This is a genomic window from Pseudorhodoplanes sp., from assembly GCF_059499825.1.
Genome location: NZ_JCABZI010000018.1, coordinates 57,403 through 167,632, shown reverse-complemented (window position 1 = coordinate 167,632; position 110,230 = coordinate 57,403). Strand labels below are relative to the sequence as shown.

Sequence of the window (110,230 nt, the reverse complement as noted above, 5' to 3'; positions counted from 1 at the left end):
GCTCGCCGCCGGCGATTACCGCCTGATCCGAACTGCCTCGATCCGCCTTTTTACGGGCGTGGCGCAGCACCGAAGCGATCGCACCACCTGCCTGTTCCATTCGTAGGTAAATTACCAATTTTGTTACAAACGGCACGAAACCTGCATCGGGGAGGCTGTGAATCCTCGTAGCCGGGAAGATCTGCCATGCGCTGTCGCGTACCGACGCTTTCTGCACTGATATTAGTCATGCTGGCTCTTGCGTTGCCTGCAAGCGGCGCAGCGGCACAGACCAAGCTGCGCATGGTGCTGGACTGGAAATATCAGGCCCAGATGGGGCCGTTTTTCCTGGCCGCGGATCGCGGGTATTTCAAGGACGAGAACCTCGAGGTTTCGTTCGACCAGGGCGAAGGTGCGGGCGCTGCGGTGCCGAAGATCGCAGGCGGTCTCTACGACCTTGGCTTTGGTGGCCTGGACTCGGTCGTCATGCTGAGCGCAACACGTCCGGCCGAAGCACCGGTGGTCGTGTTTCAGGTCTATGCGCGCGCGCCCTTCGTCATCGTCACGCGCTCGGACAGCCCGATCAAGACGCCGAAGGATCTGGAAGGCAAGACCATCGGCGGTCCTGCCAATGACGGCGCGTTGAAGCTGTTTCCCGCCTTCTCCAAGGCCACGGGAATCGACGCGAGCAAGGTCACGATCACCAACATGGCCCCGAATCTCAGGGCGCAGATGCTGATGCGCGGTCAGGTCGATGCGGCTTTCGCATTCCGCACTGCGATCTATATGGACAACAAGCTGATGGGCGGCGATCCCGACAAGGACCTGCGGTTCATCGCCTACGAAGATCACGGGCTGGATCTCTATTCCAACGCCATCATCGCGTCCCGCAAGCTGGTCACGGAAAATCCGGAAGCGCTCCGCGGCTTCCTGCGCGCGCTCAATCGCGGCATCAAGGACACGGTTGCAGACCCGGAGGCTGCGGTTCAGGCGGTCATGAAGCGTGAGCCGTTGCTGAAGCCGGACATCGAGCGCGAACGACTTCAGTCGATGTTCAAGAACGACATCAACGCGACCGAAGCCGCGAAGATCGGGCTCGGCGATGTCGACGACGACCGCCTCAAGCGCACGATCAAGATCGTCGTGGATGCAAACGGGCTGCCGCGCACGCCCGCGCCAAACGAGGTCTTCGATCGCCGCTTTCTTCCGCCGACGGCCGAGCTGATCCGCAAATTCTGACAAGACCGAAGCGCGACCGCCGGACAATATTCGGCCGTTGTGCTTCAGTGCGCTGCCTCGCGCCCATTTCTTCGACCAGGAGATGACACAAACGTGCCCGCCAATCACGACACAAACGATTCCGCTGCGGTTTACCGGGAGCAAGGTCTCGGCCAACGCATCGGCTTCGGCACAAACCCGGCCGTCCTCATCATCGATATGCAGCACGACTTCTGCGACCCGGATGCACCGACGACGCTCTGGCCGTCAATCGCGACGACCTATGAGCCTATCAACCAGCTGGCCGCAGCCGCCCGCGCGCGCCGCCAGCCGGTCCTCTACACCCAGGGCCTGGTCGCTGCCGACGGATCGTCCGCGGGACTGTGGCGCTTCAAGCAGCGCTATCACGCCGAGGGCCGCGTCCAGATCGAAGGCAGCCGCGGCGCAGCGATCATCCCGGAAGTGGCGCCGCAGCCCGGGGACAGGGTCATCAGCAAATGGCGGCCCAGCGCGTTCTTCCGGACCGACATCGAGGTTTTTCTGAATACCATGGGCGTGGACACGCTGCTGCTCTGCGGCAGCAGCGTCAGCGGTTGCGTCCGCGCCACCGTGACGGACGGTTTCATGCGCGACATCCGCTGCATGGTGGTCCGCGAATGCGTGGCCGACCGGACGCCCGCCGTCATGGAAGCAAACCTGTTCGACATGGACCAGAAATATGCCGACGTCGTGACGGTTGCCGAGTGTCTCAGTTACCTTGAGGGTTTTCCGCTCAGGAACTGAATATCGCCGGCGCCGCTGAGGACAGGCGACGCGCGGTCAGGACTGAGCCGACTGAACAATTCCGCAGCGCTTGCTCGTAAAACGGCGTTGTCTGACGCCGGTTTACGGTTCCTCCACCCTGTTTTCTCGACGCCACCAGCCGCTAACCATCTGGTGGGCAGGCTCTGCCACTCTGCGCCGCGACATGTCCGGTGCGAGTCGCGAATGCCTGAATCCAGAGAAATCCTGTCCCAGCATCGCCGCTGGCTGAAGACGCGCTTCGCTTTCGGGCGCAAGCGCCTCGACTACAGCATCACGAGCAAACAGGACGCGAGCCTGCAGGAGACGGTCGGTTACGACACGATCGCCCCGCGCTCGTCTTATGTGACCGTGACCGACCCGGACCGCGACCTGCGCTGGACGCTGTTTGTGTTCAGCGGCCTGGCGCTGTTCGCGGCCTTCCGTGCAAACGCCGATCCGCTGATCCTGTTCGCGCTCTATGGCGGCGTGACCTTCGCCGCAGCGGCTGTGCTGATCCTGACCCGGAAATGGCGCAACGTCGGCTACACCGCTATCCCGGCCGGCACCTTCAACATCCTCGTCCTCGACGACAGCCAGCACGACATGATCGTCGGCAAACTCGAGTCATGCCGCGCGGAGGCACTGTTGCGCGGTCTCGCATCGCCCGATGGCCTGACGTTGCGGACCTACCTGCGCCGGCTGCGCTGGCTGGTCGAGAACGGCGTGATGACGCGCGACGCCTTCATGCAGCGGCAGACAGCCCTGCTGCCGCAGGCCACGAAAAGCTTTCTGGCAGACGAGCCGGCCGCGTCCGCGCCGCTGACATTCACGCAGCGCCGGCTCGCGACCCGCATCGACCTGACGCTCCACGCCACGCATTTTGTCTATAGCCGGCGCACGCTCTTCAATGGCAGCGAGCGCTTCACCATGGAATACCGCAACCTGCGCGATCCGGCGATGCACGAGGAAACCGACCGCCAGATCGAACTGGCCGTGATCCTGTTCCTCTGGGTCGGCGCCGTCATCGTCACCTGGGGAAGCGCGATTCAGCACGGCCATCCGGCGAACTATTATGTCGGTGGCATCGGGCTGCGGCGCGCGATCGCGGATTTCGGGCCGATGCTGCTGTTCGCGCTCTGCGCCGCGGCGCTCATCCCGTGGCTCACCCAGTTGCGGATCGCGCGGCCATGGCCCGGTGTTCCGCTGATCCGCGACGGCCAGTACGAAGAGATCGTGTCCGCCATCGCCGACCGGCGCCTCATTGCGCTGCGTGCGCTCGCAAAACCCGACCCGCTGCTGCATCCGCAGGAACAGGTCCAGTTGCTCGACGAATTGCACGAGAGCGGCGCGCTCGATGACGAGGAACACAGGCGTGCGGTCGGCTTGGCCGAGATCGCATTCGGCGATCCGGCGCTGGACGAGCCGGTGAACGACGAGCCGGCGCCGGCGAGCGAGCGGGTTTTGCACTGAGCCTGCCCTTTTATCGCCGCGCGACTCCGCCCATATTGCGGGGGCATGCCGAAATCCCCCGACAAGCCGAAAAAGCCCAAGGATTACGCACGTCCGACCCGCGCCAAGGCGCACCGGCCGGACGCGCCGAAGCACGATCCGGCGCTCGACGATCTGCTCAATCCCGGTATCGGTCGCGGCACCGCTGGTTTGGGCTCGGGAACCGGGCTCCAGCCGCCGCCGGATAATTCCTTCGACCGCCGGGCAGACCGGCGCAACGAGCATACCGCGCGCAGTTCCACGCCGGACGCATTCCGCGAGAAGCCGCAATCCGGCTATGTCGCGCGCTCGCCGTTCGAGGGCCCGCCAGTCTCAGGCCTCGATCCGGCGCTGGCGAAGGAGCTCGGGCTCGACGTCGACGAGGATGCGCCGCTGCCCGGTTCCAGCGTAGGCAAGCGCCGCGAAAAGAATCCGGACGAGATCGATCTCGGCCGCGGCGTCACCGGCGCATCCGCGTCCAATGCCGCGCTGGAACATCTGCTGCGCACCGGACGCCCGGAATTCGCCGAACAGGCCTGGATACCGCATCGTCCACCCCGCCCGGACAAATCCGAAGGCGGGCTGCGGCTTGAGATCAAGAGCGAACTGCAACCGAAGGGCGACCAGCCCGCCGCCATCGCCGAACTGGTCGACGGCGCCAACCGCCACGACCGCACCCAGGTGCTGCTCGGCGTCACCGGCTCCGGCAAGACCTTCACCATGGCCAAGGTGATCGAGGCGACGCAGCGCCCGGCCCTCGTGCTGGCGCCGAACAAGACGCTGGCGGCGCAGCTCTATGGCGAGTTCAAGAGCTTCTTCCCCGACAATGCGGTGGAATATTTCGTCTCGTATTACGACTACTACCAGCCGGAAGCCTACGTCCCGCGCACCGACACCTATATCGAGAAGGATTCCGCGATCAACGAGCAGATCGACCGCATGCGCCACTCGGCGACGCGCGCTTTGCTCGAACGCGACGACGTGATCATCGTCGCCTCGGTGTCCTGCATCTACGGTATCGGCTCGGTCGAAACCTATTCGGCGATGACCTTTTCGCTGAAAAAGGGCGGACGCATCGAGCAGCGCCAGCTGATCGCCGACCTGGTCGCGCTGCAATACAAGCGCACGCCGGACTTCTCGCGCGGCACCTTCCGCGTGCGCGGCGACACCATCGAAATCTTCCCGGCTCACTATGAAGACCGCGCCTGGCGTGTCTCGCTGTTCGGCGACGAGATCGAGAAGATCGCCGAATTCGATCCGCTCACCGGACGCGAGACCGACGAGCTGAAATTCGTCAAGATCTACGCCAATTCGCATTACGTTACGCCGCGCCCGACGCTCATCCAGGCGATGAGTTCGATCAAGGCCGAGCTGAAATGGCGTCTCGACCAGCTCGTGAAGGCCGGCCGCCTGCTGGAAGCGCAGCGGCTGGAGCAGCGCACCACCTTCGATCTGGAAATGATGGAAGCCACCGGCTCCTGCGCCGGCATCGAGAATTATTCGCGCTATCTCACCGGGAGGAAGCCCGGCGAGCCGCCGCCGACCCTGTTCGAATATGTCCCCGACAACGCCATCGTGTTCGTCGACGAAAGCCATGTCACCATACCGCAGATCGGCGGCATGTTCCGCGGCGACTTCCGGCGCAAGGCGACGCTGGCGGAATACGGCTTCCGCCTGCCGTCCTGCATGGACAACAGGCCGCTGCGCTTCGAGGAATGGGACGCGATGCGGCCGCAGACCATCGCGGTGTCGGCGACGCCGAGTTCGTGGGAGCTCGATCAATCCGGCGGCGTGTTCGCCGAGCAGGTGATCCGCCCGACCGGCTTGATCGATCCGCCGGTCGACATTCGCCCCGCGCGCACGCAGGTCGACGATCTGGTCGGCGAGGTGCGGGCCACCGCGCAGAAAGGCTACCGCTCGCTGATCACCGTGCTGACCAAGCGCATGGCCGAGGACCTCACCGAATATCTGCACGAGCAGGGCATCCGCGTGCGCTACATGCATTCGGACATCGACACCATCGAGCGCATCGAGATCATCCGCGACCTGCGGCTCGGCGCCTTCGATGCGCTGGTCGGCATCAACCTGCTGCGGGAGGGCCTCGACATTCCGGAATGCGCGCTGGTCGCGATCCTCGATGCCGACAAGGAAGGCTTCCTGCGCTCAGAGACCTCGCTGATCCAGACCATCGGCCGCGCCGCGCGCAATGTCGATGGCCGCGTCATCCTCTATGCCGATCAGGTCACCGGATCGATGGAGCGCGCGATGGCCGAGACCGGCCGCCGCCGCGAGAAGCAGGAGGCCTATAACAAGGAGCACGGCATCACGCCGGAATCGATCAAGCGGCAGATTTCCGACATCATGGGCAGCGTCTACGAGCGCGACCATGTGCTGATCGACACCGGCGACGGCAAGGGCGAGTTCGGCGAAGCCGCGACCATCGGCCATAATTTCGAGGCGGTGCTGGCCGATCTCGAAACCCGCATGCGCGAGGCCGCGAGCGATCTCGATTTCGAGGAGGCGGCGCGGCTGCGCGACGAACTCAAGCGCCTGCGCGCCACCGAACTTGCGGTGATGGATAATCCGACCACGAAGCGTCTTCCGTCTCCCTCCACCTCCGGGGGAGGGTCGCGCGGCAAAGCCGCGCGGGGCGGGGGCGCTTCGCGCGTCGATCCTTACTCCCGCCCGCACAAGCCCACCCTCGATGAAATGGGCGTGGCCTCCTATCACGAGGTGCTGCCGGATCGTCCGGGCAAGGGGAAGCGCCGCGGTGGCGGCGATGCCCCCCATTTCCCCGATCTCGACTCCATGGGACCCGGCACCGAATCCGTGCCCTATCGCGAGGGCGCCACGCCACCGAAGCGCCAGGGCGACGGCCCGCGCTCCAATGCCGGCAAGGCCGGCCAGCGCGGCGGCTGGAGCAGCAAGAAGTTCAGGAAGTAGTCGTAGCGGCGTGCTTACCCGGAGCGCGCAATGCAGGCGCCGCAAAGCCGGTGCGCTCCCTCTCCCCGCCTGCAGGGAGAGGTGATCTGCGCATGCCGCACAAGCCTTTGACGCCGCATGACTTGGGCCGCCTGCTCGCGTAAATCGGCATGATGCATCTCGCTCTCGCCCTCCCCTGCCTCGCCCTCCTGCTCGCCGCATCTGCCACTGATGCCGCACCTAAAAAGCCCGATCCGGTCGTCGCCTGCACCGGCCCGTTCGCGAAAAGCATCACCCATGCGAGCCTGGTGAAAGCCTTCGGCAAACGCAACGTCGCGATCGAACGCGTCGGCATTGGCGAAGGCGAAATGCAGACGGCGAGCGTGATCTTTCCGCGCGACAAGGCCCGCCGCATCGAGGTGCTGTGGATCGACGAAAAGCGGCGGCGCAATCCGTCGGAGATCCGCACCGGAATCGAGTCGACGTGGCGCACCGGACACGGCATCCGCCGCGGCATGACGCTCTCCGAAGTCGAGGCGCTGAACGGACGGCCGTTCGAACTCTGGGGCTTCGGCTTCGATTACGGCGGCACCAGCCTCGACTGGAAGGGCGGCGCGCTGGCGACGCAAGACGGCGGCTGCACGCTGACGCTGCGCTTCACGATGCGCGAGGGGGCGGACAATGCCGGGGTTTACATCGGCGAGCAGAGCCTGATGTCGGACAGCGAGGCGATGCGGAAGGCCGACCCGGTGGTGGATGCGGTGGGACTGCGGTTTGGGGAGTGAGGGGGATTATCATGGCACCTTGGGCAACGCAGTTTTTTGATCCTACCCTAGCTAAATTAACGCCAGCATTTCGAACCCTCGAAGCTCGAGTGCCACCCCCGACGCGGGTGCCATGGAGGGATGGGTTTGTATTTAGATATACCGAGCAAACAGTCCACCAAGCCGTAATTCAAAAACTTGCTAGAACACTAAGTGGTCTCCGCGCCATTCAGATTCTATTGATGCAAGGACTTTTTCAAGAGCAGGGAATTGTTCAGCGGGCGCTAGATGAAATTGGAGAAGACATATTATTTCTGTGCTTTGGTATAATTTATTGCGAGCACACGCACCGGCATGAAGAATACTTGGACTACTTCTATGCAGAGGAGTTTAGTGACCCGACCGACGCTATGAACTCGCACAAGAGCAGAGGCATGGTGTCCCGTGACAAAATCCGAGCTTACATTAACGAAAAACTTGGAGCGGATTCATCGAGGGCCAATATCGCTGGCAAGATTATCGCAAAAGCGTATTCCGGTTTTGTCCACGCTGCCTCGCCGCATATAATGGACATGCGGGGGGCGCGTTCCCAGGTTCGACATCTTGGGCGAGTTTGCCGAGCTTAGGAAGGACGAGCACGCTGACGATGCTCTTAATTATTTCCTTCGCGCACTCCATAGCATGGCAATTGCGGCAAAAGCGTTTGGTGACGATCCTATGTTTCTCGAATTGAAGAATTGTGTGTCGGAGCTTGAGGAAAAGCTGCTGCTCAGAAATGCGTAAGCCAGTCCGACAATTTCGCGCCTCTCCTTGACAAAATTCCTATAGTATAATATTCCCATTTTCACCTCGCTCATCGAGGGGCGCTCTCGCGAGGCGTCGTCTGAGCGGAGTGAGGTGCGGCGCCCTGCGGGCTGGCTTCGCAAGCCGGCACCCGGGCGGCGTCCGGGGCTCCGCCCGGGGTCACTACGGACCCCTGCCAGGAGCTGGCTGACGCCATGCGTAGGTTCAGACGCATGGAGGCAAAGCGCGGCCCGGCGCCGATAAATCGCTGCCAAGGACAAGTCCCGGACGGCGCAAGCTTGTCTGGGGCGGCGCGCCGAGAGGCGGCTGCGCACCCGCAATGGTGCGCGGCATTCAGGAACGGCCCTGCGCCTGTCGGCGCGCCGTCCGCCCCTCTTCTCCCCTTCGCGATGCGCGCGGCATCGTGAGGACGATCCGCCGTGGCTGTTTGAGATCTGAATCCGTCGCTTCACCCGTCACCCTGAGGTGCGCGGCGAAAGCTGCGCCTCGAACGGCAACGGCCGTGCATCCTTCGAGGCTCCTCGCTGCGCTCGTCGCACCTCAGGATGACGGCACAGAGAGCGCTGCGCACGTCGACCTCAGGATAACGGCAAAGAGACCGCGTTCGCGCGTCGCATCTCAGGATGACGGCGACAGAGCGCGCGCTCGTCGCACATTGGGAAGCCACACAGCAAGACGGCCCCGCTCGCGCGAGGCCGTCCTGTATTCCCGGTTCAACCGTATCAGGCGAGCGTTAGCGGCAGACCCGGCGGGTCTTCACGATCACGCGGCCGCCGGGCGTCACGGTGCGGGTCTTCATCACGCGGCACGTACGAGCATTGGCGCGGCGCCAGTTGCCGTGACGATGCACGCCGGGAGCGGGACCGACGCGGACGCCGACACCATGTTCGCCGGCGCGGATGTTCACCTGCGCATTGGCGGGCGCGGCAACGGTGAGGGCAGCAAACGCCGCGGCGATCAGGAACAGTTTCTTCATGGTTCGTCCTCTGGGGTTTCTGTACCCGCGGGAAACGGAACGCGCCCGCCATCGTTCCGAAGCGTCGCGGCATTTATTCTTTCCTTTGTGAGGAACGATGAACGCCTGAGTGACCGTTCATCGGGGCGATCCGCGGCTCGATGGCACGCGAGCGTGATCGCGTCGGGCGCAGGCCTGCGATGACTCGCCTGTGGCGCTGCGTTAGCCTTCGCGCAACCCGACCGGAGCCCCCGCCATGCGCCGCCTGCTCGCCGCCGCGTTCTGCCTCGCCAGCACCGGGGCTTTCGCCCAGCCCGTCATCTTCGCCGATCTGGAAGGCCTGACGCTGGAGGCGAACTGGATCGAGGCCATGACTTACAGGCCGGAGAAGGAGAAGACGCCGCGCAAGACCACGAGCCCGCGCCAGGTGACGCTGGCATTCGGTCCGAACGGCGCGATCCAGCACAAGCTGGTCCGCGTCGCCGGCAAGAATTCGCGCACCGAGAACCGGCAGATGATCCTCGGCAAGTCGCAGCCGACCGGCATCGGCTTCGTGCGCTGGGCGCTGGAGGACGGCAATCTGGTCTATATCGAGACGCTGTATTCCGGCGCGCGGCGGCTGGTCGTCAGCCTCGACCGGCAGGACGGCAAGCTGACCTGCGCGATTTCGGCTTTGGTGGCGCGCGAGGGCGACAAGCCGGTGCTGACGCTCAGTCTCGCCAATGACAGCAAGGTCGAATTGCTGGACGTGAAGGCGACCGGCGGCGACTGCACCATCGGCAAGCCGTAACGGCGCGGCTGCGCGGCGGTTACGCTTCGGCCGGCGCGACGGTGGCGCTCTGCCCGCTCCGCCTCAACGCATCGGCAACAAAACCGGTGGCCTTCATCTCCTCGACGAAGGCACGCAGATAGCGGGCACCGATCGCGCGGGTGGGCTTGGTCCCCATCGCCTGGCGGATCTCCATGAAGCTGTCGGGCAGCAGCCGAAGGTCCGGATTGGTATCGGCATATTTGCCGATCAGCTGGCGCACGCCGCCGATGGCGTCGAGCTTTTCGCGCGCGAACAGATCGGGCAGCGACGCGGCGTCCGGCGGCGGCAGGCGCACCAGTTCGGCATGCTGCAGCGTGCGGGTGAGATACAGGTCGTAGGCCGATTTCGGTGTCACCAGGATGCGCCGGCCCGGCGCGTCGAGTTCGGCAACGGACTTGTATGGCGCGTCCTTGTGGACGAGATACGTGCCCTCGATCAGCACATACGGCGCGGTGAAGGCGATCTCCGCGGCGCGGACCGGCTCGATCGCAAGGAACGCCACGTCCCAGGCCTGCGGATCGGGCGGCACCGCTTTCGCGGCGTCGAAAACGCCGCCGGCGCCGTCAAAGGACACGAACCGAACCGGCACACCCAGGCGGTGGCCCAGTTCGCGAGCGAGATCGGACGCGGTACCGCGCGGCGCCTGTTCGCTCTCGCCACGCTGCGCCAATACGCCGTTGCCGTAATTGATCGCGGCGCGCAGCACGCCGGCCGGCGCAAGGTCCTTGACGGCGTCGGCCGGGGTCATGCTCATGAGGTCGGTCCGTCCGGCGCAGGGCTTACTTGGTGTTGAATTTCAGTTGCCGCGCGTCGGCATCCATCTCGAGGCAGGTCAGAAGCTCGACATAGCTTGGCGAAGCCATGCCCGCGGTCCGCGCGCAATTGGCGCGGTCGCCGGCCGGATATTTCGACCAGTTGGCCTCCAGCTTGGAGCGGGCTGCATTCTCCTCGGAGATGCACTGACTGTAGCGCTCGTTCAGGCCGGGGCTGCCGAGACCGCCCTTGCAGGTCGGTTCGATGTTGAAGCGCGGCACCGCATCGCTCGCGGCGATGGCCAGCGGCAGGAGCAGCACGAGCGGCGTGGGGAAGGCCATGGATCTTTGTCTCCGGAAGGCGTCGCCGAATGATAATGCATCGCCGGGCGGAGGGGAATTGCATCCGCCGCGTTTCGGCCGCCCTTTGGAGAAAGACGAAGCAGTGTTAATCTGACGTTTCGATTTCGGCCCGCGGGCCCATCGCACAGGAGGACGTCATGGCAAAAGGCCAGATGCGCACCAACAAGGAAAAGAAAAAGCAAAAGGCCGATACCGGCAAGACCAAGCCGGTTTCGGCCTACAAGGCATCGCTGTCACAAAGCGGAAAGAAATGAGCGGCCGTCCTGCGCGGGTTTACCACCCGCGCAGGATTTCGCGCGGCTCAGGCCGCGCTTTTCTTCTTCTGCGTCCGCTTCAGCGGAAAAGCCGGGCTGTCATAAAGCGCGCGCATCTCGGCTTCGGTATAGCGCGACTCGTTGACCTCGAGCGTGGCGCCAAGCAGCGCCGCGCCCGGCATCTCTTCAACCGCGAAACGCACGGCTTCGGCGGCGGTGTTGAAGCGCTTGTAGCTGAACGGCCCGCGCACCCGGCGGCTGCGGCTCGGATACAGCTCGGCCGGCGCCTTAAAATCGAACCCGGAAAGGTCACGGACCTGCGCCTGCCACCGGGCACGATTGATGGACTGGGGCTCGTTCGCCATTGGCTTTACTCCTGTCGCTTTAAAAGAATCGCAGCGACGGATGCGGCGCTGGCGAGACATCATCGAAATAGGGCACACTCTTGGAGCGCGCCGGGAGCACGAGGGCTCGGACAGACGTTCCATAGATAGGGGTTTGGGCGTCGAATTGCCAGCCAATATGCCCCCGGACCTCCCATGTCTGCAGGTCAGACCTGCTCCAAACGACTGATAAAGCAACATTTTCCGACAAATATTGCGGCGCAGCAAAAATTGTTGACTTGAGAAGGAAATTGCTTTAGGTTTCAAATAATTTCAGGCGCCGCAGCACGCTCGAAATGTCGAGCCGAAATGGCATTTCGAGCCAGAAGGGCAAAGCCGGCGCCATTTTCAGCCCCGGAGCCAGTTAACCTCATGTCCGACCATCCGATGCGCGGTTTCGCCCGCGCATTTTGCGATGCGCTTGCCGCGCACGAGCCTGCTCGCATCGCCCCGCTGATCCATGACGACATCGACTGGACCATATTCGGCCCGGTGGATCTCCTGCCATTCTTCGGCCACCGCAAGGGCAAGGCGGCCGTCCTGTCGATGTTCGGCCGGATTGCCGAAAACCTGCAATTGCGCGGCTGCGACATGGAACGCGCCCTCACCGACGGCGATCATGCCGCGAGCATGATGCGGGTCACCGTCCGCGATCTGCGCTCGGGCCGCACGCTCAGCCTGCGGCTGGCGTTGTTCGCGCAGTTTTCCGGTGACAAGCTGATGGCGCTGCGCGCGGTATTCGATACCTTCGATGCGGCCGAACAGGCGCTCGGCCGGCATATCGATCTGTCGGCGGCCGCCTGAGCTCGCGGCCGCCCCGCGCTGCCCGAGGCGCCATTGCGGCGCCTTCGCAAGTTTCGCATAATTCCCCGCGTTGCCGCGCGAATGCGGAACGGTGATCGCGCACCACTACGCGGCGATGGGAAGCGGAACCATGAGGCTCATGACGGCGGCGGCCGCATTTGTTGCATTCCTTGCTCTCGTCTCGAACGCTGCGCAGCTCCGCGCTCAAACAACAGAGTCAAAGCCCGCGGACAAGCCTGCCGAGATCGAGACGCTCGCCGACAAGGACGTGCCGGCCACGGTGGTATCGCGAATGAAGTGCAAGACGCCGTCCGGCCCGACGACGCGACTGCCCTTTTCCGGCGGCTTCGTCTTCACCCAGTCCTGTACCGACGGCGCCGAGCCGCTCGTCCGCGTCGTGTTCGCCACCAGTCGTGACGGCGCGAATGCACGCATCCTGCAATTTCACCGGCCTGAGGGGCGGCGCATGTCCGCGCTGGCCACCGTCTCGTTCCTGCCTGCGGACAACGAGATTGCCGGCACCACCGGGCGCTTGACGCGCTTGATCTGCCGCTCCGAAGGGCGCTGGCGCATGGAAGGCAAGCAGCCGGCGCCGGGTCTGGTCTACTGGCGGCAGACCCGCGATTGCGAGGGCAAGACCGGCTGGCGGACGGTCACCGGCCGCGCGCGGTAACCCGCGGAGACCGCGCGGTATTCGTTGCCAAATTTGCCGCATTGGGACCGCGGGTCCGCCATCGTGAGGTGCGGCTCGTGCCTCCTTGCCGTGCGGCTATCTCTACTCCCTGGGGACTGCACGGCGGGGGTCCGCGTGCAACTTGGAACGGAGTATCAAGATGACGGCCATCAAGCGTCTCGGTGATGTCGATCGCCAGGCCTCCAACGAATTCGAAGGTGAAATTCGCGAATTCATCCGCCGCGATGTCTCAAGCCGCCGCCCCGGCAGCGCAGAGCCGTCTGCGACCGCGCAGGCGGAATCCGACAATCTCAATTCCCTGATCGAGCGGGTCTCCGGCGCCACCGTCGGCGAGATCGACCGTCTGATTGCCGAGTTGCAGACCATCCGCTCGCTGCTGCAAAGCGAGGGCGACCGGGTCCGCCGCGAGATCACCGGTTATGCCGGCCTCAGCCAGTCGGCGGTCGCGACCATGAAGGTGATCAACGACACCCTCTCGCAGCTGCGGCCCGGCGCGCTGGCCGGCACTGCCCGCAAGGACTGAACGTCCGCGTCAGAACCCGATACCGATTCCGAATCCACCGCGGCCGCCGATCCCGATCGAGACCGGCGGACCTGCGGGGACGCCACCGCCTCCGAAAATCTCCCGGTCGGTCGGCGGCCGGATACGCTCGGGACGCACCGCCTCGCGCTGCGGAGGGGGCCGCCGAACCGGCGGCTCGGCCTGGCGCTGACGCTCCGGCGGACGCTTGGCCTGCTGCTTTGCCGGCTGCTTGGGGGCCGCCGGAATCGCGATGCATCGATCGCCGGAAACCTGCTGCCCGCTGCCGCAGGTGAGCGGGCAGATCCGGCCGCGCTGCACCCTCACCGCTTCCAATGCGCTGACGGTGGCGCCATTCGTGTCCAGATCCATGCCGGCTTGTCGATTGAACTGATCCATTGCGGCACGCGATTTCGCCGACCAGTTGCCGTCGGTGGTACCCGGATCGCAGCCCACGCGTTTCAGCTGCACCTGAAGGTCGCGCGCGATTGCTCGCATGTCGACCCGCGGCTCCTCCACCTTCGCTTCGGGCGCAGACAGAGCAGCGACTTGCGATGGAGTCTGCGTGACCGGCCGCTGTGCGACCGACGCCGGCGGCCCGGCCGGAGGCAGAAGCTTGTCGCGCTGCTGGCGCGCCAGCGACGCGTAGAAGCCGGACGGATGGACGGCGAGAAAAGACTCCCACGCATCAATCGTGCCGACGCGCTCGGCCAGTTCATAATCGCGTTGCGGATCGGCGGCGGGCTCGGCAACCTGAGGGTTGGGCAGGACGGAGATCTGACGCGTCGGCTCCGGCGGCTTGCCCGGGCCTGACACCAGCGCGAGTTGGGCTCCGCCGAGAGAACCGGCCACGAATGGTTCCTGCCGGCTCCCGGTCGCCCGCATCACGTCGTCGCGCACATGGCCGAGCGCAATCCGGATATCCCGGCCGGGCACGGCAAGGTTTTTCACGAGCGCGGCCGCGAACGGGCTGTTGTCGCCCTGCCCGTCCTCCGCCGTCGACCCCGGTTTCGTCGCGAATGCGACCAGCGTATCGGTGGTGACCGGTTCGACCTTGGCGAGCCCGCCGCTCACATTGCGAGTCGCGACGCTCCGCTGCATCGTGCGGACGAACGGGTTGTCGCGGCAGGCGTCGAGGATGACAAGGCGCAGCCGCCGCGCCGGCTCGATGGCCCGCATCATGCGGTCGAGCGAGAGCGCTTCGTCCTCGACATCGAAATCGCTGGCCAGCTTCGCATCGACCGGCACAAGATAATTCGTGCCGTTCACCTCGATCCCGTGGCCGGCGAAATAGATCACGGCAATGTCGGAGTCGCGCGCGATCGCGGTGAAGTCGCGCGCGGCGCGCTTGAATTCGAGATTGCCAAGATCGAGCTTGCTCTCGACCACATCGAACCCGGCATTGCGGAAGAGCCCGGCGACCGCGTTCGCATCGCGTGCCGGATTGGCGAGCTGACTGGCGTTCTGATAGGCGCTGTTGCCGATCACCAGCGCCACCCGCTTCTCGGCGCGGGCATCCGGAATGTCAAACGACAGGGCAACCCAAAGGCTGCAAACAACCATTGCCAATCGCATCATCGCGCACCCTTGGACCGCAACCCCTGGACCCGCAAACGCCGGCTCGTGGCCGAAAATTGCGGAACAATCCTACCAGTGCGGGGGCAGACGTCCAAGCTATGTCGCGGCAGAAGCCAGCGCCGTTCACGCGGGTTTGTAGGTCCGCGCACGGCATGAGCGAATGCGGCGCAAGCAAAATTTAGAGGGCGCCGTCGCTCTTGCTGACGATATCAACGATCTGGCGCTTGGCCGGATCGACAATCACGATCGTTTCATCCGGCAGCTTTGCAAACTTGAAATCGCGCAGGACGCCGATCTTGTCTTTCACCGACACCGGCATTTCGTTGAGCATAACCGAATCCGGTATCTGGGCCCCGATCGAGACCGCGCTACCCTCGGGTATCGGCCGGGCCGGCTCCTGCCCGACCTCGCTATAGATCGTGCGCTTGTGATCGGCGGTCAGCCCAATCCCGGGGGCCGGCGTCGCGGCTCCATTAGTTTGGGCCAGCGATGGCGTCGCGATCGGGGCCAGCGCAAGCGTTGCCGCGACCGCGATCGAGCGTAGCTTTTCATACGACATGATATCCGCCCCCTGGCGGTCAGTTTTTCCGATCTGCCTTGCTCGGCGCCGGCTGCGTCACGCTGACCGGATCGGATCCGGCCATGCTTTCTTCCAGGCCCTGCTCGAGCTTTTTTTCAGCCTCGCTTTGATCGCGTGCGGCGGGATGCTTATTCACGTCGGGATTGCCGCCGCGCTTCTCAGTCGAGGGGTGTGTCATTCGCAGGCTCCGTGGGGTGTCCGCGATACAACGCGGCTGAGGCGGAGCTGGTTCCCGCGGTTTGAATTCGGGTTATTGGCACAAGTGGAGCAACTGGCGGCCCAACTCTGGCCCCCGTCCGATCGTGCCTATCGGTTCGGCACGACTTAGCGTGACGACAGAATCACCGGATCAGGACTTGCTTCGACGGCGGTGTTGATATGACCCGTGACCACGACCAGTGCGATCATCGCGATGATGGCGACGGCGCAGCCATACGCCAGTCCGACCAGTCTGAGGCCCTTCTTGTCCGGCATTCTCGACGTCCTGTCTGAACTCAAGGCGCACAAGGCACTTCGCAGCGACGGCCGGAAGAAGCCGCGAGCCATGAAATAGGGCGCAGTGATTGATTATTCGATAACGCTGCCTACGCGATGCGGCGTGCCCGACGCAAGTCACTCGATGATCGAGACGACGTAACGCCCGAGCGGATTGACCAACGCAATCCGGTCTCCGAGCTTCGCGTAATAGTACGGTTTCACCCACGGCATCTGCTCACCGATGCTGTCGGGAACCGGCTTCAGCGAAATAGACGGCGGAACCACCTGCGTCTCTTCAAGCGTGGCGGTTCCGTCGCCTTTCTCCTGGGCGAGCGCACTGACAATGGCTTGCTTCTGTTCGTCGGTGAAATTGAAGGTGTGCGTCAGGGTCGGCTGCAGGTCGTGCTCGAAAATCGAGACGTTATGCGCTGCAGTTTCCTGCGACGACGGTACGATCTGGCCGGCCACCCGGGGCTTTGCGTTGTTGACCGGCTGATCGGTCGGCGCGAGGCCGACAGTTGATTCGGGATTGTGAACAGGCTCCGGGGCCTGCAGGGCCGGTTGGGTCGAACCCTCCGGTTGCGCCATCGACGGATCGTCGCCGGCTTGGGCCGGCGCCGGCGCTCCCGTTGATTGCGCCAAAGCCATGCCTGCACCGGCGGCGGAAAACAGCAGAGCTGCGCAGAATGTGGGAAGCGTGTGTTTCATGACAGGTACCGTGCTAAGGAGCGGCCTGCTCTACCGCCGCGGATAATCTCCGCCTTTCAATGCATCGACCCGACCGGCAGTTCCGGACGCGGCGCTAAACCATCGTATATGCGCCCGACATCATCGCTACCGGCTGCCGACCGGATGCGCCAAAAATCGACACCCGGCCGAAGCTCGTGGTGGTGCCAGCGCGCAGGATACGGGCATCGGCAAGCAGATCGAATTGCGCTGGCCCCAGAAAATGCGCGGTCTGATCGATCGCGGTCATCGGGCGATAGCCATTCCAGGCCGCGGCGCAGGCAAAGATCATCGCCGCATCGGCGAATGCCATCACCGCCTGCGTTGAGATGGTCTTGCCGTCGGCGCAGGCCTTGCGCGTGAACGGCAGCCGAAGGACCGCGCCGGGATTCCAGTCGGGCGCGGCACCGGCCGGGCGCCAGGCCTCCACCGCTTCGATCAGCAGGCCGAGTTCCTGCGTCCAGGGCGGTATTACCTCCAGCATCAGCCGGCTCGCGGCGCGCAAGCCGAACATGCTTGGCGTCGGTGCCGGGGCGTCTGCTGACATTCGCTTCCCCCGCTTCCCCGCGGATCGCCGGGCGTCGGCCCCGCAGGATGAGAGCCGCGCCTGAGCCCGCCAGGCTGTCGCAAATCAGGCCCTGACAGTATTGTCCGGAAAACGCCACGCGGTAAGGGAGTATGAGTCTCCGCAGCCGAAATCTGTGTACAAGCGCGGGCCAAACCCACCGGCAGGCGGGGCCACACTCCGCCAAAAAATGCACATCGGAGGCCACCGGACCGAGCAATCTCTTGACCACGCCCGTGCGCAGCGGCACCGTCTGCACGCTCGGTTGGGGGGTTCTATGTCTAGGCGCTTTTTTCTGGTGCTCGCCGCAATGGTCGTTGGGTTGGCCCTGATTCCTCAGGCCATCCCTCGGGCTGTGGCCGCCAACTGGCTGGAAAAGAATTTCTGGATGAGCGGGCCGCGCTATAGCGGCGACATGCCGGCCTGCGACAGCGGCTGGGCGCTCGGCGCGATCCAGAGCCGCTTCAACAACAAGGAATTCGCGTTCTGGAATTCCCGTCTGGGCATCGTGAAGTTCGACGAGATCCACGAGACCGCCAACCGCCCCTGGTCGTCCGACACCATCCCGCGGCGCTTCTGCACGGCGCGCGCGCTGATCTCGGACGGGGTCTGGCGGCCGGTGCATTATCTCATCGGCGAGGATCTCGGCATGATCGGCGCTACGTGGGGCGTCGAGTGGTGCGTGGTCGGCCTCGACCGCAACTGGGCCAGTAATCCGGCCTGCCGGATGATGCGACCATAATTCCAGCGGCTCTTTTTCATTTGTTCTTGTAATGTTCTTTTTGCCGGGATAGCCTGCCTGTGGTGTAGGTCATCCGTCGGGGGCGTAACATGCTGACGATTGCCGACCGTTTCGCGGTCATCCTTGCCTTCTCTCTGATCATGGTGGTCTCGGCATTCGCGCAGGACGTGCGACCGGATACCGGCGACCGCTTCGCGCAACAGCGAGCGCAAGAGCGCTTCCAGTCCGGAGAGCGCTTCGAGTCCGGCGGCCGCAACGATGCGCGCAACCAGCCGGGCCGCTTCGATTTCTATGTGCTCGCCTTGTCGTGGTCGCCGTCATTCTGCGAATCGTCGCGCGAGCGCAATGGCGGCCGGTCCAACCTGCAGCAATGCGCCGGCGAGCGTCCCTATTCCTTCGTCGTGCACGGGCTCTGGCCGCAATATGAGCGCGGCTTCCCGCGTGACTGTCAGGTCCCGGCGCCGCGGCTCTCGCGCAACATCGTCAACACCATGCTCGACATCATGCCGGCGCCGCGCCTTGTGTTTAACCAGTGGGACCGGCACGGCACCTGCACTGGCATGAACGGGCAGCAATATTTCGATACCGTGCGCAAGGCGCGCGAGACCGTGCAGATTCCGGCGCAGTTCAAGGACGTCGAAAAGTATCTGGCGGTCACGCCGGGTGAAGTGGAAAAGGCCTTCATCGAAGCCAATCCCGGCCTGTCGGCGGACGGCATCGCCGTGACCTGCGATAGCCGGCGGCTGAGCGAGGTGCGGATCTGCATGTCGAAGGATCTGCAATTCCGTAGCTGCTCGGAAGTCGACCGCCGTTCCTGTCGCGGCGAGAAAGTGATGATGCCGCCTGTCCGCGGCGGCTGAGCCGGCCGATATCGGGCTCGGCGCACTATGTCGGCGCGCATTGAAGACCGCGGCTCTTGACGAACACGTTCGCGCAGTCACCCTGCCGCGCCGATGAATTACCGACACGCCTTCCATGCCGGCAATTTTGCCGATGTCGTCAAGCACGCGCTGCTCGCGCGCGTGGTGACGCATCTGCGCAAGAAGGAAACCGCATTCCGCGTCATCGACACTCATGCCGGCACCGGTCTCACCGATCTGCGGAGTGACGAGGCGCGGCGCGGCGGCGAATGGCAGGGTGGCATCGGACGGGTGTGGCAACACGCATTCGACGCCGGTGTCGCGGCGTTGCTGGAGCCCTATCTGTCCGCGATCGCGGCGTACAATCCGGGCAGCAAGCCCGGTGTCGCGCCAGATCGCGAACGTCTGCCCTCACCGGACGACACGTCTGTCGCCGCACCCGCTTTTTATCCCGGCTCGCCGCTTCTGATCAGGCAATGGCTGCGGCCCCAGGACCGGCTGATCGCCTGCGAACTCGAAGCCAATGCGGCACGCATGCTGTCGCGCAATCTGCACGGCGACGCGCGCATCAAGGCGATAGCGATCGACGGCTGGACCGCGCTGAATGCATATATTCCGCCGAAGGAAAAGCGCGGCCTTGTGCTGATCGATCCGCCTTACGAACAGGACGACGAGTTGCAGCGCGCCGCGCAAGCCGTCGCTGCGGCGCATCGCAAATGGCCGGTCGGCACGATCCTGCTCTGGTACCCAATCAAGGATCGGCGCGAGATCGTCCGCTTCGGCAAGTCGCTCGCCGCGTTCGGACTTGCAAAGTTGTTGCAGATCGAACTGTCCCGCGCTGCGGTAGCCGGCAAAGGATTGCGCGGCACGGGGTTGCTGGTCGTCAACGCACCCTGGACTCTCCGGAGCGAAGCGCAAATTTTGCTGCCAGCGCTGGCGCAAGCGTTCTGGCCCGGAGAAAACAGCGAAATCAGCGTGCGGACCGTCGCAGCGGGCTGAAATCCACACCAATTCTCTTTCCACACGTAAAACATTGGTCTTTACTGACGATGTTGGCTTTGACGTTCCGCCCTCTTAGGGGGGCCGGCGGAGTGACCGAGGCCCCGTAAAAAAGGCTGACGCTTTCCCCGATCGTGAATGTCCGGCCGAGCCGCCGCGCCGTGGGGGACGGCGGCTTAGAAATTGCGGGAAAGGAGTTCCCCGATGGCTCAAACGGGGATTGTCAAATTCTTCAACGGTGAGCGTGGCTACGGCTTCATCAAGCCGGACGATGGTGGACGAGACGTGTTCGTCCACATCACGGCGGTAGAGCAGGCCGGCATGAAGTCCTTGGCGGAAGGGCAGCGGATCAGCTTCGACGTTGAGCCCGACAAAAAGGGCAAGGGGCCGAAAGCCGTAAACCTCGTGGTCACCGGATAGCCCGCAACTCAAAAACCTGCCGTCTTGCATGCCCGCGCGCGGCGCGATAGCGACCGCCGTTGTCAGCATCTTTTTTCATCGACGTCCCGCAATCGGAAATCTCCATGATCCTTCGTTCCGCGCCACCGTCCCCTTTCGGGCGCAAGGTTACGATCGCCACAGCCGTGCTCGGTCTTTCAAGCCGCATCGACATTCAACCGGCCGATACCAACAACGAAGCCGATCCCTTGCGTGCGCAGAACCCGCTCGGAAAAATTCCGGCGCTTGTTCTCGATGACGGACTGACGCTGTTCGATTCCCGCGTGATCCTTGATTATCTCGACCATCTCGCCGGCGGGGGCCGCATTGTTCCGCAAGCACCCGATGCCCGCTTCGCGGCTTTGCGGATGCAGGCGCTGTGCGACGGCATCCTCGATGCGTCGATCCTGCAGGTCTATGAGGCGCGCTACCGGCCGGAAGCGATCCGTCACCAGCCATGGCTCGAGTATCAGGCCGGGAAAGTCACTCGCGCGCTTGCCGCGCTCGAGAGCGAACCTCAGGCCCTCGATCCCGTCCCGCATGTCGGACAGATCACGCTGGCCTGCGCACTCGGGTATCAGGATCTGCGTTTCGGCGGCACCTGGCGCGCCAGTCATCCGAAACTGGTGGCCTGGCTCGATCGGTTCGCCGCACAGGTGCCCGCCTTCGAGGAAACCCGGGTCAAGCCCTAATCAAGCGACCTTCGGATTCACGACACGCGCACGCTGCGAGAGGCTTGCCTTCACCCGCGGGCGTGACCCGCGGGTCCTTCGCAATGCCGGTAACGCCAGGCTCCGATCAGAACCGGTAATTGACGCCGAAGCGGAGCAGATTGTTGTTGAGGCCGTTGTCGGTGCCGGTCACACTAAAGGAGCGCTCGGCGAAGCTGAGATACAGATACTCGGCCTTGACCGACCAGTTCTGATTGAGCGCGACTTCGGCGCCCGCGCCGACCGTCCAGCCGAGACTGTTGCGGGTCTCGGACAGGCCACCCCACGTTTCGGCCTCGAGGCTTCCGAAGGCAAGACCGCCGGTGCCATAGAACAGAACGCCGCTCCACGCCGCGATGCCGAGGCGACCGCGCAACGTGCCGAACCAGGGGTTGGAGAATTTCCATGGCGCGAAGGTGTCGTCGGCATTGGTGATGTTGAGGTCGCCCTCGACGCCGAAAACGAAATTGCCGTTCTGCCAGTTGTAGCCGGCCTGCAGACCGCCTGCCGCGCCGGAGGGCTTTGCCGGATTGTTGTCGACGGATCCCCACTGATAGCCGACATTGGCGCCGATATACGGCCCCATCCAGCGGAACGCGACGGGCGGCGGGGGCGGCGCATATTGCGGTTGCCCATAGCCGATATCGGCAGCCTGCGCGTGACCCGAAATCACCATCGTCGCCAGCGCAGCCCCGAACAGCGATTTTTTCATCTGACTCACTCCTGCACAGGTTCCGCAGTCATTGCGGTCGCGCGGGACATGCCCGCGCCAACGGCCGATCGATGGCCTTTTCTGCTAAGAGTTATCGGGTTGTTTAAGTTAAGCACTCGTGAATCGGACCGATGAGCTAAACGCATCGCTAACGGACCGTTAAAATCACGGAAACCTCTGTTAACGATCCATTGACCACGCGCCGCACGCGGGGCTACGCGAAGCCGGCCTTGCGCAAAAGCCCTGCCGGGAACATCTGAACCGTCTCTCATGAATGGCCGAAAGACCGATATCGAACCTGAACTCGACCTCAGCGACGAGGATGAGGATCAGAGCCTGCCGCTGGCGGAGCCTGACGCAGCGCCGGACGAGCCGGCTCTGTCGCTGCCGGCCGGCGGACGCGCCACGATCGCCGAATATCTGAAGCACGCGCCCGCAACTCCGGGCGTCTATCGTATGCTCGATGCGGCCGGCGATGTGCTCTATGTCGGCAAGGCCAAGAGCATCAAAAAGCGCCTCGCCTCCTATGCGCGGCCGACCGGACACGACACCCGGATCGCGCGCATGATCGCGGCAACCGCCTCGATCGAATTCGTCACCACGCGCACCGAGACCGAGGCGCTTCTTCTCGAAGCCAATCTGATCAAGCGATTGCGGCCGCGCTTCAACGTGTTGATGCGCGACGACAAGTCGTTTCCCTATATCGTCATCAGCGGCGATCATCCGGCGCCGCAAATTCTCAAGCACCGCGGCGCCCGCACCCGGCCGGGCGATTATTTCGGTCCGTTCGCCTCGGTCTGGGCGGTGAACCGGACCATCACCGCGCTGCAACGCGCCTTCCTGATCCGCTCCTGCTCGGACGCGGTGTATGAGAGCCGCACCCGCCCTTGCCTGCTGCATCAGATCAAGCGCTGCTCGGCGCCCTGCACCGGAGAAATCGCACCCGACGCCTATGCCGAGCTGGTGCGCGAGGCACGTGAATTCCTGTCCGGCAAGAGCCATGCCGTGAAGCAATTGCTGGCGCAGGAGATGGAAAAGGCATCGCAGGCGCTGGATTTCGAACGCGCAGCAATCTACCGCGACCGTCTGGCGGCGCTGTCTGCGATCCAGTCGCAGCAGGGAGTTAATCTGCGCGGTGTCGACGATGCCGACGTGTTCGCGATCCACCAGGCTGGCGGCTACAATTGCGTGCAGGTCTTCTTCTTCCGGACCGGACAGAACTGGGGCAACCGCGCCTATTTCCCCAAGGCCGATCGCGGGCTGCCGGCAGAAGACGTCCTCAACGCCTTCATTGCGCAATTCTACGACGACAAGCCGTGCCCGCGGACGATCCTGGTGTCGGAAGAACTGCCCGAGCGCGCGCTCCTCGCCGCGGCGCTGTCGACCAAGAGCGGACATTCGGTCGAAGTCAGCCGGCCGAAGCGCGGCGAGAAGCGCGACGTGGTCGACCATGCGCTCGCCAATGCGCGCGAGGCGCTCGGGCGCAAGCTCGCGGAAACATCATCGCAACAGGCCTTGCTGAAATCCTTCGCCGAGCTGTTCGGACTGCCCGCACTGCCGCGCCGGATCGAGGTCTACGACAACAGCCACATTCAGGGATCGAACGCGGTCGGCGCGATGGTGGTCGCGGGGCCGGAGGGCTTCGTCAAGAACCAGTATCGGAAGTTCAACATCCGCTCCGGCGACCTGACGCCGGGCGACGATTTTGGCATGATGCGCGAGGTGCTGGAGCGGCGATTCAAGCGGCTGATCAGCGAGCATCCGCGTGCGTCATCCTCACCCGCCCCTTCGCCTCTTCCTCAAACGGAAGATGAGCAGCCCGCGGAAATCGAAGAGCAAACGAACGACGTCGCGGGCGTGGAGACGCCCTGGCCCGATCTTGTCCTGATCGACGGCGGACAGGGCCAGCTTACGTCCGCCCGCGAAACGCTGAAAGCGCTCGGCGTCACCGATGTGCCGCTGGTTGCGATCGCCAAGGGCAAGGACCGCGATGCCGGACGCGAAACCTTCTTCATGGACGGCCGCGAACCGTTCCGGCTGCCGCCGCGCGACCCGCTGCTGTATTTCATCGAACGGCTGCGCGACGAGGCGCACCGGTTCGCCATCGGCTCGCACCGAACCCGCAGGAAGCGCGATATTCGGGAGGGCGGCCTGCAGGAAATCCCCGGGATCGGACCCACGCGAAAACGGGCGCTGCTGAACCATTTCGGCACGCTGAAAGCAATCGAGCGGGCCTCGCTCGGCGATCTGGCGAAAGTTCCGGGCATCAACGCCGATACCGCACGGCGAATCCACGACTTTTTCCACGAACGGCCGGCCCGATAATGCCGCGTTTTCAGGCCGCCGGTGAGGAGCGGGACAAGTTGCGCCATTCGCCACTGGGCGGGTTGACGCGGGCGTACCGGGTGTGTTCGCTGAGGAGATGAATTCCGTGTCGTCGCAACGCGTTGAGGGGGGCGCATTCTCGCTGCCCAATGTGCTGACCTATTGCCGGATCGCGGCGGTTCCGATGCTCGTCGCTTGCATGTACTGGCAGGCGATCCTGCAGGGCGGCCTCTGGCTCCGGCTGGTTGCGCTTGGAATCTTTATCGCGGCTGCCATCACCGATTTCTTCGACGGCTATTTCGCCCGCTCCTGGGGCCAGCAATCGCGGCTCGGCCGCATGCTGGACCCGATCGCCGACAAACTCCTGGTCGCGTCCTGCCTGCTGATGCTGGCCGCCGACGAGACCATCAAGGGCTGGTCGCTATTCGCCGCCATCATCATCCTGTGCCGCGAAATCCTGGTGTCGGGCCTGCGGGAATTTCTCGCGGAATTGCGGGTCAGCGTTCCGGTGACGCAACTGGCCAAGTGGAAGACGACACTGCAGCTGATCGCGATCGGATTCCTGCTTGGCGGCGAGGCGGTGGATTACTATTTGCCGACCAGCTTCATGGAATGGCGCTGGAAATACGCCGACGAGATGCTGCCGCTGACCACGACCATCGGTCTGGTGCTGCTGTGGGTTTCCGCCATCCTGACGCTCTATACCGGGTGGGACTATTTCCGCGCCGGGTTGCGGCATATTATCGACGATTGAGGCGCGCAGCCTGCCGGTGCGACGCCTCCTTGACGACGTGAGGCGTGAGGACATCGTGAAGCTTCTGTATTTCGCCTGGGTACGTGAGCGCATCGGCAAGACCGAGGAACAGGTCGCGCCGCCCGCGGACGTCTCGACTGTGGCCGAATTGATGACCTGGCTCGCCGAGCGTGGCGAGGAATATGCCTATGCCTTCGAGAATCCGAAGGTGATCCGCGCCGCCATCGATCGCAAACACGTCCAGCCCACGACGAAAATCGCCGACGCGCACGAGATCGCATTCTTTCCGCCGATGACGGGGGGATGATGGCCGCCACCATCCGCCTGCAAAGCGAGGATTTCGACGCCGGCGCGGAAGCCGCAAAACTGACGCATGGGCGGACCGATATCGGCGCGGTCGTCACCTTCAGCGGCATCTGCCGCGATCACGAAGGCGGACGCGGCGTCAGCGCCATGACGCTCGAGCATTATCCCGGCATGGCCGAAGAAGAGATTGCGCGGCATGTGGCGGAAGCGGAGCGACGCTGGCCGCTGCGGGGCGTGACCGTGATCCACCGCTTCGGCCGCATGATGCCCGGCGACAATATCGTGCTTGTTGTCACCGCCTCGGCGCATCGCCAGGCCGCGTTCGAGGCCGCGTCCTTCCTGATGGATTATCTCAAGACGCAGGCGCCGTTCTGGAAACTGGAAGAACGCCCGGACGGACAGGACTGGGTCGCTGCAAAGGACGCCGACGACGAGGCGGCAGCGCGGTGGGCGAAGGGATAAGGCCGCAGTGTGATTTCGCGTCACGGTGCATCCCTGATCCGTCACCCTGAGGTGCGAGCGAAGCGAGCCTCGAAGGGCGACGGCCCGGCCGAGCATCCTTCGAGGCCCGCGCTACGCGCGGGCGCCTCAGGATGACGGATCATACAGCTACGCCGCGCGCGACTTCGGCTGCACTTCCGCCGTGTAGTCGTCCATCAATTGCTTGGTGATGGCGCCCGGCGTGAAATTCCACTTGTCGATCTGCGCCACCGCGGTGACTTCCGCCGCAGTGCCAGTGATGAAGCACTCGGAGAAGCCCGACAATTCCTCGGGCATGATGCGCCGCTCGATCACCTCGATGCCGCGCCGCTTGGCGAGATCGATCGCGGTGCGCCGGGTGATGCCGTCGAGGAAACAATCGGCGGTCGGCGTGTGGATCTTGCCGTCCTTGATGAAGAAGATGTTGGCGCCGGTGCATTCCGCGACCCGGCCCTCCCAGTCGAGCATCATCGCATCGGCAAAACCGCGCCGCTCGGCGCGATGCTTCGAGATGGTGCAGATCATGTAGAGGCCGGCCGCCTTGGCCAGACACGGTGACGTCCGCGGATCCGGCCTCCGGTATTCGGCGAGATCGAGCTTGATCCCCTTCAGCCGCTGCTCGGGGTCGAAATAGCTCGGCCATTGCCACGCCGCGATGGCGAGATGGATCGCATTGTTCTGCGCCGACACGCCGAGTTGTTCGGACCCGCGCCAGGCGATCGGGCGAACGTAGGAATCCGGCATGCCGTTCTTGTCGATCACCAGCTGCTTGGCCGCGTCGATTTCGGCGACCGAATACGGGATTTCGAAATCGAGGATATTCGCCGACTTCTTCAGCCGCTCGGAATGCTCGGTGCTCTTGAAGATTTCGCCGCCATAGGCGCGCTCGCCTTCAAACACCGCGCTGGCGTAATGCAGGCCGTGGGTCAGCAGGTGAATCTTCGCCTCGGGACCGGGGACGAGCTTGCCGTCGAACCAGATCAGACCTGGCAATTGATCGAAGGGCACGGACATCGGCTTCCTCCTTGGCGAAGCTCTGGGCAGAGTGGTCGTACTTCTTGCATCGGGCATTTTTGCCTGACGCGTCCATTCCCATTATTGTCCGACCCTAGCCGGCACGCACAGCGCGCCGGAACCAGCCGGACCGAAAGAACAGGATATTTCGTTACAGTGCCACTTTCGGTAACAATCTTCCGTAATTATGTCAATAGTGCTGACCTAAATAACAGCCGGTCCTTAGCATGTCCGTGACGCCTCTTCGCGACCGCCCCAGCACCAACGACGCCGGCCCGGCCCGGCCCGCCGGCGAGCCGGTCTGGGACCTGATCGAGCTTTTGTTCTTCGCCTATCGCGATTTCGTCGGCGATGCCGATGAGGCGCTGGCGAAATTCGGCTTCGGCCGCGCGCACCACCGCGTCGTGCATTTCGTGACCCGTCACCCCGGCATCAAGGTCGCGGACCTGCTCGACATCCTCAACATCACCAAACAGTCGCTCGGACGGGTGCTGAAGCAGCTGGTGGATCAGGGTTATGTGCTGCAGAAAGAGGGCGAAAGCGACCGCCGCCAGCGCCTTCTTTATGCCACGCCCAAGGGCGAAGCGCTGGCCATGAAACTCGCCGGCCTCCAGACCGAACGGATCGCGCGCGCCCTGGCCGAGATCGGCCCCGGCGGACACGAAGATGCACGCGCCTTCCTGATCGCGATGATCGACAATCGCGAACGCGATCACGTGCTGCAGCTGATCACGCGCGCGGACCGGCTGCGACCCGGCAAGCCCTGAGGCGACCCTGATGGACATCACCCGCGCCGCTCCCGCAAGTCCGGCCGATGACGCGCCCCACCTCCTGGTCGTCGACGACGACCGGCGTATCCGCGACCTGTTGTCACGGTTCCTCGCCGCCGAGGGCTATCGCGTGACCACTGCCGACAATGCGGCCGAGGCGCGCGCCAAGCTCAACGGCCTGCATTTCGATCTTTTGATCCTCGACGTGATGATGCCCGGCGAGAGTGGCTTCGATCTCGCCAAATCGCTGCGCTCGTCGTCGAGCGTGCCGATCCTGATGCTGACCGCGCGCGATGAAACCGCGATGCGGATCGAGGGCTTGCAGATCGGTGCCGACGATTACGTTGCGAAGCCGTTCGAGCCGCGGGAGCTCTCGCTGCGCATCAACAATATCCTGAAGCGGGCGCAGCCTGCTGCGCCCGCGCCAGTCGAATCGGTGCGGTTCGGCGATTTCATGTTCCATATCGGTCGCGGCGAACTGAAACGTGGCGAAGACAGCGTTCGCCTCACCGACCGCGAACGCGACATGCTGCGGGTGTTGGCTGGGTCCCCGGGCGAGACGGTGCCGAGGCTTTCGCTCGCCGGCAACGACCCGGCGGCCAACGAACGCGCGGTCGACGTGCAGGTGAACCGGCTGCGCCGCAAGATCGAGCGCGATCCCGCCAATCCGCTTTTCGTGCAGACGGTGCGCGGCATCGGCTATCGACTCGTTGTGTCGCCTTGAGGCGTCGGCATCTTATGACGAAGCGAAGCGCTTCTTCACCTTTACCTCTCCCCGTTTACGGGGAGAGGTCGGCTTGCGAGCGGAAGCGAGCAAGTCGGGTGAGGGGGAGCTTCGACAAAGCAAGGTGCTGCCAGCCCCCCTCACCCGCCTCACGCCTGCTGCGCTCGGCACCCTCTCCCCAAACGCAACTCGGGTTTACCCGAGTTGTGTCACTATTCGGTGGCCGAAGTCGGAAACATCCGACTTCGGCGCGGGCAGAGGGACAAGAGAGACTGCCATGACCAGTCTCGATGTCGGCCTCCAGACCATCCGCTCCGTTGTCTATCGGGTGAACCTGGCCTGGGACCGGCTCGGCAAGACGGTCAAGCGCTTCATGCCGACAGGGCTTTATGCACGAGCCCTGCTGATCATCATCGCGCCGATGGTCGTCCTGCAATCGGTGGTCGCCTTCGTGTTCATGGAGCGGCACTGGAATTCGGTCACGCAGAAGCTGTCGTCGGCAGTGGTCTCCGATATCGCGGCGCTGATCGACGTCTATCGCGGCTATCCGCAGGACGCACAGAACACGCAGATCCGGCGGATCGCACAGGAACGGCTGGGACTCGTGGTCGATTTCCTGCCCGCGACCGAAATGCCGCCGCCGGGACCGAAGCCGTTTTTCTCGCTGCTCGATCAGGCGCTGTCGGTGGAGCTGCGCAAGATCAAGCGCCCGTTCTGGATCGACACCGTCGGCAAATCGGCGCTGGTTGAGATCCGCATCCAGCTCGACAATGCGGTGATGCGCGTGCTGGCGCCGCGAAGCGCGGCCTATGCATCCAATTCGGAGATCTTCCTGTTCTGGATGGTCGGCACTTCGCTGGTGCTGCTGACCGTCGCCATCATTTTCCTACGCAACCAGATCCGGCCGATCCTGCGCCTCGCCGACGCTGCCGAGGCCTTTGGCAAGGGCCGTGACATGCCGAATTTCCGGCCGCGCGGCGCGCGCGAGGTCCGTCGCGCGGCGGTCGCCTTCATCGAAATGAAGCTGCGTGTCGAGCGCGCGATCGAACAACGCACCACCATGCTCGCCGGCGTGTCGCACGACCTGCGCACCATCCTGACACGCTTCAAGCTCGAACTCGCGATGCTCGGCAACGCGCCTGAAATCGATGCCCTGAAGAAAGATGTCGACGAGATGCAGCGGATGCTGGAGGCCTATCTCGCCTTCGCCCGCGGCGACATGGGCGAGCAGGCCTTGCCGACCGACATGGCCGCCTTCCTCGAAGAGCTGAAGGACGACGCCGAACGCACTGGACACAAGGCGAGCGTGGAATTCTCGGGTCAGCCGGTGGTGACGGTGAAGACGGCGGCGTTCAAGCGCTGCCTCGCCAATCTCGTCACCAATGCGGCGCGCTATGCCCATTCGATCGCGATCACCGGACACCGCGACCATCGCTGGCTCACCATCACCATCGACGACGACGGACCCGGCATTCCGCCGGCGCAGCGCGAGGAAGTGTTCAAGCCGTTCCTGCGTCTCGACAATGCGCGCAATCAGGACAAGGGCGGCACCGGCTTGGGCCTCGCGATCGCGCGCGACATCGCCCGCTCGCATGGCGGCGACATCATGCTGGGCGATTCCCCGCTGGGCGGCCTGCGCGCCACGGTGCGCGTGCCGGTATAGAAAAAAGATGAGCTATGCGGCGACGATATCGTCGTCGGGATTGGGGTCGCGACGCCGTCGCGCGCGCCAGCGCCCCGCCTGCAGCCGCTCCGGAATGGCCAGCAGGGTATCCAGCATGCCCGACCAGCGCTCGGCGCGTGCAAGCTCGCGGTCCAGTGCGGCCATGGTACGGGCGAGACCGGGATCTTCGTCATTGGCCCAGACCGAGAGCACCCGCACATACATCAGCGCCAGCGCCTGCGCCCGCAGCGCACCTTTCGGTCCCGCAGCGGAGATGCCGGCGGCGGTCATCATCCAGCTCATCGAACGCGCGGCGAGGCCGTTCATGACCAGAGCGAGCGGCGGATTGCACAGGGTCGAGCGCATCAGCGACCGGATCGCGGCCTTGTGGCCGGCATGCGCGTCCAGACGCCGCATGAGCACATCGAACAGGCGCTCGCGTGCGGGCTCCTCGTCCATGTCCGAGGCATCGGCTGCGAGCACCTTGCGGTCGACATCCTTCATATGCGCGGACAGGATCGCGACAATGGACGGAAACTCGCCACGCAGGTCGGCCAGCGATACCCCCGCGGCTTTTGCGACGTCGTCCAGGCCGATGCGGTCGAGCGGTTCACTCGCCAGCAGGGTCAGCAGGGCATCGATGATGGTCTGGCGTTTCATGCCGTCGGTCATGGGGAACTCCGGTTCGACTGCCGCGACTTCCATGTAGGTGCGCGAACGCGGTACTTCCATGGCCGATTTTATCGGCCCATGTCCGGGGCTCCTGGCGTCGAGCCGGCCGGGCCGTCAGCCGGCCAGCTCCTTCGAGCGCCGGGTCGCTGCCGCCACCGCCTGCCGCATCAGCGGATCGAGGCCATCTGACGCCATCAGCACATCGAGCGCCGCCGCCGTGGTCCCGGCCGGCGAGGTCACATTGGTGCGCAACGTCGCCGGATCGAGCGGCGAGCGATGCAGCAATTCGCCCGAGCCCGCGACGGTCTCCCGCGCAAGCTTCGCCGCCAGGTCCTCCGGCAGGCCGGCCGCAACGCCGGCACGCGCCAACGTCTCGGCCAGCAGGAACACATAGGCCGGCCCCGAGCCGGACACGGCCGTAACCGCATCCATCAGCCGCTCGTCGTCGATCCATTCGACGGCGCCGGACGCCGCGAGCAAGGCATGCGCGCGTTGCTTCTGCTCCGCAGTCACCGCCTCGCTCGGCACGGCGACCGTAATCCCCCTGCCGATCGCCGCCGGCGTATTCGGCATCGCGCGCACGATCGCCGCTTTCGGCAGGGATGCCTGCAGGAATGCCAGCGTCTTGCCGGCCATGATCGAGAGCACCAGCGTATCCGCCTGCGTCAGCGCCGCGACCTGCGGCAGCACGTCGGCGGCGACCTGCGGCTTCACCGCCAGCACGATCGTCGCGATGTTGGATACCGCGCCGGCCGGCGGGTTGAGGACGATGCCCTTCATCGACAGCGCCACCAACTCCTCCGATGGCTGCGGCTCGATCACCACCACATTTTGCGGATCGAGGCCGAGCGCGAGCCAGCCCTCCAGCATCGCGGCGCCCATCTTGCCCGCGCCGACAAGCGCGAGCAGGCCAATGTCATCGAGACGGTGTTGGTCGGATTGTATCATCGCGCATCACTCTTGCTTCACCTCCCCCTGAAAGGGGGAGGTCGATTTGCGAGCCAACGGGTTCGCGCGAAGCGCGGCCCGATCGCAAGACTAAGCGAAGCAAATCGGGTGGGGGTCAAGCAACACAGAAAAGCCCCCCTCCCAAACCCTTCCCTTTCAGGCTGAGGGAGTCCGCGAAACGCTTGACGTGGAAAGAAAGATCAAGCCTCGCCCGAGGTCTCGAACATCGCCGCGTCCATCGCCTCGCGGGCGGACTTGCCGGCCCAGAGCACGAACTGGAAGGCCGGGAAATAGCGCTCGCAGGTGTCGATCGCGGTTCCCAGCACGGCCTTGCATTGATCGTCGGTCGCTTCGACACCGCCGGTCAGCACCAGTGCGTGGCGGAACATCACCAGCCCGTCCGCGGTCCACAGGTCGAAATGGCCGATCCACATCTGCTCGTTCATATGCGCGATCAACTGCTGCACCTCGGCGCGGCGTCGCTCGGCGACCTTGATGTCGAAGGCACAGGCGAGGTGCAGCGCTTCGAGCTCTTCCATCCAGGTGAACGACACCTGATAGTCGACCCAGCGGCCCTTGATCAGAATGTTGATCTCGTCGTCGCCCGATCGCTCGAACGACCAGTCATTGACCGATGCGATGCGTTCGACGACATCGAGCGGATTGCTCTGCGCCGTCTCGTTAATCTGGGTCAATGCCATCTTCATCTGCCGCCTGCGAGGCTCTGCGCTGCACCAACGCACGCGTACCGATCATGTCGCCGAGACGGGACATTCCGCCGCAACGCAATCCGGCAACGCCGGATTGACTCGCGATTACCGAATCACTTGGCACTCCGACTATAGCCGCACCGATTCCGCGCAACCAAGCCAAGAATGAATCGCAGTCACGTGGTCGTTGATTTTTTGAATCGGGGCAACGCGCGCAGGATCAATGTCCACAATCCACGCTGCGTCAGTTTGACTCAATGCACAGGTGATCGCGCGAAAGCTGTCATCGGGGAGTCATCTGGCGCGCGAAGCGAGCCGCCGATCAGTCGAACAGGCTCGACACCGATTCTTCGTGCGCGGTGCGGCCGATGGCTTCGCCGATCAGCTGGGCGATCGGCAGCACCCGAATATTCGCCGCGTCCTTGACCGCCTTGGTCGGCTGGATCGAATCCGTGATCACCAGCTCCTTCAGCCGCGACGTCGTCACCCGGGCGACGGCGCCGCCCGACAGCACGCCATGGGTGATATAGGCATAGACCTCGGTCGCGCCCTGCGCGAGCAGCGCGTCGGCGGCATTCACCAGCGTGCCGCCGGAATCGACGATGTCGTCGACCAGGATACAGACATGGCCGGCGACCTCGCCGATCACGTTCATGACCTCGGACTCGCCCGCACGCTCGCGCCGCTTGTCGATGATGGCGAGCGGCGCGTTGATGCGCTTGGCCAGGCCGCGGGCGCGCACCACGCCGCCGACATCCGGCGACACCACCATCAGTTTGGCGAGGTCGAACCGCTCCTTGATGTCGCGGACCATGACCGGAGACGCGAACAGGTTATCGGTCGGAATATCGAAGAAGCCCTGGATCTGGCCGGCATGCAGGTCGAGGGTCATCACCCGGTCGGCGCCGGCATGGGTGATCAGGTTTGCGACCAGCTTGGCGGAGATCGGCGTTCGGGGGCCGGGTTTGCGGTCCTGACGGGCATATCCGAAATAAGGCACCACCGCCGTGATCCGGCGCGCCGACGAGCGGCGCAGCGCGTCGATGATGATCAACAGCTCCATCAGGTGATCGTTGGCCGGGAAAGACGTGCTCTGGACCACGAAGACGTCCGCGCCGCGCACGTTTTCTTGGATTTCCACGAAGATTTCCATATCGGCAAAGCGGCGCACCACCGCCTTGGTGATCGGCAATTTCAGGTAATTGCAGATTTCGGACGCAAGCGCAGGATTGGAATTCCCGGCGACGAGCTTGATCGCTCCGTTTTTCGCCATCCTTCTCCTCGCTGGCTCTCTCTGACGCGTGACCTTTTGGCGCGCCGGACTGATACAGGCGGCGACCCGGTTCCGCAATATGGCGGAATTTGTTCTCCCTAACGGATTTCCGGCCGTCAGCGCGGCGATGCCACCGCGGCGATGCGCCCGGGGGTGACTGGCTGGCGGGACCGTGCCGGCTGATCCGCTGCAGGCGGCGGAGCCGCTTCCAGCGCGGCCGTCGCGACCGCTTGCGCCTGGGTGTCGGGACCGCGGAAATAGACCGCGAGCTGCTCCATGCCGCTGCGCGCGGCGCGGGCCAGGACCTCGTCGTTCACCGCCTGCCAGGCATCCCGGCCGGCGCTCCCGGCTTTTTCGTCGCCGGCGATGCGAATGACGCGTTCCCCGTTGGAGTCGAAAACCTCCCAGACCCACGACATCGTGGCCTGCCGGCCCTTCGTCCAGACCGAGGCGTATCCCTTGATCCGATACGGCGCGAAGCCCTCGCGGGTCACGACCGGGACCTTCTTGGCCTCCGCCTCCTCGTTGAGCTTGCGCACATAGCGGTCGAACACCGCCGGGGGCAGCCCATCGACGCGATCGAACGCAATTGTGGAATGCTGGCCGGCCGGCAGCCCGCCCGTGGTGTTGCAGGCAGCAGCCGACAGGGCAAGCGCAAGGACGCCGACAATGCGCGCCGACCGCAAGAACATGACACCCCCGTTGGCCGATGGGACTCTGGCGGTCCGTCTCGGCCGGTCGAGGAATCCGTACCGGGAATCAGCCCGGCGGTCCAGCGCAGCAACTGGCCCCTAATCGGCCAGTACGATCGCGTTGACGTGCCGCCCGTAATCCGGCTCGGCGCGATGCACCGAACGCCGGTAGCTGTAGAAACGCTCGGGATCCGCATAGGTGCAGATGCCGACATCCTCGAACGATCCGACCCCGCTTCGTTCGAGACGCGAGGCAATGAAGCCCGGCAGATCGAACATCGCATGCCCGTCGCGCGCGGCCGGAGCGAAAAACCGCGCATGCGTCTCGTCTGCGCGCAGAAATTCATCGACGAAGCTTTGACTGACCTCGTAATTGTCCTGCCGGATCAGCGGACCGAGTGCGACGCTGATCCTGCTGCGTTCCGCACCGAGATTTTCCATCGCGGCAATCGTCCCCTCGATGACGCCGGAAAAGGCGCCACGCCAGCCGGCATGCGCAGCGCCGATGACCCGCGCCTGCGGGTCGGCGAACAGCAGCGGACCGCAATCCGCGGTGCTGACGCCGATCGCCAGTCCCGGTGTCCGGGTCACGATCGCGTCCGCCTTCGGCCGCGTCTCGACGCTCCAGGGCTCATCGGCGACCGCCACATGGGGCGAATGAATCTGGAAGGCGGTGATCAGGCGCTCGGCCTCGACGCCGAGGGCGCGCGCCATGCGGGCGCGATTCTCGGTTACATGATCCGGGTCGTCGTTTGAGCCGACCCCGCTATTGAGGCTCGCATAAATGCCGCCCGACACGCCGCCTTCGCGGGTGAAGAATGCGTGGCGAATGCCGTCCAGCGCGGACAGGGACGCGGCGTGCTGCTTCATGCCGCTGCAAATCCCGGCAGCGGATCGAATTTCGGATCGCGCAGCGCCATGACCTTGAACAATTCACCCATGCCGGTGCGTCCTCCTTCGGTCAGCCGGGTCACTGCTGCGGTGATACTGGCAGCCTGTTCGGTGCTTGCGCCTCGGCGCAGCGCGTCGGCCCGCGCGTCAATCCCGAGCTCGCGCAGGAACTGAGCCTGCGTGACCGGACCTTGCACCGCGGTGCCCATGCTTTCGGCCGCCTGGCCGAAGATGAAAAAGTCGACATGCGCGGTGATGTCTGCATTGCCCGGTGCCGATAACGGATCTGCAAATGCATGTTCGTTGACCGACTGCAGGGTTTCGCCGACATCGCTTTCGGCATGTCCGTAATCGATGAACAGCGCCGCGCCGTTGTCACGCACGCGGCGCGCAATGTCGAAAGCGTGGATGTCGTTGCGCCATTCGAAGATCGCACCGACCGGCGCCTCCTTGATCTTCTTCGGCATGAAACGGTCGAATTGCGGCAGCGGATCGGGCGCCAGCCCGAGCGCGAAATTGCCAATGGCGTTCAGTCCGATCACCCGCTCGTGCCAGCCGTCGCTCTGCTTCACCACCTGATGGACCGGAAGCGCGTCGAGATATTCGTTGGCCAGAATGATCGACGGACCCTCCGGCACATCGAGCAGGTTGCGATGCCAGAACATGGGGAGATCGCTGTCGCTCAGACTGCTGCGCTGCAATTGCTCGAGCGTCGGGCTGATCTCGACCAGATGCACGGACAAGGCCTGGCGGAATTTCGGCAGCACCTTGGCCGCGCGCAGGGCGTCGCGCATCATGGTTCCGCGTCCCGGACCAAGCTCGACCAGATTGACGCTGGCCGGTTCGCCCATCATCCGCCAGACCGAGAGCGCCCACAGGCCGAGCAGTTCGCCGAAGATCTGGCTGACTTCCGGCGCGGTGGTGAAATCGCCGCCGGCACCGAACGGATCGCGAGTGACATAGTAGCCGTATTGCGGATGCGCGAGGCACAGCGACATGTAGCGCGCCACCGGCATCGGCCCGCTGACCGCGATCAGCCGGCGGATTTCCTTTTCCAGTGGCGAGGGCTCGCTCATGCGGCCTGACTCCCGAGCGCGGGACGCCGCATTGCGTACCGGACGAAAGCAAGTCCGGCCAGGAAGAGCGGGATCGATAACAGCATGCCCATGGTCAGGCCGCCCCAGAGGAAGCCCAGTTGCGGGTCGGGCTCCCGGAAGAATTCACAGAAAGAGCGGCCGAGCGCGTAGACAATCGCGAACAGGCCGATGGTCAGTCCGGGCCGTTTGAGCGAGCCCATGCGCACCGCGACGGCGAGCACGACAAACAGCACGAGCCCCTCGAGCGCCGCCTCATAAAGCTGACTTGGGTGACGCGGCAGCGGCCCGGCGCCGGGAAACACGAACGCCCAGGGGACATCGGTGGTCCGGCCCCACAATTCGCCATTGATGAAATTCGCGATGCGGCCAAGGAACAGGCCGATCGGCGCGACGGCGCAGGTGAGGTCGCCGAGCGACAGGACCGGAACCTTGGCGCTGCGTGCGAACAGCAGAACGGCAATCACGCAACCGGCAAAGCCGCCATGGAATGACATGCCGCCGCCCCAGACCTGAACGATCTCCAGCGGGTTCGCGGCGAAATATGCGGGATTGTAGAACAACACATAGCCGAGCCGGCCACCGAGGATAATGCCCAGCGTGATCCAGACGATGAAGTCGTCGAAATTGCCAACCGTCAGCGGCGCCCGGCCGCCCCACAGGGCCTCATTGCGGATGAGAATGCGGGCGTAGAGCCAGCCGAGCAGGATGCCGACAATATAAGCCAGCGCATACCAGCGGATCGCGAGCGGACCGATGCTGATCAGCACCGGGTCGAAATTCGGAAAAGGCAGGGCCGAAACCGGCATGCGATGGTCCAGAGTAACGTTGGCCTTGCGTGCTTGCGGGGCCGGGGCGGCTACGCCATATCACATCGCAGCGCGTTCGGAAGGAGCCCAGGCATGACCCAGACATCTGGCCGGTTTTTTGACGAAATCGCACGGCTGATGAATGACGCCAGCGGCGTCGCCCAGGGCGTGCGGCGGGAATTCGAAACGCTGTTCAAGACGCAGGCGGAGCGATGGCTGCGCGACCTGGATCTGGTCAAGCGCGAGGAATTCGAGGCGGTCAAGGACATGGCCCGGCTCGCACGGGAGGAAAACGAGGCCCTCAAGGCCCGGATTTCCGCCCTGGAGGCCAAGGCCGGGCTCTCCCCTCCCCCCGGCAAGGACGACCGGCCGGATATCAGCGACATGCGTCTGGACGGCTGATTTTTCCCGTTAACCCCTGATTTCTTGCCATTCCGGCATCCTGCCGGTATAAGCCCGCGCGACCGTGGCCCCCGCACCCCTGGAGGCTTGCCGCGGCTGTTTTCATACAATCTGACATCAACCGATAGGACTTATGCGCATGACCGCCGTGAAGGAAATCAAGGCGACGTTGCGTCCGAAGGCCGGCAAGGGGGCCGCCCGGGCAGTGCGTCGCGAGGGCCGGACCCCGGCCGTGATCTACGGGGCCAACGAGCCGCCGCTCGCCATCGCTGTCGACCACATCGACATCCGTAACAAAATCTATGCCGGCCACTTCCTGACCACGCTCTATGACGTCGAGCTCGACGGCAAGAAGCACCGCGTGATCCCGCGCGACTACCAGCTCGATCCGGTGAAGGATGTTCCGATCCATGTCGACTTCATGCGGCTCGCCGAAGGCGCGCTGATCCGGGTCAACGTGCCGGTTCACGTCATCAATTCGGATCAATCGCCGGGCGTGAAGCGCGGCGGCGCGGTCAATATCGTGACCCACTCCATTCCGCTGCGCTGCCCGCCCGATCGCATCCCGCAGGCGATCGAGGTGGATCTGGCCGGACTCGAGATCAACAGCTCGAAGCATCTGAGCGACGTGGCGCTGCCCCAGGGCGTGAAGCCGATCGGCCGCGAAGACATGACGCTGGTGACCATCGTGCCGCCGTCCGGCTATGCCGACGAGGTGAAAGCCGAAGCGACAGCCGCTGCGGCCGCGCCTGCAGCCGGCGCTGCTCCCGCCGCGGGTGCTGCGGCCGCAGGTGGCGACAAGAAGCCGGCCGAGAAAAAGCCGGCCGACAAGAAGTAAGCACGCCATCAACGAGGCGGCGGGGCGCTCGGCCCCGCCATCATCGCCATGTTCCTCCTGGTCGGGCTCGGCAATCCCGGCGCCCGCCACGCGGGCGACCGGCACAATATCGGCTTCATGGTGGTCGATGCGATCGCCAGGCGCCATGGCTTCCCGCCGTGGCGGCGCCGCTTTCAGGGCGTCGCCACCGAAGGCTCGCTCGGCGGCATCAAGTCGCTCCTGCTGCTGCCCGGCACCTTCATGAACGAGTCCGGCCGCGCCGTCGGCGAAGCGGCCGGCTTCTACAAGATCGGACTGCACGACATAGCGGTCGTGCATGACGAACTCGACCTTGCTCCCGGCAAGCTGCGGATCAAGCGCGGTGGCGGCGTCGCCGGCCATAACGGCCTGCGGTCGATCTCCGCTCATGTCGGCAACGACTACAAGCGCGTGCGCATCGGCATCGGGCATCCCGGCGACAAGAATATCGTGCATTCCTACGTGCTGTCGGCTTTCGCCAAGGCCGAGCGCACGGGATGGGTCGAGACGCTGATCGACACCGTGGCGGAGCATGCGCCACTGCTGGCGCGCGGCGACGATGCGAGCTTGCAGAACAAGGTGCATCTCGCGCTTGAGGCAAAGGGCTTTGACGACGCGTAGCCGTGCAACGCCCTGACTGGCGAACGGCGCAACCTGGACGGACTGGATTATTCTCATGGGCTTCAAATGCGGCATCGTCGGACTGCCGAATGTCGGCAAATCGACGCTCTTCAACGCGCTGACGGAAACCGCCGCAGCGCAGGCGGCGAATTATCCGTTCTGCACCATCGAGCCGAATGTCGGCGAGGTCGCGGTCCCCGATCCGCGGCTCGACAAGCTCGCCGCCATCGCAAAATCCGCCCAGACCATTCCGACCCGCCTCACCTTCGTCGACATTGCCGGTCTCGTCCGCGGCGCATCCAAGGGCGAAGGTCTCGGCAATCAGTTTCTCGCCAATATCCGTGAAGTGGACGCGATCGCCCATGTGGTGCGTTGTTTCGAGGATCCCGACGTCACCCATGTCGAAGGCAAGATCGATCCGATCGCCGACATCGAGACCATCGAGACCGAATTGATGCTCGCCGATCTCGACTCGCTCGAGCGCCGCGTTGACGCGCTGGAAAAGAAGGCGCGCGGCAACGACAAGGAAGCCAAGGAAACGCTGGAACTGGTCAAGCGCGCCCTTCCCCTGCTGCGAGAGGGCAAGCCCGCGCGACTGGTCGAACTCAAACCCGATGAAGAGCAGGCGTTTGCCATGCTGGGCCTGATGACGGCCAAGCCGGTTCTCTATGTTTGCAATGTGGAAGAATCCGCCGCCGCGACCGGCAACGATTATTCGGCCAAGGTCGAGGCCCGTGCCAAGGCGGAAGGCGCGGTGTCGGTCGTCATCTCAGCCAAGATCGAGTCAGAGATCGCGGTGCTGTCGCGTGAAGAGCGCGCCGACTATCTCGACGCCGTCGGCCTGAAGGAGGCCGGCCTCGACCGGCTGATCCGCGCCGGCTACAACCTGCTTCATCTGGTGACCTATTTCACGGTCGGCCCGAAAGAAGCGCGCGCCTGGACGATCACCAAGGGCACCAAGGCGCCGCAGGCAGCGGGCGTGATCCACACCGATTTCGAACGCGGCTTCATTCGCTCCGAAACGATTGCCTATGACGATTATATCGCGCTGTCGGGCGAGGCCGGCGCCCGCGATGCCGGCAAGCTGAGGCTGGAAGGCAAGGACTACGTCGTCGCCGACGGCGACGTGCTGCATTTCCGCTTCGCGACCTAGCGCACCTTCAGGCGAAGTGGCTCCCGGCTCGCGTCAAGACAACGCGTCAACCCAAGACCTTGGGCTCGTTTCGCGACTCCACGATCAGCGAAAAAACTAAAGACTCTAGGCCCGTCTCTGCCTGGCATGGCGCGGGGGCGAGGGGTGATCGATTTCCTCGCCGCGGTCGCGGATCACGCCGAGATGTTCGTTGATCCGGAAAATCACCATCACCAGTTCGCAGAGGATGCGCACGAAGATGATCCCGGTGAGAATGAAGATCATCGACGCGACCAGCAGAAGCAGACCGGCGATCAGATTGATCGCCATCATGCCGAGCGCGGTCAGGACCAGCGAGAGACCGGCAAGCACGGTCATGGTCAGGCAGAGCCAGTAAAACACGCGAATGATCGACGGCGTGATGAACCGGTCCCATTGCAGCAATTCGGCAAGATGCGTCATGGTACATTCTCGGTGCTGACCCGGCGCCGCGCGGCAGGCTGGCCCAGCGATACTCCGCCGTCAACCGACATGAATGCGCCGGAGTGACACGAGGAACCAGGCGTTGCGGCGTGCACGCTGAGCGCGCAACAATTGACGACATCGGCCCCGGCCGCTACCCAATCGGCTCCGTCAATCAGGTGCATACGCCGTCGCCCATGCTGTATTTCGAAGACTTCCAGCCCGGTCACACGACTGAATATGGTCCGCGCCTCGTGACCCGGGAGGAAATCATTGCCTTCGCCGCGCAGTACGATCCGCAACCGATGCATCTCGACGAAGCCGCGGGTCAGAAGTCTCTGCTGGGCGGCCTCGGGGCATCGGGCTGGCATAGCTGCGGGATCATGATGCGCATGATCTGCGACGGTTTCATGTTGGACTCCGCTTCCATGGGCGCGGGCGGCGTCGAGGAGGTCCAATGGCCACGGCCGATCCGGCCGGGCGACCGCCTGACACTTCGCGTCACCGTGCTCGATACGCGCATCTCGAAAAGCCGGCCGGAGATGGGTATCGTTCGCATTCACTATGAGATGCTGAATGCCCATGGCGAGTGCGTCATGACCATGGTGACGCCTGCAATGTTCGGCCGCCGCAATCCGGGGGCGCCGTCATGACGCAATTCTACGACGATATCCGCGTCGGCGACCGCTACGAGCTGGGGTCGCATCTGTTCACCGCCGAAGACATCAAGGCGTTCGCGCGGCAATTCGATCCGCAACCCTTTCACGTCGACGAAGAGCAAGCGGAACGCTCGCATTTCGGCGCACTGGTCGCCTCGGGATGGCAGACGGCATCGATATGGATGCGCAAGCTCGTCGATCATCGCAAGCGCGAGGCCGAAGCGATGCAGGCGCGTGGCGAACGGCTCGCCAGGATGGGACCGTCGCCGGGATTCCGTAACTTGCGGTGGTACAAGCCGGTCTTCGTCGGCGACACGGTGTCGTATGCTGCCGAGGTGATCGAGATGCGATTGTCGCAATCGCGGCCGGATCGCGGGATCATCAACGTGCTTGGCATCGGCGAAAATCAGCACGGTGTGCGCGTCATCTCGTTCGAGAGCGCCACCTTCGTCGAGAGGCGCGATCCGCCGCCACCATGACAGCGGCCGCCGATAGCGGCGAAGTGACACGCCGCGACGAGCGCCGCACGATGTCGGTCGCGTCCGGCGCGCATGCTTTGCATGACGGCTACACCGACCTGATCTACGTCATGCTGCCGGTCTGGCAGGCTGAATTCGGACTGAGCTACGCCGCCGCCGGCGCCCTGCGCGGCCTGTTCGCAGGCGCCATGGCGGGGCTGCAAATCCCTGCCGGGCACCTGTCGGAACGCTACGGCGCAGCCCTGCTGCTGGCCGGCGGCACCGCCCTGACCGGTTTCGGCTATTGCCTTGCCGGCCTGAGCGGCAGCTTTGCCATGTTGCTGGTGGCGCTGTTGATCGGCGGCATCGGTTCGAGCACCCAGCATCCGATCGCCTCCGCCCTGGTCGCGCGGGCTTTTTCCGGATCGCGCTCCCTGAAGGCGCTGGGCGGCTACAATTTCGCAGGCGACATCGGCAAGATGACGGTGCCGGCGCTGGCGGCGCTGCTGATGACGATCATGCCGTGGCGGCCGAGTGTGATCGCGCTCGGGGCCGCCGGCCTTGCGGCCGCGGTCCTGATCCTGCTGCTGACGCCACGGTTCGGGCCGGTGCATCTCGCCGCAAGCACGAACGAGGACCGACCGAAGACGCCGCTGCCGCCCGCAGCGCGCCACGCCTTCCCGACGCTGCTCTCGATCGGCGTGATCGATTCGGCGACCCGCATGGGCTTCCTCACCTTCCTGCCCTTCATCCTCACCGCCAAGGGCGCGAGTTTGCCGCTGGTCGGCATGGCGCTCACGCTGGTGTTCGCGGGCGGCGCGGTCGGGAAGCTGGTCTGTGCCTTCGTCGGCGCGCGGATCGGGATCATCAACACGGTGTTCCTCACCGAAGTCATGACGCTGGCGCTGATCGCGGCGATCCTGCCGCTGCCGCTGGAGGCAACGCTGATCGTGCTGCCCGTTCTCGGGATCGCGCTGAACGGAACCTCGTCGGTGCTGTACGGCTCGGTGCCGGCCCTGGTCGCACCGGAGAAGCGCACGCGCGCCTTTGGTCAGTTCTATACCGGGACCATCGGCGCCGGCGCGATTGCACCGATCCTGTACGGCTTTATCAGCGACCGCATCGGCCTTGGCGGCGGCGTCATGGTTGTCGCGGCGATGGTGATGCTGACCCTTCCGCTTGCCTTCGTGCTGCGGCCGGCTTTCGCTCAGCCCCAGTCGCCGACGACGGTCTGAACCAGAGTCAGCGCCGAAACCGCAGCGGTGTCGGCACGCAGGATGCGAGGACCGAGCGCGAGCCGGACCACCGAGGGATGTTTCAGCAGAAGCGCACGCTCCTCGTCGGCAAAGCCGCCTTCCGGCCCGACCAGAACCGCGAGCGGCGCGCCGCGCGCAATATGCGACAGCGCCGCGACCGGATCGCGGGTCTCCGCATCCTCGTCGCAGAAAATCAGCACACGGCCGCCGGTCAGTCCGTCGAGCGCCTTTGGCAGCGGGATCGCGTCGGCGGTGTCGGCGATGGTCAGAATGCCGCATTGCTCGGCCGCCTCGATCGCATTCGCGCGCATGCGCTCGACATTCACGCGTGCGGCCTGCGTGTGGCGCGTGGTCACGGGCTGAAGCCGCGAAACACCGAGCTCCACCGCCTTCTGGACCATGTAATCGAGCCGCGCATGCTTGAGCGGTGCGAACAGGTAATGCAGGTCGCAGGCGCCGTGCTGCGGGCGGGTCTGCTCGACCACCGCAAGTGCGACGGACTTCTTGCCGTCGCGCTGCAATTCCGCGCGCCATTCGCCGTCCTGCCCGTTGAAGACGAGAACCGAATCACCGGGCGCCAGGCGCAGGACATTGATCAGATAATTCGACTGTCCCTTGTCGAGCGGCAGGGTCGCGCCACGATCGAGAGAGGGCGCGACAAACAGGCGCGGGGTGCGGAAATCGTATCGGGACATGCGTCAGATCGGGGTCCTTGGCCGCCAGCGGCAACTTTCTCGTAACCCGCAGGCTCTCTATTATGGACTGAATAGCGTTTTGCCGCCGTGTCGCCTATTTTAAGGGCTTGATCACGGAGCCACCCGGAAGGCCGAGGGGCCGGGAGAATCTCCAATGAGGCTGTTTGCAAGCCTGCCCGCCGCGCTGACACTGGCTGCCTTCGCAATGCCGGTGCTGGCCGCATCGGAACACGCTCCTGTCCGACTGGCCCAGGCCGGTCCGCCGACCTCGGGCTGGGGATCGCCCGCCGCACCGCAGGCGGCACCGTCTGGCCCGCCAAGCTCCGGCTGGGGCCAGCCCTCCCCCCAGGCCGCTCCCGCGCCCCCTAGCGCCGGCTGGGGAGCGCCCAGCGCGCCGGCCTCCGCACCCGCGGCCTCCTTCGGGCCGGGCGGCGGCGGCAGGCCGCAGCGCGACTGCATGGGCGAAATCACGCCGCTGCTGACCGACGCCGATCAGAAAGGCAAAGCCATCCAGGCCGCGGCCGCGACCAAGAAGCAGCCGGTGGTCTGCCAGGCCTTCAGAAATCTGGCCACCGCCGAGGGCAAGGTCATCAAATATTTCGAGGATCACGGCGCCGAATGCCGGGTTCCGCCGGACGCTCTGAAAGCGCGGCGTGGCAATTTCGCCAAGATCGTCGAAATCCGCACCAAGGTCTGCGACACCGCCGCCGCTCCCAAGCGTGCGCCCAGTCTCAGCGACGCGCTCGGCACATCCCAGATCCCGTCGGTATCCACCGATACCCCGGCCGCGAAGAGCCGCGGCAGCACCTTTGATACGCTCACCGGCAATCCGCTGACGCGATGAGCGAGACCGCCAGGCCCGTCGCCGATTCGACCGGAAACTGGGTCGATACGGCAGCGCCGGCCTGGGTCAAACCTTATCTGCGGCTGGCGCGGCTCGATCGCCCGATCGGCTCCTGGCTGCTGCTGCTGCCCTGCTGGTGGTCGGCCGGGCTCGCCGCGATCGCCGCCGGCCGCCCGTATCCCGATCCCTGGCATTGCCTGTTGTTTTTCATCGGCGCCTTCGCGATGCGCGGCGCGGGCTGTACCTGGAACGACATCGTCGACCGCGACCTTGATGCGAAAGTCGAGCGCACCCGGTCCCGGCCGATCCCCGCGGGACAGGTGACGGCGCGGCAGGCCTTCGTCTTCCTGGTGCTGCAGGCGCTGGTCGGATTGGTCGTGCTGCTGCAATTCAATCCCTTCACGATCCTCGTCGGCATCCTCTCGCTTGCCACCGTTGCGATCTATCCGTTCCTGAAGCGCGTCACGCACTGGCCGCAGATCGGCCTGGGGCTCGCATTTTCCTGGGGCGCGCTGATGGGATGGCCGGCGGTGTTCGGGCGGCTCGATCCGGCCGCCTTCATTCTCTACGCGGGATCGATTGCCTGGGTGATCGCCTATGACACGATCTACGCGCATCAGGATCGCGAAGATGACGCGCTCATCGGCATCAAGTCGACTGCGATCCTGTTCGATGCCCGCACCAAACCAATGCTGGCGCTGTTCTTCGCGCTGGCGGTGGTGCTGATCGGTCTCGCGGGCTGGCTCGCCGGCGCGGGCCTCATCTTCGCGCTCGGCCTGGCCGCCTTCGCGGCGCATCTCGCGTGGCAGGTGAAGCGGCTCGACATCGCCGACCCGGCCTTATGCCTGCGCCTGTTCAGGTCCAATCGCGATGCCGGACTGATCCTGTTCGCCGGGATGATCCTCGACGCGGCGCTCCTTTAGACGCAACACTAGTTCCGCGCGATGATCTCGCGCTCGCCGCGATGCACGGTCGACAGGCCGATATGCCGGCCGGGCTTGCGCCGCATCAGGATCGACGGACGGCGCTTCCTGATGACGGAGCGCCGGCGCCTGCGGCCGGTGTCCTTTGCGATCTGCAGCGAACGGCGGCCGGGACAAACCTGACGAACGTCGCCATCCGCGCCACGCTGCCAGAGCGACAACCCAAGCACGCGGCCCCAGGCCCGCCACATCACGATGGCCTCGTCGAGCGGAGCCTGATCGAGCAACGGAACCGACAGCGCCGGGTCTGCATGATCGAGAATGATGGAAGCGGCGGGGCCATCCCCGGCCGGTACCAGCGTGATGCCGACAAAGGCATCGACCGCCAGCCGGATTTTCATCCGCATCCCGCGGACTGCTCGCCGCAGAACCACGCGATCGCGGTCGAGTTCGACCTGCCGCATCTGGCCGTCCGCCCCGGCATCGCGGGCCGGGAATCGAACTGGCAAAGTGAACGGGTCGAGCCGCATGGTGCGGCCCGACCCGGCAGGCAAGGCCCCGCCGGCTTCCATTTGACGCCTCGAATTGCTCCCCCGGACTTTTTCGTCCGTTATGCGCAGACCTTGCCACAATCCCGTCGGAAAGCGCTTAAAAAGCTCGGTTAATCAGGCGTTTCGGCAATGTCCTCGATTCGCATGATTGACGTTTCGTTGCTGTCAAACGCGCAACTGCGCGGTTTCCGCTAACCTTGTCCTTGTCAGGGGCGGATGCGCCCCCTAAATCGAAATGGCTCATGCAATCCCTCCTCGATCAATCCGCACTCAGCAATCTGGCCGAAGGCCTGGTCCGCGCCGCGCAGAAAGCGGGAGCGGATGCCGCTGACGCGATCGCGGTCCGCTCGATTTCGGTCGGCGTCGATATCCGTGAAGGAGCCGTCGAGGAATCGGAGCGTTCCGAAAGCGACGATGTCGGCCTGCGCGTATTCGTCGGGAAGAAACAGGCGGTGGTGTCGACCAACGATATCGGCCGCACCGATCCGGCTGCACTGGCCGAGCGCGCGGTCGCAATGGCGCGGGTGGCGCCCGACGACCTGTATGCCGGACTCGCCGATCGCGAGCGCCTCGCGGGCGAGCGGCTGGATCTCGATCTGATCGATCCGAACATTCCCGACGTCGGCAGTCTCGAACGCCGTGCACGCATCGCCGAAGAAGCCGCGCTCGCGGTCAAGGGCGTGACCAAGTCCGGCGGCGCGTCAGCCGGTGGCGGCATCAGCGGCATGGTGCTGGTCACCAGCGACGGCTTCCATGGCTCCTATCTCGCATCGCGCCAGAGCGTCTCGATGATGGCGATTGCCGGCGAAGGCACCGGCATGGAGCGCGACTACGATCATTCCTCGGCCTTGCACGGCAGCGATCTCGATGCGCCGGAGACGATCGGCCGCACGGCCGGCGAGCGCGCGGTGCGCAGGCTCAATCCGCGCAAGGTGAAGACGCAGACCGTGCCGGTGATCTTCGATGCGCGGCTCTCCAGCACGCTGATCAGTCACCTGGCGAGCGCGGCCAACGGCGTATCGATCGCGCGCAAGGCCAGCTTCCTGAAGGACAAGCTCGGCGAGCGGCTGTTCGCGCCGGGCATCCGTATCGTCGACGACCCGCTGCGCAAGCGCGGATTGCGTTCGCATCCCTTCGACGGCGAGGGCGTGAGCGTGCAGCGCATGAATCTGATCGAGGACGGTGTCCTGCAATCGTGGTTTCTCGACAGCGCCACCGCCCGCGAACTTGGGATGACGACCACCGGCCATGCCTCGCGCGGTGTTTCGGCGCCGCCCTCACCGTCGCCGAGCAACCTGTATCTCGAGCCCGGGCCGCTGTCGCCCGAGCAACTGATCGCCGAAACCGGCACCGGCTTCTACATCACCGATCTGATCGGCATGGGCACCAATCTCGTCACCGGCGATTACAGCCGCGGCGCGGCCGGTTTCTGGATCGAGAATGGCGAACTGACCTATCCGGTCAGCGAGGTGACAATCGCCGGTCATCTGTTCGATATTTTCCGGACACTGACGCCTGCGAACGATCTTGCGTTCAAATTCGTCACCAATGCACCGACCTTGCGTGTGGAGGGCCTGACGGTTGCCGGCCACTGACCAGCGCAGCCGACATGCGGCGCTTGCCGACGAACTCGGCCTTGCGGTGCGCGAGGCCGGCCAGATCGCGCTGAAGTATTTTCGCGGTTCGATCAAGAGCTGGACCAAGGGGCACGATTCACCGGTCTCGGAAGCCGACATCGCCGTCGACGAATTCCTGCGCGCGCGACTGTCGCGGGAAGGCTTCGGCTGGCTGTCCGAAGAAAGCCAGGATGATCGCACGCGCCTTTCCGCGGAGCGCCTGTTCATCGTCGATCCGATCGACGGCACGCGGTCCTATCTCGCGGGGCGGGAGGACTGGTCGATCGTCGCAGCCGTTGTGGACAAGGGGCGGCCGGTCGCGGCCGCGGTCTATGTTCCGGTGGACGATGAATTGTATCTCGCCGCGCAGGGGGAAGGCGCAACTCGCAATGGAAGCCGGATTGGAGCCACCGGCGGCACCGCGCTGGCGGGCGCGCGGATCGCGGGTCCGAAATCGATGCTGGACCGGCTCACGAGCATCGACCCCGAGACGATCCATGAGCCCAAAATTCACTCGCTGGCGCTGCGCATGACCCGCGTCGCCGAGGGACGCATTGATGCCGCTTTTGCCTCGGTCAATGCCTACGATTGGGACCTTGCGGCGGCAGACCTTTTGGTGCACGAAGCGGGCGGCGCGATGACCAATTTGACGGGTGAAGCGCTGGTCTACAACTTGCATGATCCGGTCCACGGCGCGATTCTCGCGGCCGGACGCGACCGACACGCATCGATGCTGGACCTGGTGCGCAAGCGCCGCAAGCAATTCGCCTGACCTTCAGGAAGACCATCATGTCCGATCAGGCTCCACCAAAGCAGCTGCTTCATCTTGTGCTGGGCGGTGAACTCGCGCAGCTGGATGCCACCGAATTCAAGGATCTCAGCAAGGTAGACATCGTCGGCGTCTTTCCGAATTATGCGACCGCCTATGCGGCGTGGCGGGCCAAGGCGCAGCAGACCGTGGACAATGCGCAGATGCGATATTTCATCGTGCATCTGCACCGGCTGCTCGATCCCGACATGCCGTCCCCGACTGCGCGCTGACGGTTACAGACGGACCCCGCCATGCTGTCGTCACGGCGTCTCGCGCGCGCGCCCTGGGTTCAGAAGACGATCGGTATTCTCGCCGCGGAATATCTGCGCTTCGTCAATCTGACCAGCCGGACGGTCACCGTGCCCGGCGACATCTACGAGCGCGCCGGCGCGGATCTGCCGGTGATCCTTGCGATGTGGCACGGCCAGCATTTCATGGCCCCGTTCATCAAGAAGGAAGGCTATAAAGGAAAGACCCTGATTTCGCGGCATCGTGACGGTGAAATGAATGCGGTCGCCGCGGAGTGGTTGGGTATTGAGACAATCCGCGGCTCGGGCGATCATGGTAACGGCTTCCATCGCAAGGGTGGCGTCAGCGCCTATTTCCAGATGCTGGAAGCACTGTCCGAGGGGTACAACGTGGCGTTGACAGCGGACGTACCGAAAGTGTCGCGGATTGCCGGTGCCGGCATCATTCGCCTCGCGCGCGATTCCGGGCGCCCGATCTATCCGATCGCGCTGGCATCGAGCCGCCGCAAGGTGCTCGACAACTGGGATCGATCCACCATCAATCTGCCCTTCAGTCTGATCGCGGGCGTGGTCGGAGATCCCATCCGCGTCAGCGCCGAGGCGTCCGATGCCGAACTCGAGGCGGCGCGGCTGGCGCTCGAGACCGCACTGAACGAGGCGACCGAGCAGGCTTACGCCATCGCCGACGGCAAGATCGAGGTTAAACCGCGTGGCTGACAAGTTGCCGATGACATTGCGCGCTTACCGCCGCGCAATGTCGGCGGCGACGCCTCTCGCCAATGTGTGGCTGAAGCGCCGGCTGAATCGCGGCAAGGAGGTCGAGGCGCGCCTCTCCGAACGGCACGGAGTGTCGACCTTGCCCCGGCCCGAGGGTCCGCTGGTCTGGCTGCATGGCGCAAGCGTGGGCGAACTCAACGCCGTATTCCCGCTGATCGATCGGCTGAGGGCGCAGGATGTCCGGGTGCTCGTCACCTCGGGCACCGTGACCTCCGCCGAAGTGGCGAGGCAGCGGCTGCCGGACGATGTGCTGCATCAATTCATCCCGCTCGACGCACCGCGCTTCGTCACCAGTTTCCTGCATCACTGGCGTCCGGATCTCGGCCTGTTCATCGAACAGGATCTGTGGCCGAACCTGATCGTGGCGGCGGCGCGACGGAAAATCCCGCTGGTCCTGATCAACGGGCGCATGTCGGAACAATCCTTCAAGGGCTGGCGCTCGTTGCGGCGCACCGCCAAGGCGCTGCTCAAGAACTTCGATCTGTGCCTCGCGCAATCGGCGCTCGACGCCGAGCGGTTCTCGCAACTCGGCATGCAGATCGTACAGGTGACCGGCAACCTCAAGCTCGACGTGCCGGCGCCGCCCGCGAATGCAGTCAAACTCGCGGAAATGGAGCGCGCGGCCGCCGATCGGCAGGTCTTCGTCGCCGCCTCCACCCATCCGGGCGAGGAGGACGCGATCGTCGAAGCCCATCGCCGCGCCCGCAAGACGAGACCGCGCCTGCTGACGATCATCGTGCCGCGCCATCCGGAGCGTGGCGTCGAGATCCTCAATCGCGCCGTGGCGACAGGCTCGCGCGCCATGCTGCGCTCGGCCGGTGTGACACCGGATGTGCGGACCGATATCTACGTGGCCGACACGATCGGCGAACTCGGCCTGCTCTATCGCCTCGCCCATGTGGTGTTCATGGGTGGCTCGATCGTGGAGCATGGCGGGCAAAATCCGATCGAGGCCGCCAAGCTTGGCAAACCGATCCTGCACGGACCGAATGTCTGGAATTTCCAGGACATCTATGCGGCGCTCGATGCCGCGCGCGGCGCCGAAGAGGTGGAGAATATCGGGCATCTCGCGATGCGCGTCGGCGATCTCATGAAGGATCCTGCGAGCCGCAAGGCGGCCGGCGACGCCGCGCGCCGCACCGTCGACCGACTTGGCGGCGCGCTCGACAAGACCTTCGCCGAGCTCGAGCCCTATCTTCTGCAATTGCGGCTCTCCTACCAGACCTCCGATGCGTGAGCCGGATTTCTGGTGGCGGAAACCCGGTCTTGCGGCGTGGCTGCTGTCTCCGCTTGGCCTGATCTACGGCGCCGTCGCCGGATGGCGCATGCGCCGCGCCGGATGGCGGGCCGATATCCCGGTCATCTGCGTCGGTAACTTCACTCTCGGCGGCACCGGCAAGACACCGGCTGCAATCGCGATTGCGAAGCTGCTTGCTGCACGGGGCGCGACGCCGTTTTTTCTGACACGCGGCTATGGCGGCAGGCTCAAAGGGCCGGTGCGTGTCGATCCGCTGTCACATCGCGCCGCCGATGTCGGCGACGAACCGCTGCTGCTGGCGCAGGCCGCACCCACCATCGTGTCGCGCGACCGTGCGGCCGGAGCGGCCTTCGCCCAGGCGGCGGGGGCAAGCGTTATCGTGATGGATGACGGATTGCAGAATCCGTCGCTGCACAAGACGCTCTCGATCGCCGTGGTCGACGCCCGCAGGGGGCTCGGCAACACCCACGTCTTCCCCGCCGGACCGCTTCGCGCACCGATCGCGCCGCAACTGGCGATGGTCCAGGCCATCCTCGTCGTCGGTACCGGTAGCGGCGCCGATCCGCTGGCGGCGCTTGCCCGCACGCGCGGCCTGCCAGTCCTGCGCGCGCGGCTCGCACCCGCGGTCGACGCGGTCAGGGCGTTGGCGGGGCGCAAGGCGTTTGCCTTCGCCGGTATCGGCGATCCGGAAAAATTCTACCTGACGCTCGCCGAAGCCGGGATCGACGCAACGGCCAGGCAGAACTTCGCCGACCATCACCCGTACTCTGAAGAAGAAGCCGCGAGCATCCTTGCTCGCTGCGAGTCGGAACGGCTGGTTCCGGTGACGACCGAAAAGGATATCGCCCGCCTGGCCGGGCAGGACGGGGCACGAGGCAGACTTGCCGCGGCAGCCAGCGCTATTCCCGTGACGCTGGTTCCGGAGGACGCCACGATGCTCGAACGGTTGCTGCCGGATGCGGTGAACCGTTAGCGCGCCTGCAGCCGCTGCAGAACCGCCTGCGGCGAGGCATAGGCCTCCTGCAGATCGACGCTCCAGTATTTCAGTTCCTCGAGCGGGATCGGCACATTGGTCACGGCGCAGCGCACGAATGCGCCCGGGCGCACGATACGGAAATCGCCGTCCAGAAACTTCACCTCGGCCTCGCCGGCCATGGGCGGGGGACGATCGAAGCGATTCAGCACGTAGAAGCCTCCTGGAATCCGGACGCGGCAGGGATGCGGCGGGGTCGTCGGATTTCAACATAATAGCCCGGCGTCGAAGGTCAAACGGACTCAGCCGCCGCTTTCCCGCCATGATGGGGCTGTCGGATCGGACGCGCCGCGAATATGACCTGCCATGCGAAAAATCATTGCCTTTTTGACCTTGCTGTTTGCCAGCGGTGCTGTTCATGCGGCCTCCCCGGAAGCGGTGGACATACCGGCCGGCGAGAAGCCGCTGCCGGCCCTGCTCTACCGGCCCGCGGGCGCCGGACCGTTTCCCGCGATCGTTGCGCTGCACGATTGCGATGGTCTGCGCGGCCAAGCCTCCCGCCCCCGCGGCCATGTGGAAGATTGGGGACAGCGGCTCGCGGCCGCCGGTTTCATCGTGCTGTTTCCCGACAGCTATGTCTCCCGCGGCGTGACCCAGCAATGCAGCGCGAGAACGCCGGCGGTGCGGCCGGACCGGGAACGGGTTGCCGACATCCACGCCGCGCGTGACTGGCTTCAGCAGCAGGACTTCATCCGCAAGGACCGCATCACGTTGCTGGGCTGGGGCAATGGCGGCATCGCGGCGTTATGGGCGGTGCGCCCAAGTCTGGAGCAGGATGACGACCGCCCCGACTTTCGCTCCGCGGCGGTGTTCTATCCGGGTTGCCGGCGGCTGAGCGACACCGCCTGGAGCGCGCGGGTTCCGACCCTGATCCTGATCGGCGCGCTCGACAACTGGACCCCCGCGAAACATTGCGAACAGATGGTCAAGGAGGCGCGCGGACGTTCGGCGCAGGTTTCGCTGATCAAGTACAGACGTGCGCACCACGCTTTCGATCACGACAACCTGCCGATCAAAAGCCGTCGCAAGATCGCCTTTGTCCCGGAAACGGGTGGCAACGCCACGAGCGGCACCAATGTCGAGGCGCGTGCCGACGCGCTCAAGCGCGTGCCGCAATGGCTGTCGCGCTGAAGCGCCTGCTCAACCGAACAGGCTGCCCTGTCCCGAGGGGCCGCCGCGCGTCTTCGCCTTTCCACGCGGCTCCTTGTCGGCGGTGGCGCCGACGCGACCATCCGCAAATTCGATATCGAGCGACATGCCGGGCGTGACCGCCGATGACGCATGCAGCGGAAAGCCCTTGCCGTCGCGGACGAGGGCAAAGCCGCGGCTCAGCACAGCGCGATAGGAAAAGGCGTTGAGCAACTTGTCGGCCGATTCGACGCGGCTGCGCCTGCGCTCGAGATAGACCTTGCGCGACAGTGCGCCCCGCTGCGTCAGCGTCGCGATCCATTCCCGGCAGCGCACCAGTCGCACGCTCAGGAGCTGCGGTGACAGCCGGCCGGCAATGCGCTCGAACTGACGGTGATGGACATGCGCGTTGGCGCGCAGCGCGCGTGGCAGCCTGTCGGCCGCGGCATCGAGCCGCTGGCGCGGCAGCGCCATCAGGTTGTCGAGCGACGGCAAGGCCCGCGCCGCCGCACGCAATTCGGTACGGCGCGCCTCCTGTCCGCGCAGCCAGCAAGCCTGCACCCGGCGCGCTTGCGTCGCGATCCGCATCAGCAACTCGGAGCGGACCGGAACCGCCATTTCGGCGGCGGCGGTCGGCGTCGGCGCGCGCTTGTCGGAGGCGAAGTCGATCAGGGTGATGTCGGTCTCATGGCCGACGGCCGAGATCAGCGGGATCATGCTGTTCGCGGCCGCGCGCACCACGATTTCCTCGTTGAAGCACCACAGATCCTCCAGCGAGCCACCGCCGCGCGCGACGATGAGAATATCGGGACGCGGAATCTCGCCGTCCTCGGGCAGCGCGTTGAAGCCCTCGATCGCCGCTGCAATCTCCTCCGCGGCGCCATCGCCCTGCACCCGCACCGGCCAGACCAGCACATGACGCGGAAAGCGATCGGACAGCCGGTGCAGTATATCGCGCACCACCGCGCCGGTGGGAGACGTCACCACGCCAACCACGGTCGGCAGGAATGGCAGCAATTGCTTGCGCGCCTCGTCGAACAGGCCCTCGGCGGCGAGCTTCTTCTTGCGCTCCTCGAGCAGCATCATCAGCGCGCCGGCGCCCGCAGGCTCCAGCGTCTCGATCACGATCTGGTAGTTGGAGCGGCCCGGATAGGTTGTGATGCGGCCGGTGACGACGACCTCCAGCCCCTCCTCCGGCTTGAAGCGCATCCGGTTGAAGGTCATCTTCCAGATCACCGCATCGAGCCGCGCGCCCTCGTCCTTGATCGCGAAATAGCAATGACCGGAGGAATGCGGTCCGCGATAGCCGGAAATCTCGCCGCGCACCCGCACATAGCTGAAATTGTCCTCGACCGTGCGCTTGAGGGCCTGCGACACCTCGGAAACGCTCAATTCCACAACATTGATGCGGGCAGCTTCGGTCATATCGGCGATTCGCTTGCGGGTCTTCCGCTTCATGCTACACAAACGGCCTCGAAATAAGGCCTTTCGCGACGAATGAACATCCTTCTGGTCGGCTCCGGCGGGCGCGAACATGCGCTGGCCTGGAAGATGGCGGCGAGCCCGCTGACGGACCGACTCTATTGCGCGCCGGGCAATGCCGGGATCGCGAATGAAGCCGAATGCGTCGCGCTCGATCCGGCCGACCATGCGGCGGTGATCGCCTTCTGCAAGGACAAGCGGATCGACTTCGTGGTGGTCGGGCCGGAGGCGCCGCTTTGCGCCGGCATCGTCGACGATCTCGAGGCTGCCGGTATCAAGGCGTTCGGCCCCTCGAAAGCGGCGGCGCAGCTCGAAGGCTCGAAGGGTTTCACCAAGGACATCTGCCGCGCCAATAACATTCCGACCGCGGCCTATGAGCGCTTCACCGCGCCGGAGCCTGCAAAGGATTATGTGCGCAAGCACGGCGCACCGATCGTGGTGAAGGCGGATGGCCTGGCCGCCGGCAAGGGCGTGGTGGTGGCCGAAACCCGCGACCAGGCGCTGCAGGCAATCGACATGATGTTCGAAGGCGGACTCGGCGCCGCCGGCGCGGAAGTCGTGATCGAAGAATTTCTTGAAGGCGAGGAAGCCTCGTTCTTCGCGCTGTGCGACGGCACGACAGCGATCCCGCTCGCTTCGGCGCAGGACCACAAGCGCGTCTTCGACGGCGACAAGGGACCGAATACCGGCGGCATGGGCGCGTATTCGCCCGCGCCGGTGATGACGCCGGAGATGACGGCGCGCACGATGCGCGAGATCATCGAACCAACCTTGCGCGCGCTGGCCGCAATGGGGGCGCCCTACAAGGGCGTGCTGTTCGCCGGCCTCATGCTGACGAAGGACGGTCCGAAGCTGATCGAATACAACGTGCGGTTCGGCGATCCCGAAACCCAGGTGCTAATGCTGCGCCTCAGGTCGGACCTAGTGCCGGCGCTGCTCGCCTCCCGCGACGGCGTGCTGAAGTCGTTCGATCTGCGCTGGTCTGACGACGCCGCGCTCACGGTCGTGATGGCGGCGAAGGGCTATCCCGGCGATTACGCGAAAGGCTCGGCGATCGACGGGCTGGAGGAAGCGGCGAGAGTCGAAGGCGTCGAAATCTTCCACGCCGGAACGAAGCGCGACGGCGGCCGCATTCTCGCCAATGGCGGCCGCGTGCTGAATGTCTGCGCGATCGGCCGCAGCATCGCCGAGGCACAGAAGCAGGCCTATGCGGCGGTGGATGTGATCCGCTGGCCGGAAGGCTTCTGCCGGCGGGACATCGGGTGGCGGGCGATCGAACGCGAAACCGAGTAGAAAGCTTCACCGCATGACCGATCTCGCCGACCTGTTTCCCGGATTTGAATCGCACTGGATCGACACGTCCGTCGGCCGCATCTTCGCGCGCTCCTCGAACGGCGATGGGCCGCCGCTTCTGCTCCTGCACGGCTACGCCCAGACCAACGTGATGTGGCACAAGGTGGCGCCCGCACTCGCCGCGAAATTCAAGCTCGTCATTCCCGATCTGCCGGGTTACGGCTGGTCGGTGGCGCCGCGTTCCGGCAAGGGTCACAGCCCCTACGACAAGCGCTCGATGGCCAAAGTGATGATCGAGCTGATGGAGAAGCTCGGCCATGCCCGCTTCTATCTCGCCGGCCACGATCGCGGCGGCCGCGTCTCCTATCGCCTCGCGCTCGACAATCCCGGCCGCCTGATCAAGCTCGCGGTCCTCGACATCATCCCGACCTACGAGATGTGGAACCGGATGGACCATACCCTCGCCATGAAGGTCTGGCACTGGACATTCCTCGCGCAGAAATATCCGATGCCGGAAATGCTGATCGAAAAAGCGCCGATCGACTATCTCGATTACAAGATGGCGAGCTGGACCAAGACGAAGGACCTCTCCGCCTTCGACCCGCGCGCGCTCGCGCATTACCACGCCTTCTTCTCCGACCCGCTACGTATCCACGCGACCTGCGAGGATTACCGCGCCGGCGAGACCACCGATCTCGGCCATGACGAAGTCGATCACGCCGCCAGGAACAAGATCAGCGCGCCGATGATCGCATTGTGGGGTTCGGCCGGTATCCCGAGCGAGAATTCGCCGCTCGCGATCTGGAAAAACTGGGCCAAGGATGTCACCGGCAAGCCGATCGATTCCGGGCACTTTCTGCCGGAAGAAAATCCGGACGCAACCGCGCGTGCTCTGCTCGAATATTTCCGCCCCTGACCGCCGATGACAGGCATCGACCGCCAGGCAGCCTTTTCCGGCACCAAGGAGGTCGCGGCCGCGCTTGCGATCGATGCGGGGCGATTGTCCGCCTTCCTGCACGATCGCATTCCGGGCTTTGCGCCGCCCTTGACCATCCGGCAATTCCGCGGCGGCCAGTCGAACCCGACCTACCTGCTGGAGACGCCGCAACGCCGCTATGTGCTGCGCAGAAAGCCGCCGGGCAAATTGCTGCCCTCCGCGCACGCGGTGGATCGCGAATTCCGCATCATCTCGGCATTGTGGACGCAGGGCTTTCGCGTTCCCGAACCCTTCGCCTATTGCGCCGACGAAACAGTTGCCGGCACTGCGTTCTATGTGATGGGCTTCGCCGACGGCCGCTTGTTCTGGGACCCGGACATGCCCGGCTCCAACCCGGCCGAGCGCACCGCGGTCTATGACTCCATGAATGCAACGCTGGCGCAGCTTCACAGCTTCGATCCGGCCGCGATCGGCCTGTCCGATTTCGGCCGTGGTGATGGTTATGTCGCCCGTCAGGTCGAGCGCTGGTCGAAACAATATCGCGCGTCCGAGACCGAGCGCATCGATGACATGGACAAGCTGATCGCATGGCTGCCGCACAACGTGCCGCCGCAACAGGCGGTGCGGATCGTCCATGGCGATTATCGTCTCGACAACACCATCGTCGCCCATGATGCGCCAGACATCATCGCGGTGCTGGATTGGGAATTGTCGACGCTCGGCGATCCTCTGGCCGACTTCGCCTATCATCTGATGCAATGGCACATGCCGCCCTCGGAAAGCCGCGCCGGCACCGGCTCGCTGGTGGGTCTCGACCTGAAGACGCTCGGCCTCCCCTCCCTTTCCGACTATGTCGATCTCTATGTCGCGCGCACCGGGCTCGATCCGCGACCGCATCTGCCGGCCTATCTCGCCTATAATTTTTTCCGCATCGCCGCGATCCTTCAGGGCATCATCGGCCGCGTGCGCGACGGCACCGCGACCAGCGATCATGCGCCGGCCAAGGCGGAGATGATCCGCCCGCTCGCCGCGACCGCGTGGCGCTTCGCACAACAGGCGGGTGCGAAATGAAAACCGTCGCCTTGGCACTTGGTGGCGGCGGCGCGCGCGGGCTGGCGCATATCGCTGTGCTGGAAACGCTCGACGAGATGGGCATCCGTCCGGTCGCCATCGCCGGAACCTCGATCGGCGCATTGATCGGCGCGCCTTACGCTGCCGGGATGAGCGGCAAGGAGATCCGCACGCATGTCACCGCGCTGGCGCGCGATCGCTCCGGATTGTTCGGCAAGCTCATCGCGGCGCGGGCAGGCGGCAGCATCGGCTCGCTGATCGCCTCGGGACTTCGCAGCGCATCGCTGATCGATGCGGAAAAATTCTGCGCGCAGTTTCTCCCCGACCGCGTGCCGGACGATTTCGGCGCGCTGCAAATCCCGCTCACCGTGATTGCCTCCGACCTGTATTCGCGGCGCGAGGCGGCAATCTCGTCAGGCGCGCTCCACACCGCCGTCGCTGCATCGATGGCGATCCCGGCCGTCAGCCGCCCGGTCATGGTTGAAGGCCGCGTGATGGTGGATGGCGGCGCGACCAATCCGCTGCCCTTCGATCGCGTGCGCGCGCTGGCCGATATCGTGATCGCCGTCGATGTCGCCGGTCCGCCGGCCGATGACTGCACCGCGATGCCGGACTCGTTCGAATGCTATCTCGCCACGGTGCTGGTGATGGCGCAGACCATCATCGACGAGAAGATCAAGCATGGCGCCCCCGATATCGTGCTGCGGCCGAATGTCGGCATTTTCCGCGCGCTCGATTTTCTGCGCGCCAGCGCGATCCTGCGCGCCGCCGAGCCGGTCAAGGCGGAGTTGCGGGAGAAACTGGGCAAGCTGCTGGCATGAGGTCTATCCGATGGACGTCGAACCGATCCCGCTTCACCGCCGTGCGTTCTGGGACCGATTCTTCTGGCAGGCTGCGGTGGCGCCGTCCGGCACGGAGGCCGAAACGATCCTCGCTGCGACCGATCTCCACGCGATCGCGGGCGACGATCTTTATGCCGCGCTCGTGACCTGGGCTGCCGATCCGCACGCGACTTTGGACATGCGCGCGACTTACGACGCGCTGTTTCCGCGCTCCTGCTTCTGCCGGCGGCATAGCCCGATGGACTGCGACGATCCCGATTTCTCCGGACGCAACATCCATCGCCTGCTCTATTACATCGACAAATGTGTCGCGAACTCCTCGGATATCCTGTTCCGCCGGACGCCCGATATCGACCTGCTCCGCTGCCGTGAATGCGGCGATATCTGGCTGCGCGGCATGGATCTGGACTGGCTGCGATCGCATTACCTGCTGCTGGAGCCGGGCGATCTCGAAGCGATCCGCAGCGAAGGCCGGTGGCCCGACGGGCTCGACCGCTTCGAGGACAACTGGATCGCCGCTGAAGGCGGCATGAGGCGGGACGATCCCGGTCTGCGGGCCTGGCAGATGGAGGCGAACACGCCCGACGCATTGCAGAGCTTCGGACGGCAACGCTGACCTCAGCGTCGGTCCCTGAAAAAATCCTTCAGCATCGCGCTCGCCTCAGTCTCGCCGATCCCGGCATAGACCTCCGGCCGATGATGGCAGGTGGCAGCGGCGAAGAAGCGGACGCCATTGTCCACGGCGCCGCCTTTCGGATCGGCCGCCCCGTAATACAAGCGGCGGATGCGGGCGAAGGAGATCGCGGCCGCGCACATGGTGCAGGGTTCCAGCGTGACATAGAGGTCGCAATCGGTCAGCCGCTCGCTGCCCAGCGCGCCCGCCGCCTGCCGGATCGCCAGCATTTCGGCATGGGCGGTCGGGTCGCGGTCGGTCAGCGTCCGGTTGCCGGCGCCGGCAATCACCTCGCCGTCCCGCACCACCACGCAGCCGACGGGTACCTCGCCATTCGCGACGGCCGTGCGGGCGAGGTCGAGCGCCTGGTCCATGAAGCTTTTCGGCATGTAAGCCTTCTTTATGCGCGCCCTTATATGGGCGCTTTATTCGCGCGCCAATGCCCGGCATAAAGCCGCCCATGGCCCAGAAACAAGAATCGACGCCGGCGGGCGACCGCATCGCCAAGGTCATGGCCCGCGCCGGCCTGTGCTCGCGGCGCCAGGCAGAAGCCTGGATCGCGGAAGGGCGCGTGTCGGTGAACGGGGCGACCATTTCCTCACCGGCGCTGAACGTGACCGCCAGCGACACCATCGCGGTCGACGGCAAGCCGATGCCCAAGCGCGAGCGGACCCGGCTGTTCCTCTATCACAAGCCGCGAGGGCTGGTGACGACGCATGCCGATCCGGAGAAGCGTCCGACCATCTTCGAGAAGCTGCCGAAGGTAATGCCCCGCGTGGTCAGCGTCGGCCGGCTCGATCTCAATACCGAAGGGCTGCTGCTGCTCACCAATGACGGCGGCCTGGCGCGCGTGCTGGAATTGCCGGCCACCGGCTGGCTGCGGCGCTATCGCGTGCGCGCGCATGGCTCGATCCTGCAGCCGCAGCTCGACGCGCTGCGCAAGGGCGTCACGGTCGACGGCGTGCGGTATGGCGCGATCGAGGCGACGGTCGATCGTGTCCAGGGCGCCAATGTCTGGCTCACCTTTGCGATCCGGGAAGGCAAGAACCGCGAAGTCCGCAATGTGCTGGAGCATCTCGGCCTGCGGGTCAACCGGCTGATCCGGGTCTCGTTCGGTCCGTTCCAGCTCGGCGACCTGCCTGAAGGCGCGGTGGAAGAGGTGCGCACGCGCCACCTGCGCGAACAACTCGGCGAGCGCATTGCAACGCAAGCCGAAGCAGACTTCACCGGCCCGATCACGATGGCCGGAGAACCGGAAGACGAACCCGCCGAGCGGAAAGGCCGCGGTAAATCCGAGAAGCCGGAGCCCGAGGCCGCCAAGCCAAAAAAGAGCAAGGCGCAGAAGCTGCGCGAGCGATTTAAGACATCGGATCGCCCCGCCACCGGCCGCACCAAGCGCGACCGCAGCGGCAATCGCGCGCCGAAGCGGAAGCGCTAGATGCGGATCGTCGGCGGCAATTTCCGCGGGCGCACGCTGACCGGCCCGAAGTCGCAAGCCATCCGACCGACTTCGGACCGCACCCGCGAGTCGATCTTCAACATTCTCATGCATGCCTATGGCGATCCGGTGAGCGGCGCGCGCGTCCTCGATCTGTTTGCCGGCACCGGCGCGCTCGGGCTGGAAGCGTTGTCGCGCGGCGCGGCGTCTGCGTTATTCGTGGATGACGGGGCGGAGGCACGTGCGCTCATCCGCCAGAATGTAGAGGCGCTTGGTGCGGCGGGGATTAGTCGCATCTTCCGGCGCGATGCGACGAAGCTCGGCGATGTGCATCCGAACGAGCCGTTCTCGCTGGTGTTCCTCGATCCGCCTTACGGCAAGGGGCTGGCCGAGAAGGCGCTGGTCTCGGCGCGTGCGGGCGGATGGCTGACGGACGATGCGCTGATCGTGGTCGAGGAGAGCAAGGGCGCGTTCGTTACGCCGGAGGGATTCGAAGAGATCGAGCGGCGCGACTACGACGATACGGAGATTGTGTTTCTCAGAGTTAAATAAGTTGCCACACGCCGGTCTTTCCTAATTTTTCAATTTTCCTTTCTCGTACTAATTGATCGCCCGCCCAACGCATTTCGTATTGCCACTTGTAGAAACAGTCGCCCGACTTCCTTAGATCAGCCTCATATTTATCCCAGACGTACTTCGCTATCTCAACAACTCCAGCCTTTCCCCCATGCAACCGGAGAGCGTCCAAGACCCACGGTTTCAGATCTTCTCGTGCAACCATTTCACTTCCTCCCAAATAATCTTTCAATATCGGAGAGTTTCAACTCCACATAGGTCGGGCGGCCGTGGTTGCATTGCCCGGAATTGGGCGTGACCTCCATCTCGCGAAGCAGCGCGTTCATCTCTTCACCTTTCAGGCGCCGCCCCGACCGCACCGAGCCGTGGCACGCCATGGTGGCCGAGACATGAAGCAGCCTGCGCTCGAGTGGCAGACCGTCGTCCCATTCCGCCATGTGCTCCGCGAGATCGCGCACCAAAGCGCCGGCCTCGATTTCGCCGAGCAGCGACGGGGTCTCGCGCACCGCCACCGCGCCGGGGCCGAAGCTTTCGAGCACGAGGCCATAGGTCGCGAGTTCATCGGCGCGCGATGTCAGCCGCTCCACATCGCTCTCGTCCATCTCGACGATTTCGGGGATCAGCAGGATCTGCCGCGCCACGCCGTCTCGCTCGACCGCGGCCTTCAGCCGCTCATAGACCAGTCGCTCATGCGCGGCGTGCTGATCGACGATGACGAGGCCGTCGCGAGTCTGCGATACGATGTAATTGTCATGCACCTGTGCCCGGGCAGCGCCGAGCGGCTTGTCGAGCGCGTCGGGCGACGGCGCCAGTGTCTCGACCCGCGCGCTTGTGCCGGCAGCGCCGACGTCGAACATTGCCTGCGCCGCTTCGGCGAGGCCGAGCGCGGCATTGCCTTGTGACGGATAAGATTGCCCGGGATACGGCGCAGCGGGAGAGCGCTGCCAGTCCCAGCCCGCGCGTTGCGGCAATGGCTCGGTCCGAAACGCGCTCACCGTCGCGTCGCCACCGGTCGATGCCGCGCGTCCGCCTTCGCGCATCAGCGCATCGCGAAGCGCGCCGAAGATCAGACTGCGCACCAGGCCCGGATCGCGGAAGCGCACCTCGGTCTTGGCAGGATGCACATTCACATCGACCTCGCGCGGATCGATGGTGACGAACAGCGCCACCGCCGGATAGCGTCCGCGCGGCAGGTAATCGGCGTAGGCGCCATGCACAGCGCCGACCAGCAGCTTGTCGCGCACCGGCCGGTCGTTGACGAACAGATATTGGCCGAGCGAATTGGCGCGGGTGTAGGTCGGCAGCGCGGCGAAGCCTTCGACATGCAGACCCTCGCGCCCGGCCGCGACCTCTGCTGCATTCTCGCGGAAATCCGCGCCAAGAATATCGCCGAGCCGCGCCAGCCGCCCGGCAGGCCCCGGCAGCGCCGCCGGCCAGGTCACATGCGCCCTCTCTTCGCCGGCCAGCGTGAAGGCGACATCGGGCCGGCTCATCGCCAGCCGTCGCACCACCTCGCGCACCGCCTCGCCCTCGGCGCGCTCGCTCTTCATGAATTTCAGCCGTGCCGGCGTGGCGTAGAACAGGTCGCGGACCTCGACGCGGGTGCCGGCGCTCAGCGCCGCCGGTGCGGCTTGCGATTTCGAGCCGGCATCGACCGTGAGCGTCCAGCCATGCGGCTCGCTGGCGTGGCGCGTGGTGACGGTGAGCTTCGATACCGCGCCGATCGACGGCAACGCCTCGCCACGAAAGCCGAGCGTCGCAATCGCCATCAGGTCGTCGTCATCGGCGAGCTTGGAGGTGGCATGGCGCTCGACCGCGAGGTCGAGATCGGCGCGGGTCATGCCGCTGCCGTCATCGGTGACCCGGATCAGCCGCCGGCCGCCGCCATCGGTGACGATCTCGATTTTCTTCGCCCCGGCATCGAGCGCGTTCTCAACCAGTTCCTTCACCGCGCTGGCAGGCCGCTCCACCACTTCGCCGGCGGCGATGCGGTTGACGGTGGTCTGGGCAAGCTGGCGGACGGGCATGGCGGACGTTTTACCGGATTCGGGGCCTGGTCGCCCCCACGACGGGCCGCTTCACGGTCGCGTGAGACCGGCGGTAATCCCGCCCCCGGCTCGAACCGATCCGGCCGCTGACGCGACCCATACACATCAGGGACGCGATACCCGCTCCCGAAACAGACACACAGGGGACTTCGCCATGATCCGCAACACCGTTCTCGGCCTCACCGCTGCCGCCGCTCTCGCCGTCGCGGCTCTGGCCCCGACCACCGCCTCCGCCGGCTATTACGGCCACGGCTACGGCTACAAGTCCTACCACTACGCCCCGTCCTACTCGTACGGCCACAGCTACGGCTACAAGTCGCACGGCTACGGCTACAAGTCCTACGGCTACGGCTACAAGTCGTACGGCTACTAAGATTTCCGCCCGATAAAGGGCGCCCAGACAAACCCGGCCTCGCAGGAGGCCGGGTTTTTCGTTTGCTGGGCGGGTCCGGGCCCTGGGCGAATTGGGCTGCTTCACGGTCGCGTGAGACCGGCGGTAATCCCGCCCCGGGCTCGAACCGATCCGGCCACTGATGCGACCCATACACATCAGGGACGCGATACCCGCTCCCGAAACAGACACACAGGGGACTTCGCCATGATCCGCAACACCGTTCTCGGCCTCACCGCTGCCGCCGCTCTCGCCGTCGCGGCTCTGGCCCCGACCACCGCCTCCGCCGGCTATTACGGCCACGGCTACGGCTACAAGTCCTACCACTACGCCCCGTCCTACTCGTACGGCCACAGCTACGGCTACAAGTCGCATGGCTACGGCTACAAGTCCTACGGCTACGGCTACCGCTCGTACGGCTACTAGGATTTCCGCCCGATCGACGGGCACCAAGACAAACCCGGCCTCTCGCGAGGCCGGGTTTTTCCTGTTCTGAACGCCCTTTGCTGTTTCCGGCCCGGGCGGTTATGACCGCCTGCCGCACAGCCTTCGGGCGGCGGCGACGCGACCGCGAAGGGAACCGCCATGTCGGACGAAGACCTGAAAGCCGAACTCGAACGGCTGCGAAACGAGAATGCCGCACTGAAGAAAAGCCAGGGCGGCGCGACCCGGATCAAGGTCAGCGAGAAAGGCGGCGTTTCGGTCTACGGCCTCGGCCGCTTCCCAATCACGCTCTATCAGGAGCAGTGGCTCAAGCTGCTCGCCATGGGCGACGAGATCCGCGCCTTCATCACCGCCAACGAGTCGCAGCTGAAGAAGAAGGAATAGCCGCGACGTCACATTCCGGAGAAGCTGCGGTCATGAATTGGGGCTCCCTGGTCGAACACGCCATCGCGATCGGACTGACGCAGTTCGCCGTGGTGGTGTTCGTCGTCGGCGTCGTGGTCGGCCTCGCACTCGTGCTGATGCGGCGGCGAAGCAGAAGCTGATCGCGCCTTGAGTGTCAGAAAAGTCTGACATCTAAGCGCTGGAACGTCCCTCGTTGCACGGGATTGGTCTCCGAAGCCCTGATGGAGACCGCAATGGATATTATCCCCGCCCTCATGTTCATGACACTCGGTGCCGTGCTGTTGTTCGCGGTTCTGCAGTTCGTGATGTTCCTTCGCAAGCGCGCCAACCGCAACGCAGCGAAGGACGCGCTGCTCGGCTGATGCAACCGGTCGACGTGCACGACCCGTCACAGAGAACAGGAGACAGCAATGAACTTGGAGCCTGCCGTGAAAGACCCGGTTGTCAAAGACCCGGAGGTCAAAGACCCAGTTATAAAAGTCACGAGCCTGATGACGAAAATCTGGGACTACCAGCCCGGCGCCAACGACGTGGCAGAGTGGAAGTCCCATGCCGCATGGCTGGTTCAGGCGATCGCGGAACGTCGGGCGCGCGAGGAGATGGACTGGTATATGAGCCGCGTGCAACTGCGTCTCGGCTTGGCCGAGTCGATGGCGTTCCGCAAGATTGTCGACCGAGCGATCGAACTTCTTGCCGAGACGCCGACCGCGGCGGAGGCAAACCGCATCGAGAAGCTCAATCCCACCGCCGCGTGACGCCGCGCCAGCACATTATTGCAACCGGCCGCGCTGCGCGGACGGTTGCCGGCGGCCTTTTCAGACCAGAGTGACCTTGCCGGAGCCGATGTCGTAGACGCCACCCACGACGCCGACGTCGCCCTTGGCCACCATGTCGGCCAGGATCGGCGTCGCCTTTTTCAGCCGCGCGACATTGTATTGCACATTCGCGATCACCGCGCGCCGTTGCAGATCGTCGCCAGGCTGTTTCAATACCGATTCGACGCCGGGCTTCATTGCGGTCACGAGACTGGCAATGTGACCCGGCAGCTTGTTGCCCTTCTGCAGCGCTTCGACCGTGGCGTTGACCGCGCCGCAGCTGTGATGGCCGAGGACCATGATCAGCTTCGTCCCGAGCACGGCGGCGCCGAATTCCAGGCTGCCCAGTCCGTCATTGGTGACGAAATTTCCGGCGACACGCACCACGAACAGCTCGCCCGGCCCTTGGTCGAAGGCCAGTTCGGGGGCCACGCGCGCGTCCGCGCATCCGAGGATCGCCGCGAACGGCGCCTGCCCGAGCGCACGGCTGGCGCGCCCGGCCGAAAAGTCACGCTGCTGCAGCTGATTGGCGACGTAGCGCGCGTTGCCGTCCACCAGAAGCTTCAGCGCAGCGTCGGGCGTGGACGCGAGCCGCGCCGGCTGCGCCTGCGCCGCGCCGCCGAATTGCGTTGCGGCGAGCATTCCGGCAGCCCCGAACATCACGGCTCGGCGGCTGAAACCGTTTTGCGCGCATCCATTACACATGATCATGTCCCTTCATGGCGGCGATGATCACCGCAAACGATGGGACGGGACTATCAGGATTACGTTTGCGGAAGGTTAGCGGGGACGGAGCAATGCGCAGCATTACTGATATGGGCGAAAGCCAAACGCCGCAGGTCGCAGGTCTCGCCGAGCGCGCGAACCGTGCTTTTCAAAGCGACGATTTCCGGGCACGCTTTGGAATACGCCTCCTCCGGGAGGCCGGTCCGTACGGCGGCAATGTCAAATTGCGGGCAGTGCCAGTTGGCGTCGACAAATGAGCGGAGCGAATTTTATGGCTGGTGCACCTGTCTACGATGTCGACATCTTCACCGATGAGGCGATCCAGAATCCATGGCCGCATTATGCTGCGATGAGAGATCTGGGACCGGTGGTGTGGCTCCCCCGGCATGAAAACTATGCTCTGGTGCATCACGCCGTGCTCGCCCAAGCCCTCCGCGATCATGATACTTTCATCAGCGGCAAGGGCGTCGCGGCTTGTGCATTCGCAAACGAAATTCTCCGGGGAAACTCGGCCGCCTCCGATGGCGAGCGCCACAGCCTGATCCGTCGCGCAACCTCGCAACCACTTCTTCCCGCCGCCCTCGAGGACATCCGCGGCGTGATCGAGGACACTGCGGAACAGCTGATCGAGCAATTGATCGAGCGTGAGCACTTCGACGCCATGAGCGAACTCGCCTCGCATCTGCCTCTCACGATCGTGCGCGACCTTGTCGGTTTTGGAGATCAGGGGAGGGAGAATATGCTGCGCTGGGCTAGCGCGACATTCGACCTCAACGGTGTGCAGAACGAACGGGGAAAGGCGGTTCGAGGTCTTCATGGAGGCGCGGCGTTTCGCGCAAAGCCAGACACCCGAAACCGCAAAGCCGGGCAGTTGGACTCACAGGTTGCTCGATGTCGTCAGGCGTGGTGACCTTCCGGCCGAACTCTTACCGCATGCGATGAGGGATTATATCGTTCCGAGCCTGGACACGACGATCTCGGCAACAGGCGAACTGATCTATCAACTCGGGCGCAATCCGGACCAGTGGACACTGCTGCGTTCCAAGCCGGACCTGGCGCGGAATGCCGCGAACGAAGCCGTGAGAATGGCGTCGCCGGTCAGATCGTTCGGCCGTCATACGTCACGCGAAGTCGTGGTGGCAGGGGTGACAATTCCGGAAGGCGCGCGGATCATGATGATGTTCGCCGCCGCAAACCGCGATGAGCGTGCTTTCGACCGCCCTGACGACTTCGACATCACCCGCGATCAGCGTCTTCATCTGGGTTTCGGCAGAGGCATCCATACGTGCGCCGGCATGCACCTCGCCCAACTCGAAATGATATCCCTTTTGAAGGCAATGATCCCCCGAGTCGAAACGATCGAGGTGGGAGAGCCGACAGTGGGTATCAATAATATCATCTACGGTTTTGCCTCTCTCCCGACGCGCTTTGTACGGGACGCTCGACCTGCTTCTTCGGATAACCGAGCCTTTTTGACTGCGGCCACAGAAAGGACGTCTTAGGCCGGCTCCGGGTTCGCTCCTCCCCTTGATGGCCAGTGGGACAATGAAGCGTCAGCCCGAGACGCACCGGCGCGGCAACCGTCAGCAGAACGTCAGAGAAGCTCGTCGCGTGTTGTCCCGGTGACGCTCCGAGGCGCGGCCGTTTCAGCACACAAAATCGCTCATAGAATATGGCACGCCGGCGACGCGATAAAAGGCAGCCTCGACCGGACGCAATACCGGCGACAGGAATGTTTGTTGTCCCTCGAACACGCGCGCCATGTAGCGGCCGAGCGGAACGACAAGTGCAGTCAACAACGCGAAGTAAATCGCGATTTGAATCCAGCCATCGATCAGCATGATGCTGATCCTCAAAAGCGCTCGGGGCGCAACAGCGCATAGGCGAGGTAACCAAGCAGGCCCGCCGTCACGAGACCGCCGAGCCAGAGTTCGACAATCATCAAGGCCTCCTCAGAGCCGATCGCATGCATGGGCGTAAGCCGCCGCGGCGGCGAAAAAGCCGAAGCCCAGGAGCAACATCGCGATATCGAGCATGAGATTCTCCGCGAAACCGGTCACGCAGCGGAGATAGAAGCGGCCATGTAAAGAAGCGATCTGAGGTTCAGGCCGGCGTTATAAAGCGATTATAAACGGAGGCGCCCGGTCCGCTTCGGGTCGGCGGCAGGACTGCTTCTCGCGGCTGAAAGCACCGCGGGCGTACTTGCCGCAGCGGTTCGTAGGTCAGCCGACATCCTGGGTTTTAAGTTGTCCCGCTGATGCCGAATGCACGCGCCGCCGCTGAGCCCGTCTCGCGCCGATCGAGCACCACGCCGCGCGCTTCAGCGCCATCACCTTGTGCAGTGCCGCATCGAATTACCGCCGACTTTTGGACGTACGTCACAATTAATTGTGCACTGCGGCATAATGTCGGAGTTCCACTTCACTGCGGCTACGATATCTGACCCCCGTTCTGAACCAACAGTCAGAAAGGAACCCTCCCGTCATGCCCGCCGCGCCCATGAGGCACGTTTCGCGTTTCGCCCTTCCCGGGGCTTCCATCGCGCTGGTGTCGTTGAGTCTGATCGGGTGTACGGAGGATCCTGGAGCCAATGCGGCGGCTCCGCAAACCTCGCCCCCTGAAGTTGGCGTGGTGACGCTCGTTCAGTCTCCAAGGCCACATATTCGAGAATTGCCGGGACGTATTGTTCCCACGCGTGTGGCAGAGGTTCGGGCCCGCGCGTCCGGCATTGTGATGTCGCGCTCCTTTGAGCAAGGGAGTTCCGTAAAGGCTGGCGACCTTCTGTATTCACTCGACCCGACAACTTATGAGGTCGAACTCAAAGCAGCCGAAGCAGCTGTCCGCAAAGCCGAGGCTGTCCTGCGCCACGAAGAGCGCCAAGCGTCACGAATTGAATCGCTCGCATCGACAAACACAGCTTCGCCTGCTCAGGTTGAGACTGCAGTGGCGGAGTTGATGCAAGCGCGCGCTGACCTCGAGGCCCGGAAGGCCGATCGGGATCGTGCTGCACTGAAACTCGATTTCACAAAAATCACGGCTCCAATCAATGGCCGCATCGGGCGGGCCTTGGTCACCGAAGGTGCCCTGGTTGGTCAGGGCGAAGCCACGCACGTGGCGACGATTCAGCATATCGATTCGGTTTACGCCGACTTCACCCAGTCGATCAGCGAGCTCACACGGCTACGGCGTGCGTTCGAGAAGGGTGATCTCGAAAAGGTCGGCGCGGAGACTGCTCGGGTTCGGCTCGTTCTCGATATCGGGGAAACCTACCCTTACCTGGGGACGTTGCTGTTCTCCGAAACCACCGTCGATCCATCGACTGGCAAAGTAACATTGCGCGCGGAATTTCCGAACCCCAAGAACGAACTCCTGCCCGGCATGTATGTCCGCGTCCAGATCACCGAAGGGGTCGACCCGGACGCAATCGCGGTGCCGCAGCAGTCGGTCCGTCGTAACGACGCCGGCATCAGCGAAGTTTTCGTCGTCCGCGATGACAACCGGGCGATCCTGACGCCTGTCACTCTCGGACGCGCTGTGGACGATTATTGGATCGTCGAGCAAGGTTTGAAGCCCGGGGACCGTGTCGTGGTCGACGGCTTCCAGAAGTTTGTGCCGGGCGACTTGGTGTCTCCGAAGCCCTGGATAAAGCGCCCTGACAAACCGCAGCGAAACGCTCAGTTCAACGACGCGAACGCGGTTCGCTAGCGGGTGCGACGATGCCAAGCTTTTTTATCGACCGCCCCATCTTCGCATGGGTTGTGGCTATCCTGACTTGCCTTGGCGGCATACTTGCGATTCCGAATTTGCCAATCGCGCAGTATCCGATCATAGCGCCGCCGTCGATCTCGATATCGACGAGCTATCCCGGCGCCTCTCCGGAGAACCTTTACAATAGCGTCACTCGGCTGATCGAGGAGGAACTGAACGGCGCAAGTGGCATCCTGAATTTCGAATCCACAAGCGACTCGCTGGGTCAGGTTGAAATCATTGCGAACTTCGTGCCCGGCACGAATACCGAGAGCGCTTCGGTCGAGGTCCAAAATCGCATCAAGCGTGTCGAGGCTCGTTTGCCCCGCGCTGTGATGCAGCAGGGCATTCTTATCGAGGAAGCCTCGAGCGCGGTTCTGCAGATCATTACGCTGCGATCGACGGACGGCAGCCTTGACGAAGTCGGCCTCGGCGACTTCATGATGCGAAACATTCTGGGCGAACTGCGACGCATCCCGGGGGTCGGGCGTGTCACGCTCTATTCGACCGAGCGATCCCTCCGCATCTGGATCGATCCCGTCAAACTGGTCGGGTATAACCTCAGCGCCGACGATGTCATCAAGGCAATTACTGCGCAGAATGCGCAGGTCGCATCCGGCGCTGTCGGCGCCGAGCCCGCACCGTCGGACCAGCCGATCTCCGCGCTGGTGCTGGTCAAGGGACAGCTCAGCACGCCGGATGAATTCGGAGCAATCTTGCTCCGTGCAAACACGGACGGCTCGACCGTTCGTCTGCGCGATGTTGCGCGCATCGAGATCGGCGGCCTCAGCTACCAGTTTAACACCCGTCAGAATGGAGAGGCGGTGGCCGGCCTGTCGGTGCTGCTTTCTCCCACGGGGAACGCGCTTGCGACCGCAAACGCTGTCAAAGCCAAGATGGAAGAACTGTCCAATTTCTTCCCGGCCAACATCAAGTACGAGATTCCCTATAACATTACGCCGGTGGTGGAGGCCTCGATCAAGAAGGTCCTGATGACGCTTGCGGAAGCGGTCGTCCTGGTCTTCCTGGTGATGCTGCTGTTTCTCCAGAACATCCGCTACACCATCATTCCCACGATCGTCGTTCCGGTCGCTCTGCTCGGGGCCTGCGGCGTGTTGCTGCTCATGGGCCTTTCGATCAATCTGCTGACCATGTTTGCCATGGTCCTGGCCATTGGCATCCTCGTCGACGATGCGATCGTTGTCGTTGAGAACGTCGAACGGATCATGTCGGAAGAAGGCCTGTCGCCGAAAGAGGCGACTCGCAAGGCCATGGGACAGATTACCGGCGCCATCGTCGGCATCACCCTCGTGCTGATGTCCGTGTTCGTACCGATGGCCTTCTTTCCTGGTTCGGTCGGGATCATTTACCAGCAATTTTCGGTTACGATGGTTGCTGCAATCGGGTTCTCGGGCCTTTTGGCTCTCTCACTCACGCCCGCGCTATGCGCGACGATACTGAAACCCGTAGAGGCCGGGCATCACCATGCCAAGCGAGGCCTCTTCGGCTGGTTCAATCGCCGGATGGATGCGGCACGCGACGGTTATCGCAACGTGGTCGCGCAGCTGTTGCGTCGCACAGGCCGCGTGATGTTGATTTACGTTGCGATCCTGGTTGCGGTTGGCTGGGCGCTGCTCCGCCTGCCGGGCGGCTTCCTCCCCGTTGACGATCAAGGCTTCATCACCGTCGACGTGCAGACGCCGCCGGAAGCCTCGTACAGCCGCACATTGTCCGCGGTGAAGCAGACCGAAGATTATCTTCTCAAGCGCGACGGCGTCGACAAGGTCACCTTCCTGACCGGATTCAGCTTCCTCGGGCAGGGCGTGAATACGGCCCAGGCTTTCATTACGCTCAAACATTGGTCGGAACGGGATTCAAACAGCTCCTCAGCGCAGATCGTGGCGGACGCGAACGAGCATCTGACGAAGACCGTACGGGATGCAAAGATCACGGCGCTGCAGCCGCCGCCGATCGACAATCTTGGCAACTCGTCAGGGTTCAGTTTCAGACTGCAGGATCGCGGCCAGAGAGGCTATGCCGAACTGATGCGAGCCAAGGATCAACTGCTTGAGGCGGCCGCGCGCAGCCCGATCCTGCAGGACGTCTTTGTCGAGGGCTTGTCGCCGGCGCCGCAAATCCAGCTGAATATCGACCGCGAGAAGGCCTCCGCGCTGGGCGTTTCGTTCGAGGAGATCAACAATACGATTTCGACAAATCTGGGCTCGAACTACGTCAACGATTTTCCCAATCGCGGACGCATGCAACGCGTCGTCGTCCAGGCAGATCGTCCGGCGCGCATGCAGGCGGAAGAGATCCTCGGCTATTACGTTAGAAACGCCCAGGGACAACTCGTCCCGCTGTCGTCCTTCGCAACCGTAAACTGGGCGGTAGGCCCGGCCCAGATCGTGGGGTTCAATTACTATCCGTCGGTGCGCATCAGCGGGTCGGCGAAGCCCGGCTTCACTTCAGGCGATGCAATCAGGGAAATGGAGCGGCTCGCAGGTCAGCTTCCACGTGGCTTTGGCTACGAATGGACGGGTCAATCTCTTCAGGAAAAGCAATCCGGTGCTCAGGCGCCATTGCTGCTCGCCCTTTCGGCCCTGCTGGTATTCCTGGTGCTCGCCGCGCTCTACGAAAGCTGGACAATACCGCTCGCGGTTCTGCTAACGGTGCCGCTTGGTATCCTAGGCGCAGTGGTTGCTGCGATGGTGCGAGGCCTGCCGAACGATGTCTATTTCACCGTCGCGCTGGTCACGATCATAGGACTCGCTGCCAAGGACGGCATCCTTATCATTGAGTTCGCAAAGTCGTTGCGCGAACAGGGCAAAAGCCTGATCGATGCCACCTTGGAAGCATGCCACCTGCGGTTCCGCCCGATCCTGATGACGGGCCTCGCGTTCTGCTTTGGCGTTGCTCCGATGGTGATCGCGTCCGGCGCGAGCGCTAAAAGTCAGCACGCGCTTGGGTCCGTGGTCATGGGCGGCATGATTTCGGTGGTGATCCTGGCGCTGTTGCTCGTTCCGGTTTTCTTCGTGGTCGTGCAGCGCGCATTCGGCGACAAAACCTCGCGGAAAGCGTCCACGCTTGCGCCTTCGGAAACCGAGGCGACTGCGCCGTCGCATCCCGTTCAGGGATGATGGGCGCTATGGCTAAATGAAACGCGCCAGTCAAATCGAGCGCCCAGGTCACCTGGCTCGTTAGACCCATAAGTTTCTTGGGTAGGCGGGGCCGCCACTCGGACGGTTGGCGGCAGCGATCGTCGGCTAGTCCTGCGCAAGTCGGTGCGAAAGCGTTTTTTTTTGGTACAGCTGGGGGGACTTGAACCTCCGACCTCCTGATCCACAGTCAGGCGCTCTAACCAACTGAGCTACAGCTGCATTCGCAAATACGGGGCTGGCAACGCGGCGCGGCCCGGCGAAGACGGCCGGAAACTAGGGGCTCGGACCCGGTTTGGCAAGCAATCCGAACCCGCCGGCCCGGACCTTTGGGCGCGGCGCCATCGCGGTTCCCGACTGGCACGCTGGCCGGCCTGCAGGCGAATGCCGGACAAGAAAAAGCCCGGGCGAACGGCCCGGGCTGATCACTTCAAGCCTGCGATCGACGCGCGATCAGGCGGCCTTCTTGAAAGCGGTGGTCATGCCGGACTTGATCGGCTCCAGGCTTTCGGTCGCGACCTTCTGGGCCAGCGCGGTCAGATCCTTGGACTGCGCAGTGGCGGTCTCGAACTGCTTGCGCGCATGCGCGGTGGACAGCTCGATCATTTCCGACATCGACTTCGCGGTCATGATCTGGCTGTAGAAATCGAAGGCCGCATTGGTGTTGGCGCGGGCGGCGTCGATCAGGGCGAGGCCGTAATCGGAGGCGCCCTTGGAGGCGGTCGAGTAGCTCGACTCGATCATGTCGGTGGCGTCCTCGGTGACGGCCTTCATCTTTTCCCAATTGTCCTTGGCCTGCGACACGCTCTTTTCCGCGAGTTCGCGGAACGCGGCCGGGACTTCCATCTTGGGCATTTCAAAATTCGGCATTTCAAACGTCGGCATTTCGAAGGCGGACTTCTTCGTCTTTACGCTAGCTTCGGTCATGACTGATCCTTCCAGGGGGGCTGGGCTGAGCTGGCTGCGAACCACTCCATAGCATTGGTTATGGTGCATTGCAATAAAATTGTGCAACGCACCATTTTGCCAGTATATTCCGCCACTTAGCCCGATCGGGGGCCGTATTCGGGCAATTTCAGAGCGCCTTTATTCCGGTGCAGTCGGTGCGGAAGCCGCCTTATTCACAGCGGCTTCGAGGACGTATCCTTGGCGACCCGGGCCGCAGTGTCCGCCAGTTCCTTCGTTTGCTCGTTCAGGGCCTGGACCTGCGCTTTCACATATTCCGTTTGCAGGCGGACAACCTCCTGCACATCCTTGGCCTTGACCAGTTGCTGGGCGAATTCGAACGACGCCGCCATGTTGCGTTCGGCGAAGTTCATGGCGCGGCCGCCGACATCCATGGCGCCGCTGCGCGCGGTTTGCGCCCGCCCCTCGAAATCGGCCACCGCCTCATGCGCGGCCGTAATGAACCGGTCGAAGGCCTGGCGCGCCTGTTCCACACTCTGCTCGGCGAATTTGCGCATGTCTGCCGGCACTTCGAAGGGCTTCATGTGATCCATGGCTGTCCCCGTCCTTTGGTGAAGTTTGAGTTTTGCACAGTAACACGAGATCGAGGGCCGGGTTTCTCCGGCCGGGAAATTCGCCGCAGGCCAAGGCGCGCGGAATTAAGGTTATCCGCGACGGGTCCGGCCCCCGCATGGACGCAGGGCGGCACGCGGCCTATTAAGAATCTCTTAAAATGCAACGCCTTGGAGCAGGACAGCGCCTTTATCCGGCGTCACACGGACATGGACCGGCCACCCCCCGATACCCTGCGCGATCCCGCGGTCGCGGCGCATGCAAGCAGCGCCCGCCCGGCATGGCTGTTTGCGAGCGACGGCGCCCGCCTGATCTTTGCGAATGCCGCGGGCGCCGCCCTGCTCGGCCTGGCCCACCGCCGGGATGCCGGGCGATTCCAGGTGCCGAAGGAGCTTGCCGCCCGAATCGCGCGCAGTGCCGAGACGCTGCGGCCCGACGGCACGCCACGGCTGGAACGCCTGCGCGGGCTCGGCACCTCTCTCGGCCAACCGCTGACCTGCACCTGCGCCTATCTGCAACGGGAGGCGGGTTCCGCTATCCTTGTCGCCGCAACAGAGACCGCCGGCCCGGTGCCGACGCTCGCCGAACGCGTCCGCTATCTGATCGATGACGGAATCGAGGGACACAAGGCGGTTGCGGCCTTCGGCCCGGACGGGCCGCTCCTGCATGCGACGGCTGACGCCTTGTGCCGCATCGACAGGACCGCGTCTCTCCGCGACCTCGACAATCCGTGCCACGGTATCGAGACACTGAACATCGGCAGCGGCGCCGACGCCGTCGTGCTCGCCTTGTTTCCGGCGAATTCACAGCCGATCACAAATGAGCCGACCGGCGCGGGTGTCACGGCGCAGCAGGATCTCCTCGATCTGTCACCCATTGCGGAGGCGATCACCGCGATGACCAAGGTGCCGCCGCGCAACGTCCCGCCAGACGATCGCAGACCATCCGCAGAGCGGCGGCATCCGTTGCGCTTCGTCTGGGAGACGGACGCAGAAAATCGGTTCACGATCAGCGGCGATGAGTTTCTGGCGCTGGCCGGACCGCGCACGTCCAAGCTGCTCGGCCGCTTCTGGGGCGAAATATCGGCCAAACTCGCACTCGACCCGGACGGTCTGGTCGCCAATGCATTGGTTTCGCGTTCTACCTGGTCCTCCATTGACGTGGTCTGGCCGACCGCAAACGACGCCACCGTTCCAGTTACGCTGTCCGCAATTCCGGTGTTCGATCGCGCGCACGTCTTCCGCGGATATCGCGGACTCGGCGTGTGGCAGGGTACGACGCCAGCGGAAGATATCGATATCGTCGACTCGACGATATCGGAACCGCAGCAATCCGAACCGGAGCTACCGGCGCCGTCCGGGCCTTTCGTAAAAGCGGCGCCCGCACCAGCGACAGACACTCAGTCAGCGATTGAAGCGGCACAGCCGAGGCACGACAATCCGCCGGGCTCGAACGATGATACGTTCGACCTCAACGCCGCCCTCGATCGCGACACGACCGTGCCGCACGAGGCTGCCAACGTCTCGTTGCCAGAACCTCAAGCGACCGACCACGTCCACCCGGACGCAAACGAAGACGACGTTGTACGGGCGGCCGATCTGTCGCCGCCTCCGGAAAACGTGGTCCCGTTTCCCGCCGCCTTTTCCGATCAGAAAACCAGCGGCCTGAATTCCGCCGAGCGAAGCGCGTTCCGCGATCTCGCCAGCCGGCTGAGCATGCGGCTGAAGGGCGCCGATGAACTCGCCCGCGGCCTTGTCGAGAAAGGCGATCCGCGCGACGAGGCACCCTATGTGCCGCCGTTACCGGCCGCCACATTGCAGGCGCCCGCGCAAGTGCAGACCGAGGCTCTTCCGGAGTTGCTTCCCGAAGACGACGACCTCGCGCTTCCACGCCCTGTCCTCGAACAACTTCCGCTTGGCGTGTTGATCTATCGCGGATCAAATCTCCTCTACGCCAACCCCGCTTTCTTGAAACTGGCCGGGCATGATTCGCTGGCCGGTTTCGCGGACGCGGGCGGCCTCGATTCCCTGCTGGTGGAACTGAACGGAGCCGACGACGACGGCGGGCAGCGGTTGCGCATTGCTGCCGCGAGCGACAAACCGGCGATGGAAGGCCGCCTGGTCACGGCACCGGTCGCGGGCGAAGCCGCGATGGTGTTGACGCTGCAGCCGGCCCTGACTTCGGCTCGCGCAGCCACCGATGCGACGGAGTCCGCGGAGCTTGCCGCATTACTGGACCTCGCGAGCGATGGCGCCGTCACCCTCGACGCCGACTCACGGATCGTGGCCGCGACTGGACGCGCCGAAAGGCTGTTCGGCTACGATGCGGGTGCGCTGGCTGGCAAGGCATTCGGAGACCTGTTTGCACCCGAAAGCGAGCGTATTGCGAGATCTCGCCTTGATCGCCTCGTCCGTGGAGCGGCAAGCTCGGACGACGACAGCGGCGAGATCGTTGGCCGGCGTCGCCAGGGCGGCCTGATTTCCCTGCAGCTCACGCTCGGCCGCGCCAATGTTTCAGGCGCGCGTTTCCACGCGCTGTTCCGCGACATGACGCGATGGAAGGAGGCACAGACCGACATGACGCTCGCACGCCAGCAGGCGGAAAAGGCGTCGGCGGCGAAATCCGAATTCCTCGCAAAGATCAGCCATGAGATGCGCACGCCGCTGAATGCCATCATCGGCTTTTCCGAGATCATGATGGAGGAGCGCTTCGGCCCGCTCGGCAACGAGCGCTACCGCGACTACCTGAAAGACATCAACGCCTCCGGCGCGCACGTTGTCTCACTTCTCAACGACCTGCTTGATCTGTCGAAGATCGAGGCCGGCAAGATGGAGCTCAGCTTCGAACGGGTCGATCTGAACGAGGTGACCCAGCAATCGGTTGCGATCATGCAGACGCAGGCGAGTCGCGCCCGCGTTATCGTGCGCACCGCGCTCTCCATGAATATTCCCGGCATCGTTGCCGATACCCGCTCGATCCGGCAGATCGTGCTCAATCTCCTGTCGAACTCGATCAAGTTCACCGGCGCCGGCGGTCAGGTGATTGTTTCGACGGCCGCGAACGATGACGGCCACGTCACGTTGCGGGTCCGCGACACCGGCATCGGCATGAGCGAGAAGGATATCGAAACCGCGTTGCAGCCGTTCCGGCAGCTTGCGACCTCGTCGCGCACCGACGCAAGCGGAACTGGTCTCGGCCTCCCCCTGACCAAGGCGCTGGTCGAAGCCAACCGGGCGCGCTTTGAAATCAAGAGCGCGGTCAATGCCGGCACACTGGTCGAGATCGCATTTCCTGCCGCGCGCGCCCTCGCCCAGTGACCGCCGGGCGCTTACCGGATTTTGACCGCGAACAGGCTTCAGCGGTCGCATGATTGCGCTTTCGGCACGCATGGCGCCTCGCGGCCGGTGAGGTTGTGATCACCGGCACATTGACCCGCGCGTATCAGGTCAGACCGGGCGAGATCTGGTCCACCAGCCTGTCCGGCATTCCGCTGCCCGGGCTCTCCCTTCGCTTCGGCTGACTTTCGCCATAGACGTTGCTAGACTTTGCGTGGGCGCGGCAAGACCGTTGGCTGCGCCGGAGCATGCGTCATGACCTTGCTGCGCATCCTTCTGGCCGTTCTTGCTCTGGTCGCTGCACCGCTTTCCGCACGCGCTGCCGAGGCCGTCGACCTGCTGCTGGTGTTGGCCGCCGATGTGTCTCGCAGCGTCGACCATACGAAATTCCAGTTGCAGCGCGACGGCTATGCCGCCGCCATCAACGATCCTCGGGTCATGAATGCGATCATGTCCGGTGCAAACCGCCGCATCGCGCTCTGCTACATCGAATGGTCCGGTGCCGGCGCACAGAAGGTCGTGATCGAATGGACTCTCATCGACGGTCCCGACGCGGCGCGCAAATTCGCCGACACGCTGGTGGAGGCGCCGCGCGCATTCGCCGATCGCACCTCGATCTCGGGAGCCATCGATTTCTCGATGGAGACGCTGGCACGCGCGCCGTTCGAGGCTCCCCGGCGTACCATCGACATCTCTGGCGACGGGACGCATAATTCAGGACGCGGCCTGCTCGCGGCCCGCGAAGATGCGCTCGCAACCGGCGTCACCATCAATGGCCTCGTGATCCTGAGCGAGAGCCCATTGCCCTGGAATCCGGAGCACACCAATCCGCCCGGCGGGCTGGCGAAATATTTCCAGGATAATGTCATCGGCGGACCCGGCGCCTTTGTCACGGTGGCCGAGAACTTTCAGTCGTTCGGTCAGGCGCTGATCTCGAAGCTGGTGGCGGAAATCGCCGAGGCGCCCGCCGGCGGCACGACGGGTATTGCGGCGCATCCGTGAGACAATTCGTTGCAGGGCGCGCGCTGACCCTGCCTGCGCAAGCCTGCTCCGGCAAAGCACCAGACTCTTCAATGGGCAACACCGCAGTCTCGATTCATTCCAGACTACCTACAGTCTAGAAGCATTCTAACATATTGATTGGACAACGGAAATTGGCTTGACGCCCCGCGCTTTCCAGCCATTAGCTGGCCGAAATCGAACCGGGAGCGCACCGATGTCAAAGACCCGCATGTTGGCCATCGCGGCCGCAAGCGCAATTTCCGTTTGTTTGCCAACGATCGCTTCGGCGCAGGGCGAGGTGAACCTCTACACCTATCGCGAACAGAAATTGATCCAGCCGCTCCTCGATGCCTTCACCAAGGATACCGGCATCAAGGTGAATGTGGTCTCGGCGTCGTCGGGTCTCGAACAGCGCATCAAGACCGAAGGCGCCAACAGCCCGGCCGACGTGCTGCTCACCGTCGATATCGGCCGTCTTGAAGACGCGGTGCAGGCTGGCATCACCCAGCCGATCAAGTCCGACGTCATCGACAAGACCGTGCCGGCAGAATATCGCGACCCGGAAGGCCACTGGGCCGGCGTTTCGATGCGGGCGCGCGTCGTCTACGCATCCAAGGACCGCGTGAAGCAGGACGCGATCACCTACGAGGAACTCGCCGATCCGAAATGGAAAGGCAGGATCTGCATCCGCTCCGGGCAACACATCTATAACAACGCCCTCATCGCGGCGATGATCGCCAAGCACGGCGAAGCCAAGGCCGAGGAATGGCTGAAGGGCCTGAAGGCCAATCTCGCGCAGAAGCCGTCCGGCGGCGACCGCGAGCAGGCGCGCGACGTCGCGGCCGGCAAGTGCGACATCGGCATCGGCAACACCTATTACTGGGCATTGATGCTGAAAAACCCGAGCCAGAAGGCCTGGGCGGACGCGACCAAGGTGATCCTGCCGACCTTCGCAGGCGGCGGCACGCATGTGAACGTGTCCGGCGTGGTGCTGGCCAAGAATGCGCCGAACAAGGCGAACGCGATGAAGCTGATCGAGTGGCTGGCCGGCGATACGGCGCAGCACATGTATGCCGACACCAACAACGAATATCCGGTGAAGGCCGGCATCAAGGCCAACGACGTCGTCGCGGGCTACGGCAAGCTTAATCCGGACCCGATGCCGCTGTCGAAGATCGCCCAGAACAAGAAGGCTGCGGCCAACCTCGTCGACAAGACGGGCTTCGATAACTGACGGTTACAGGCCCTCGCGAAAGCGGGGGCCGCCGACCGCCTCTAGCTGACCGTCTCTGGCTGACCGCCTCTAACGGTAAGAACAGTCCCAGGCGCGGGACGGCGCAGAGAGAACCCGAGATCCCCGTGGCGAACGTCTCATTATCGCTCCCGAGCCGGATACGACGTTCGCATCTTCTCGGCACATCCTTCCTCGTCATTCTCGCCGTCGCCGTCCTCCTCCCGCTCGCCAGCCTTGCGGTCTTCGCCTTTCGCGGCGATGCCGAGATATGGCCGCACCTCGTCAATTACGTGCTGCCGCGCGCCACGCGTGACACTGCGGTGCTCCTGGCCGGGGTTGCCGTTCTGACCGCAATCGCGGGCATCGGCGCCGCCTGGACTGTAACGGCGTTCGACTTTCGCGGCCGCAATTCGCTGTGCTGGCTGCTGCCGCTGCCGCTCGCGTTCCCGACCTATATCGTCGCTTACGTCTATGTCGACATCTTCGACGCGATCGGACCGGTTCAATCGGCATTCCGGGCGCTGTTCGGGTATCGCGCCGCGGGCGAATACTGGTTTCCCTCGGTGCGTTCGCTGCCAGGCGCGATTTTCGTCTTCAGCCTCGTGCTCTACCCTTACGTCTATCTCGCAGCGCGCGCGATGTTCCTGACGCAGAGCGCCTCGCTGATCGAGGTCGCCCGGACGCTGGGCGCGACGCGCTTCATGCTGGCGCGTCATGTCGCCTTGCCGCTGGCGCGGCCGGCACTCGCGGTCGGCCTGTCGCTGGTGCTGCTTGAAACACTGAACGACATCGGCGCCAGCGAGTATCTCGGCGTACAGACGCTGACGCTGTCGATCTTCACCACATGGATCAACCGGTCGAGCCTGCCGGGCGCGGCGCAGATCGCATGTGCGATGCTGGTGATCGTGGTCGCATTGATGGCGCTCGAGCGCTATGGACGCCGCCATCGCCGCTTCGTCACCTCGCCCCGGCGCCAACGTACGGTGCCGCGGATTCGCCTCGAAGGCAGGGGCGCGGTGTATGCCTTTCTCGGCTGCGCGCTACCGGTCGTCTTCGGGTTCGTCCTGCCGTTCACCTATCTCGCCTGGCAGGTCGCCCTGCGGGGATTGCTGACGGGCTTCGATCCGGACCTGCTGCGCTACACCGCAACCACCGTCACGCTTGCTGCAACCGCGACCGCGATCGCGATCGGGCTCGGCCTCAGCGCCGCGATCGCCGTGCGCATGGTGCGCAGCCGATTCGCCGCCTCCTGCCTTGTGATCGCCGGCCTCGGTTATGCCATCCCCGGCACCGTTCTCGCGCTCGGACTGCTGTCGCCGCTGGTCGGCATCGACACCATCCTGAACGCGGTCTCGCGGGCGGCCGGCGGACCAAATCTCGGATTGATCGTTGCCGGCTCAAGCGCGGCGCTGATCATTGCCTATGTGATCCGCTTTCTCGCAATCGCCACCGGCTCCGCGCAAGCCGGGCTGGCGAGGATTTCGCCGGCGATCGACGACGTCGCCCGTACACTGGGCACGCGACCGTCCGGCATCGCCTGGCTCATTCACATGCCGCTGGCACGGCCGGCGCTGGGCGGCGCGGCGCTGCTTGTGTTCGTCGACTGCCTCAAGGAATTGCCGGCAACGCTGTTGCTGCGCCCGCTCAATGTCGAGACGCTATCGACCTACATCTACCAGTTTGCGACGCGCGGAAATTTCGAAGAAGGATCGCTCGCCGCGCTGCTGATCGTCGCGGTCGGCATCCTGCCGGTGATCCATCTCACGCGATTTTCGGAGATCGCACCGGCCCCGGTGACGTCAAGTTCGCCGCGCTGAGTTGCCTCAGCGCGGGGCAGCCTCAGTTATTGAACAGCTTCAGCTGGAACAGATACGTCAGGCCAAGCTTCGCCGTGATCTGATTCTCGCTGCCCACCTGCGTGATCGGCGAATCCGCGGCATCCCCAATCAGCTTGTCGTAGATGAACTCGCCGCGGACCGCCCATTTCGGCGCGAATTCGTAGCGAAAGTTGAACTCGGCGCCGACGCTCTTGAAGCCGCCGCCGGGCGAATAAGCGGCGAGCGTGCCCGAGAGCGCCGATTCCGCCGGCGTCACACCGAAATAGGTTTCCATGTAATCGCGGTTGGCGAAGGTGGCGCGCGGACCGACCGACCACAGCAGCACCGGGGATGCCCGGAAGATGAAGTCGAGGCCGGTTTCGCCGACAATGCCGCTGTGGCCGCCGAGGCCATAGCGGGCCGCGACCCAGGGGCGAATCCAGTCGAAGGTGTAGCCGACCTTGGCGCCCAGCTCGAAGGTCATGTCGACATCGTTCAGGCCGAACAATTCCGGATAATCCGAGGCCTTGCGCTCCGATTGCAGATTGAACGACGGCCCAAAGGACCAGCCACGGAGATCGGCACGACCGTCCTTCACGACGCCGTAGCCGGGCAGCTGCAGGTAATGCAGGGTGACAAACCCGGTCGGCCAGGCCTCGTAATTCTTGGACCCCGGATAATCCGGCCGCACCTGCACGCCGGCGCCCAGTTCGATCATCAGGTCATAGGGCTGCTCAACCACGACCGGTGCCTTCGCCGGCATCGGCGGAATATCGGCGGCAAAGGCACTCGAACTGCCAAATGCCAGAGCGACGGCCAACAGAGGGCGTTTCATGTATCCGCGATCCTAATCCGGTCGAATTTCCCCACCGGCCTGTGTAGCAGCGACTGGTAAAAGAATTCGGTAAAATCTTACGCGCCCCGAATTTTGCGACTGGGTGTGCCTCATCGGTGTCACAGTAGGTTTTCAGGTGCGACCAAATTGCCGCCGATCCAGCGTAGACCGACCGGCGGCGAGGCGAATCGGTCGGATACCGGACGCAACGGTGCCTTGGGACGCCGCAGGCCGGATACCTGCCGGCACTTGTCCCGGCCCCCAGCCGATATCCAGGGCCTTTCAGATCGTCACGCCTGTCAGTTGTCCGGGTGGCGACGCCGCTCCAGCAAGCCAAGCGGCCAATGAACAAGGGGGGTTGTGAGCCAGCGGCTGATGGATCAGTACGGACGTGCGACGATACCGTCGATAGGCTAGGCTTTGATTCAGCTATTCGGCCCTGCCCCCCGGAGCGACAATGTCCGAAGAGAAGACCGTCCGCCGCATCCTGCATTTCAAGTTTACAATGCCCTCCGCAGAAGGCGCCCAGCTCCTGAAGATGCTGAAGACCTCGGCGCCCTATGCCACGATCTTCGGGGAGGTGAGTGTCCGGTTCCTGCAGAATGCCGACGACCGCGCGAAAATCCTCCAGATCGTGGAATACAACGCGCCGGAAACGATCGAAGCCAACCGGCAATCGCTCGCGTCGGACCCGAGGGTACAGGCCTATCTGCAGGTCTGGCGCTCCATGGCCCCCAACGTCGAGATGGACGTCTATCAGGAACTCGAGGGGTAGCGGGGCGCTGCCCGTGGGTCTCGCGCCTTACGCGTCGATTTTTTCTCGGTCTCCCTAAAAGAACGACCTATCTACGTCCGCAATTCCGCCAGCCCCTCATACAGTTTCAACGCTTCGGGGTTGGCCAATGCCTCGGTGTTCTTCACCGGGCGGCCATGGACCACGTCGCGCACCGCAAGCTCGGTGATCTTTCCCGACTTGGTGCGCGGAATGTCGGCGATCTGGATGATCTTCGCCGGGACATGGCGCGGGGTCGCGCCGGTCCGAATCTTTTTCTTGATGGTGTCGCGCAGTGCATCGTCGAGCGTGACGCCGTCCTTGCACCGCACAAACAGGACCACGCGCACGTCGCCGTCGAAATCCTGGCCGATCGCGATCGCCTCCATCACGTCCGGAATCTGTTCGACCTGCGCATAGATCTCGGCGGTGCCGATGCGCACGCCGCCCGGATTGAGCGTCGCGTCGGAACGGCCATGGATGATCAGCCCGCCATGCCTGGTCCATTCAGCGAAATCGCCATGGCACCACACGTTTGGAAAACGCTCGAAATAGGCGGCGCGATACTTCTTGCCGTCCGGGTCGTTCCAGAACATCACCGGCATCGACGTGAACGGCTTCACGCAGACCAGTTCGCCCTTTTCCTGCTCGATATGCTTGCCGTCATCCGACCAGACGTCGACCGCCATGCCGAGACCGGCTGCCTGGATCTCGCCGCGATAGACGGGCGCCGTCGGATCGCCCAGCACAAAGCAGGATACGATGTCGGTCCCGCCCGAGATCGACGCCAGGTGAAGGTCTGCCTTGATGTCCGAATAGACGTAATCGAAGCTCTCGGCCGCCAACGGCGATCCGGTCGATGTCATCACGCGCACCGACGAGAGATCATGCGTCTTTGCCGGATGCACGCCGGCCTTCTTCAACGCATCGATGTATTTCGCCGAGGTGCCGAACAGCGTGATCTTCTCGTCCTGCGCATAGTCGAACAGCACGTCGGGTTTCGGCGCGAATGGCGAACCATCCCACAGGATCAGGGTCGCTCCGGCACCGATGCCGGACACCAGCCAGTTCCACATCATCCAGCCGAGCGTTGTGAAATAGAAGACGCGGTCACCATCGCGCACATCGCTTTGCAGGCGATGCTCCTTCAGGTGCTGCAACAGCGTGCCGCCGCCACCATGCACGATGCATTTCGGCACGCCGGTGGTTCCCGACGAATACAGAATGTAGACGGGGTGATTGAACGGGACGCGGGTGAAGGTCACCGGCTTTGCGGAGAAACCCTTGAGAAAACCGTCAAGGGTGACGGCGCGCGGCACCGCGGCTGCGACCGCCTCCGCCGTCCCGAGATAGGGGACGATCACCACCTTTTTCGCCGTAGGCAGCTGGCCGGCGATGGCGGCCAAGCGGCCGGTCAGGTCGATCGACTTACCATTGTACCAATAGCCGTCCACGGCGATGAAGATGCTCGCCTCGATCTGTCCGAAGCGGTCGACCACGCCCCGTTCGCCGAAATCCGGCGAGCAACTCGACCAGATCGCGCCGAGGGACGTCACCGCCAGCATCAGCCCGACGGATTCCGGCAGATTGGGCAGCATCGCCGCGACCCGGTCGCCCTTCCCGATTCCCGCCGCAGCGAGCGCCTGCTGCGCGCGCGACACGAAGGCATGCAGCTCATCCCAGGACCAGCGATAGGACACCTTGTCCTCGCCCCGAAACACCAGCGCATCGCCCGGACCCGTCTTGCGCAGCAGATTCTCGGCGAAGTTGATCTGCGCGTCGGGAAAGAACCGCGCGCCCGGCATCTTGTCGCCGTCGGTCAGAAGACGGCCGCCCTTCTCGCCGATCACGCCGCAATAATCCCAGATCTGGTCCCAGAACAGGTCGGGATGCGCCACCGACCAGGCGTGCAACTCCTTGTAATTCTTACATGCGAGGCCGTGCCGGGCGTTGATCTGCCGCATGAAATCCATGACCTGGGTCGCGGCCGCGCGCTCCGGGCTGGGCGTCCATAGCGGTGTATCGTTCATCGAAGTCCCCCTCCGGCCGAATGAGTGTAACCGGGCCTCCGCATACACCAAAATTGGCCGGGTCAACGGGTGGTATAGGCCACGAAAGCGTCACAGAGGGATGGTGTTTTCGATCAGGTCGCATGGTTGCGCCCTCCGTCTCATGGCCCGTATAGTTTGGCCGCCTCGAAACCGGAAAAGATGACGTTGTCAGCAGTCCTTGGCTTCAAACGCCTGGCTTTCGCGGTCGGCGCCCTTGTTCTGGGCGTGTTCGGGGCACTGGCGGTGGTCTCGTTCCTGATCCCCAAGGATCACGTCCGTGAGGCCGTGAAGTCCGAGATTCGCGCGGCCACCGGCCTCGATCCGTCGCTGCGCGGGGATGTTTCGGTTTCGCTCTTCCCTTACGGCCAGGTGACGCTGACCGATGTGGCGCTGGGCGAGGGGGCGAGCGAGCCGCCCTTGCAGGCCGCGCGTCTGGTGGCGCGTCTCAGTTTCCTGCCGCTTCTTCTGGGCCGCATCGACGTTGCCGATATCACGCTCGCCGAGCCGCGGATCGTGGTGACGGTAGATGACGGCGGCAACTCCAACTGGGGCAAGCTGCTGTCCTCACTCGGCCGCTCCGTCAGGCCGGAAGCGCCGTCTTTCTCGGAAATCCGCATCGACCGCGGCACCGTGATCGTGCGTGACGATTACCGCAAGATCTACGAGTACATTACCAATGCCGATCTGTCGCTGGCCTGGCCTGCCATCTCGCGGAGCTTCGCGGTTACCGGGAGCGCGCATTATCGCGGCGAGAATCTCGAAATCGGCGTCACGCTGGCCAATTTCGCAGCCGCGCTTCAGGGCGAACGCTCGACATTGAAAGTGCGGGTGGCCGGCGCCCCGTTGAAGTTCACATTCGATGGCGCGATAGCGACGCGGCCGACCCTGAAAATCGAGGGCGCCACATCCGCCGACTCTCCGTCGCTCCGGCGCGCGCTGGTCTGGCTCGGCAAAAAGCCTTTGCCAGGCGGCGGCTTTGAACGGCTCTCGCTCAAGGCACAGACCAATGTTGTCGGCGGCACCATAGCGTTGTCACAGGTCAATCTTGAGCTCGACGGCAATATCGCCGAGGGGGTGCTGACCTTCGCGGCCGACGGACGCCAGACACTGCAGGGCACGCTCGCGGTCGATCATCTCGATCTGACGCCGTATCTGTCGACCGTGCGGTTGCTGACCGCGGCCGAACGCGAATGGAGCCGCTCACGGCTTGATCTCGACGGGCTTTCAACCGCCGACCTTGACCTGCGACTGTCTGCGGGAAAGGTCACGATCGGCGCGACGAGCCTTGGACGCACCGCCATTGCAACCAACCTGCGTGCGGGCAAGCTCGGAATCACCATCGGCGAATCGCGCGGCTTCGGTGGCGTGATCCGCGGCAGCATCGGACTCGCCAAGTCCGAACAGGGCGCTACCTTTGCCTCGCAGCTTCAGTTCGATGGCGTCAACCTGGAGCGCTGCATCGGCGAATTGTTCGGCCTCAAGCGGATCGAGGGCAAGGGCAGCATGACGGTGTCGCTCGAAGGCACCGGCGCGAGCGTCTATGCACTGACGCGCACACTGGATGGCGAAGCGACTCTGACCGGTGCCAAGGGGGCTTTGACCGGGCTCAATGTCGAGCAATTGCTGCGACGGCTGGAACGCCGGCCATTGTCGGGAGGCAGCGAGTTCCGCAGCGGACGTACACCGTTCGACACGCTCGCGGTTCGTATGAAAATCACCCAGGGCAACGTGACCGTCGAGGATGTGAATTTGGGTGGCCCCGCTGTTCGGCTCGCGCTCACCGGCGAGGCTTCAATTCCGGCTCGAGATCTGGACCTCAAGGGCGTGGCGACGCTGGTCTCCACTACTGCAAGCGCCAAACCGTTCGAGTTGCCTTTTGCGGTTCAGGGCGCGTGGGACGATCCGCTTCTGGTTCCGGATGCGCAGATCCTGATCCAGCGGTCGGGCGCCGCGGCTCCTCTGCTCGAGGCATTGCGCGCGCGCCGCAGCCCATCGGCCCAGCCTTCCAATTCGACTGCGGCGGATGAGGAGACCCCGACGCCCGCAGTGATCCCGCTGAGCAAGGACGCGTCCACGCCGCCCGCGAAAGCGTCCGAGATCAAGCGAGACCGCTCCCCCGCGCAGGAACGGGAAGCGGCCGCCCCCGTCGGCGCCGGTGCGTCACCGGAACCGGAATCCATTCCAGCGGCGACGGGCGGCGCAAAGCCAGCCGTCGCCCCGTCCGGAAAAGTCCAATAAACCCATCGTCAGCGAGACCGTCCGTGGCAGCGGCGGCGCATTGGACTATGATTCGCGTTACGCGAATCAGAGATTGCGGATGCTATTTTCCACGCTGCGAACCTTGGTGAAGGTCGCCGTCGCTTCGCTTATCGTCGGCACCATCCTCTCGCATTTCGGCATCACCGCCGAGGCGCTGCTGCGTGAAGCTGGAGTCACGCCCGAGCGCGTGACCGAATATGGGCAGCGCGCCTGGGATTGGGCCGCGCCGAACCTGATGCTCGGCGCGATGGTAATCATCCCGGTCTGGTTCCTGGTCTTTTTGTTCCGGCCGCCGGGCGCGAAGAGCGAGTGAGCATTTCGGCTCGCCGCAAACTGGACGCCCGAGTCGATCAGGCCGCCTCCTCGCTCCCATCCTTGACCACCGAGAGCGCGTCGCTTCGCGCGCCGGTCGCGGCCGGCGCATCGGCACCGCTCCGCGTGACTTCACTTCCACCGCGCCGCTTCATGACGACACGGTCGCCCGGCGTCTTGTCGAGAACGAGGCGCGTCACATCCGGCCGTGCGTAATGCCCGGCCGGGTCGGCCGCCGCCTTCGCAAGCGCGATCATGCCGAGATCGATATCGGCGTAGACGAGCCCCTCCTCGGTCTCCGGCATCGGCGCATGCATCAACTGACCGTCCGGCGCGTAGATGGTTGCGAAGCCACCGCCCTGCAGAAGCAACTGCTTCTTCATGTCGTCGCCGCACAGCATCTCGATCATCTCCTTCGAGACCACCGCGCAGGGCGCGATGACGAAGCAGCCACCCTCGACCGCGTAGATACGGCTGGCAGCGTTATTGACTTCCGGCCCGAGCGCATAGGCGCCGCCGCGATACAGCGAGAAGCTCGGCCATGCCGCGATATGCACCTGCTCGTTCTGCGCATACATCGCGTATTTCGAGAGCGGCTGCAGATGCTCCCAACAGCACAGCGCGCCGACCCGGCCGAGCGGCGTGTCGAAAACGGTGAGATCGGAGCCGTCGCCTTCGCCATAAACGGTGCGTTCGACATGCGTCGGCTTCAGCTTGCGCCGCATCGCAATGGTTTCGCCGTCCGGCCCGATGATCCATTGCCCCATATAGAGCGAGCCGCCCTGCTTCTCGCTGTGGCCCATGACGACCATGATGTTGTCGTCCTTGGCGGCCTTGGCGATACGGTCGGCCTGCGGCGAGCCGTAGACCAGCGAATTGTCATGATAGCGCTGGACGAACTGCATGCCCCAGGCGGGTGAATCCAACCAGATGAACCACGGATAGCCGGGGATGAAGGTTTCCGGGAACGCGATCAGCGACGCGCCGTTTGCGGCCGCCTCCTCGATCAGCGCGACGCATTTGTCGACGGTCTTGTCGAGATCGAGAAAGACCGGCGCAGCCTGCACGGCGGCAGCCTTGAACTTCGGATGACTGACGGACATCGGCAACTCTCCCTGTGCAGCGGCGTTTCCGCCGCATCTCGGCGGACAGGATAGAGCCGCCCCATGCCTCCTGCTTGTTTCCGCCTCCCGCCGGACTTGACTGAGCGTCGCAACGCCGGGCGTCGATTTGCCTCATTTTTCGCGTGGACAGGTCGACGCGCGTTGCTACGCTTGGGCCCCATGCACAGGATGTGGTCCACAGACATTGTGGAAGCGCGCGACCGGCTCTCCTACTGGATCGAGGCGGTCTGCAACACCTATGTGCAGCTTGAATGCGATACACCGCAGCGCGATAGGGTCTTCAACGGTACCATCGAGGCTAACCGGCTTGCGACACTCGGGCTGTCGCGCGTGACATCGTCGCCGCAATGGGTGCGGCGCACGCCGCAGAAGATCGCACGCGCCACCGAGGACTATTTCCTCGTCAGCATCCAGACCAAAGGCCGCGGCAAGATCGTACAGGACGGTCGCATTGCCGATCTCGCGCCCGGCGACTTCGCGCTCTACGACTCGACACGGCCTTACGAACTGATTTTCGACGAACCGTTCCAGCAGCACGTGCTGCAGTTGCCCGGTGCCGTTCTGCGCGGCCGACTGCGCAACACCGAGACGCTGACCGCGCGCAAGGTTTGCGGCGACCGCGGCGCCGGGCATTTGATGATCGGCATGATCGAGACCCTCGCTGCCGATATCGACACGCTGGAAGCCGGGTCGGTTGCCGCCATCGCCGAGAGCGTCGAGAATATCCTGGTCGCCGGCTTGTGTTCGCTGCCCGGCACCGCCGATCCTGCTGTGTCGCAACTCACCGCCTACCATCGTGATCAGATCAAGACTTACGTCCTGCGCCACTTGCGCGATCCGCAATTGTCGGTGCAGGCGATCGCCGCGCATCTGCGATTGTCGTCGAGCACGATCTACCGGGCCTTCGCGGGCGAGCCGATTTCACTTAACAGCTGGATCTGGAACCAGCGTCTCGACGGCGCCAAGCGCGACGTCTGCGATCCCGCCCTTGCCGGCCGGACCATCACCGAGATCGCGTTCGGCTGGGGCTTCAACGATGCGGCGCATTTCAGCCGCATCTTCCGCGCGCGTTTCGGATGCTCGGCGAGGGAGCTGAGGGCGGAATGCATGCGGAAGGCCTGAGCCTTATCGCAACGGCGCGACGCGCGTCTCTTCTGTCTCGCCCGAATTGTAGCGCTTGGAGAGCAACGAGGCGGCGACCACCACGATCGCGACAAAGGCGATCATGATGGTGGAGATCGCGTTGATCTCCGGTTTTACGCCGAGCCGCACCTCGGAATAGATGCGGATCGGCAGGGTGGTGGCGCCGGGACCGGTGGTGAAGCTCGCGATCACCAGATCGTCCAGCGACAGCGTGAAGGCCAGCATGAAGCCCGCGAGCACGGCCGGCATGATCAGAGGCAGCGTGATCGTCAGGAAGGTGCGAAGCGGCTTGCACCCCAGATCCATAGCCGCTTCCTCCAGGCTCCAGTCGAACGACAGCAGCCGTGACTGCACGATTACGGCCACGAAACACATCGTCAGGGTGGTGTGCGCCAGCGTGGTGGTGAACATGCCGCGGTCGATATCGACCGCAACGAACAGCAGCAGCAGCGACAGACCGATAATCACCTCCGGCATCACCATAGGGGCATAGACCATCGCCGAGAACGGCAGCCGGCCGAGGAACCGGCCCATCCGCACCAGCGCAAGCGCGGCAAGGGTACCGAGGATCGTCGCCAGCAACGCGCTCATGAAGGCGATCCGGATGCTCACCCAGGCCGCCTGCAGGAGCGCGAAATCATCAAGCAGCGCGCGATACCAGCGCAGCGACCAGCCGCCCCAGACCGCGACCATCTTGGAGTCATTGAAGGAGTAGATGATCAGGATCGCGATCGGCAGATAGAGAAACACAAGTCCGAATGCGACCGATACGATGTTGAACGGAGACGTGCGGCGCTGCATCCTCACCTCCGCTCCAGCGCGCGCAACTGCACCGCCTGATAGAACAGGATCGGCACCAGCAGGATCGCCAGAAGCACGGTCGCCAGCGCCGACGCCACCGGCCAGTCCTTGTTGGAGAAGAATTCGGTCCACAGCGTCTGGCCGATAAACAAGGCGTCCGACCCGCCGAGCAGATCGGGAATCACGAACTCGCCGGTGATCGGGATGAAGCAGAGCAGCGAGCCAGCGATCACGCCAGGCAACGCGAGCGGCAGCGTCACCAGCCAGAACGCCTTCCAGCGCGGGCAGCCCAGGTCGGCGGCCGCCTCCAGCAGAGTCTCATCCATCTTCTCGAACGAGGCATAGAGCGGCAGCACCATGAACGGCAGATAGGAATAGACGATACCGATGAAGATCGCGGTGTCGGTGGCAAGCCAGGTCACCGGCTCTGCGATGATGCCGAGCGCGAGCAGCGCATCGTTGAACAGACCGTCGCGCTGCAAAATGTTGATCCAGGCATAGATGCGGATCAGGAACGCGGTCCAGAATGGCAGGATCACAGCGATGACAAGGATCGGCTGCAGCCGGCGCGGACTGCGCGCCATGCCATAGGCGATCGGGATTCCGATCGCGAGCAGGATCAGGGTCGATATCAACGCAAAGGTCAGGCTGCGCAGATAGGACGACAGATAGAGCCAGTCGCCGAGCAGCAGGCGGAAATTTTCAAAAGACAGCGCGCCGAAAAAGTCCTTAAGCCCCTGCCATCCTGCCGAGAGGTCGAAGACCGGACTGTAGGGTGGCTGCGCCAGTACGGTTTGCGACAGCGCAATGCGCAGCACGATCACAAACGGCACCAACAGGAAGACGATCAGCCAGACGTAGGGAATGCCGATCACGGCGCGGCGGTACCAGCGATCGAATGTTGCAGGCGCAGCCATTCGTCAGTCCTTCAACAACACGGCGGCGTCCGGCGCAAAGGTGAGCCAGGCCTCGTCGCCACGATGCAGCAGGCTCGATGCGCGGCGGTCCCGGTTCGCGACCGAGGCCTTCACGATTTGGCCGTGCTGATCGCGGATCTTGTAGACTGAAAGATCGCCAAGATAGGCAATGTCGACGACGTGACCGTGCAGCATGTTCGTTGCGCCCGCGGCGGGCTCGCGCGACAACTCGATCTTCTCCGGCCGGATGGCGACCGAGGCAGTCGTGCCGTCGTCGAAACCGTCCTTTCGCGTCACGATGAGCCGGCCGGCCTTGGTATCGATCGCGACAAGGTCGCCACGATGGCTCGAGATCGGACCCTCGAACAGGTTCACCTCGCCGATGAATTCGGCAACCCAACGAGTCTTCGGGTCCTCATAGATTTCGGCCGGGGTTCCGACCTGGACCAGCCTGCCCTCATGCATGACGCCGAGACGGCCGGCCATGGTCATCGCCTCTTCCTGATCATGGGTGACGATGATGAAGGTGAGGCCCAGGCGCTGCTGCAGCGCCATCAATTCGAACTGGGTCTCGTCGCGCAACTTCTTGTCCAGCGCACCGAGCGGCTCGTCGAGCAGGAACACCTTGGGCGATTTCGCGAGCGCTCGCGCGAGCGCTACCCGCTGGCGCTGGCCGCCGGACAATTGATGCGGCTTGCGATGGCCGAACTGCTCGAGCTTCACCAGCGCCAGCATCTCGGCGACGCGCTTGTCGATCGCGGACTTCGTCCAGCCTTCCTGTCGCAGCCCGAAGGCGACATTGCCGGCAACGCTGAGATGCGGGAACAGTGCATAGCTCTGGAACATCATGTTCACCGGCCGCTCATAAGGCGGCACGCCGACGATGTCCTGGCCGTCGAGACGCACTTCGCCCGCGTCCGGCGTCTCGAACCCGGCCAGCATGCGCAGCAGTGTTGTCTTGCCGCAGCCCGACGGTCCCAGCAGCGCGAAGAATTCCCCCTTAGCGATATCGAGTGAGACGTCGTTCACGGCCGTAAAGGAGCCGAAGCGCTTGGTCACGCCGGAAAAGCGGACCATTGGCGTTGTCAATTGTGGCCGGTCCGGAGCAATGGCCGGGTGATCGGGCATGATGAATTCCGAGAGGAGAAAGGACGATTCCGTTCCGCCTCGGAAGCTAGTCGGCTTGAGCGCGACGCTCAAGCCACTGCGGCGCGAAGGTTGCCGCGCGCCGCTCCAGACCGATCACCGCGCAGGCTTAGCCCAGCCAGGCCGGCTCCGGCGCGGCCTCGACCGTCTCGATGTTGCCGGCAATCTTGCGCGGCGCCGGACCGTAATAGTCGCCGATCCGCACCATCTCGCGCGGCTTGACCCGGATCGCAACGATGCGTTCGAAAATCGTCTTGGCCGAAACCGGCTTGCAGAGGAACTCGTTGACCCCCAGCCGCACCGCCTCGATGACCTTTTCCCGCTCGACCTGGCCGGTCAGCATGATGACGGGGATCGCGGGCACCGGGAATGTCAGCGGCGAACGGACGATGCGCATGAATTCCGCGCCGTTGATGTCGGGCATGTCCCAATCGAGAATGACGACGTCGGGATTGAGCGTGATGATCGCTTCGAGCCCGCTCACCCCATCCTGCGCATCGTAATAGGTTCTGATCCCGTTCGCCTGCAGAAGGCTGCGGATCACCTTGCGCATATAATAATCGTCGTCGACGACCAGGACGCGCGTCGACCGTACGAGTTCCTGGATGCCTTTCGCAGAATAAGACTTCACGCGCTCACCGTGTCTCTATCGATTTTGATTTTTTTGAATTGAGCATTGTCGGGTTTCGGCGCCCTGAAACATGCGCCGACAATTTGAATCGATTAACCGACAAGCGGAACCGTCCGTCACCGCCGCGTCAGTGTTCGATCAACGGCTTCGCGCCAGCCCTGCCATTTTCGCTCGCGGACGGCACTCCCCATCTGCGGTTCAAACCGCCGGTCCCGGCGCCAGGCGGCCGCGAAGCCATCAAAATCGGGACAGATTCCGGTCGCCAGGCCGGCGAGATAGGCGGCGCCCAGCGCGGTTGTTTCCATGATCTGCGGGCGGTCGACCGGCGCGTTCAGGATGTCGGCGAGAAATTGCATGGCTGTGTTGCTGGCGCTCATGCCGCCATCGACGCGCAGCACCGTGCCGGCGGCGGCCGGCCAGTCGGCATGCATGGCCTCGATCAGGTCGCGGGTCTGGTAGCCGACCGCCTCGAGCGCCGCGCGCGCGAACTCGGCCGCACCGGAATTGCGGGTCAGACCGAACATGGCACCGCGCGCCTGGGCGTCCCAATAGGGCGCGCCGAGCCCGACAAAGGCCGGCACCAGATAGACCTGCTCGGCCGGATCGCTGCGCGCCGCCAGCGCATCGGTGTCCGACGATGCCGCAATCAGTTTCAGCCCGTCGCGCAGCCATTGCACGGCAGCGCCCGCGACGAAGATGGCGCCCTCCAGCGCATAGGTGCGCTTTCCGCCGATCTGATAGGCGATCGTGGTCAGCAGCCGGTTGTGTGAGGCCACCGCACGGTCCCCGGTATTGAGCAGCGCGAAACAGCCGGTTCCATAAGTCGATTTCATCATGCCGGGCGTGAAACAGGCCTGCCCAATGGTCGCCGCCTGCTGGTCGCCGGCAACGCCACGGATCGGGATCGCGCCGCCCAGGATTGCGGTCGTGCCGTAATGTCCGGTGCAGTCCATCACATCCGGCAGCAGTGCCAGCGGAATGCGAAACAGGTCCGCGAGTTCCGCATCCCACTGGCCGGTATGGATGTCGAACAGCAGCGTACGCGCGGCGTTCGTCGCGTCGGTTGCGTGCACGCGCCCGCTGGTCAGCCGGTAGACCAGATAGCTGTCGACGGTGCCAAAGGCGAGTTGGCCCGCTTCCGCCGCCTCGCGTGCACCGGAAACGCTATCGAGCAGCCACGCGATCTTGGTCGCGGAAAAATACGGGTCGAGCACAAGCCCGGTCCTGGCCGCAATCGCCGCTTCATGTCCTGCTGCACGCAGCGCCGCGCAGATGTTCTCGGTGCGGCGGTCCTGCCAGACGATGGCGTTGTGGATCGGCTTGCCGGTGCCGCGATCCCAGATCAGCGTAGTCTCGCGCTGGTTGGTGATCCCGATGGCGGCGATGTCGCCTGCGGTGAGGCCAGCCCGGCCGACCGCATCCGCCACCGTGGCGGTGACGCTCCGCCAGATGTCCTCCGGATCGTGCTCGACCTGACCCGGCGCGGGGTAGATCTGGCGGAATTCCTGCTGCGCCATTGCCAGCGGCCGCAGCGTATCGTCGAAGACAATGGCCCGTGTCGAGGTGGTGCCCTGGTCGATTGCGAGAACGGCCATGTCAGGTCACCATGTCAGGTCACGAGTCGCAGCGCCGGCAATGGCGACATGAAACGCTGCAAGGCTGCTCGCTCGATATCCGAAACCCGCAATCCAAGTTTGCTCCGGCGCCACAAGACGTCATCGGCGTCGACCGCAAATTCCTTCGTCATCAGATAGCGGACTTCGGCTTCGGTGAGATCGGCACCGAAGCTCATGCCAAGATCGGCATAGCTTCCGGCCGTGCCCAGAATATCTCCGATCCGGGTGCCGTAAGCGCGCACCAGACGCAGGGCATGCTGCTCCTGCAAAAACGGCCAGGTGCGGAGCGCCTGCGCAACCTGCGTCTCCACGCCGTTATACGGAAAGTCGCCGCCGGGCAGCGGTGCGCCTGCCGTCCATGGCCGGCTGGGCGCGAACACATCGGCCATCTTTTTCAGCGCGGCTTCCGCAACCCTGCGATAGGTCGTGATCTTGCCGCCATAGACGGTGAGCAGCGGCGCATTCCCGAAGTTTTTGTCGAAGGCGAGATGATAGTCGCGCGTGACCTCTTCCGGCTTTTTCGATCCGTCATCGTAGAGCGAGCGCACGCCGGCGAAAGCCCAGACGATATCGTCCGGGGTGACGGGCTGCCGGAAATAGCGCGACGCGGTCTCGCAGAGATAGGCGATCTCCGCACCTGACGGAGCAACCCCGGCTGGATCGCCCTGGAAATTCTCGTCGGTTGTGCCGATCAGCGTGTAGTCGCGCTCATACGGTAGCGCGAACACGACGCGACGATCCGGATTCTGGAAGATGTAGCCGGTATCGTGATCGAACAGCTTCGGCACCACGATATGGCTGCCCTTGACCAGACGGACGCGCGCAGGCCCGGCTACACGGATGACGGTTTCCGCCACCAGTCCGGCCCAGGGGCCAGCGGCGTTCACCAACGCCCGTGCCGTCACCACGTCACGGCGTCCTCGGGCATTCAGGATCAGCCGCCATTCCTCGCCCCGTTCGGCACGCACGCATTTTGTTCGGGTGCGGATGCTGGCGCCGCGTTCGGCGGCATCAAGCGCGTTGAGAACCACGAGACGGGTATCGTCGACCCAGCAATCGGAATACAGAAAGCCATATTGGTAGGCCCGCTTCAGCGGAGTGCCGAGCACATTGTGGATGAGATCGACGGTGCGGGTCGGCGGCAGGATTTTGCGGCCGCCGAGATGGTCGTAGAGGAAGAGGCCAAACCGCAGCAGCAGCGGCGAGCGCATCTCCGACTGCGGCGGCAGGAGAAACCGCAGCGGCCGGATGATATGCGGCGCGTTGCGGAGCAGGACCTCGCGCTCCTTCAGCGCCTCGCGCACCAGCAAAAACTTGCCGTGTTCGAGATAGCGCAGTCCGCCGTGGACCAGCTTGGTCGAGGCCGACGAGGTTCCGGAGGCCAGGTCGGCCTGCTCGACCAGCAGCACCCGCAAGCCCCGGCCTGCGGCATCGCGGGCGATCCCCGCCCCGTTGACGCCGCCCCCAATGATGGCGAGGTCGAAATCGGCCATCGCTCGTCGTTCCCTCCGGCAGCACCAGTCCGTTGCGGCGGCCAGCCACCGACTCTAGCGGAGTTCGGATGCCGCGCACTAGCGGCGGGCTCGCAAAATGGCCTCAAATCCCTATATAAATGAACAGCCTGCTTCCCCCGGCAGGCGTCGTGACGGATTTTCAATGCCTGCCCCCCGCCTGCTTGTCATCGAGGGAAATACCGCCGACGGACGTAGCCTTCTGAAGGCCGCCGGCGGGGCCGCGCCGAGCGAGGGCTATGCGGAACTGCTGCGCGAGTTCCTGCAGCGGGCGACGGTGGATATCTGCTATCCGGCCGATCCGGGCGCCAATCTCCCCGACGGCGGCGGTCTTGAATCGTATGACGGCGTGGTGATTACGGGCTCCGCTCTGCACGTCTATGACCGCGGCCCCCATATCGATCCGCAGATCGAACTGGCGCGGGCGGTGTTCGATTCCTCAACACCATTATTCGGAAGCTGCTGGGGCCTTCAGATCATCACGACGGCGGCGGGCGGCAGCGTGCGCCGCAACCCGAAGGGCCGCGAGATCGGCTTCGGCCGCCGCATCCGCCTCACCGCCTCCGGGCGCGGTCATCCGGTCTTTGCCGGCAAGGATGAGGTGTTCGACGCGGTGACGATCCATCTCGACGAGGTGGAGACCCTCGCCCCAAACATGCAGGTTCTGGCGCTGAACGCCTTCTCCGCCGTGCAGGCGGCGGAGGTGAAGGTCAATGGCTGCACCGCCTGGGGCGTGCAATATCATCCGGAATATTCGCTGGCCGACATCGCCGCGAGCTTCCGGCGTCACGGCAAGCGGCTGATCGAGGAACGTTTCTTCAACAACGATGACGAACTGCACGATTATGCGGAGACGGTAGCGGTGCTGCACGACAAGCCGAACGACAAGCCGCGCGCCTGGCGACTCGGCCTCGACTCGACCGTGCTCGACAAGAATTTCCGGACCCGCGAAGTGCGCAACTGGATCCACCATCAGGTGCTGCCGACCCGCAGCCAGCGCGGCCGGGAGTAGCGCTTGGACTTTCGGAACCGTCATGTGGTTGTCACCGGCGGGACCGGCGCACTCGGAACTGCGGTGACCGCCGCCCTGCTCGATCGCGGCGCGATCTGCCACATCCCGACCCGCGGCAGCGACGATGCGCACGGTTTTGCCCATGCCACCCATGAGCGCGTGCGGCTCTATCCATCAGTCGACCTCTCCGACCAGGACCAGACCGATTTGTTTTATTCCAAAGTCGGCACCCTGTGGGCATCGATCCATCTCGCCGGCGGCTTCGCCGCGAAGCGGCTCAAGGACAGCGGCAAAACTGATCTGATGGCCCAGCTCGACACCAATATCGTGAGCTGCTTCCTGTGTTGCCGCGCCGCCCTGACGGCATTTGGCGCGGACGGCGGCCGGATCGTGAATGTCGCCGCGCGTCCGGCGCTGGAGCCGCGGACCGGCGCCGGCATGACTGCCTATACAATCGCCAAATCCGGTGTGGCGGCGCTCACGATGGCGCTGGCGGAAGAAGTCGCCAGGGACGGGGTTCTCGTAAACGCGGTCGCCCCCTCGATCATGGATACTCCCGCTAATCGCAAAGCGATGCCGAAAGCCGATCATGCCCTTTGGCCCAAAGTCGGACAGGTGGCAGCGACGATCCTGTTTCTTGCGTCCCCTGAAAATACTGTCACGCGAGGCGGCATCGTTCCGGTCTATGGACGCTCGTAACCGCCGTGCGGAGGAGTATGATCCGCCGCGCAATTCACGACCTGATACCGCGGAATGGCCGCGGCCCTGAGTAAAATCCCTGGAGAAGAGTGTATGAACGTGTCGGCCCTGGTTTCGCGCACCGCAATGGTGTCTTGCTTGTCCGCGGTGGTTGCGATGAATGTCGCGCTCGCACAACCGGCGCAGAAGCCGTTCGAGCCGACGGTCGGCCAGGACGGCAAGGACGTGATTTGGGTGCCGACGCCACAGGCGCTGGTCGACAAGATGCTCGACATGGCCAAGGTGACGGCGGCCGACAATCTCGTCGATCTCGGCTCCGGCGACGGCCGCACCGTGATCACCGCGGCAAAGCGCGGGGCCACCGCCCGCGGCATCGAGTTCAACCCGAAGATGGTCGAGCTGTCGAAATACAATGCCGAGCAGGAAGGCGTGGCCGGCAAGGCGACATTCGAGAACGCGGACATCTTCAAGTCCGATTTTTCCAAGGCCGACGTGGTCACGATGTTCCTGCTCACCAGCCTGAATGCCAAGCTGCGGCCGACCATCCTCGACATGAAGCCCGGCACGCGCGTGGTCTCGAACACCTTCGACATGGGCGACTGGAAGGCCGATGAAGAAGCGGTCGTGACCGAGGGCTGTACGTCCTATTGCAAAGCCTATTTCTGGATCGTGCCGGCCAAGGTCGATGGCGCATGGGCGACGGAAAAGGGCGAACTGACGCTGAAGCAGACCTACCAGAATTTCACCGGCACGCTGAAGAACGGCAATGTCATCACCCCGATCACGGACGGAAAGCTGAAGGGCAACGACATCACCTTCACCGCGGGCGGCACCGAATATACCGGCAAGGTCAACGGCTCGACGATCGAGGGCACCACCAAGTCCGGCGACACATGGCAAGCCAAGCGCGGCGCCTGATCGCCACGGAGAATAGACACATGACGTTCATGACTTACGCGGCGCGGATTGCGGCGCTTTCATCATTTTCGGTCGCACTGACGCTGCAGATTGCGATCGCGCAGCCGGCCGAGGCGGACAAGCCGTTCGAGCCGACCGTCGGGCAACAGGGCAAGGATGTCGTGTGGGTCCCCACCCCGCAAGCCCTGGTCGACAAGATGCTCGACATGGCCAAGCTCACGCCCAACGACATCCATTACGATCTCGGTTCGGGCGATGGTCGCACCGTGATCACTGCGGCGAAGCGCGGCGCCACTGCGTTCGGCGTGGAATACAATCCGAAGATGGTCGAACTGTCGCGCGCCAATGCCGAGAAGGAGGGCGTGACCGGCAAGGCCACGTTCGTCCAGGGCGACATCTTCCAGACCGACTTTTCAAAGGCGACCGTCATCACGCTGTTCCTGCTGCCGGACCTGAACGAGCGGCTTCGCCCAACCATTCTTGACATGAAGCCGGGCACGCGCGTGGTCTCGAATTCGTTTTCCATGGGCAATTGGCAGCCGGACGAACGCGCCGAAGTCACCGAAGACTGCAGGGGCTATTGCCGCGCATTGCTATGGATCGTGCCGGCCAAGGTCGACGGCGACTGGACGATCGAACGCGGCACCAGTTCGAGCGCGCTTGCGCTCAAGCAGGAATTTCAGAAAGTCAGCGGCACGATTTCGAACGGCAATGTCATCACGCCGGTTACCGACGGCAAGCTGAATGGCGACCAGATCGCCTTCACAGCCGCCGGCGTCGAATATACCGGCAAGGTCGACGGCGACACCATCGCCGGCACGACCAAGTCCGGCGAGACTTGGCAGGCGAAACGCGGCTCTCCGGCCGTCACCGCACAGGCTCCGCAGCCAGCAGCCCCGCGAGCCGCCGCTCCCGAAGCTCCAGCTCCTCGGGCAGCGCCCGAGACGGCGGCTGCGAAAGCCGCCGAGGCCCCCGCGGCCAAAGGCGAGCAGCCGCCCTTCGTTCCGGAGGTCAGCCAGGACGGCAAGGACGTCGTCTGGTGGCCGACTGCCAATACGCTAGTCAACAAGATGCTGGACCTGGCCGAGCTAACGCCCAAGGACAAGTTGATCGATCTCGGCTCGGGCGATGGCCGCACCGTGATCACGGCGGCGCAGCGTGGATCCACCGCGCTCGGGATTGAGTACAATCCGAAGATGGTCGAACTGTCGCGCTTCAATGCCAAGAAGGCCGGCGTCAGCGAAAAGGCCACCTTCCGCCGCGGCGATATCTTCAAGACCAACTTCCAGAATGCCGACGTGCTGACGCTGTTCCTGCTGCCGGAGCTGAACGAAAGGCTTCGCCCCACCATCCTGCGGATGAGGCCGGGAACGCGGGTCGTCTCGAACTCCTTCGAGATGGGCGACTGGGAGCCGGACCAGGTTGCGGAAGTCGAAAACGACTGCCAGACCTATTGCAAGGCGCTGCTGTGGATCGTGCCGCCTCGGATCGAGGGTCGTTGGCGCATGGGGCGCAACACCATCACGATCAAGCAGAAATACCAGACCTTCACCGGCACCATGCGGCGCGGCAGAACGGCTACGCCGATCACCGACGGCAAGCTGAATGGCAATGAGATCACGTTCACGGCAGGCGGAACCGAATATCGCGGCAAGGTGGACGGCCGCAGGATCGAAGGCGTGACCGCAACCGGTCAAAAATGGAACGCGAGACGCGCGTGAGCGCGCTTCGACAATCCATGGCGCGAAGCATGCGGCTGGCGACGGCCGTATGCCTTGCGATCTGCCTTTCGCAACCGGCGGCACTTGCGCAAACGGCACAGCGGCCGGCCAAACCTCTGGTCGGGCAGCCGGGCAAGGATGCGATCTGGGTGCCGACACCGAGCGCCTTGATCGAGATGATGCTCGATCTCGCCAAGGTCACCGCAGCGGACCGCGTGGTGGATCTCGGTTCCGGCGACGGGCGGGCGGTGATTGCCGCCGCCAAACGCGGCGCCAACGCGCGCGGCATCGAATTCGACGCAAACCTCGTTGCGGTCGCAACCGCGAATGCGGCCAAGGAGGGCGTCGGCGACAAGGCGACATTCGAACGCGCCGACATGTTCGCCACCGATTTTTCGAACGCCACGGTGGTGGTGCTGTTCCTCCTCCCCGATCTCAATATCAAACTGCGTCCGTCCATCCTCAACATGAAGCCCGGAACCCGCGTGGTCTCCAACACGTTCGAGATGGGCGGATGGATGCCTGACCAGGTCGAGTCGCTGCGTGAGGAATGCGATTTCTTCTTCTGCAAGGCGCTGTTGTGGATAGTACCGGCGAAGGTCGATGGCGACTGGACCATCGAGACAAACGGCAATGCCGGCAAACTATCGCTCAAACAGCAGTTCCAGACCTTCTCCGGCACGATCACGAACGGGGACGCGATCGTGCCGTTCACCGACGGACGGCTGGTGGCGGACGAACTGACATTCACTGCGGGCGGCGTCTCCTATTCCGGCAAAGTCCGCGGCAATCTCATTGAAGGCACCACCAAGTCCGGTACAACATGGCAAGCGAAGCGCGGCAGCTGACCGCAGCGAAGGAGAGTATAATGCAGGCGTTCAGATATTCCGTGCGGGTGATGACGGGCTCCTGCGTTTCGGCTGTAGTGGCGCTCAATTGCGCAATCGCGCAGCCCGCTCCCGCGTTCGAGCCGAAAGTCGGACAGCGCGGCAAGGACGTGGTCTGGGTGCCGACCAATCAGAACCTCGTCGACAAGATGCTCGACATGGCCAAGGTCACCGCGGACGATTACGTGATCGACCTCGGCTCCGGCGACGGCCGCACCGTGATCACCGCGGCCAAGCGCGGCGCCACGGCGAAGGGCATCGAATACAATCCGGACATGGTCGCCTTGTCGAAGCAGAATGCCGAGAAGGAAGGCGTGAGCGCCAAGGCCACTTTCGAGAAGGCCGACATTTTCGAAAGCGATTTCTCCAAGGCGACCGTCATCACGATGTTTCTGTTGCCGTCGCTCAACGTCAAGCTGCGTCCCATATTGCTGAACATGAAGCCCGGTACCCGTTTGGTGTCGAACTCCTTCGACATGGGCGATTGGCGGGCGGACCAGACGGTCTCGCTAAACGGCGGCGAGGTCTGCACCTCGCACTGCACCGCCTATTTCTGGCTGGTGCCGGCCAAGGTTCAGGGCAGCTGGAAGACGCCGGAGGGTGAACTGACGCTCGAGCAGACCTATCAGGACGTCAAGGGCACGCTGAAGAACGGCAACGTCATCACGCCGGTGACGGAAGGCAAGCTGACCGGCGACCAGATCGCATTCACCGCCGGCGGCACGCGCTATACCGGCGCAGTTACCGAAAAGGCGATCACCGGCAAGGCCAATAGCGGCGGCAAGGAGACAGACTGGACGGCGACGCGGTAGACGCGGCGCGCGTTCAGGCCTTCAGCCGATAGCCGGTGCGGAAAATCCACCATACCGCAACGAGGCAGCCGACCAGAAATGCCAGCGTCATGCCGAGGCTGACGCTGACATTGACATCGGAGACTTCGAAGAAGCTCCAGCGGAAGCCCGAAATCAGATACACAACCGGGTTGAAAAGGCTCACGGTCTGCCAGAATGGCGGCAGCACATCGATCGAGTAGAAGCTGCCGCCCAGAAAGGTGAGCGGCGTGATGATCAAGAGCGGCACCACCTGGAGCTTCTCAAAGCCATCAGCCCAGATGCCGATGATGAAGCCGAGCAAACTGAAGGTCACGGCCGTCAATACCAGGAACGACACCATCCAGACCGGATGGGCGATCTTCAGCGGCACAAAGAAACCCGCAGTTACCAGCACGATGGCGCCGAGGATGATCGACTTGGTCGCCGCCGCACCGACATAGCCGATCACGATCTCGATGAACGACACCGGCGCCGACAGGATTTCATAGATCGTGCCGACAAAGCGCGGAAAGTAGATGCCGAACGACGCATTCATCACGCTCTGCGTGAGCAGCATCATCATCACGAGGCCGGGCACGATGAAGGCGCCGTAGTCGACGCCATTGACCTCCTGGATGCGCGAGCCGATGGCGGCGCCGAACACCACGAAATAGAGCGAAGTCGAGATCACCGGCGAGAGGATGCTCCCCATCGGCGTACGCCAGGTGCGCGCCATCTCGAATCTGTAGATCGCAAGAATCGCCCGCCAGTTCATTTGCGCTCCACCAGTCCGACGAAAATATCCTCCAGCGAGGATTGCTCGGTCTGCAGATCCCGAAAACGGATATTCGCGGCGTTGAGGTCGGACAAAAGCGCGGTGATGCCGGTGCGTTCGCCCTTGGTGTCGTAGGCATAGACCAGCTCGGTGCCGTCGTTCACCAGGGCAAGCCCATATTTCGCAAGCGGCTCCGGCACCGCATCGAGCGGCTTGTGCAACTGAACGGTGAGTTTCTTCTTGCCGAGCTTGCGCATCAGTTCGGCCTTGTCCTCGACCAGCACGATCTCGCCTTTCGAGATCACGCCGACGCGGTCGGCCATGTCTTCGGCTTCCTCGATATAGTGGGTGGTGAGAATGATAGTGACGCCGGAAGCCCGCAACTCGCGCACGACCTGCCACATGTCCTTGCGCAGCGCGACATCGACGCCGGCGGTCGGCTCGTCGAGGAACAGGATGCGCGGCTCGTGCGACAGCGCCTTGGCGATCATCACACGACGCTTCATGCCGCCAGACAGGGTCAGGATCTTGGAATCCTTTTTGTCCCACAACGACAGCGACTTGAGGATTTTTTCGATATAGGCCGGGTCCTTCGGCTTGCCGAACAGGCCCCGGCTGAAGCTGACGGTGGCCCATACCGTCTCGAACGAGTCGGTGTGCAATTCCTGCGGCACCAGCCCGATCATCGCGCGCGCGGGGCGGAAATCCTCGACAATGTCATGGCCGCCGACGGTCACCTTGCCAGTGCTGGCATTAATCAGGCCACAGACGATGCCGATCAGCGTGGTCTTACCAGCGCCGTTGGGGCCGAGCAGCGCAAAAATCTCGCCGGCGCGGATGTCCAGCGAAACGCTCTTCAGCGCCTGAAAGCCGGTTGCGTAGGTCTTGGACAGATTCTGGATCGAGATGACAGAAGACATGTATGTGGGCCTTGCAGCGGCGATGTAGTGGTTTCTCGCCAGAACGGAAGAGCAATCCCGGTTCGGCCAAAAATTGAACGAAAAACCCACGATGCGGGACACTTTCTTCGCCTGCGACATAGTCTTGGCAGGCCCGGGCGGTCAATCCGTGGTAATTCGATTCCAACGAAACGTCACAACAAGACCACAGAAGGAGGAACCCCGTGCATCAACGTGCCTTATCTTTGGCATTCGCCGCAGTGATTGCTTGTGCGGTAGCGCCTTATGCCGTCGCGCAGACTTATCCGTCGCAACCGATCAGGATTATCGTGCCGACGCCGCCAGGTGGCGTCGCCGATATCGTCGGCCGTGCTTTCGCGCAGAAACTGAATGAGGCCGGCAAGACCGCCGTGGTCGAGAACAAGACCGGGGCCGGCGGCGCAATCGCAGCCGACTTCGTCGCCAAGTCGCCGCCGGACGGATACACGGTCTATGTCGGCTTCCACGCCACGAACGCGATCCTCCCACACCTGCAGAAGCTGAACTACGACCCGGAAACGGACCTGGTGCCGGTCACGATCGCGGCAAAGACTGCGAACGTGCTGGTCGTCAATCCTTCGGTGCCGGCCAAGACGCTGAAGGAATTGATCGCCTATGCCAAGGCCAATCCCGGCAAGCTGACCTTCGCCTCGCAGGGCAATGGCAGCACCGGGCACATCGTTGGAGAGCAGTTCAAGTCGGCGGCCGGTATCGACATCAACCATGTGCCCTATCGTGGCGGTGCACCGGCCCAGCAGGACCTGATCGCCGGTCATGTCACCATGCTGTTCGACGTGCTGACGATCGCGGTGCCGCAGATCCAGGGCGAGAAGGTTCGCGCACTCGCGATCGCCGATTCAAGCCGCGCGAAGTCGCTGCCCGACGTGCCGACGGTCGCCGAGGCGGGCTTGCCCGAGCTGGAGAGCGGTCCGTGGTTCGGCTTCTTCGTGCCGGCCAAGACGCCCCAGCCAATCATCGACTGGCTCTATGCCGAGGCAAAGAAAGCCTTCAACGCGCCGGACGTGCAGGCGCAATTCGACAAGCAGAACCTGACCGCGGTGCTGGCCACCCCGGAACAGACCCGCGCCTTCGTCGCCGGCGAATACAAGCGCTGGGGCGACGTGATCAAGAAAGCCAATATCACGCTGAACTGATCCGGCCGAATGACAGAACGGCCCGCATCGCTGCGGGCCGTTTTTCTTTTTGGGAGCGCCTTCCGCGGATCACTCCAACAGCCGCGCCAGATCCTTCGCGCCGTCGGCCTGGCTTCTGTTGTCCATCACCGCATTGGTTTCGGCGATCAGCTTTTCGACCACCTTGGTCCGGATGGCGATCGGATTGCGCTCATAGCCGAGCCGCTGAAAGAAGTTCGAGGTCGGCACCTGTGCACGCATCTCCGGTGTCAGCGACAGCATGTCGAAACCGTTACCGTCGCCGGTGAGATTCATCATCTCGAGTTCAGCCGCCGTCAGCGTCCGGTCGATCCCCTTGATCTTCGCAAAGCGGACCGAATCGAGCAGCTTCTGCGTCTGCAGCAGCGGCCCGATATCGATGTCCAGGTTGAGCGCGTGGAGCGCCAAGCCCTTCTGGGTGCGGGCCAGTTTGACGTGATCGCTCCACCGCTCCGGCACGGTCTTGCTGAACGTCACCTTCCGCTTCAGGATTTCGATCTTGCGCTCCAGCGTCTTGCGCCGCTCCCCGGATAATTCGGCGGCGCGCGCCTGCAGCACCTTCACGAACCGGTCGCCCTTTCCGGCTAGCAGGCTGGTGGTATTGGCGGTCAACAGCTGGTTATAGCCAAGTGCGGTTGAGATCGCCCGCGCGTCCGGCTTGTTGAAAATAAGCCCGGCCTGAGCGTCGTAGCGGCCGTTGCCGCCGGTCTCGAAGCTATAAATACGAACAATCTGCTCGCGGGTAATGCCGGCCTCGGAGGCGATTTTCACGTAAGCGCGCTTGAAGTCGATCTCCTTGGCCTGCTCGGGCGCGAAATCGAAATGCTCCTTGGCGCTGCGCAGGAAGTCCGCCACCACCGGAAGCTCGGGCTTGTCGTCGGGCTGATCCTCCTGCCGTACGGACGGATCGCGCGGACAGGCCGGGCCGGAATAAAGCGGCGGCTGTTCGAGTACATAATCGGAGAGCGTCACCGGCTGGCCGGCACGCCGCTTGGCCATGCGTGCCTGACGCAATTCGCCGACGCGCGACCAGTACGGCACGGCGACGGCTTCATGCTTCGCACGCGCCGCCAAGCATTCCTTGTGCTTCCTATGATACTCCGCCATCGCCGCGTCGGGCGATGGCTTGGCGGAAGACGGCTGGGCAGAAGATGGCTTGGCAGACTTGTCCTGCGCCATCGCGCCGTGGACCGAGAATACTGCGATTGCGAATCCGATAGCCAGATGGCGCATGCAGGCCCTTGTCTCTCGTCAGGAATAGAGTTTGGCGTTCTGCTCCCGCAACACGTTCTTCTGCACCTTGCCCATGGTGTTGCGCGGCAGGTCATCGACGAAAATCACGCGCTTCGGCAGCTTGAACTTGGCCAGCCGCCCCTCGAGATTCGCAATGACGGCCTTCTCGTCCGCGATTGAGTCCTTTTTCAGGACCACGATCGCGGTCACTCCCTCGCCGAAATCCGGATGCGGGCAGCCGATCACGGCCGATTCGACCACACCAGGCAATGCGTCGATCTCGCTCTCGACCTCTTTCGGATAGACGTTGAAACCGCCAGTGATGATCAGGTCCTTGGCGCGTCCGACGATATGCACATAGCCGCGCTCGTCGATCTTGCCGACGTCGCCGGTGATGAAGAAGCCGTCTGCACGGAACTCCGCCTTGGTCTTGTCGGGCATCCGCCAATAGCCCGGAAATACGTTCGGCCCCTTCACCTCGATCACGCCGATCTCGCCCTGCGGCAGAACCTTGCCGGAATCGGCCTCGGCGATACGCACCTCGACCCCCGGCAGCGGGAAACCCACGGTACCGGCGATGCGGTCGCCGTCATAGGGATTCGAGGTATTCATGTTGGTCTCGGTCATGCCGTAGCGCTCGAGAATGGCGTGACCGGTCTTTGCGCGGAATTCGTCATGGGTCTCGGCAAGCAGCGGCGCCGAACCGGACGTGAACAACCGCATATGCGCGCAGGCCGCCTTTGTCAGGCCAGGATGCTTGAGCAGCCGCGTGTAGAATGTCGGCACGCCCATCATCGATGTCGCCTTCGGCAGATAGCGCATGACCTCGTCGGCGTCGAATTTCGACAGGAAGATCATCGCGCCGCCGGCGAACATCAACGTATTGCTCGCCACGAACAGGCCGTGCGTGTGGTAGATGGGCAGCGCATGCAGCAACACGTCCTTGTCGGTGAAGCGCCAGTAATCCCTCAATGTCTCGGCATTCGACGCAAGATTGCGGTGCGTCAGCATCGCGCCCTTTGACCGGCCGGTGGTGCCGGAGGTGTAAAGGATCGCGGCAAGGTCGTCGTCCTCGCGCGGTACATCGGCAAAATCCTTCGGCGCCCTGGCGGCGGCGTCGATCAGGCTGCCCTGCCCCTTCGCATCCAGCGTTTCGACCGACGCCACACCGCGCTTGCTGGCAATCTCCGCAAGTCCCTCGCGCTTTGAAGGATCGCAGACGACGAGCTTCGGCTCGGCGTCGCCGATGAAATAGTCCAGCTCGGTCAGCGTATAGGCTGTATTGAGCGGCAAATAGACCGCACCGGCACGCAGCGTTGCGAGATAAAGCAGCAGATTTTCAACCGTCTTCTCGACCTGGACCGCGACGCGATCACCCGGCTCGACACCGGCAAGCACTAGCGCATTTGCCATCTGAGCGGTGCGTTCAAGCATGTCGCCATAGGACAAGGTCGTGCCGTCGGCTTTGACGATGAACAAACGCGCGGGTGACGCGACACGCGAACGGATCGTTTCGAACAGATTCATGATCTAGAACTTCAAGCTTTGTTGGACACAGGAATGAGATCGCCGGTCGGACCGGGGCGCGCCATTTTCTTGACCGCGCTGGACGTGACCACGGTGCGTGTCTCGGCAAAGGCCTCGTGATTTTTCTCGATATCGTCGAGATCGTAGAGGTAGTTCACCATGACGCCATAGGACTGGCGCATGCCGTTCTCAGAGGAATCGGCGAGAAAATGAATTTTCTCAAGTCGCGCGCCGTTGCCCAGGTGGAAACGTGCGACGGGATCGGCCGGCAGACCGCGCGCGTTGCGTGCATGCAGGAAATACCAAGCCGCCGCCCGCTTCAACGGCTCCTCGACCGGCTCGCGGATCTCGGCGATTTGCCACCAGCCTTCGATATCGAGATTGGCCAGCGCATCGAGGTCGTCCTGCGTCAGCGCGCGCGAGGAATCGGACTGCCGTTCGCGCTTCAGCCAGCTTGCAAAGCCCGGGACCGGCGACAGCGTCACGAAGGTCTTGAGACGCGGATTGATCTTCGAAATTTCCTCGACCACCTGCTTGATCAGGAAATTGCCGAACGACACGCCCGCAAGACCACGCTGACAATTTGAGATCGAATAAAAAGTCGCGGTATCGACCTGATTGGCATCGAGTATGGTGCGGCTGGCCGACAGGATCGGCGCAATCGAACCCGGCATGTCATCGGTGAGCGCGACCTCTACGAAGATGAGCGGCTCGTCGACCAGCGCGGGATGGAAGAACGCGAAACAGCAGCGGTCGTCCGGATCGATCCGACGGCGCAGATCGTCCCAGCTCCGGATCTTGTGCACCGCCTCGTGCTTGATGATCTTCTCGAGGATGTTGGCAGGCGTCGACCAGTCGATGTCGCGCAGCACCAGAAACCCGCGATTGAACCATGACGAGAACAGATGCACGAAATCGGCGTCCACCACCGCGAGATCGCTGCGGTGCGCCATTGCGTCGAGCAGTTGCTCACGCATCCGCACAAGGGCCGCGGTTCCACCCGGCGCAAGGTTGAGCCTGCGGAACAGTTCCTGACGGCGCGGCTCGGCGGCCTGATGGACTTCGCCTGCGGTCTTGTCGCTCGGGCTGGCCTGCCAGGCTGCAATCGCCTTTTCCATCCGCGCCTGATCGGGACCGAATTGCTGGGCAAGGGCTTCGAAGAACGCGGTACGGGGGCCGATGGTCAGCGCCGCGTAGCGATTGAGGATTTCGCGGGCCAGCGCTACCCCGGAGGCTTCACCCCGCCCGGACAGCAGATCCTCGCAGAGCACGACAAAATCTGCAGAGCGGGTGACCGCGTTTGTGCGCCGCGTCAGAAGCTTTCTTCCGCGATCCGAGATCGTCTGCAGCAAGTCGCCAAAAAAAGCGCCATTCATCGCAACGTTAACCTTCTCCTGCGGCGTTTTCCCGCAGCACGCTCATAACAGATTCCGTCGGGCCGACGGGATGGTTTTCGAGGTGGTCGTCTGCCAGCCGATCCGGTATAGGCTGTTATTGGGATAATAAAAAATAATCGGTGGGTACCATCGAACAGCGGGTGGAGACGCAGGAACGGGCGGGCGTAGCGGCCGCCCCATCCTTGCTAGAGGTCGACGACCTCCATGTGCAGTTCCAGACCTCCCGCGGCATCGTCCGCGCGGTGGAGGGGCTGTCGTTTCATGTCGACCCCGGCGAGGTGGTCGCGATCGTAGGTGAATCCGGGTCCGGCAAGTCGGTCTCGGCGCTGTCGATCA

118 protein-coding genes, 1 tRNA gene and 1 pseudogene (2 of these 120 running past the window's edge) are annotated in these 110,230 nt (G+C 63.9%); 73 read left to right on the top strand and 47 right to left on the bottom strand.

What is annotated here, in order from left to right:
- The 7 genes from AC5I5I_RS22375 to AC5I5I_RS22345 form a co-directional block, all read left to right on the top strand.
- Positions 1–26, top strand: the 3' portion of a protein-coding gene (locus AC5I5I_RS22375) for a hypothetical protein (protein ID WP_495976755.1). It extends 367 nt beyond the left edge of the window; only the last 26 of its 393 coding nucleotides appear in the window; the start codon falls outside the window, past its left edge; it ends in the stop codon at positions 24–26.
- A 202-nt stretch (positions 27–228) separates the two neighbouring features.
- Positions 229–1,218 carry an ABC transporter substrate-binding protein gene (locus AC5I5I_RS22370; RefSeq protein ID WP_495976753.1) on the top strand — a complete coding sequence of 330 codons (990 nt, stop codon included), beginning with the start codon at positions 229–231 and terminating at the stop codon, positions 1,216–1,218.
- 93 nt (positions 1,219–1,311) lie between these two features.
- Positions 1,312–1,980: an isochorismatase family protein gene (locus AC5I5I_RS22365; RefSeq protein ID WP_495976751.1), complete on the top strand. Its 669-nt coding sequence runs from the start codon at positions 1,312–1,314 to the stop codon at positions 1,978–1,980.
- Positions 1,981–2,184: 204 nt separating this feature from the next.
- A complete protein-coding gene (locus AC5I5I_RS22360; RefSeq protein ID WP_495976749.1) occupies positions 2,185–3,450 on the top strand; it encodes a hypothetical protein in 1,266 nt (421 codons plus the stop codon).
- 45 nt (positions 3,451–3,495) lie between these two features.
- Positions 3,496–6,411, top strand: coding sequence for an excinuclease ABC subunit UvrB (gene uvrB, locus AC5I5I_RS22355; RefSeq protein ID WP_495976747.1), 2,916 nt, complete (start codon positions 3,496–3,498; stop codon positions 6,409–6,411).
- Between the two features lie 149 nt (positions 6,412–6,560).
- A complete protein-coding gene (locus tag AC5I5I_RS22350; protein ID WP_495976745.1) occupies positions 6,561–7,175 on the top strand; it encodes a hypothetical protein in 615 nt (204 codons plus the stop codon).
- 582 nt (positions 7,176–7,757) lie between these two features.
- Positions 7,758–7,937, top strand: a complete 180-nt coding sequence (locus tag AC5I5I_RS22345) for a hypothetical protein (RefSeq protein WP_495976744.1) — start codon at positions 7,758–7,760, stop codon at positions 7,935–7,937.
- A gap of 754 nt (positions 7,938–8,691) precedes the next feature.
- On the opposite strand, the gene AC5I5I_RS22340 is transcribed toward AC5I5I_RS22345, so the two are convergent.
- Positions 8,692–8,934, bottom strand: a complete 243-nt coding sequence (locus tag AC5I5I_RS22340; protein WP_495976742.1) for a hypothetical protein — start codon at positions 8,932–8,934, stop codon at positions 8,692–8,694.
- Positions 8,935–9,169: 235 nt separating this feature from the next.
- Between AC5I5I_RS22340 and AC5I5I_RS22335 the strand changes: the two genes are divergently transcribed.
- Complete coding sequence (locus AC5I5I_RS22335) at positions 9,170–9,703, top strand: hypothetical protein (protein WP_495976740.1); 534 nt, start codon at positions 9,170–9,172, stop codon at positions 9,701–9,703.
- 19 nt (positions 9,704–9,722) lie between these two features.
- Here the strand turns inward: AC5I5I_RS22335 and AC5I5I_RS22330 are convergent, their stop codons facing one another.
- From AC5I5I_RS22330 to AC5I5I_RS22320, 3 genes are all read right to left on the bottom strand, one after another.
- A complete protein-coding gene (locus AC5I5I_RS22330) occupies positions 9,723–10,478 on the bottom strand; it encodes a type 2 periplasmic-binding domain-containing protein (RefSeq protein WP_495976738.1) in 756 nt (251 codons plus the stop codon).
- A 25-nt stretch (positions 10,479–10,503) separates the two neighbouring features.
- Positions 10,504–10,818, bottom strand: coding sequence for a hypothetical protein (locus tag AC5I5I_RS22325; RefSeq protein ID WP_495976737.1), 315 nt, complete (start codon positions 10,816–10,818; stop codon positions 10,504–10,506).
- Between the two features lie 322 nt (positions 10,819–11,140).
- Complete coding sequence (locus tag AC5I5I_RS22320) at positions 11,141–11,458, bottom strand: hypothetical protein (protein WP_495976735.1); 318 nt, start codon at positions 11,456–11,458, stop codon at positions 11,141–11,143.
- 390 nt (positions 11,459–11,848) lie between these two features.
- Between AC5I5I_RS22320 and AC5I5I_RS22315 the strand changes: the two genes are divergently transcribed.
- The 3 genes from AC5I5I_RS22315 to AC5I5I_RS22305 all read left to right on the top strand — a co-directional run bounded on the left by AC5I5I_RS22315 (position 11,849) and on the right by AC5I5I_RS22305 (position 13,497).
- A complete protein-coding gene (locus AC5I5I_RS22315) occupies positions 11,849–12,280 on the top strand; it encodes a nuclear transport factor 2 family protein (protein ID WP_495976733.1) in 432 nt (143 codons plus the stop codon).
- A 130-nt stretch (positions 12,281–12,410) separates the two neighbouring features.
- Positions 12,411–12,953 (top strand): hypothetical protein, encoded by a 543-nt coding sequence (locus tag AC5I5I_RS22310; RefSeq protein WP_495976731.1) that lies wholly within the window; start codon positions 12,411–12,413, stop codon positions 12,951–12,953.
- Between the two features lie 160 nt (positions 12,954–13,113).
- A complete protein-coding gene (locus tag AC5I5I_RS22305) occupies positions 13,114–13,497 on the top strand; it encodes a hypothetical protein (RefSeq protein WP_495976729.1) in 384 nt (127 codons plus the stop codon).
- 9 nt (positions 13,498–13,506) lie between these two features.
- Here the strand turns inward: AC5I5I_RS22305 and AC5I5I_RS22300 are convergent, their stop codons facing one another.
- The 6 genes from AC5I5I_RS22300 to AC5I5I_RS22275 all read right to left on the bottom strand — a co-directional run bounded on the left by AC5I5I_RS22300 (position 13,507) and on the right by AC5I5I_RS22275 (position 17,402).
- Positions 13,507–15,069, bottom strand: a complete 1,563-nt coding sequence (locus AC5I5I_RS22300) for a caspase family protein (protein WP_495976727.1) — start codon at positions 15,067–15,069, stop codon at positions 13,507–13,509.
- Between the two features lie 181 nt (positions 15,070–15,250).
- The gene (locus AC5I5I_RS22295) at positions 15,251–15,631 is read right to left on the bottom strand and encodes a DUF1236 domain-containing protein (RefSeq protein ID WP_495976725.1); all 381 of its coding nucleotides are present in this window, start codon (positions 15,629–15,631) and stop codon (positions 15,251–15,253) included.
- A 19-nt stretch (positions 15,632–15,650) separates the two neighbouring features.
- Positions 15,651–15,830 (bottom strand): hypothetical protein, encoded by a 180-nt coding sequence (locus AC5I5I_RS22290; protein ID WP_495976723.1) that lies wholly within the window; start codon positions 15,828–15,830, stop codon positions 15,651–15,653.
- Positions 15,831–15,976: 146 nt separating this feature from the next.
- Positions 15,977–16,126, bottom strand: coding sequence for a hypothetical protein (locus AC5I5I_RS22285; RefSeq protein WP_495976721.1), 150 nt, complete (start codon positions 16,124–16,126; stop codon positions 15,977–15,979).
- Between the two features lie 138 nt (positions 16,127–16,264).
- A complete protein-coding gene (locus AC5I5I_RS22280; RefSeq protein ID WP_495976720.1) occupies positions 16,265–16,837 on the bottom strand; it encodes a hypothetical protein in 573 nt (190 codons plus the stop codon).
- A gap of 94 nt (positions 16,838–16,931) precedes the next feature.
- Complete coding sequence (locus AC5I5I_RS22275; protein WP_495976718.1) at positions 16,932–17,402, bottom strand: PaaI family thioesterase; 471 nt, start codon at positions 17,400–17,402, stop codon at positions 16,932–16,934.
- A 295-nt stretch (positions 17,403–17,697) separates the two neighbouring features.
- On the opposite strand from AC5I5I_RS22275, the gene AC5I5I_RS22270 reads away from it, so the two are divergent.
- The 5 genes from AC5I5I_RS22270 to AC5I5I_RS22250 all read left to right on the top strand — a co-directional run bounded on the left by AC5I5I_RS22270 (position 17,698) and on the right by AC5I5I_RS22250 (position 21,151).
- Complete coding sequence (locus tag AC5I5I_RS22270; RefSeq protein ID WP_495976716.1) at positions 17,698–18,162, top strand: hypothetical protein; 465 nt, start codon at positions 17,698–17,700, stop codon at positions 18,160–18,162.
- A gap of 89 nt (positions 18,163–18,251) precedes the next feature.
- On the top strand, positions 18,252–19,022 hold the full coding sequence (locus AC5I5I_RS22265) for a ribonuclease T2 family protein (protein WP_495976714.1): 771 nt from the start codon (positions 18,252–18,254) through the stop codon (positions 19,020–19,022).
- Positions 19,023–19,115: 93 nt separating this feature from the next.
- A complete protein-coding gene (locus tag AC5I5I_RS22260; protein ID WP_495976712.1) occupies positions 19,116–20,021 on the top strand; it encodes a 23S rRNA (adenine(2030)-N(6))-methyltransferase RlmJ in 906 nt (301 codons plus the stop codon).
- A gap of 204 nt (positions 20,022–20,225) precedes the next feature.
- A complete protein-coding gene (locus tag AC5I5I_RS22255; protein WP_495976710.1) occupies positions 20,226–20,441 on the top strand; it encodes a cold-shock protein in 216 nt (71 codons plus the stop codon).
- Between the two features lie 104 nt (positions 20,442–20,545).
- The gene (locus AC5I5I_RS22250; protein WP_495976708.1) at positions 20,546–21,151 is read left to right on the top strand and encodes a glutathione S-transferase family protein; all 606 of its coding nucleotides are present in this window, start codon (positions 20,546–20,548) and stop codon (positions 21,149–21,151) included.
- A gap of 106 nt (positions 21,152–21,257) precedes the next feature.
- Here AC5I5I_RS22250 and AC5I5I_RS22245 read toward each other — a convergent pair whose 3' ends face one another.
- Complete coding sequence (locus tag AC5I5I_RS22245) at positions 21,258–21,881, bottom strand: outer membrane protein (RefSeq protein ID WP_495976706.1); 624 nt, start codon at positions 21,879–21,881, stop codon at positions 21,258–21,260.
- A 270-nt stretch (positions 21,882–22,151) separates the two neighbouring features.
- Between AC5I5I_RS22245 and uvrC the strand changes: the two genes are divergently transcribed.
- The 4 genes from uvrC to moaE all read left to right on the top strand — a co-directional run bounded on the left by uvrC (position 22,152) and on the right by moaE (position 25,728).
- Positions 22,152–24,206 carry an excinuclease ABC subunit UvrC gene (gene uvrC, locus AC5I5I_RS22240; protein ID WP_495976704.1) on the top strand — a complete coding sequence of 685 codons (2,055 nt, stop codon included), beginning with the start codon at positions 22,152–22,154 and terminating at the stop codon, positions 24,204–24,206.
- 97 nt (positions 24,207–24,303) lie between these two features.
- The gene (gene pgsA, locus AC5I5I_RS22235) at positions 24,304–24,960 is read left to right on the top strand and encodes a CDP-diacylglycerol--glycerol-3-phosphate 3-phosphatidyltransferase (RefSeq protein WP_495976702.1); all 657 of its coding nucleotides are present in this window, start codon (positions 24,304–24,306) and stop codon (positions 24,958–24,960) included.
- A 55-nt stretch (positions 24,961–25,015) separates the two neighbouring features.
- Positions 25,016–25,267, top strand: coding sequence for a molybdopterin converting factor subunit 1 (gene moaD, locus AC5I5I_RS22230; RefSeq protein WP_495976909.1), 252 nt, complete (start codon positions 25,016–25,018; stop codon positions 25,265–25,267).
- Entirely contained in the window at positions 25,267–25,728 is a 462-nt protein-coding gene (gene moaE / locus AC5I5I_RS22225; protein WP_495976700.1) for a molybdopterin synthase catalytic subunit MoaE, read from the top strand. The genes moaD and moaE overlap by 1 nt, the downstream gene beginning before the upstream one ends.
- Before the next feature lie 147 nt (positions 25,729–25,875).
- Here moaE and AC5I5I_RS22220 read toward each other — a convergent pair whose 3' ends face one another.
- On the bottom strand, positions 25,876–26,760 hold the full coding sequence (locus AC5I5I_RS22220) for a branched-chain amino acid aminotransferase (protein ID WP_495976698.1): 885 nt from the start codon (positions 26,758–26,760) through the stop codon (positions 25,876–25,878).
- A gap of 227 nt (positions 26,761–26,987) precedes the next feature.
- On the opposite strand from AC5I5I_RS22220, the gene AC5I5I_RS22215 reads away from it, so the two are divergent.
- From AC5I5I_RS22215 to AC5I5I_RS22205, 3 genes are all read left to right on the top strand, one after another.
- A complete protein-coding gene (locus AC5I5I_RS22215; RefSeq protein WP_495976696.1) occupies positions 26,988–27,527 on the top strand; it encodes a MarR family winged helix-turn-helix transcriptional regulator in 540 nt (179 codons plus the stop codon).
- A 10-nt stretch (positions 27,528–27,537) separates the two neighbouring features.
- Positions 27,538–28,254: a response regulator gene (locus AC5I5I_RS22210; RefSeq protein WP_495976694.1), complete on the top strand. Its 717-nt coding sequence runs from the start codon at positions 27,538–27,540 to the stop codon at positions 28,252–28,254.
- 277 nt (positions 28,255–28,531) lie between these two features.
- Positions 28,532–29,917 (top strand): ATP-binding protein, encoded by a 1,386-nt coding sequence (locus tag AC5I5I_RS22205; protein ID WP_495976692.1) that lies wholly within the window; start codon positions 28,532–28,534, stop codon positions 29,915–29,917.
- Positions 29,918–29,929: 12 nt separating this feature from the next.
- Here the strand turns inward: AC5I5I_RS22205 and AC5I5I_RS22200 are convergent, their stop codons facing one another.
- The 8 genes from AC5I5I_RS22200 to lgt form a co-directional block, all read right to left on the bottom strand.
- Positions 29,930–30,589 (bottom strand): TetR/AcrR family transcriptional regulator, encoded by a 660-nt coding sequence (locus tag AC5I5I_RS22200; protein WP_495976690.1) that lies wholly within the window; start codon positions 30,587–30,589, stop codon positions 29,930–29,932.
- A 114-nt stretch (positions 30,590–30,703) separates the two neighbouring features.
- On the bottom strand, positions 30,704–31,537 hold the full coding sequence (proC, locus tag AC5I5I_RS22195; RefSeq protein WP_495976689.1) for a pyrroline-5-carboxylate reductase: 834 nt from the start codon (positions 31,535–31,537) through the stop codon (positions 30,704–30,706).
- Between the two features lie 200 nt (positions 31,538–31,737).
- A complete protein-coding gene (locus tag AC5I5I_RS22190; protein WP_495976907.1) occupies positions 31,738–32,238 on the bottom strand; it encodes a type III secretion system chaperone family protein in 501 nt (166 codons plus the stop codon).
- 331 nt (positions 32,239–32,569) lie between these two features.
- Positions 32,570–33,520, bottom strand: a complete 951-nt coding sequence (locus tag AC5I5I_RS22185; RefSeq protein WP_495976687.1) for a ribose-phosphate pyrophosphokinase — start codon at positions 33,518–33,520, stop codon at positions 32,570–32,572.
- Between the two features lie 116 nt (positions 33,521–33,636).
- On the bottom strand, positions 33,637–34,212 hold the full coding sequence (locus AC5I5I_RS22180; RefSeq protein WP_495976686.1) for a hypothetical protein: 576 nt from the start codon (positions 34,210–34,212) through the stop codon (positions 33,637–33,639).
- Between the two features lie 99 nt (positions 34,213–34,311).
- Positions 34,312–35,082 carry a peptidoglycan editing factor PgeF gene (gene pgeF / locus AC5I5I_RS22175; RefSeq protein ID WP_495976684.1) on the bottom strand — a complete coding sequence of 257 codons (771 nt, stop codon included), beginning with the start codon at positions 35,080–35,082 and terminating at the stop codon, positions 34,312–34,314.
- Positions 35,079–36,179 (bottom strand): class I SAM-dependent methyltransferase, encoded by a 1,101-nt coding sequence (locus AC5I5I_RS22170; RefSeq protein WP_495976682.1) that lies wholly within the window; start codon positions 36,177–36,179, stop codon positions 35,079–35,081. The genes pgeF and AC5I5I_RS22170 overlap by 4 nt, the downstream gene beginning before the upstream one ends.
- Positions 36,176–37,006: a prolipoprotein diacylglyceryl transferase gene (gene lgt, locus AC5I5I_RS22165; RefSeq protein ID WP_495976681.1), complete on the bottom strand. Its 831-nt coding sequence runs from the start codon at positions 37,004–37,006 to the stop codon at positions 36,176–36,178. Before lgt ends, AC5I5I_RS22170 begins: the two co-directional genes overlap by 4 nt.
- A 93-nt stretch (positions 37,007–37,099) precedes the next feature.
- Between lgt and AC5I5I_RS22160 the strand changes: the two genes are divergently transcribed.
- From AC5I5I_RS22160 to ychF, 4 genes are all read left to right on the top strand, one after another.
- A complete protein-coding gene (locus AC5I5I_RS22160) occupies positions 37,100–37,408 on the top strand; it encodes an accessory factor UbiK family protein (protein ID WP_495976679.1) in 309 nt (102 codons plus the stop codon).
- Between the two features lie 139 nt (positions 37,409–37,547).
- Positions 37,548–38,246: a 50S ribosomal protein L25/general stress protein Ctc gene (locus tag AC5I5I_RS22155; RefSeq protein WP_495976677.1), complete on the top strand. Its 699-nt coding sequence runs from the start codon at positions 37,548–37,550 to the stop codon at positions 38,244–38,246.
- Positions 38,247–38,294: 48 nt separating this feature from the next.
- A complete protein-coding gene (gene pth / locus AC5I5I_RS22150) occupies positions 38,295–38,885 on the top strand; it encodes an aminoacyl-tRNA hydrolase (RefSeq protein WP_495976675.1) in 591 nt (196 codons plus the stop codon).
- Between the two features lie 55 nt (positions 38,886–38,940).
- Positions 38,941–40,038 carry a redox-regulated ATPase YchF gene (gene ychF / locus AC5I5I_RS22145; RefSeq protein ID WP_495976673.1) on the top strand — a complete coding sequence of 366 codons (1,098 nt, stop codon included), beginning with the start codon at positions 38,941–38,943 and terminating at the stop codon, positions 40,036–40,038.
- A 105-nt stretch (positions 40,039–40,143) separates the two neighbouring features.
- Here the strand turns inward: ychF and AC5I5I_RS22140 are convergent, their stop codons facing one another.
- Entirely contained in the window at positions 40,144–40,479 is a 336-nt protein-coding gene (locus tag AC5I5I_RS22140; RefSeq protein WP_495976671.1) for a DUF4282 domain-containing protein, read from the bottom strand.
- 110 nt (positions 40,480–40,589) lie between these two features.
- On the opposite strand from AC5I5I_RS22140, the gene AC5I5I_RS22135 reads away from it, so the two are divergent.
- The 3 genes from AC5I5I_RS22135 to AC5I5I_RS22125 are packed head-to-tail and all read left to right on the top strand — an operon-like array spanning position 40,590 to position 42,831.
- A complete protein-coding gene (locus AC5I5I_RS22135) occupies positions 40,590–41,132 on the top strand; it encodes a MaoC family dehydratase (RefSeq protein WP_495765216.1) in 543 nt (180 codons plus the stop codon).
- Positions 41,129–41,617, top strand: coding sequence for a MaoC family dehydratase (locus AC5I5I_RS22130; RefSeq protein ID WP_495765215.1), 489 nt, complete (start codon positions 41,129–41,131; stop codon positions 41,615–41,617). Before AC5I5I_RS22135 ends, AC5I5I_RS22130 begins: the two co-directional genes overlap by 4 nt.
- A complete protein-coding gene (locus AC5I5I_RS22125; protein WP_495765214.1) occupies positions 41,614–42,831 on the top strand; it encodes an MFS transporter in 1,218 nt (405 codons plus the stop codon). Before AC5I5I_RS22130 ends, AC5I5I_RS22125 begins: the two co-directional genes overlap by 4 nt.
- On the opposite strand, the gene AC5I5I_RS22120 is transcribed toward AC5I5I_RS22125, so the two are convergent.
- Positions 42,804–43,547, bottom strand: a complete 744-nt coding sequence (locus tag AC5I5I_RS22120) for a 16S rRNA (uracil(1498)-N(3))-methyltransferase (RefSeq protein ID WP_495976668.1) — start codon at positions 43,545–43,547, stop codon at positions 42,804–42,806. The genes AC5I5I_RS22125 and AC5I5I_RS22120 overlap by 28 nt on opposite strands.
- A gap of 154 nt (positions 43,548–43,701) precedes the next feature.
- Between AC5I5I_RS22120 and AC5I5I_RS22115 the strand changes: the two genes are divergently transcribed.
- Together AC5I5I_RS22115 and ubiA are read left to right on the top strand one after the other, a co-directional pair.
- Positions 43,702–44,391 carry a hypothetical protein gene (locus tag AC5I5I_RS22115; protein WP_495976666.1) on the top strand — a complete coding sequence of 230 codons (690 nt, stop codon included), beginning with the start codon at positions 43,702–43,704 and terminating at the stop codon, positions 44,389–44,391.
- Entirely contained in the window at positions 44,388–45,314 is a 927-nt protein-coding gene (gene ubiA, locus AC5I5I_RS22110) for a 4-hydroxybenzoate octaprenyltransferase (RefSeq protein ID WP_495765105.1), read from the top strand. Before AC5I5I_RS22115 ends, ubiA begins: the two co-directional genes overlap by 4 nt.
- 8 nt (positions 45,315–45,322) lie before the next feature.
- Here the strand turns inward: ubiA and AC5I5I_RS22105 are convergent, their stop codons facing one another.
- Positions 45,323–45,886, bottom strand: a complete 564-nt coding sequence (locus AC5I5I_RS22105) for a DUF6101 family protein (protein ID WP_495765104.1) — start codon at positions 45,884–45,886, stop codon at positions 45,323–45,325.
- Between the two features lie 221 nt (positions 45,887–46,107).
- Between AC5I5I_RS22105 and AC5I5I_RS22100 the strand changes: the two genes are divergently transcribed.
- From AC5I5I_RS22100 to lpxK, 6 genes are read left to right on the top strand one after another with little or no spacing between them, the layout of a single operon-like run.
- A complete protein-coding gene (locus tag AC5I5I_RS22100; RefSeq protein ID WP_495976663.1) occupies positions 46,108–47,460 on the top strand; it encodes a TldD/PmbA family protein in 1,353 nt (450 codons plus the stop codon).
- Complete coding sequence (locus AC5I5I_RS22095) at positions 47,447–48,253, top strand: 3'(2'),5'-bisphosphate nucleotidase CysQ (RefSeq protein ID WP_495976661.1); 807 nt, start codon at positions 47,447–47,449, stop codon at positions 48,251–48,253. The genes AC5I5I_RS22100 and AC5I5I_RS22095 overlap by 14 nt, the downstream gene beginning before the upstream one ends.
- A 17-nt stretch (positions 48,254–48,270) precedes the next feature.
- Positions 48,271–48,522 carry a DUF4170 domain-containing protein gene (locus tag AC5I5I_RS22090; RefSeq protein WP_495976659.1) on the top strand — a complete coding sequence of 84 codons (252 nt, stop codon included), beginning with the start codon at positions 48,271–48,273 and terminating at the stop codon, positions 48,520–48,522.
- A 21-nt stretch (positions 48,523–48,543) separates the two neighbouring features.
- Positions 48,544–49,257, top strand: coding sequence for a lysophospholipid acyltransferase family protein (locus AC5I5I_RS22085; RefSeq protein ID WP_495976657.1), 714 nt, complete (start codon positions 48,544–48,546; stop codon positions 49,255–49,257).
- Positions 49,250–50,554, top strand: coding sequence for a 3-deoxy-D-manno-octulosonic acid transferase (locus AC5I5I_RS22080; protein WP_495976655.1), 1,305 nt, complete (start codon positions 49,250–49,252; stop codon positions 50,552–50,554). Before AC5I5I_RS22085 ends, AC5I5I_RS22080 begins: the two co-directional genes overlap by 8 nt.
- Positions 50,547–51,548, top strand: a complete 1,002-nt coding sequence (gene lpxK / locus AC5I5I_RS22075) for a tetraacyldisaccharide 4'-kinase (protein ID WP_495976653.1) — start codon at positions 50,547–50,549, stop codon at positions 51,546–51,548. Before AC5I5I_RS22080 ends, lpxK begins: the two co-directional genes overlap by 8 nt.
- On the opposite strand, the gene AC5I5I_RS22070 is transcribed toward lpxK, so the two are convergent.
- Positions 51,545–51,757, bottom strand: coding sequence for a DUF2093 domain-containing protein (locus tag AC5I5I_RS22070; protein ID WP_325701027.1), 213 nt, complete (start codon positions 51,755–51,757; stop codon positions 51,545–51,547). The genes lpxK and AC5I5I_RS22070 overlap by 4 nt on opposite strands.
- A 157-nt stretch (positions 51,758–51,914) precedes the next feature.
- Here AC5I5I_RS22070 and AC5I5I_RS22065 point away from each other — a divergent pair, with 157 nt between their 5' ends.
- Positions 51,915–52,739, top strand: coding sequence for a dienelactone hydrolase family protein (locus AC5I5I_RS22065; RefSeq protein WP_495976651.1), 825 nt, complete (start codon positions 51,915–51,917; stop codon positions 52,737–52,739).
- 9 nt (positions 52,740–52,748) lie between these two features.
- Here the strand turns inward: AC5I5I_RS22065 and xseA are convergent, their stop codons facing one another.
- A complete protein-coding gene (gene xseA, locus AC5I5I_RS22060; protein WP_495976649.1) occupies positions 52,749–54,194 on the bottom strand; it encodes an exodeoxyribonuclease VII large subunit in 1,446 nt (481 codons plus the stop codon).
- A 39-nt stretch (positions 54,195–54,233) separates the two neighbouring features.
- Here xseA and purD point away from each other — a divergent pair, with 39 nt between their 5' ends.
- From purD to AC5I5I_RS22035, 5 genes are read left to right on the top strand one after another with little or no spacing between them, the layout of a single operon-like run.
- Positions 54,234–55,511: a phosphoribosylamine--glycine ligase gene (gene purD, locus AC5I5I_RS22055; RefSeq protein WP_495976647.1), complete on the top strand. Its 1,278-nt coding sequence runs from the start codon at positions 54,234–54,236 to the stop codon at positions 55,509–55,511.
- Positions 55,512–55,524: 13 nt separating this feature from the next.
- Positions 55,525–56,427: an alpha/beta fold hydrolase gene (locus AC5I5I_RS22050; RefSeq protein WP_495976645.1), complete on the top strand. Its 903-nt coding sequence runs from the start codon at positions 55,525–55,527 to the stop codon at positions 56,425–56,427.
- A gap of 6 nt (positions 56,428–56,433) precedes the next feature.
- Entirely contained in the window at positions 56,434–57,519 is a 1,086-nt protein-coding gene (locus AC5I5I_RS22045) for a phosphotransferase family protein (RefSeq protein ID WP_495976643.1), read from the top strand.
- A complete protein-coding gene (locus AC5I5I_RS22040; RefSeq protein ID WP_495976641.1) occupies positions 57,516–58,340 on the top strand; it encodes a patatin-like phospholipase family protein in 825 nt (274 codons plus the stop codon). Before AC5I5I_RS22045 ends, AC5I5I_RS22040 begins: the two co-directional genes overlap by 4 nt.
- A gap of 10 nt (positions 58,341–58,350) precedes the next feature.
- Positions 58,351–58,977: a hypothetical protein gene (locus AC5I5I_RS22035; RefSeq protein ID WP_495976639.1), complete on the top strand. Its 627-nt coding sequence runs from the start codon at positions 58,351–58,353 to the stop codon at positions 58,975–58,977.
- Between the two features lie 2 nt (positions 58,978–58,979).
- Here the strand turns inward: AC5I5I_RS22035 and AC5I5I_RS22030 are convergent, their stop codons facing one another.
- Positions 58,980–59,423: a nucleoside deaminase gene (locus AC5I5I_RS22030; RefSeq protein ID WP_495976637.1), complete on the bottom strand. Its 444-nt coding sequence runs from the start codon at positions 59,421–59,423 to the stop codon at positions 58,980–58,982.
- A 98-nt stretch (positions 59,424–59,521) separates the two neighbouring features.
- On the opposite strand from AC5I5I_RS22030, the pseudogene AC5I5I_RS22025 reads away from it, so the two are divergent.
- Positions 59,522–60,472 (top strand): annotated as a pseudogene (locus AC5I5I_RS22025) (pseudouridine synthase); the annotation flags it as partial.
- A complete protein-coding gene (rsmD, locus tag AC5I5I_RS22020; RefSeq protein WP_495976635.1) occupies positions 60,473–61,024 on the top strand; it encodes a 16S rRNA (guanine(966)-N(2))-methyltransferase RsmD in 552 nt (183 codons plus the stop codon).
- A gap of 230 nt (positions 61,025–61,254) precedes the next feature.
- Here rsmD and mutL read toward each other — a convergent pair whose 3' ends face one another.
- Positions 61,255–63,075, bottom strand: a complete 1,821-nt coding sequence (mutL, locus tag AC5I5I_RS22015; protein ID WP_495976633.1) for a DNA mismatch repair endonuclease MutL — start codon at positions 63,073–63,075, stop codon at positions 61,255–61,257.
- Positions 63,076–63,136: 61 nt separating this feature from the next.
- Between mutL and AC5I5I_RS22010 the strand changes: the two genes are divergently transcribed.
- From AC5I5I_RS22010 to AC5I5I_RS21985, 6 genes are all read left to right on the top strand, one after another.
- Positions 63,137–63,469 (top strand): hypothetical protein, encoded by a 333-nt coding sequence (locus tag AC5I5I_RS22010; protein WP_495976631.1) that lies wholly within the window; start codon positions 63,137–63,139, stop codon positions 63,467–63,469.
- A 225-nt stretch (positions 63,470–63,694) separates the two neighbouring features.
- Complete coding sequence (locus tag AC5I5I_RS22005) at positions 63,695–63,913, top strand: hypothetical protein (protein ID WP_495976629.1); 219 nt, start codon at positions 63,695–63,697, stop codon at positions 63,911–63,913.
- Positions 63,914–64,072: 159 nt separating this feature from the next.
- Positions 64,073–64,315: a hypothetical protein gene (locus AC5I5I_RS22000; protein ID WP_495976627.1), complete on the top strand. Its 243-nt coding sequence runs from the start codon at positions 64,073–64,075 to the stop codon at positions 64,313–64,315.
- Positions 64,316–64,347: 32 nt separating this feature from the next.
- Complete coding sequence (locus tag AC5I5I_RS21995) at positions 64,348–64,476, top strand: hypothetical protein (RefSeq protein ID WP_495976625.1); 129 nt, start codon at positions 64,348–64,350, stop codon at positions 64,474–64,476.
- Between the two features lie 93 nt (positions 64,477–64,569).
- Entirely contained in the window at positions 64,570–64,698 is a 129-nt protein-coding gene (locus tag AC5I5I_RS21990; RefSeq protein ID WP_495976623.1) for a hypothetical protein, read from the top strand.
- 48 nt (positions 64,699–64,746) lie between these two features.
- Complete coding sequence (locus tag AC5I5I_RS21985) at positions 64,747–65,091, top strand: hypothetical protein (protein ID WP_495976621.1); 345 nt, start codon at positions 64,747–64,749, stop codon at positions 65,089–65,091.
- A gap of 60 nt (positions 65,092–65,151) precedes the next feature.
- On the opposite strand, the gene AC5I5I_RS21980 is transcribed toward AC5I5I_RS21985, so the two are convergent.
- The gene (locus AC5I5I_RS21980; protein WP_495976619.1) at positions 65,152–65,856 is read right to left on the bottom strand and encodes a carbonic anhydrase; all 705 of its coding nucleotides are present in this window, start codon (positions 65,854–65,856) and stop codon (positions 65,152–65,154) included.
- Between the two features lie 92 nt (positions 65,857–65,948).
- Here AC5I5I_RS21980 and AC5I5I_RS21975 point away from each other — a divergent pair, with 92 nt between their 5' ends.
- The 3 genes from AC5I5I_RS21975 to AC5I5I_RS21965 are packed head-to-tail and all read left to right on the top strand — an operon-like array spanning position 65,949 to position 67,379.
- Entirely contained in the window at positions 65,949–66,134 is a 186-nt protein-coding gene (locus AC5I5I_RS21975) for a hypothetical protein (protein ID WP_495976617.1), read from the top strand.
- A gap of 14 nt (positions 66,135–66,148) precedes the next feature.
- Complete coding sequence (locus tag AC5I5I_RS21970; RefSeq protein ID WP_495976615.1) at positions 66,149–66,787, top strand: cytochrome P450 family protein; 639 nt, start codon at positions 66,149–66,151, stop codon at positions 66,785–66,787.
- Positions 66,762–67,379, top strand: coding sequence for a cytochrome P450 (locus tag AC5I5I_RS21965; protein ID WP_495976613.1), 618 nt, complete (start codon positions 66,762–66,764; stop codon positions 67,377–67,379). Before AC5I5I_RS21970 ends, AC5I5I_RS21965 begins: the two co-directional genes overlap by 26 nt.
- 144 nt (positions 67,380–67,523) lie before the next feature.
- Here AC5I5I_RS21965 and AC5I5I_RS21960 read toward each other — a convergent pair whose 3' ends face one another.
- Together AC5I5I_RS21960 and kdpF are read right to left on the bottom strand one after the other, a co-directional pair.
- Complete coding sequence (locus AC5I5I_RS21960; protein ID WP_495976611.1) at positions 67,524–67,718, bottom strand: potassium-transporting ATPase subunit KdpA; 195 nt, start codon at positions 67,716–67,718, stop codon at positions 67,524–67,526.
- Positions 67,719–67,729: 11 nt separating this feature from the next.
- Positions 67,730–67,819, bottom strand: a complete 90-nt coding sequence (kdpF, locus tag AC5I5I_RS21955; RefSeq protein WP_495976609.1) for a K(+)-transporting ATPase subunit F — start codon at positions 67,817–67,819, stop codon at positions 67,730–67,732.
- 542 nt (positions 67,820–68,361) lie between these two features.
- On the opposite strand from kdpF, the gene AC5I5I_RS21950 reads away from it, so the two are divergent.
- Together AC5I5I_RS21950 and AC5I5I_RS21945 are read left to right on the top strand one after the other, a co-directional pair.
- Positions 68,362–69,582, top strand: a complete 1,221-nt coding sequence (locus AC5I5I_RS21950; RefSeq protein WP_495976607.1) for an efflux RND transporter periplasmic adaptor subunit — start codon at positions 68,362–68,364, stop codon at positions 69,580–69,582.
- A gap of 11 nt (positions 69,583–69,593) precedes the next feature.
- On the top strand, positions 69,594–72,761 hold the full coding sequence (locus AC5I5I_RS21945) for a multidrug efflux RND transporter permease subunit (RefSeq protein ID WP_495976605.1): 3,168 nt from the start codon (positions 69,594–69,596) through the stop codon (positions 72,759–72,761).
- 163 nt (positions 72,762–72,924) lie between these two features.
- Here AC5I5I_RS21945 and AC5I5I_RS21940 read toward each other — a convergent pair.
- The 3 genes from AC5I5I_RS21940 to AC5I5I_RS21930 form a co-directional block, all read right to left on the bottom strand.
- A tRNA-His gene (locus AC5I5I_RS21940) sits at positions 72,925–73,001 on the bottom strand.
- A 231-nt stretch (positions 73,002–73,232) separates the two neighbouring features.
- Entirely contained in the window at positions 73,233–73,706 is a 474-nt protein-coding gene (locus AC5I5I_RS21935; protein WP_495976603.1) for a phasin, read from the bottom strand.
- Between the two features lie 194 nt (positions 73,707–73,900).
- The gene (locus tag AC5I5I_RS21930; protein ID WP_495976601.1) at positions 73,901–74,278 is read right to left on the bottom strand and encodes a phasin; all 378 of its coding nucleotides are present in this window, start codon (positions 74,276–74,278) and stop codon (positions 73,901–73,903) included.
- Between the two features lie 228 nt (positions 74,279–74,506).
- Between AC5I5I_RS21930 and AC5I5I_RS21925 the strand changes: the two genes are divergently transcribed.
- From AC5I5I_RS21925 to AC5I5I_RS21910, 4 genes are all read left to right on the top strand, one after another.
- The gene (locus AC5I5I_RS21925; RefSeq protein ID WP_495976599.1) at positions 74,507–77,614 is read left to right on the top strand and encodes a PAS domain-containing sensor histidine kinase; all 3,108 of its coding nucleotides are present in this window, start codon (positions 74,507–74,509) and stop codon (positions 77,612–77,614) included.
- Between the two features lie 273 nt (positions 77,615–77,887).
- Positions 77,888–78,634, top strand: coding sequence for a DUF1194 domain-containing protein (locus tag AC5I5I_RS21920; protein ID WP_495976597.1), 747 nt, complete (start codon positions 77,888–77,890; stop codon positions 78,632–78,634).
- A gap of 214 nt (positions 78,635–78,848) precedes the next feature.
- Positions 78,849–79,868, top strand: coding sequence for a Fe(3+) ABC transporter substrate-binding protein (locus AC5I5I_RS21915; protein WP_495976595.1), 1,020 nt, complete (start codon positions 78,849–78,851; stop codon positions 79,866–79,868).
- A gap of 125 nt (positions 79,869–79,993) precedes the next feature.
- Positions 79,994–81,685, top strand: a complete 1,692-nt coding sequence (locus AC5I5I_RS21910; protein WP_495976593.1) for an ABC transporter permease — start codon at positions 79,994–79,996, stop codon at positions 81,683–81,685.
- 22 nt (positions 81,686–81,707) lie between these two features.
- On the opposite strand, the gene AC5I5I_RS21905 is transcribed toward AC5I5I_RS21910, so the two are convergent.
- Positions 81,708–82,520 (bottom strand): MipA/OmpV family protein, encoded by an 813-nt coding sequence (locus tag AC5I5I_RS21905; RefSeq protein ID WP_495976591.1) that lies wholly within the window; start codon positions 82,518–82,520, stop codon positions 81,708–81,710.
- A 457-nt stretch (positions 82,521–82,977) separates the two neighbouring features.
- On the opposite strand from AC5I5I_RS21905, the gene AC5I5I_RS21900 reads away from it, so the two are divergent.
- Positions 82,978–83,295: a hypothetical protein gene (locus tag AC5I5I_RS21900; RefSeq protein WP_495976589.1), complete on the top strand. Its 318-nt coding sequence runs from the start codon at positions 82,978–82,980 to the stop codon at positions 83,293–83,295.
- Between the two features lie 71 nt (positions 83,296–83,366).
- Here the strand turns inward: AC5I5I_RS21900 and AC5I5I_RS21895 are convergent, their stop codons facing one another.
- Positions 83,367–85,322 carry an acetoacetate--CoA ligase gene (locus tag AC5I5I_RS21895; RefSeq protein ID WP_495976587.1) on the bottom strand — a complete coding sequence of 652 codons (1,956 nt, stop codon included), beginning with the start codon at positions 85,320–85,322 and terminating at the stop codon, positions 83,367–83,369.
- Positions 85,323–85,508: 186 nt separating this feature from the next.
- Here AC5I5I_RS21895 and AC5I5I_RS21890 point away from each other — a divergent pair, with 186 nt between their 5' ends.
- Entirely contained in the window at positions 85,509–87,581 is a 2,073-nt protein-coding gene (locus tag AC5I5I_RS21890; protein WP_495976585.1) for an AsmA family protein, read from the top strand.
- A gap of 79 nt (positions 87,582–87,660) precedes the next feature.
- Positions 87,661–87,915 carry a DUF6460 domain-containing protein gene (locus AC5I5I_RS21885; RefSeq protein ID WP_495976583.1) on the top strand — a complete coding sequence of 85 codons (255 nt, stop codon included), beginning with the start codon at positions 87,661–87,663 and terminating at the stop codon, positions 87,913–87,915.
- Between the two features lie 37 nt (positions 87,916–87,952).
- Here the strand turns inward: AC5I5I_RS21885 and AC5I5I_RS21880 are convergent, their stop codons facing one another.
- Positions 87,953–89,017, bottom strand: a complete 1,065-nt coding sequence (locus AC5I5I_RS21880; protein WP_495976581.1) for a carbon-nitrogen hydrolase family protein — start codon at positions 89,015–89,017, stop codon at positions 87,953–87,955.
- A gap of 189 nt (positions 89,018–89,206) precedes the next feature.
- Here AC5I5I_RS21880 and AC5I5I_RS21875 point away from each other — a divergent pair, with 189 nt between their 5' ends.
- Positions 89,207–90,160, top strand: coding sequence for an AraC-like ligand-binding domain-containing protein (locus AC5I5I_RS21875; protein WP_495976579.1), 954 nt, complete (start codon positions 89,207–89,209; stop codon positions 90,158–90,160).
- Between the two features lie 3 nt (positions 90,161–90,163).
- Here the strand turns inward: AC5I5I_RS21875 and AC5I5I_RS21870 are convergent, their stop codons facing one another.
- The 6 genes from AC5I5I_RS21870 to AC5I5I_RS21845 all read right to left on the bottom strand — a co-directional run bounded on the left by AC5I5I_RS21870 (position 90,164) and on the right by AC5I5I_RS21845 (position 96,785).
- Positions 90,164–90,982 carry an ABC transporter permease gene (locus AC5I5I_RS21870; protein ID WP_495976577.1) on the bottom strand — a complete coding sequence of 273 codons (819 nt, stop codon included), beginning with the start codon at positions 90,980–90,982 and terminating at the stop codon, positions 90,164–90,166.
- Positions 90,983–90,984: 2 nt separating this feature from the next.
- The gene (locus tag AC5I5I_RS21865; protein WP_495976574.1) at positions 90,985–91,899 is read right to left on the bottom strand and encodes an ABC transporter permease; all 915 of its coding nucleotides are present in this window, start codon (positions 91,897–91,899) and stop codon (positions 90,985–90,987) included.
- A gap of 3 nt (positions 91,900–91,902) precedes the next feature.
- Positions 91,903–93,027, bottom strand: coding sequence for an ABC transporter ATP-binding protein (locus tag AC5I5I_RS21860; RefSeq protein WP_495976572.1), 1,125 nt, complete (start codon positions 93,025–93,027; stop codon positions 91,903–91,905).
- Between the two features lie 127 nt (positions 93,028–93,154).
- Positions 93,155–93,676 (bottom strand): response regulator, encoded by a 522-nt coding sequence (locus AC5I5I_RS21855; RefSeq protein WP_495976570.1) that lies wholly within the window; start codon positions 93,674–93,676, stop codon positions 93,155–93,157.
- Positions 93,677–93,792: 116 nt separating this feature from the next.
- Positions 93,793–95,271, bottom strand: a complete 1,479-nt coding sequence (glpK, locus tag AC5I5I_RS21850) for a glycerol kinase GlpK (protein WP_495976568.1) — start codon at positions 95,269–95,271, stop codon at positions 93,793–93,795.
- Positions 95,272–95,285: 14 nt separating this feature from the next.
- Positions 95,286–96,785 (bottom strand): glycerol-3-phosphate dehydrogenase, encoded by a 1,500-nt coding sequence (locus AC5I5I_RS21845; RefSeq protein ID WP_495976566.1) that lies wholly within the window; start codon positions 96,783–96,785, stop codon positions 95,286–95,288.
- A 163-nt stretch (positions 96,786–96,948) separates the two neighbouring features.
- Here AC5I5I_RS21845 and AC5I5I_RS21840 point away from each other — a divergent pair, with 163 nt between their 5' ends.
- From AC5I5I_RS21840 to AC5I5I_RS21815, 6 genes are all read left to right on the top strand, one after another.
- Entirely contained in the window at positions 96,949–97,815 is an 867-nt protein-coding gene (locus AC5I5I_RS21840) for a type 1 glutamine amidotransferase (protein WP_495976564.1), read from the top strand.
- 3 nt (positions 97,816–97,818) lie between these two features.
- Positions 97,819–98,514, top strand: a complete 696-nt coding sequence (locus AC5I5I_RS21835; protein WP_495976562.1) for an SDR family NAD(P)-dependent oxidoreductase — start codon at positions 97,819–97,821, stop codon at positions 98,512–98,514.
- A gap of 93 nt (positions 98,515–98,607) precedes the next feature.
- The gene (locus tag AC5I5I_RS21830) at positions 98,608–99,432 is read left to right on the top strand and encodes an SAM-dependent methyltransferase (protein WP_495976560.1); all 825 of its coding nucleotides are present in this window, start codon (positions 98,608–98,610) and stop codon (positions 99,430–99,432) included.
- Positions 99,433–99,452: 20 nt separating this feature from the next.
- A complete protein-coding gene (locus tag AC5I5I_RS21825) occupies positions 99,453–101,153 on the top strand; it encodes a class I SAM-dependent methyltransferase (RefSeq protein WP_495976559.1) in 1,701 nt (566 codons plus the stop codon).
- Positions 101,150–102,001 (top strand): class I SAM-dependent methyltransferase, encoded by an 852-nt coding sequence (locus AC5I5I_RS21820; protein ID WP_495976558.1) that lies wholly within the window; start codon positions 101,150–101,152, stop codon positions 101,999–102,001. Before AC5I5I_RS21825 ends, AC5I5I_RS21820 begins: the two co-directional genes overlap by 4 nt.
- A 20-nt stretch (positions 102,002–102,021) precedes the next feature.
- Entirely contained in the window at positions 102,022–102,852 is an 831-nt protein-coding gene (locus tag AC5I5I_RS21815; RefSeq protein ID WP_495758532.1) for an SAM-dependent methyltransferase, read from the top strand.
- Between the two features lie 13 nt (positions 102,853–102,865).
- Here the strand turns inward: AC5I5I_RS21815 and AC5I5I_RS21810 are convergent, their stop codons facing one another.
- Together AC5I5I_RS21810 and AC5I5I_RS21805 are read right to left on the bottom strand one after the other, a co-directional pair.
- Positions 102,866–103,627, bottom strand: a complete 762-nt coding sequence (locus AC5I5I_RS21810; RefSeq protein ID WP_495976557.1) for an ABC transporter permease — start codon at positions 103,625–103,627, stop codon at positions 102,866–102,868.
- Positions 103,624–104,547, bottom strand: coding sequence for an ABC transporter ATP-binding protein (locus tag AC5I5I_RS21805; RefSeq protein ID WP_495976556.1), 924 nt, complete (start codon positions 104,545–104,547; stop codon positions 103,624–103,626). The genes AC5I5I_RS21810 and AC5I5I_RS21805 overlap by 4 nt, the downstream gene beginning before the upstream one ends.
- Before the next feature lie 203 nt (positions 104,548–104,750).
- Here AC5I5I_RS21805 and AC5I5I_RS21800 point away from each other — a divergent pair, with 203 nt between their 5' ends.
- A complete protein-coding gene (locus AC5I5I_RS21800; protein ID WP_495976555.1) occupies positions 104,751–105,719 on the top strand; it encodes a Bug family tripartite tricarboxylate transporter substrate binding protein in 969 nt (322 codons plus the stop codon).
- 69 nt (positions 105,720–105,788) lie between these two features.
- Here the strand turns inward: AC5I5I_RS21800 and AC5I5I_RS21795 are convergent, their stop codons facing one another.
- The 3 genes from AC5I5I_RS21795 to AC5I5I_RS21785 are packed head-to-tail and all read right to left on the bottom strand — an operon-like array spanning position 105,789 to position 109,873.
- Entirely contained in the window at positions 105,789–106,970 is a 1,182-nt protein-coding gene (locus tag AC5I5I_RS21795; RefSeq protein ID WP_495976553.1) for a hypothetical protein, read from the bottom strand.
- 18 nt (positions 106,971–106,988) lie between these two features.
- Positions 106,989–108,497: a malonate--CoA ligase gene (locus AC5I5I_RS21790; protein WP_495976551.1), complete on the bottom strand. Its 1,509-nt coding sequence runs from the start codon at positions 108,495–108,497 to the stop codon at positions 106,989–106,991.
- Between the two features lie 11 nt (positions 108,498–108,508).
- Complete coding sequence (locus tag AC5I5I_RS21785; protein ID WP_495976549.1) at positions 108,509–109,873, bottom strand: malonyl-CoA decarboxylase; 1,365 nt, start codon at positions 109,871–109,873, stop codon at positions 108,509–108,511.
- 140 nt (positions 109,874–110,013) lie between these two features.
- On the opposite strand from AC5I5I_RS21785, the gene AC5I5I_RS21780 reads away from it, so the two are divergent.
- Positions 110,014–110,230, top strand: partial view of an ABC transporter ATP-binding protein gene (locus AC5I5I_RS21780; RefSeq protein WP_495976547.1) — the beginning only. The gene runs 1,838 nt beyond the window's last position; only the first 217 of its 2,055 coding nucleotides appear in the window; the start codon lies at positions 110,014–110,016; the stop codon falls past the right edge of the window.

Bases quoted from the DNA above. Each gene is read 5' to 3' on its own strand.
- AC5I5I_RS22370 (WP_495976753.1), top strand. From the start codon at position 229: ATGCTGGCTCTTGCGTTGCCTGCAAGCGGCGCAGCGGCACAGACCAAG.
- AC5I5I_RS22360 (WP_495976749.1), top strand. From the start codon at position 2,185: ATGCCTGAATCCAGAGAAATCCTGTCCCAGCATCGCCGCTGGCTGAAG.
- uvrB (WP_495976747.1), top strand. From the start codon at position 3,496: ATGCCGAAATCCCCCGACAAGCCGAAAAAGCCCAAGGATTACGCACGT.
- AC5I5I_RS22350 (WP_495976745.1), top strand. From the start codon at position 6,561: ATGATGCATCTCGCTCTCGCCCTCCCCTGCCTCGCCCTCCTGCTCGCC.
- AC5I5I_RS22340 (WP_495976742.1), bottom strand. From the start codon at position 8,934: ATGAAGAAACTGTTCCTGATCGCCGCGGCGTTTGCTGCCCTCACCGTT.
- AC5I5I_RS22335 (WP_495976740.1), top strand. From the start codon at position 9,170: ATGCGCCGCCTGCTCGCCGCCGCGTTCTGCCTCGCCAGCACCGGGGCT.
- AC5I5I_RS22330 (WP_495976738.1), bottom strand. From the start codon at position 10,478: ATGAGCATGACCCCGGCCGACGCCGTCAAGGACCTTGCGCCGGCCGGC.
- AC5I5I_RS22325 (WP_495976737.1), bottom strand. From the start codon at position 10,818: ATGGCCTTCCCCACGCCGCTCGTGCTGCTCCTGCCGCTGGCCATCGCC.
- AC5I5I_RS22320 (WP_495976735.1), bottom strand. From the start codon at position 11,458: ATGGCGAACGAGCCCCAGTCCATCAATCGTGCCCGGTGGCAGGCGCAG.
- AC5I5I_RS22315 (WP_495976733.1), top strand. From the start codon at position 11,849: ATGTCCGACCATCCGATGCGCGGTTTCGCCCGCGCATTTTGCGATGCG.
- AC5I5I_RS22310 (WP_495976731.1), top strand. From the start codon at position 12,411: ATGAGGCTCATGACGGCGGCGGCCGCATTTGTTGCATTCCTTGCTCTC.
- AC5I5I_RS22305 (WP_495976729.1), top strand. From the start codon at position 13,114: ATGACGGCCATCAAGCGTCTCGGTGATGTCGATCGCCAGGCCTCCAAC.
- AC5I5I_RS22300 (WP_495976727.1), bottom strand. From the start codon at position 15,069: ATGCGATTGGCAATGGTTGTTTGCAGCCTTTGGGTTGCCCTGTCGTTT.
- AC5I5I_RS22295 (WP_495976725.1), bottom strand. From the start codon at position 15,631: ATGTCGTATGAAAAGCTACGCTCGATCGCGGTCGCGGCAACGCTTGCG.
- AC5I5I_RS22290 (WP_495976723.1), bottom strand. From the start codon at position 15,830: ATGACACACCCCTCGACTGAGAAGCGCGGCGGCAATCCCGACGTGAAT.
- AC5I5I_RS22285 (WP_495976721.1), bottom strand. From the start codon at position 16,126: ATGCCGGACAAGAAGGGCCTCAGACTGGTCGGACTGGCGTATGGCTGC.
- AC5I5I_RS22280 (WP_495976720.1), bottom strand. From the start codon at position 16,837: ATGAAACACACGCTTCCCACATTCTGCGCAGCTCTGCTGTTTTCCGCC.
- AC5I5I_RS22275 (WP_495976718.1), bottom strand. From the start codon at position 17,402: ATGTCAGCAGACGCCCCGGCACCGACGCCAAGCATGTTCGGCTTGCGC.
- AC5I5I_RS22270 (WP_495976716.1), top strand. From the start codon at position 17,698: ATGTCTAGGCGCTTTTTTCTGGTGCTCGCCGCAATGGTCGTTGGGTTG.
- AC5I5I_RS22265 (WP_495976714.1), top strand. From the start codon at position 18,252: ATGCTGACGATTGCCGACCGTTTCGCGGTCATCCTTGCCTTCTCTCTG.
- AC5I5I_RS22260 (WP_495976712.1), top strand. From the start codon at position 19,116: ATGAATTACCGACACGCCTTCCATGCCGGCAATTTTGCCGATGTCGTC.
- AC5I5I_RS22255 (WP_495976710.1), top strand. From the start codon at position 20,226: ATGGCTCAAACGGGGATTGTCAAATTCTTCAACGGTGAGCGTGGCTAC.
- AC5I5I_RS22250 (WP_495976708.1), top strand. From the start codon at position 20,546: ATGATCCTTCGTTCCGCGCCACCGTCCCCTTTCGGGCGCAAGGTTACG.
- AC5I5I_RS22245 (WP_495976706.1), bottom strand. From the start codon at position 21,881: ATGAAAAAATCGCTGTTCGGGGCTGCGCTGGCGACGATGGTGATTTCG.
- uvrC (WP_495976704.1), top strand. From the start codon at position 22,152: ATGAATGGCCGAAAGACCGATATCGAACCTGAACTCGACCTCAGCGAC.
- pgsA (WP_495976702.1), top strand. From the start codon at position 24,304: ATGAATTCCGTGTCGTCGCAACGCGTTGAGGGGGGCGCATTCTCGCTG.
- moaE (WP_495976700.1), top strand. From the start codon at position 25,267: ATGGCCGCCACCATCCGCCTGCAAAGCGAGGATTTCGACGCCGGCGCG.
- AC5I5I_RS22220 (WP_495976698.1), bottom strand. From the start codon at position 26,760: ATGTCCGTGCCCTTCGATCAATTGCCAGGTCTGATCTGGTTCGACGGC.
- AC5I5I_RS22215 (WP_495976696.1), top strand. From the start codon at position 26,988: ATGTCCGTGACGCCTCTTCGCGACCGCCCCAGCACCAACGACGCCGGC.
- AC5I5I_RS22210 (WP_495976694.1), top strand. From the start codon at position 27,538: ATGGACATCACCCGCGCCGCTCCCGCAAGTCCGGCCGATGACGCGCCC.
- AC5I5I_RS22205 (WP_495976692.1), top strand. From the start codon at position 28,532: ATGACCAGTCTCGATGTCGGCCTCCAGACCATCCGCTCCGTTGTCTAT.
- AC5I5I_RS22200 (WP_495976690.1), bottom strand. From the start codon at position 30,589: ATGACCGACGGCATGAAACGCCAGACCATCATCGATGCCCTGCTGACC.
- proC (WP_495976689.1), bottom strand. From the start codon at position 31,537: ATGATACAATCCGACCAACACCGTCTCGATGACATTGGCCTGCTCGCG.
- AC5I5I_RS22190 (WP_495976907.1), bottom strand. From the start codon at position 32,238: ATGGCATTGACCCAGATTAACGAGACGGCGCAGAGCAATCCGCTCGAT.
- AC5I5I_RS22185 (WP_495976687.1), bottom strand. From the start codon at position 33,520: ATGGCGAAAAACGGAGCGATCAAGCTCGTCGCCGGGAATTCCAATCCT.
- AC5I5I_RS22180 (WP_495976686.1), bottom strand. From the start codon at position 34,212: ATGTTCTTGCGGTCGGCGCGCATTGTCGGCGTCCTTGCGCTTGCCCTG.
- pgeF (WP_495976684.1), bottom strand. From the start codon at position 35,082: ATGAAGCAGCACGCCGCGTCCCTGTCCGCGCTGGACGGCATTCGCCAC.
- AC5I5I_RS22170 (WP_495976682.1), bottom strand. From the start codon at position 36,179: ATGAGCGAGCCCTCGCCACTGGAAAAGGAAATCCGCCGGCTGATCGCG.
- lgt (WP_495976681.1), bottom strand. From the start codon at position 37,006: ATGCCGGTTTCGGCCCTGCCTTTTCCGAATTTCGACCCGGTGCTGATC.
- AC5I5I_RS22160 (WP_495976679.1), top strand. From the start codon at position 37,100: ATGACCCAGACATCTGGCCGGTTTTTTGACGAAATCGCACGGCTGATG.
- AC5I5I_RS22155 (WP_495976677.1), top strand. From the start codon at position 37,548: ATGACCGCCGTGAAGGAAATCAAGGCGACGTTGCGTCCGAAGGCCGGC.
- pth (WP_495976675.1), top strand. From the start codon at position 38,295: ATGTTCCTCCTGGTCGGGCTCGGCAATCCCGGCGCCCGCCACGCGGGC.
- ychF (WP_495976673.1), top strand. From the start codon at position 38,941: ATGGGCTTCAAATGCGGCATCGTCGGACTGCCGAATGTCGGCAAATCG.
- AC5I5I_RS22140 (WP_495976671.1), bottom strand. From the start codon at position 40,479: ATGACGCATCTTGCCGAATTGCTGCAATGGGACCGGTTCATCACGCCG.
- AC5I5I_RS22130 (WP_495765215.1), top strand. From the start codon at position 41,129: ATGACGCAATTCTACGACGATATCCGCGTCGGCGACCGCTACGAGCTG.
- AC5I5I_RS22125 (WP_495765214.1), top strand. From the start codon at position 41,614: ATGACAGCGGCCGCCGATAGCGGCGAAGTGACACGCCGCGACGAGCGC.
- AC5I5I_RS22120 (WP_495976668.1), bottom strand. From the start codon at position 43,547: ATGTCCCGATACGATTTCCGCACCCCGCGCCTGTTTGTCGCGCCCTCT.
- AC5I5I_RS22115 (WP_495976666.1), top strand. From the start codon at position 43,702: ATGAGGCTGTTTGCAAGCCTGCCCGCCGCGCTGACACTGGCTGCCTTC.
- ubiA (WP_495765105.1), top strand. From the start codon at position 44,388: ATGAGCGAGACCGCCAGGCCCGTCGCCGATTCGACCGGAAACTGGGTC.
- AC5I5I_RS22105 (WP_495765104.1), bottom strand. From the start codon at position 45,886: ATGGAAGCCGGCGGGGCCTTGCCTGCCGGGTCGGGCCGCACCATGCGG.
- AC5I5I_RS22100 (WP_495976663.1), top strand. From the start codon at position 46,108: ATGCAATCCCTCCTCGATCAATCCGCACTCAGCAATCTGGCCGAAGGC.
- AC5I5I_RS22090 (WP_495976659.1), top strand. From the start codon at position 48,271: ATGTCCGATCAGGCTCCACCAAAGCAGCTGCTTCATCTTGTGCTGGGC.
- AC5I5I_RS22085 (WP_495976657.1), top strand. From the start codon at position 48,544: ATGCTGTCGTCACGGCGTCTCGCGCGCGCGCCCTGGGTTCAGAAGACG.
- lpxK (WP_495976653.1), top strand. From the start codon at position 50,547: ATGCGTGAGCCGGATTTCTGGTGGCGGAAACCCGGTCTTGCGGCGTGG.
- AC5I5I_RS22065 (WP_495976651.1), top strand. From the start codon at position 51,915: ATGCGAAAAATCATTGCCTTTTTGACCTTGCTGTTTGCCAGCGGTGCT.
- xseA (WP_495976649.1), bottom strand. From the start codon at position 54,194: ATGAAGCGGAAGACCCGCAAGCGAATCGCCGATATGACCGAAGCTGCC.
- purD (WP_495976647.1), top strand. From the start codon at position 54,234: ATGAACATCCTTCTGGTCGGCTCCGGCGGGCGCGAACATGCGCTGGCC.
- AC5I5I_RS22050 (WP_495976645.1), top strand. From the start codon at position 55,525: ATGACCGATCTCGCCGACCTGTTTCCCGGATTTGAATCGCACTGGATC.
- AC5I5I_RS22045 (WP_495976643.1), top strand. From the start codon at position 56,434: ATGACAGGCATCGACCGCCAGGCAGCCTTTTCCGGCACCAAGGAGGTC.
- AC5I5I_RS22040 (WP_495976641.1), top strand. From the start codon at position 57,516: ATGAAAACCGTCGCCTTGGCACTTGGTGGCGGCGGCGCGCGCGGGCTG.
- AC5I5I_RS22035 (WP_495976639.1), top strand. From the start codon at position 58,351: ATGGACGTCGAACCGATCCCGCTTCACCGCCGTGCGTTCTGGGACCGA.
- AC5I5I_RS22030 (WP_495976637.1), bottom strand. From the start codon at position 59,423: ATGCCGAAAAGCTTCATGGACCAGGCGCTCGACCTCGCCCGCACGGCC.
- rsmD (WP_495976635.1), top strand. From the start codon at position 60,473: ATGCGGATCGTCGGCGGCAATTTCCGCGGGCGCACGCTGACCGGCCCG.
- mutL (WP_495976633.1), bottom strand. From the start codon at position 63,075: ATGCCCGTCCGCCAGCTTGCCCAGACCACCGTCAACCGCATCGCCGCC.
- AC5I5I_RS22005 (WP_495976629.1), top strand. From the start codon at position 63,695: ATGATCCGCAACACCGTTCTCGGCCTCACCGCTGCCGCCGCTCTCGCC.
- AC5I5I_RS22000 (WP_495976627.1), top strand. From the start codon at position 64,073: ATGTCGGACGAAGACCTGAAAGCCGAACTCGAACGGCTGCGAAACGAG.
- AC5I5I_RS21995 (WP_495976625.1), top strand. From the start codon at position 64,348: ATGAATTGGGGCTCCCTGGTCGAACACGCCATCGCGATCGGACTGACG.
- AC5I5I_RS21990 (WP_495976623.1), top strand. From the start codon at position 64,570: ATGGATATTATCCCCGCCCTCATGTTCATGACACTCGGTGCCGTGCTG.
- AC5I5I_RS21985 (WP_495976621.1), top strand. From the start codon at position 64,747: ATGAACTTGGAGCCTGCCGTGAAAGACCCGGTTGTCAAAGACCCGGAG.
- AC5I5I_RS21980 (WP_495976619.1), bottom strand. From the start codon at position 65,856: ATGTGTAATGGATGCGCGCAAAACGGTTTCAGCCGCCGAGCCGTGATG.
- AC5I5I_RS21975 (WP_495976617.1), top strand. From the start codon at position 65,949: ATGCGCAGCATTACTGATATGGGCGAAAGCCAAACGCCGCAGGTCGCA.
- AC5I5I_RS21970 (WP_495976615.1), top strand. From the start codon at position 66,149: ATGGCTGGTGCACCTGTCTACGATGTCGACATCTTCACCGATGAGGCG.
- AC5I5I_RS21960 (WP_495976611.1), bottom strand. From the start codon at position 67,718: ATGCTGATCGATGGCTGGATTCAAATCGCGATTTACTTCGCGTTGTTG.
- kdpF (WP_495976609.1), bottom strand. From the start codon at position 67,819: ATGATTGTCGAACTCTGGCTCGGCGGTCTCGTGACGGCGGGCCTGCTT.
- AC5I5I_RS21950 (WP_495976607.1), top strand. From the start codon at position 68,362: ATGCCCGCCGCGCCCATGAGGCACGTTTCGCGTTTCGCCCTTCCCGGG.
- AC5I5I_RS21945 (WP_495976605.1), top strand. From the start codon at position 69,594: ATGCCAAGCTTTTTTATCGACCGCCCCATCTTCGCATGGGTTGTGGCT.
- AC5I5I_RS21935 (WP_495976603.1), bottom strand. From the start codon at position 73,706: ATGACCGAAGCTAGCGTAAAGACGAAGAAGTCCGCCTTCGAAATGCCG.
- AC5I5I_RS21930 (WP_495976601.1), bottom strand. From the start codon at position 74,278: ATGGATCACATGAAGCCCTTCGAAGTGCCGGCAGACATGCGCAAATTC.
- AC5I5I_RS21925 (WP_495976599.1), top strand. From the start codon at position 74,507: ATGGACCGGCCACCCCCCGATACCCTGCGCGATCCCGCGGTCGCGGCG.
- AC5I5I_RS21920 (WP_495976597.1), top strand. From the start codon at position 77,888: ATGACCTTGCTGCGCATCCTTCTGGCCGTTCTTGCTCTGGTCGCTGCA.
- AC5I5I_RS21915 (WP_495976595.1), top strand. From the start codon at position 78,849: ATGTCAAAGACCCGCATGTTGGCCATCGCGGCCGCAAGCGCAATTTCC.
- AC5I5I_RS21905 (WP_495976591.1), bottom strand. From the start codon at position 82,520: ATGAAACGCCCTCTGTTGGCCGTCGCTCTGGCATTTGGCAGTTCGAGT.
- AC5I5I_RS21900 (WP_495976589.1), top strand. From the start codon at position 82,978: ATGTCCGAAGAGAAGACCGTCCGCCGCATCCTGCATTTCAAGTTTACA.
- AC5I5I_RS21895 (WP_495976587.1), bottom strand. From the start codon at position 85,322: ATGAACGATACACCGCTATGGACGCCCAGCCCGGAGCGCGCGGCCGCG.
- AC5I5I_RS21885 (WP_495976583.1), top strand. From the start codon at position 87,661: ATGCTATTTTCCACGCTGCGAACCTTGGTGAAGGTCGCCGTCGCTTCG.
- AC5I5I_RS21880 (WP_495976581.1), bottom strand. From the start codon at position 89,017: ATGTCCGTCAGTCATCCGAAGTTCAAGGCTGCCGCCGTGCAGGCTGCG.
- AC5I5I_RS21875 (WP_495976579.1), top strand. From the start codon at position 89,207: ATGTGGTCCACAGACATTGTGGAAGCGCGCGACCGGCTCTCCTACTGG.
- AC5I5I_RS21870 (WP_495976577.1), bottom strand. From the start codon at position 90,982: ATGCAGCGCCGCACGTCTCCGTTCAACATCGTATCGGTCGCATTCGGA.
- AC5I5I_RS21865 (WP_495976574.1), bottom strand. From the start codon at position 91,899: ATGGCTGCGCCTGCAACATTCGATCGCTGGTACCGCCGCGCCGTGATC.
- AC5I5I_RS21860 (WP_495976572.1), bottom strand. From the start codon at position 93,027: ATGCCCGATCACCCGGCCATTGCTCCGGACCGGCCACAATTGACAACG.
- glpK (WP_495976568.1), bottom strand. From the start codon at position 95,271: ATGGCCGTTCTCGCAATCGACCAGGGCACCACCTCGACACGGGCCATT.
- AC5I5I_RS21845 (WP_495976566.1), bottom strand. From the start codon at position 96,785: ATGGCCGATTTCGACCTCGCCATCATTGGGGGCGGCGTCAACGGGGCG.
- AC5I5I_RS21840 (WP_495976564.1), top strand. From the start codon at position 96,949: ATGCCTGCCCCCCGCCTGCTTGTCATCGAGGGAAATACCGCCGACGGA.
- AC5I5I_RS21830 (WP_495976560.1), top strand. From the start codon at position 98,608: ATGAACGTGTCGGCCCTGGTTTCGCGCACCGCAATGGTGTCTTGCTTG.
- AC5I5I_RS21825 (WP_495976559.1), top strand. From the start codon at position 99,453: ATGACGTTCATGACTTACGCGGCGCGGATTGCGGCGCTTTCATCATTT.
- AC5I5I_RS21815 (WP_495758532.1), top strand. From the start codon at position 102,022: ATGCAGGCGTTCAGATATTCCGTGCGGGTGATGACGGGCTCCTGCGTT.
- AC5I5I_RS21810 (WP_495976557.1), bottom strand. From the start codon at position 103,627: ATGAACTGGCGGGCGATTCTTGCGATCTACAGATTCGAGATGGCGCGC.
- AC5I5I_RS21805 (WP_495976556.1), bottom strand. From the start codon at position 104,547: ATGTCTTCTGTCATCTCGATCCAGAATCTGTCCAAGACCTACGCAACC.
- AC5I5I_RS21795 (WP_495976553.1), bottom strand. From the start codon at position 106,970: ATGCGCCATCTGGCTATCGGATTCGCAATCGCAGTATTCTCGGTCCAC.
- AC5I5I_RS21790 (WP_495976551.1), bottom strand. From the start codon at position 108,497: ATGAATCTGTTCGAAACGATCCGTTCGCGTGTCGCGTCACCCGCGCGT.
- AC5I5I_RS21785 (WP_495976549.1), bottom strand. From the start codon at position 109,873: ATGAATGGCGCTTTTTTTGGCGACTTGCTGCAGACGATCTCGGATCGC.